The organism is Kitasatospora sp. NPDC086801, assembly GCF_044745805.1.
In the GTDB taxonomy this organism is placed as follows: domain Bacteria; phylum Actinomycetota; class Actinomycetes; order Streptomycetales; family Streptomycetaceae; genus Kitasatospora.
This window is the reverse complement of the sequence record NZ_JBIVAX010000019.1, coordinates 54,298-144,525: the sequence shown is the minus strand read 5'-3', so window position 1 is coordinate 144,525 and position 90,228 is coordinate 54,298. Positions and strand designations below refer to the sequence as shown.

General features: G+C 71.8%; 85 protein-coding genes and 1 pseudogene (1 of these 86 only partly in view). 33 read left to right on the top strand and 53 right to left on the bottom strand.

Going from position 1 to position 90,228, the window contains the following annotated elements; translation table 11 throughout:
• From ACIPLC_RS21210 to ACIPLC_RS21120, 19 genes and pseudogenes are all read right to left on the bottom strand, one after another.
• Positions 1 to 251 (bottom strand): annotated as a pseudogene (locus ACIPLC_RS21210) (2-oxoglutarate ferredoxin oxidoreductase subunit alpha); the annotation flags it as partial.
• Positions 252 to 493: 242 nt separating this feature from the next.
• A complete protein-coding gene (locus tag ACIPLC_RS21205; protein ID WP_400474548.1) occupies positions 494 to 1,156 on the bottom strand; it encodes a response regulator in 663 nt (220 codons plus the stop codon).
• A 115-nt stretch (positions 1,157 to 1,271) separates the two neighbouring features.
• On the bottom strand, positions 1,272 to 2,282 hold the full coding sequence (locus tag ACIPLC_RS21200) for a polyprenyl synthetase family protein (RefSeq protein ID WP_400474539.1): 1,011 nt from the start codon (positions 2,280 to 2,282) through the stop codon (positions 1,272 to 1,274).
• Positions 2,283 to 2,586: 304 nt separating this feature from the next.
• Entirely contained in the window at positions 2,587 to 4,209 is a 1,623-nt protein-coding gene (gene nuoN / locus ACIPLC_RS21195; RefSeq protein WP_400474547.1) for an NADH-quinone oxidoreductase subunit NuoN, read from the bottom strand.
• A gap of 11 nt (positions 4,210 to 4,220) precedes the next feature.
• Entirely contained in the window at positions 4,221 to 5,855 is a 1,635-nt protein-coding gene (locus ACIPLC_RS21190; RefSeq protein ID WP_400474538.1) for an NADH-quinone oxidoreductase subunit M, read from the bottom strand.
• A gap of 34 nt (positions 5,856 to 5,889) precedes the next feature.
• The gene (nuoL, locus tag ACIPLC_RS21185; protein WP_400474537.1) at positions 5,890 to 7,803 is read right to left on the bottom strand and encodes an NADH-quinone oxidoreductase subunit L; all 1,914 of its coding nucleotides are present in this window, start codon (positions 7,801 to 7,803) and stop codon (positions 5,890 to 5,892) included.
• Positions 7,804 to 7,817: 14 nt separating this feature from the next.
• Positions 7,818 to 8,117: an NADH-quinone oxidoreductase subunit NuoK gene (nuoK, locus tag ACIPLC_RS21180; protein WP_030060110.1), complete on the bottom strand. Its 300-nt coding sequence runs from the start codon at positions 8,115 to 8,117 to the stop codon at positions 7,818 to 7,820.
• Entirely contained in the window at positions 8,114 to 9,085 is a 972-nt protein-coding gene (locus ACIPLC_RS21175; RefSeq protein ID WP_400474536.1) for an NADH-quinone oxidoreductase subunit J, read from the bottom strand. The genes nuoK and ACIPLC_RS21175 overlap by 4 nt, the downstream gene beginning before the upstream one ends.
• Positions 9,082 to 9,684, bottom strand: coding sequence for an NADH-quinone oxidoreductase subunit NuoI (nuoI, locus tag ACIPLC_RS21170; RefSeq protein ID WP_400474535.1), 603 nt, complete (start codon positions 9,682 to 9,684; stop codon positions 9,082 to 9,084). The genes ACIPLC_RS21175 and nuoI overlap by 4 nt, the downstream gene beginning before the upstream one ends.
• Before the next feature lie 6 nt (positions 9,685 to 9,690).
• Complete coding sequence (gene nuoH, locus ACIPLC_RS21165) at positions 9,691 to 11,034, bottom strand: NADH-quinone oxidoreductase subunit NuoH (RefSeq protein ID WP_400474534.1); 1,344 nt, start codon at positions 11,032 to 11,034, stop codon at positions 9,691 to 9,693.
• Positions 11,031 to 13,595 carry an NADH-quinone oxidoreductase subunit G gene (locus ACIPLC_RS21160; RefSeq protein ID WP_400474533.1) on the bottom strand — a complete coding sequence of 855 codons (2,565 nt, stop codon included), beginning with the start codon at positions 13,593 to 13,595 and terminating at the stop codon, positions 11,031 to 11,033. The genes nuoH and ACIPLC_RS21160 overlap by 4 nt, the downstream gene beginning before the upstream one ends.
• A complete protein-coding gene (nuoF, locus tag ACIPLC_RS21155; protein WP_400474532.1) occupies positions 13,592 to 14,953 on the bottom strand; it encodes an NADH-quinone oxidoreductase subunit NuoF in 1,362 nt (453 codons plus the stop codon). The genes ACIPLC_RS21160 and nuoF overlap by 4 nt, the downstream gene beginning before the upstream one ends.
• The gene (gene nuoE, locus ACIPLC_RS21150; RefSeq protein WP_400474546.1) at positions 14,953 to 15,702 is read right to left on the bottom strand and encodes an NADH-quinone oxidoreductase subunit NuoE; all 750 of its coding nucleotides are present in this window, start codon (positions 15,700 to 15,702) and stop codon (positions 14,953 to 14,955) included. Before nuoE ends, nuoF begins: the two co-directional genes overlap by 1 nt.
• A gap of 17 nt (positions 15,703 to 15,719) precedes the next feature.
• A complete protein-coding gene (locus ACIPLC_RS21145) occupies positions 15,720 to 17,096 on the bottom strand; it encodes an NADH-quinone oxidoreductase subunit D (protein ID WP_400474531.1) in 1,377 nt (458 codons plus the stop codon).
• A complete protein-coding gene (locus tag ACIPLC_RS21140) occupies positions 17,096 to 17,809 on the bottom strand; it encodes an NADH-quinone oxidoreductase subunit C (protein WP_400474530.1) in 714 nt (237 codons plus the stop codon). The genes ACIPLC_RS21145 and ACIPLC_RS21140 overlap by 1 nt, the downstream gene beginning before the upstream one ends.
• Positions 17,806 to 18,360, bottom strand: a complete 555-nt coding sequence (locus tag ACIPLC_RS21135) for a NuoB/complex I 20 kDa subunit family protein (protein WP_400474529.1) — start codon at positions 18,358 to 18,360, stop codon at positions 17,806 to 17,808. Before ACIPLC_RS21135 ends, ACIPLC_RS21140 begins: the two co-directional genes overlap by 4 nt.
• Before the next feature lie 100 nt (positions 18,361 to 18,460).
• Positions 18,461 to 18,820, bottom strand: a complete 360-nt coding sequence (locus ACIPLC_RS21130) for an NADH-quinone oxidoreductase subunit A (protein WP_030060100.1) — start codon at positions 18,818 to 18,820, stop codon at positions 18,461 to 18,463.
• Between the two features lie 550 nt (positions 18,821 to 19,370).
• Positions 19,371 to 20,411 carry a DMT family transporter gene (locus ACIPLC_RS21125; protein ID WP_400474528.1) on the bottom strand — a complete coding sequence of 347 codons (1,041 nt, stop codon included), beginning with the start codon at positions 20,409 to 20,411 and terminating at the stop codon, positions 19,371 to 19,373.
• Between the two features lie 231 nt (positions 20,412 to 20,642).
• Positions 20,643 to 21,308, bottom strand: a complete 666-nt coding sequence (locus tag ACIPLC_RS21120; protein WP_400474527.1) for a CatB-related O-acetyltransferase — start codon at positions 21,306 to 21,308, stop codon at positions 20,643 to 20,645.
• Positions 21,309 to 21,402: 94 nt separating this feature from the next.
• Here ACIPLC_RS21120 and ACIPLC_RS21115 point away from each other — a divergent pair, with 94 nt between their 5' ends.
• The 3 genes from ACIPLC_RS21115 to ACIPLC_RS21105 all read left to right on the top strand — a co-directional run bounded on the left by ACIPLC_RS21115 (position 21,403) and on the right by ACIPLC_RS21105 (position 23,360).
• The gene (locus ACIPLC_RS21115; RefSeq protein WP_400474526.1) at positions 21,403 to 22,134 is read left to right on the top strand and encodes a TetR/AcrR family transcriptional regulator; all 732 of its coding nucleotides are present in this window, start codon (positions 21,403 to 21,405) and stop codon (positions 22,132 to 22,134) included.
• Between the two features lie 75 nt (positions 22,135 to 22,209).
• Positions 22,210 to 22,908 carry a peptidylprolyl isomerase gene (locus ACIPLC_RS21110; RefSeq protein WP_400474525.1) on the top strand — a complete coding sequence of 233 codons (699 nt, stop codon included), beginning with the start codon at positions 22,210 to 22,212 and terminating at the stop codon, positions 22,906 to 22,908.
• Between the two features lie 89 nt (positions 22,909 to 22,997).
• Positions 22,998 to 23,360, top strand: a complete 363-nt coding sequence (locus tag ACIPLC_RS21105) for a MazG-like family protein (RefSeq protein WP_400474524.1) — start codon at positions 22,998 to 23,000, stop codon at positions 23,358 to 23,360.
• A 60-nt stretch (positions 23,361 to 23,420) separates the two neighbouring features.
• On the opposite strand, the gene ACIPLC_RS21100 is transcribed toward ACIPLC_RS21105, so the two are convergent.
• The 6 genes from ACIPLC_RS21100 to ACIPLC_RS21075 form a co-directional block, all read right to left on the bottom strand.
• Positions 23,421 to 24,710, bottom strand: coding sequence for a geranylgeranyl reductase family protein (locus tag ACIPLC_RS21100; RefSeq protein WP_400474545.1), 1,290 nt, complete (start codon positions 24,708 to 24,710; stop codon positions 23,421 to 23,423).
• Between the two features lie 134 nt (positions 24,711 to 24,844).
• Positions 24,845 to 25,540 carry a demethylmenaquinone methyltransferase gene (locus ACIPLC_RS21095; protein WP_400474523.1) on the bottom strand — a complete coding sequence of 232 codons (696 nt, stop codon included), beginning with the start codon at positions 25,538 to 25,540 and terminating at the stop codon, positions 24,845 to 24,847.
• A 179-nt stretch (positions 25,541 to 25,719) separates the two neighbouring features.
• The gene (locus ACIPLC_RS21090) at positions 25,720 to 26,241 is read right to left on the bottom strand and encodes a hypothetical protein (RefSeq protein ID WP_400474522.1); all 522 of its coding nucleotides are present in this window, start codon (positions 26,239 to 26,241) and stop codon (positions 25,720 to 25,722) included.
• A 312-nt stretch (positions 26,242 to 26,553) separates the two neighbouring features.
• Positions 26,554 to 27,195: an imidazolonepropionase-like domain-containing protein gene (locus ACIPLC_RS21085; RefSeq protein ID WP_400474521.1), complete on the bottom strand. Its 642-nt coding sequence runs from the start codon at positions 27,193 to 27,195 to the stop codon at positions 26,554 to 26,556.
• A 16-nt stretch (positions 27,196 to 27,211) separates the two neighbouring features.
• Complete coding sequence (gene mqnC, locus ACIPLC_RS21080) at positions 27,212 to 28,432, bottom strand: cyclic dehypoxanthinyl futalosine synthase (RefSeq protein ID WP_063348156.1); 1,221 nt, start codon at positions 28,430 to 28,432, stop codon at positions 27,212 to 27,214.
• A 239-nt stretch (positions 28,433 to 28,671) separates the two neighbouring features.
• On the bottom strand, positions 28,672 to 29,574 hold the full coding sequence (locus tag ACIPLC_RS21075) for a menaquinone biosynthetic enzyme MqnA/MqnD family protein (protein ID WP_400474520.1): 903 nt from the start codon (positions 29,572 to 29,574) through the stop codon (positions 28,672 to 28,674).
• A 368-nt stretch (positions 29,575 to 29,942) separates the two neighbouring features.
• Here ACIPLC_RS21075 and ACIPLC_RS21070 point away from each other — a divergent pair, with 368 nt between their 5' ends.
• The gene (locus tag ACIPLC_RS21070) at positions 29,943 to 30,146 is read left to right on the top strand and encodes a cold-shock protein (RefSeq protein ID WP_052580872.1); all 204 of its coding nucleotides are present in this window, start codon (positions 29,943 to 29,945) and stop codon (positions 30,144 to 30,146) included.
• A gap of 273 nt (positions 30,147 to 30,419) precedes the next feature.
• Here ACIPLC_RS21070 and ACIPLC_RS21065 read toward each other — a convergent pair whose 3' ends face one another.
• Complete coding sequence (locus ACIPLC_RS21065) at positions 30,420 to 31,769, bottom strand: dicarboxylate/amino acid:cation symporter (protein ID WP_400474519.1); 1,350 nt, start codon at positions 31,767 to 31,769, stop codon at positions 30,420 to 30,422.
• A 424-nt stretch (positions 31,770 to 32,193) separates the two neighbouring features.
• On the opposite strand from ACIPLC_RS21065, the gene ACIPLC_RS21060 reads away from it, so the two are divergent.
• Positions 32,194 to 33,402, top strand: coding sequence for an MFS transporter (locus ACIPLC_RS21060; protein ID WP_400474518.1), 1,209 nt, complete (start codon positions 32,194 to 32,196; stop codon positions 33,400 to 33,402).
• Positions 33,403 to 33,523: 121 nt separating this feature from the next.
• Here ACIPLC_RS21060 and ACIPLC_RS21055 read toward each other — a convergent pair whose 3' ends face one another.
• From ACIPLC_RS21055 to ACIPLC_RS21040, 4 genes are all read right to left on the bottom strand, one after another.
• The gene (locus ACIPLC_RS21055) at positions 33,524 to 34,696 is read right to left on the bottom strand and encodes a LacI family DNA-binding transcriptional regulator (protein ID WP_400474517.1); all 1,173 of its coding nucleotides are present in this window, start codon (positions 34,694 to 34,696) and stop codon (positions 33,524 to 33,526) included.
• 29 nt (positions 34,697 to 34,725) lie between these two features.
• Positions 34,726 to 35,070: a DUF4229 domain-containing protein gene (locus tag ACIPLC_RS21050; RefSeq protein ID WP_400474516.1), complete on the bottom strand. Its 345-nt coding sequence runs from the start codon at positions 35,068 to 35,070 to the stop codon at positions 34,726 to 34,728.
• A gap of 123 nt (positions 35,071 to 35,193) precedes the next feature.
• Positions 35,194 to 35,721: a GNAT family N-acetyltransferase gene (locus ACIPLC_RS21045; protein WP_400474515.1), complete on the bottom strand. Its 528-nt coding sequence runs from the start codon at positions 35,719 to 35,721 to the stop codon at positions 35,194 to 35,196.
• 43 nt (positions 35,722 to 35,764) lie between these two features.
• Positions 35,765 to 37,096, bottom strand: a complete 1,332-nt coding sequence (locus ACIPLC_RS21040; RefSeq protein WP_400474514.1) for an MFS transporter — start codon at positions 37,094 to 37,096, stop codon at positions 35,765 to 35,767.
• 178 nt (positions 37,097 to 37,274) lie between these two features.
• Here ACIPLC_RS21040 and ACIPLC_RS21035 point away from each other — a divergent pair, with 178 nt between their 5' ends.
• On the top strand, positions 37,275 to 38,246 hold the full coding sequence (locus tag ACIPLC_RS21035; protein ID WP_400474513.1) for a GlxA family transcriptional regulator: 972 nt from the start codon (positions 37,275 to 37,277) through the stop codon (positions 38,244 to 38,246).
• A 559-nt stretch (positions 38,247 to 38,805) separates the two neighbouring features.
• Here ACIPLC_RS21035 and ACIPLC_RS21030 read toward each other — a convergent pair.
• Positions 38,806 to 39,279: an ATP-binding protein gene (locus ACIPLC_RS21030; protein ID WP_400474512.1), complete on the bottom strand. Its 474-nt coding sequence runs from the start codon at positions 39,277 to 39,279 to the stop codon at positions 38,806 to 38,808.
• A gap of 570 nt (positions 39,280 to 39,849) precedes the next feature.
• Between ACIPLC_RS21030 and ACIPLC_RS21025 the strand changes: the two genes are divergently transcribed.
• From ACIPLC_RS21025 to ACIPLC_RS21015, 3 genes are read left to right on the top strand one after another with little or no spacing between them, the layout of a single operon-like run.
• Positions 39,850 to 40,518, top strand: coding sequence for a sigma-70 family RNA polymerase sigma factor (locus ACIPLC_RS21025; RefSeq protein WP_400474511.1), 669 nt, complete (start codon positions 39,850 to 39,852; stop codon positions 40,516 to 40,518).
• Positions 40,515 to 40,751, top strand: coding sequence for a zf-HC2 domain-containing protein (locus ACIPLC_RS21020; protein WP_400474510.1), 237 nt, complete (start codon positions 40,515 to 40,517; stop codon positions 40,749 to 40,751). The genes ACIPLC_RS21025 and ACIPLC_RS21020 overlap by 4 nt, the downstream gene beginning before the upstream one ends.
• Positions 40,752 to 40,796: 45 nt before the next feature.
• Positions 40,797 to 41,786, top strand: a complete 990-nt coding sequence (locus ACIPLC_RS21015) for a hypothetical protein (protein ID WP_400474509.1) — start codon at positions 40,797 to 40,799, stop codon at positions 41,784 to 41,786.
• A 43-nt stretch (positions 41,787 to 41,829) separates the two neighbouring features.
• Here ACIPLC_RS21015 and purU read toward each other — a convergent pair whose 3' ends face one another.
• Entirely contained in the window at positions 41,830 to 42,696 is an 867-nt protein-coding gene (gene purU / locus ACIPLC_RS21010; RefSeq protein ID WP_400474508.1) for a formyltetrahydrofolate deformylase, read from the bottom strand.
• A gap of 199 nt (positions 42,697 to 42,895) precedes the next feature.
• On the bottom strand, positions 42,896 to 43,411 hold the full coding sequence (locus ACIPLC_RS21005) for a hypothetical protein (RefSeq protein WP_400474507.1): 516 nt from the start codon (positions 43,409 to 43,411) through the stop codon (positions 42,896 to 42,898).
• Positions 43,412 to 43,585: 174 nt separating this feature from the next.
• Between ACIPLC_RS21005 and ACIPLC_RS21000 the strand changes: the two genes are divergently transcribed.
• Positions 43,586 to 44,884, top strand: coding sequence for an ABC transporter substrate-binding protein (locus ACIPLC_RS21000; protein WP_400474506.1), 1,299 nt, complete (start codon positions 43,586 to 43,588; stop codon positions 44,882 to 44,884).
• Between the two features lie 87 nt (positions 44,885 to 44,971).
• On the opposite strand, the gene ACIPLC_RS20995 is transcribed toward ACIPLC_RS21000, so the two are convergent.
• Together ACIPLC_RS20995 and ACIPLC_RS20990 are read right to left on the bottom strand one after the other, a co-directional pair.
• Positions 44,972 to 46,156 (bottom strand): hypothetical protein, encoded by a 1,185-nt coding sequence (locus ACIPLC_RS20995; protein WP_400474505.1) that lies wholly within the window; start codon positions 46,154 to 46,156, stop codon positions 44,972 to 44,974.
• 247 nt (positions 46,157 to 46,403) lie between these two features.
• A complete protein-coding gene (locus ACIPLC_RS20990; protein WP_400474504.1) occupies positions 46,404 to 47,780 on the bottom strand; it encodes a transcriptional regulator in 1,377 nt (458 codons plus the stop codon).
• A gap of 315 nt (positions 47,781 to 48,095) precedes the next feature.
• On the opposite strand from ACIPLC_RS20990, the gene ACIPLC_RS20985 reads away from it, so the two are divergent.
• Positions 48,096 to 48,803, top strand: coding sequence for a bifunctional DNA primase/polymerase (locus tag ACIPLC_RS20985; protein ID WP_400474544.1), 708 nt, complete (start codon positions 48,096 to 48,098; stop codon positions 48,801 to 48,803).
• A gap of 482 nt (positions 48,804 to 49,285) precedes the next feature.
• Here the strand turns inward: ACIPLC_RS20985 and ACIPLC_RS20980 are convergent, their stop codons facing one another.
• Positions 49,286 to 49,978, bottom strand: a complete 693-nt coding sequence (locus ACIPLC_RS20980; protein WP_400474503.1) for a metal-dependent transcriptional regulator — start codon at positions 49,976 to 49,978, stop codon at positions 49,286 to 49,288.
• A 221-nt stretch (positions 49,979 to 50,199) separates the two neighbouring features.
• Here ACIPLC_RS20980 and ACIPLC_RS20975 point away from each other — a divergent pair, with 221 nt between their 5' ends.
• The 3 genes from ACIPLC_RS20975 (at position 50,200) to ACIPLC_RS20965 (ending at position 52,950) form a co-directional block, all read left to right on the top strand.
• Complete coding sequence (locus tag ACIPLC_RS20975; protein WP_400474502.1) at positions 50,200 to 50,964, top strand: sugar isomerase domain-containing protein; 765 nt, start codon at positions 50,200 to 50,202, stop codon at positions 50,962 to 50,964.
• A gap of 199 nt (positions 50,965 to 51,163) precedes the next feature.
• Complete coding sequence (locus ACIPLC_RS20970) at positions 51,164 to 52,072, top strand: DUF4231 domain-containing protein (protein ID WP_400474501.1); 909 nt, start codon at positions 51,164 to 51,166, stop codon at positions 52,070 to 52,072.
• Positions 52,073 to 52,095: 23 nt separating this feature from the next.
• The gene (locus ACIPLC_RS20965; RefSeq protein ID WP_400474543.1) at positions 52,096 to 52,950 is read left to right on the top strand and encodes an alpha/beta fold hydrolase; all 855 of its coding nucleotides are present in this window, start codon (positions 52,096 to 52,098) and stop codon (positions 52,948 to 52,950) included.
• Between the two features lie 15 nt (positions 52,951 to 52,965).
• Here the strand turns inward: ACIPLC_RS20965 and ACIPLC_RS20960 are convergent, their stop codons facing one another.
• From ACIPLC_RS20960 to ACIPLC_RS20950, 3 genes are all read right to left on the bottom strand, one after another.
• Positions 52,966 to 53,934 carry a 2-hydroxyacid dehydrogenase gene (locus ACIPLC_RS20960; protein ID WP_400474500.1) on the bottom strand — a complete coding sequence of 323 codons (969 nt, stop codon included), beginning with the start codon at positions 53,932 to 53,934 and terminating at the stop codon, positions 52,966 to 52,968.
• 94 nt (positions 53,935 to 54,028) lie between these two features.
• Entirely contained in the window at positions 54,029 to 58,036 is a 4,008-nt protein-coding gene (gene fxsT / locus ACIPLC_RS20955) for an FxSxx-COOH system tetratricopeptide repeat protein (protein WP_400474499.1), read from the bottom strand.
• The gene (locus ACIPLC_RS20950) at positions 58,033 to 59,412 is read right to left on the bottom strand and encodes a TIR-like protein FxsC (RefSeq protein ID WP_400474498.1); all 1,380 of its coding nucleotides are present in this window, start codon (positions 59,410 to 59,412) and stop codon (positions 58,033 to 58,035) included. Before ACIPLC_RS20950 ends, fxsT begins: the two co-directional genes overlap by 4 nt.
• 194 nt (positions 59,413 to 59,606) lie before the next feature.
• On the opposite strand from ACIPLC_RS20950, the gene ACIPLC_RS20945 reads away from it, so the two are divergent.
• Complete coding sequence (locus tag ACIPLC_RS20945; protein WP_400474497.1) at positions 59,607 to 59,801, top strand: DUF397 domain-containing protein; 195 nt, start codon at positions 59,607 to 59,609, stop codon at positions 59,799 to 59,801.
• 161 nt (positions 59,802 to 59,962) lie between these two features.
• On the opposite strand, the gene ACIPLC_RS20940 is transcribed toward ACIPLC_RS20945, so the two are convergent.
• Positions 59,963 to 60,214: a hypothetical protein gene (locus ACIPLC_RS20940; RefSeq protein ID WP_400474496.1), complete on the bottom strand. Its 252-nt coding sequence runs from the start codon at positions 60,212 to 60,214 to the stop codon at positions 59,963 to 59,965.
• Positions 60,211 to 60,579 (bottom strand): ATP-binding protein, encoded by a 369-nt coding sequence (locus tag ACIPLC_RS20935; RefSeq protein ID WP_400474495.1) that lies wholly within the window; start codon positions 60,577 to 60,579, stop codon positions 60,211 to 60,213. Before ACIPLC_RS20935 ends, ACIPLC_RS20940 begins: the two co-directional genes overlap by 4 nt.
• Before the next feature lie 146 nt (positions 60,580 to 60,725).
• Here ACIPLC_RS20935 and ACIPLC_RS20930 point away from each other — a divergent pair, with 146 nt between their 5' ends.
• Together ACIPLC_RS20930 and ACIPLC_RS20925 are read left to right on the top strand one after the other, a co-directional pair.
• Entirely contained in the window at positions 60,726 to 61,595 is an 870-nt protein-coding gene (locus ACIPLC_RS20930) for a helix-turn-helix transcriptional regulator (RefSeq protein ID WP_363584992.1), read from the top strand.
• A gap of 2 nt (positions 61,596 to 61,597) precedes the next feature.
• Positions 61,598 to 61,792, top strand: coding sequence for a DUF397 domain-containing protein (locus ACIPLC_RS20925; RefSeq protein WP_400474494.1), 195 nt, complete (start codon positions 61,598 to 61,600; stop codon positions 61,790 to 61,792).
• A 49-nt stretch (positions 61,793 to 61,841) separates the two neighbouring features.
• Here ACIPLC_RS20925 and ACIPLC_RS20920 read toward each other — a convergent pair whose 3' ends face one another.
• A complete protein-coding gene (locus tag ACIPLC_RS20920) occupies positions 61,842 to 62,261 on the bottom strand; it encodes an NUDIX hydrolase (RefSeq protein ID WP_363632113.1) in 420 nt (139 codons plus the stop codon).
• Between the two features lie 352 nt (positions 62,262 to 62,613).
• Here ACIPLC_RS20920 and ACIPLC_RS20915 point away from each other — a divergent pair, with 352 nt between their 5' ends.
• The 7 genes from ACIPLC_RS20915 (at position 62,614) to ACIPLC_RS20885 (ending at position 68,001) form a co-directional block, all read left to right on the top strand.
• Positions 62,614 to 62,826 carry a hypothetical protein gene (locus ACIPLC_RS20915; protein WP_363584986.1) on the top strand — a complete coding sequence of 71 codons (213 nt, stop codon included), beginning with the start codon at positions 62,614 to 62,616 and terminating at the stop codon, positions 62,824 to 62,826.
• On the top strand, positions 62,810 to 63,325 hold the full coding sequence (locus ACIPLC_RS20910) for a DUF6879 family protein (protein WP_400474493.1): 516 nt from the start codon (positions 62,810 to 62,812) through the stop codon (positions 63,323 to 63,325). The genes ACIPLC_RS20915 and ACIPLC_RS20910 overlap by 17 nt, the downstream gene beginning before the upstream one ends.
• A complete protein-coding gene (locus ACIPLC_RS20905) occupies positions 63,322 to 64,155 on the top strand; it encodes a helix-turn-helix domain-containing protein (protein ID WP_400328115.1) in 834 nt (277 codons plus the stop codon). Before ACIPLC_RS20910 ends, ACIPLC_RS20905 begins: the two co-directional genes overlap by 4 nt.
• 100 nt (positions 64,156 to 64,255) lie before the next feature.
• Positions 64,256 to 65,158 carry a phosphotransferase gene (locus tag ACIPLC_RS20900; protein ID WP_400474492.1) on the top strand — a complete coding sequence of 301 codons (903 nt, stop codon included), beginning with the start codon at positions 64,256 to 64,258 and terminating at the stop codon, positions 65,156 to 65,158.
• A gap of 34 nt (positions 65,159 to 65,192) precedes the next feature.
• Positions 65,193 to 66,188 (top strand): hypothetical protein, encoded by a 996-nt coding sequence (locus ACIPLC_RS20895; protein WP_400474491.1) that lies wholly within the window; start codon positions 65,193 to 65,195, stop codon positions 66,186 to 66,188.
• A 10-nt stretch (positions 66,189 to 66,198) separates the two neighbouring features.
• Complete coding sequence (locus ACIPLC_RS20890; RefSeq protein ID WP_363632108.1) at positions 66,199 to 66,873, top strand: histidine phosphatase family protein; 675 nt, start codon at positions 66,199 to 66,201, stop codon at positions 66,871 to 66,873.
• Between the two features lie 9 nt (positions 66,874 to 66,882).
• Positions 66,883 to 68,001 carry a hypothetical protein gene (locus tag ACIPLC_RS20885; protein WP_400474490.1) on the top strand — a complete coding sequence of 373 codons (1,119 nt, stop codon included), beginning with the start codon at positions 66,883 to 66,885 and terminating at the stop codon, positions 67,999 to 68,001.
• A gap of 137 nt (positions 68,002 to 68,138) precedes the next feature.
• Here the strand turns inward: ACIPLC_RS20885 and ACIPLC_RS20880 are convergent, their stop codons facing one another.
• The 5 genes from ACIPLC_RS20880 to pdxH all read right to left on the bottom strand — a co-directional run bounded on the left by ACIPLC_RS20880 (position 68,139) and on the right by pdxH (position 74,276).
• Positions 68,139 to 69,374 (bottom strand): cytochrome P450, encoded by a 1,236-nt coding sequence (locus ACIPLC_RS20880; RefSeq protein WP_400474489.1) that lies wholly within the window; start codon positions 69,372 to 69,374, stop codon positions 68,139 to 68,141.
• Positions 69,375 to 69,667: 293 nt separating this feature from the next.
• Positions 69,668 to 70,462 carry an aminoglycoside N(3)-acetyltransferase gene (locus tag ACIPLC_RS20875; protein ID WP_400474488.1) on the bottom strand — a complete coding sequence of 265 codons (795 nt, stop codon included), beginning with the start codon at positions 70,460 to 70,462 and terminating at the stop codon, positions 69,668 to 69,670.
• 15 nt (positions 70,463 to 70,477) lie between these two features.
• Positions 70,478 to 72,931 (bottom strand): FxsB family cyclophane-forming radical SAM/SPASM peptide maturase, encoded by a 2,454-nt coding sequence (locus tag ACIPLC_RS20870; protein ID WP_400474487.1) that lies wholly within the window; start codon positions 72,929 to 72,931, stop codon positions 70,478 to 70,480.
• Positions 72,932 to 72,972: 41 nt separating this feature from the next.
• Positions 72,973 to 73,155 carry an FxSxx-COOH cyclophane-containing RiPP peptide gene (fxsA, locus tag ACIPLC_RS20865; RefSeq protein WP_400474486.1) on the bottom strand — a complete coding sequence of 61 codons (183 nt, stop codon included), beginning with the start codon at positions 73,153 to 73,155 and terminating at the stop codon, positions 72,973 to 72,975.
• Between the two features lie 488 nt (positions 73,156 to 73,643).
• A complete protein-coding gene (gene pdxH / locus ACIPLC_RS20860) occupies positions 73,644 to 74,276 on the bottom strand; it encodes a pyridoxamine 5'-phosphate oxidase (protein ID WP_400474542.1) in 633 nt (210 codons plus the stop codon).
• A 416-nt stretch (positions 74,277 to 74,692) separates the two neighbouring features.
• On the opposite strand from pdxH, the gene ACIPLC_RS20855 reads away from it, so the two are divergent.
• Positions 74,693 to 75,793: a citrate synthase 2 gene (locus tag ACIPLC_RS20855; protein ID WP_400474485.1), complete on the top strand. Its 1,101-nt coding sequence runs from the start codon at positions 74,693 to 74,695 to the stop codon at positions 75,791 to 75,793.
• A 144-nt stretch (positions 75,794 to 75,937) separates the two neighbouring features.
• Positions 75,938 to 77,056, top strand: a complete 1,119-nt coding sequence (gene serC, locus ACIPLC_RS20850) for a phosphoserine transaminase (RefSeq protein WP_400474484.1) — start codon at positions 75,938 to 75,940, stop codon at positions 77,054 to 77,056.
• A 288-nt stretch (positions 77,057 to 77,344) separates the two neighbouring features.
• On the opposite strand, the gene thpR is transcribed toward serC, so the two are convergent.
• Positions 77,345 to 77,932, bottom strand: a complete 588-nt coding sequence (gene thpR, locus ACIPLC_RS20845; protein ID WP_400474483.1) for an RNA 2',3'-cyclic phosphodiesterase — start codon at positions 77,930 to 77,932, stop codon at positions 77,345 to 77,347.
• 45 nt (positions 77,933 to 77,977) lie between these two features.
• Here thpR and ACIPLC_RS20840 point away from each other — a divergent pair, with 45 nt between their 5' ends.
• Complete coding sequence (locus tag ACIPLC_RS20840) at positions 77,978 to 78,496, top strand: GNAT family N-acetyltransferase (protein ID WP_400474482.1); 519 nt, start codon at positions 77,978 to 77,980, stop codon at positions 78,494 to 78,496.
• 58 nt (positions 78,497 to 78,554) lie between these two features.
• Here the strand turns inward: ACIPLC_RS20840 and ACIPLC_RS20835 are convergent, their stop codons facing one another.
• Both ACIPLC_RS20835 and ACIPLC_RS20830 read right to left on the bottom strand, forming a co-directional pair.
• Positions 78,555 to 79,844, bottom strand: a complete 1,290-nt coding sequence (locus ACIPLC_RS20835) for an MFS transporter (RefSeq protein ID WP_400474541.1) — start codon at positions 79,842 to 79,844, stop codon at positions 78,555 to 78,557.
• A 371-nt stretch (positions 79,845 to 80,215) separates the two neighbouring features.
• Positions 80,216 to 80,650: a MarR family winged helix-turn-helix transcriptional regulator gene (locus tag ACIPLC_RS20830; RefSeq protein ID WP_400474481.1), complete on the bottom strand. Its 435-nt coding sequence runs from the start codon at positions 80,648 to 80,650 to the stop codon at positions 80,216 to 80,218.
• Positions 80,651 to 80,864: 214 nt separating this feature from the next.
• On the opposite strand from ACIPLC_RS20830, the gene ACIPLC_RS20825 reads away from it, so the two are divergent.
• Both ACIPLC_RS20825 and ACIPLC_RS20820 read left to right on the top strand, forming a co-directional pair.
• Positions 80,865 to 81,260 (top strand): VOC family protein, encoded by a 396-nt coding sequence (locus tag ACIPLC_RS20825; RefSeq protein ID WP_400474480.1) that lies wholly within the window; start codon positions 80,865 to 80,867, stop codon positions 81,258 to 81,260.
• A gap of 295 nt (positions 81,261 to 81,555) precedes the next feature.
• Positions 81,556 to 82,362: an MHYT domain-containing protein gene (locus ACIPLC_RS20820; protein WP_400474479.1), complete on the top strand. Its 807-nt coding sequence runs from the start codon at positions 81,556 to 81,558 to the stop codon at positions 82,360 to 82,362.
• 157 nt (positions 82,363 to 82,519) lie between these two features.
• On the opposite strand, the gene ACIPLC_RS20815 is transcribed toward ACIPLC_RS20820, so the two are convergent.
• Positions 82,520 to 84,232 carry a hydrogenase maturation protein gene (locus tag ACIPLC_RS20815; RefSeq protein WP_400474478.1) on the bottom strand — a complete coding sequence of 571 codons (1,713 nt, stop codon included), beginning with the start codon at positions 84,230 to 84,232 and terminating at the stop codon, positions 82,520 to 82,522.
• Between the two features lie 183 nt (positions 84,233 to 84,415).
• Entirely contained in the window at positions 84,416 to 85,339 is a 924-nt protein-coding gene (locus ACIPLC_RS20810) for a DUF4231 domain-containing protein (RefSeq protein ID WP_400474477.1), read from the bottom strand.
• 129 nt (positions 85,340 to 85,468) lie between these two features.
• Between ACIPLC_RS20810 and ACIPLC_RS20805 the strand changes: the two genes are divergently transcribed.
• The 4 genes from ACIPLC_RS20805 to ACIPLC_RS20790 all read left to right on the top strand — a co-directional run bounded on the left by ACIPLC_RS20805 (position 85,469) and on the right by ACIPLC_RS20790 (position 88,840).
• A complete protein-coding gene (locus tag ACIPLC_RS20805) occupies positions 85,469 to 85,945 on the top strand; it encodes a VOC family protein (RefSeq protein ID WP_400474476.1) in 477 nt (158 codons plus the stop codon).
• Positions 85,927 to 87,702 carry a recombinase family protein gene (locus ACIPLC_RS20800; RefSeq protein ID WP_400474475.1) on the top strand — a complete coding sequence of 592 codons (1,776 nt, stop codon included), beginning with the start codon at positions 85,927 to 85,929 and terminating at the stop codon, positions 87,700 to 87,702. The genes ACIPLC_RS20805 and ACIPLC_RS20800 overlap by 19 nt, the downstream gene beginning before the upstream one ends.
• A 389-nt stretch (positions 87,703 to 88,091) precedes the next feature.
• Positions 88,092 to 88,340: a hypothetical protein gene (locus ACIPLC_RS20795; protein WP_400474474.1), complete on the top strand. Its 249-nt coding sequence runs from the start codon at positions 88,092 to 88,094 to the stop codon at positions 88,338 to 88,340.
• Between the two features lie 2 nt (positions 88,341 to 88,342).
• Positions 88,343 to 88,840, top strand: coding sequence for a hypothetical protein (locus ACIPLC_RS20790; protein WP_400474473.1), 498 nt, complete (start codon positions 88,343 to 88,345; stop codon positions 88,838 to 88,840).
• 461 nt (positions 88,841 to 89,301) lie between these two features.
• Here ACIPLC_RS20790 and ACIPLC_RS20785 read toward each other — a convergent pair whose 3' ends face one another.
• Positions 89,302 to 90,228, bottom strand: partial view of a helix-turn-helix transcriptional regulator gene (locus ACIPLC_RS20785; protein WP_400474472.1) — the 3' portion only. Its footprint extends 297 nt past the window's final position; the window shows 927 of its 1,224 coding nt (coding positions 298-1,224); the start codon falls outside the window, past its right edge — the gene reads right to left on this strand; it ends in the stop codon at positions 89,302 to 89,304.

The window sequence follows — 90,228 nt, the reverse complement described above, 5'->3', positions numbered from 1 at the left end:
TTGCCGAACGACGCCGTCTCCGACGTGAACCGGTCACCGGTGAGCTGCATCCCGTCACCCGAGTCACCGGCGAAACGGATGATCACCCGGTCCAGTCGGCGAATCGGCTTGGCCCGCCCCGGCGGCGAACCTCCCGGGGCGGATGGATCGGCGGGCACGGCCGCACCGGGGCGTCCGTCACCGCTCCCGGAACGACCGCCGTCGCCGTCCGAGCCGTCCACTGCCTCTGACTGATCGACCTGACTGGTCACTGCCGCGGACCTCCTCGAGGGCACACCACCGCGGGCGCGGCCCCGTGCCCCGTCCGCTTGGTGCACCTCCCGCATCCTATGCGCGGGGACTTGATCCGGGACGGAACTCCCGCGTGCGGCGGGAAATCACCGGCCCGCGCCCGAACCGCACAAGGAGTACAACGCCCGGCCGCCGGAGATCATTCCGGGTCCGACGGCCGCTCCCCCGGCTCGCCCGCACCGGCCCCGGGCCGCTCGGGCGGCTACGAGTTGAGGTAGGTGAGCACCGCCAGCACCCGGCGGTGGTCCTCCGGGCTCTGCGCCAGGCCCAGCTTCAGGAAGATGTTGCTGACGTGCTTCTCCACCGCGCCGTCCGAGACCACCAACTGCTTGGCCACCGCGTTGTTGGTGCGGCCCTCCGCCATCAGCCCGAGCACCTCCCGCTCGCGCGGCGTGAGGTTGGCCAGCACGTCGCCCTTGCGGCTGCGGCTGAGCAGCTGCTGCACCACCTCCGGGTCCAGCGCGGTGCCGCCGTCGGCGACCCGGACCACCGCGTCCGCGAACTCGCGCACCTCCGCGACCCGGTCCTTCAGCAGGTAGCCGACGCCCCGGGTCGAACCCGCCAGCAGCTCGGAGGCGTACCGCTCCTCCACGAACTGCGACAGCACCAGCACGTTCAGTCCCGGGTAGTGGCCGCGCAGCTCGACGCAGGCGCGCAGGCCCTCGTCGGTGTGGCTCGGCGGCATCCGCACGTCGGAGACCACGACGTCCGGCAGTTGCCCGGCCGCGGCCAGCTCGTGGATGGTCTTCACCAGCGCTGCACCGTCCCCGACGCCCGCCACGACCTCCAGGCCCCGGTCGGTGAGCAGCCGGGTCAGCCCCTCCCGCAGCAGTACGGAGTCCTCGGCTATGACGACGCGGCGCATGGTGACCTTCCCGGCAGGGCAGAGCTGACAGAGGCCAGTCTCCCCCATCCGGGCAACCATCCGGCCCGCCGTCCGCGGATCCGCCGGTCAGGGGCTGCCGCCCGCCGCGCCCCGGTCACATGGTCCGGATCGCCACCGCGTCGCAGAGCCCCTCCAGGGCCGCCTTCGCCGGGCAGTCCGGCAGCGGGGCGAGCAGCGCCCGGGCGTCCTCGGCCTGGCGCAGCGTCTCCCGGCGGGCGTGCTCCAGCGCGGGGTGGCGGCGCAGCAGCCGCAGCGCCTCGGCGTGCAGCTCGTCGTCGGCGAGGTCCAGGGTGAGCAGCTCGCGCAGCCGGGTGTCGGTCGGGTCGGCGGGGTCGGCCGGCATCTGCTCCAGCAGCAGGGTCGGCAGGGTCGGCACGCCCTCGCGCAGGTCGGTACCGGGGGTCTTGCCGGACTCGTGGCCGTCGCTGGCGATGTCCAGCACGTCGTCGGCCAGCTGGAAGGCGATGCCGATCCGCTCGCCGAACTCGCTGAGGGCGTCCACCATCCACGGCTCGGCGCCGGCCATCAGCGCTCCTATCCGGCAGGAGACCGCGATCAGCGAGCCGGTCTTGCCGGCCAGCACGTCGAGGTAGTGCAGCAGCGGGTCGCCGTCCGGGCCGGGGCCGCGGGTCTCCAGGATCTGGCCGGTGACCAGGCGCTCGAAGGCGTCGGCCTGCATCCGCACCGCCTCGGGGCCGAGGTCGGCGAGCACCTGGGAGGCGCGGGAGAACAGGAAGTCGCCGGTGAGGATGGCCACCGAGTTGTCCCAGCGGGAGTTGGCGCTGGGGGCGCCGCGGCGCACCGGGGCCTCGTCCATGACGTCGTCGTGGTACAGGGTCGCCAGGTGGGTCAGCTCGACGACGACGGCGGCCGGCACCACGCCGGGCGCCCCCGGGTCGCCGAACTGCGCCGCCAGCAGCAGCAGCAGCGGGCGGAAGCGCTTGCCGCCGGCCTCGATGAGGTGACTGGCGGTGATGGTGATGAACGGGACGTCGCTCTTGACGGCCTCGGCGAGCGCCGTCTCCACCGCGTCCAGTCCGGCCTGAACGTCCCGGGTCAGGTCGCGGTCCTGCACGCTGAGCCCGAAGGGTCCCACGACGGTCACGAAGACCACTCCTCTGTCCCTGGTCGATCTAGCGGCCTGGTCCCTGAGTGCCGCCGCTGGCCATACAGGCAGGGTATCCGGTCACGAGTGGATCACTGCACGGGCGTGCGGATCCTGTCATGATCGGGCCGGATGCCCTGGTCAGGGCGGCTGTGGGGGCAGTACTGCGGTGGGGCGAATTCGGCTGGAAAACAAGGGCCGGAGGCCGGCCCGCCGGTGGGCCGGCGGCAAACGCGTGTCCGGGCCGCGCGCCGAGGGCGCGGCCCGGACGGGCCCGGGGCGCTGACCGCCGCCCCGGCGGCGGTCAGCGGACGAACAGCGCGGCCTTCGACGCCAGGTCCAGGAAGTACTGCGGCAGCAGGCCGAGACCCAGCGTGACCAGCACCCCGACCCCGATCGCGGTCGCCGTGAAGGCGCTCGGGATCGCCACCGTCGGGCCGCCCGGCTTCGGGTCGGAGAAGAACATCAGCACGATGACCCGGATGTAGAAGAACGCGGCCACCGCCGAGCTCAGCACACCGACGATCACCAGCGGCGTCGCCCCGCCGGACGCCGCCGCCTGGAACACCGCGAACTTCCCGGTGAACCCGGAGGTCAGCGGGATCCCGGCGAAGGCCAGCAGGAACAGCGCGAACACCCCCGCCACCAGCGGCGAGCGCCGGCCCAGCCCGGCCCAGCTGGACAGGTGGGTCGCCTCGCCCTTGGAGTCCCGCACCAGGGTGACCACCGCGAACGCGCCGAGCGTCACGAAGGAGTAGGACAGCAGGTAGAACAGCACCGAGGACAGGCCCTGCTTGTTGGTGGCGATCACGCCGGTGAGGATGAACCCGGCGTGCGCGATCGAGGAGTACGCCAGCAGCCGCTTCACGTCCTGCTGGGTGACCGCCAGCACCGCGCCCACCACCATGGTGAGGATCGCCACCCCCCACAGCACCGGCCGCCAGTCCAGCCGCAGGCCCGGGAAGGCCACGTAGAACAGCCGCAGGAACGCCCCGAAGGCCGCGACCTTCGTCGCCGCCGCCATGAAGCCGGTCACCGGAGTCGGCGCGCCCTGGTACACGTCCGGGGTCCAGGAGTGGAACGGCACCGCGCCGACCTTGAACAGCAGGCCGACCGCGAGCATCGCCAGGCCGATCAGCAGCAGCACGTCGCTCTGGGTGCTGCTCAGCTGCGCCGGTGTGGTCATCGCCTTGCCGGAGATCACGTCCGAGATGTCGCCGAGCTTCACGCTGCCCGCGTAGCCGTACAGCAGCGCGGTGCCGAACAGGAAGAACGCCGAGGCGAAGGCGCCCAGCAGGAAGTACTTGACCGCCGCCTCCTGGGAGAGCAGCCGGCGGCGCCGGGCCAGCGCGCAGAGCAGGTACAGCGGGAGGGAGAAGACCTCCAGCGCCACGAACATGGTCAGCAGGTCGTTGGCCGCGGGGAACAGCAGCATCCCGCCGACCGCGAACATGGTGAGCGGGAAGACCTCGCTGGTGGCGAAGCCGGCCCGGACCGCGGCCCGCTCCTGCTCGCCGCCGGGGGTGGCGGCGGCCTGGGCGGCGAAGGCGTCGGCGGGCAGGCCGCCGGCCTTGGGCTCCAGCTTCCGTTCGGCGTAGGTGAGCACCGCGACGACGGCGACCAGCAGGATCACGCCCTGGAGGAACAGCGCCGGGCCGTCCAGCGCGACCGACTCCATGGCCAGCAGGTCGACCTTGGTGGAGCCGTAGCCCTGGGCGGCCAGCACCACCACGGCGACGAAGGAGCCGATCAGCCCGACCAGGGCGAGCGACACCTGCGTCCAGTGCCGGTACCGGCGGGGCACGAAGGCCTCCACCAGGATGCCGGCCACGGCGGCGCCGAACACCACCAGCATCGGGGAGAGCTGGCCGTACTCCAGGTGCGGCGCCGGGATGCTGGCGGTGTTGCCGCCGGCGGCGGCGAGCATGCCGGTGGTGCTCACTTCTGCTCACCTCCTGAGGTGGCGGCGACCGGGTGGGCCGGCGCCGGGTCGGTCTCGTGGACCTGCGAGAGCGTCGCGTTCACCGAGGGGTTGACCAGGTCGGTGAGCGGCTTGGGGTAGACGCCGAGCAGGACGGTCAGCACCACCAGCGGGGCGACCACGGCCAGTTCGCGGACCTTGAGGTCGGGCATCCCGCCGACGCCGGCCTTCACCGGGCCGGTCATGGTGCGCTGGTACAGCAGCAGGGCGTACAGCGCGGCCAGCACGATGCCGAAGGTCGCCACGATGCCGATCGCCGGGTAGCGGGTGAACGTGCCCACCAGCACCAGGAACTCGCTGACGAACGGGGCCAGCCCGGGCAACGACAGGGTGGCCAGGCCGCCGATCAGGAACGTCCCGGCGAGCACCGGGGCCACCTTCTGCACCCCGCCGTAGTCGGCGATCAGCCGCGAGCCGCGGCGGGAGATCAGGAAGCCCGCCACCAGCATCCACGCGGCGGTGGAGATGCCGTGGTTGACCATGTAGAGGGTGGCGCCGCTCTGGCCCTGGCTGGTCAGCGCGAAGATGCCCATGATGATGAAGCCGAAGTGCGAGATCGACGCGTAGGCGACCAGCCGCTTGATGTCCTTCTGACCGACCGCCAGCAGCGCGCCGTAGATGATCCCGATCACCGACAGGACCAGGATCACCGGGGCGAAGGTCTTCGAGGCGTGCGGGAACAGGCCGAGGCAGAAGCGCAGCATCGCGAAGGTGCCGACCTTGTCCACCACGGCGGTGATCAGCACGGCGGTGCCGGCGGTGGCCTCGCCCATCGCGTTCGGCAGCCAGGTGTGCAGCGGCCACAGCGGGGCCTTCACCGCGAAGGCGAAGAAGAAGCCCAGGAACAGCGCCTTCTCGGCGGTGCCGGACAGCTGGAGCTTGCCGTCGGCGATCGCCGAGGTGAGGGTCTGCAGGTCGAAGGTGCCGAAGCCCTGGTCCTGCGCGATCACGTACAGGCCGATCACGGCGGCCAGCATCACCAGGCCGCCGAGCAGGTTGTAGAGCAGGAACTTCACGGCCGCGTACGAGCGCTGGCGCGCCGCGTCGGGGCCGCCGGCCCGGTCGCCGAAGCCGCCGATCAGGAAGTACATCGGGATCAGCATGGCTTCGAAGAACACGTAGAAGAGGAAGACGTCGGTGGCGTAGAAGGAGACGACCACCATCGCCTCCACCGCCAGGATCAGGGCGAAGAAGCCCTGGGTGCGGCGCCTGTTCTCGAAGGTGTCGGGGGCGGGAGTGCCCTCGGACGCGGCGGGCCCCGGGTCGGCGTCGTGCCAGGAGGCCAGCATCACCACCGGCACCAGGACGGCGGTGAGCAGGGCGAGGACGGCGCCGATGCCGTCCACGCCGAGCGAGAAGGTGATGCCGAAGGAGCGGATCCAGCTGTACGACTCGGTCAGCTGGTAGCGGTCGCCGTGCGGGTCGAAGCGGGTCGCCACCACGGCGGCCAGCACCAGGGTGACGGCCGCGACGCCCAGGGCGACGGCCTTGGTGGTCGAGCGGCGGCGCTCGGTCGACCCGGCGGGCAGGGCTGCGGTCAGCACCGCGCCGACCGCCGGGACGGCACAGGTCGCGGTCAGCAACGCGCTCATGGCCGCACCCCCCACGTGGAATCTGCGCGAGTCATCAGACGGACCTCATCAGGAGAGTCGTGGCGACCAGCACCAGCGTGCCGCCGAACATGGAGAGCGCGTACGAGCGGACGAAGCCGTTCTGGACCCGCCGCAGCCGGCTGGAGATGCCGCCGATGGTGGCGGCCAGACCGTTGACGAAGCCGTCCAGGCCGCGGCTGTCGAAGTAGACCAGCGTGGCGGTGAGCGCCGAGCCCGGGCGGACCAGGACGGCGTGGTTGAAGTCGTCCTGGAGCAGGTCGCGGCGGGCGGCCCGGGTGAGCGGGGAGCCGACCGGCGGCACCACCGGGACGGCGGAGCGCCCGTACATCAGGTACGAGACGACGACGCCGGCCAGCATGCAGGCCGTGGTGAGCAGGGTGACCGTCAGCGGGGCGAGCGGCGAGTCGCCCTCGGAGTGGCCGGTGACCGGCTCCAGCCAGGTCAGGAACGAGTCGTTGTAGGCGAACAGCCCGCCCGCGAAGACCGAGCCGAAGGCCAGCAGGACCATCGGGACGGTCATGGTCTTCGGCGACTCGTGCGGGTGCGGGGCGTTGCCGTCGGCGTCCGGCTGCCAGCGCTTCTCGCCGAAGAAGGTCAGCAGCATCACCCGGGTCATGTAGAACGCGGTGACGGCGGCGCCGGTCAGCGCGCACAGGCCGAGGATCCAGCCCTCGGTGCCGCCCTTGGCGAAGGCCGCCTCGATGATCTTGTCCTTGGAGAAGAAGCCGGACAGCCCGGGGAAGCCGATGATCGCCAGGTAGCCGAGGCCGAAGGTGACGAAGGTGACCGGCATGTACTTGCGCAGGCCGCCGTAGTGCCGCATGTTCACCTCGTCGTTCATGCCGTGCATGACCGACCCGGCGCCGAGGAACAGCCCGGCCTTGAAGAAGCCGTGCGTCACCAGGTGCATGATCGCGAAGGCGTAGCCGATCGGGCCGAGCCCGGCCGCCAGCACCATGTAGCCGATCTGCGACATCGTCGACCCGGCCAGCGCCTTCTTGATGTCGTCCTTCGCACAACCGACGATCGCACCGAACAGCAGCGTGACCGCGCCGACCACCACCACGGCGGTCTGCGCGTCCGGCGCCAGGTCGAAGATCGCCGACGAGCGGGTGATCAGGTAGACGCCGGCGGTCACCATGGTGGCCGCGTGGATCAGCGCCGACACCGGGGTCGGGCCCTCCATCGCGTCGCCCAGCCAGGACTGCAGCGGCACCTGCGCCGACTTGCCGCAGGCCGCCAGCAGCAGCATCAGGCCGATCGCCGTCAGCTTGCCCTCGCTCGCCTGCGCCGCCCCACCGGCCACTCCTTCCGAACCGAGGATCGGCTGGAAGGCGAAGGAACCGAACTCGGTGAACATCAGCATGATCGCGATCGACAGGCCCATGTCGCCGACCCGGTTGACGATGAACGCCTTCTTCGCCGCCGTCGCCGCGCTCGGCTTGTGCTGCCAGAAGCCGATCAGCAGGTACGAGGCGAGGCCCACGCCCTCCCAACCGAAGTACAGCAGCAGGTAGTTGTCGGCGACCACCAGCAGCAGCATGGCGGCCAGGAACAGGTTCAGGTACGCGAAGAAGCGGCGCCGGCGCTCGTCGTGCGCCATGTAGCCCACCGAGTACAGGTGGATCAGCGTGCCGACGCCGGTGATCAGCAGGACGAAGGTCATCGACAACTGGTCGAGCCGGAACGACATGTCGGCCTGGAAACCGTTCACCGGGATCCAGCTGAACAGGTGCTCGGTGACGGCCCGGTGCTCGGCCTCGCGGCCCAGCATGTCCGAGAACAGCGCCAGGCCGAAGCCGAACGAGAGCGCCGCGAGGGCGGTGGCCAGCCAGTGGCCGAAACGGTCCAGCGCGCGGCCGCCGAGCAGGAGCAGGGCGGCGCCGGCCAGCGGGGCCGCCACCAGCAGCGGAATGAGAGAGTTCACCGGAGGCCCTCCGCCTACAGCTTCATGAGATTGCTGTCGTCGACCGAAGCGGAGTGCCTGGTCCGGAAGATGGAGACGATGATGGCGAGGCCGACCACGACCTCGGCCGCCGCGACCACCATCGTGAAGAACGCGATGATCTGACCGTCCAGGGTGCCGTGCAGCCGGGAGAAGGTCACCAGGGCGAGGTTCGAGGCGTTCAGCATCAGCTCCACGCACATGAACAGCACGATCGCGTTGCGCCGGATCAGCACTCCGGCCGCGCCGATGGTGAACAACAGGGCCGCGAGGTACAGATAGTTGACCGGGTTCACTCCGCGCCCTCCTCGTCGGCGTGGCCGTTCGGGCCGTCCTTGCCGTTCACGCCGTTCAGGCCGTTCACGCCGTTCGGGCCGTTCACGCCGTTCGGGCCGCCGTTGCCGTTCACCGGCACCGGCTCCAGGGACTTGCGCGGCACGGCGACCGCCGGCCGCTCGGACGACGGTCGGCCCAGCCAGTCGGCCGTGGTGTTCTCCAACTCGGCCATCCGCCGCAGCATCTCCTGACTGACGTCCCGGACCTGGCCGCGCTCGCGCAGCGTCGCCATCACCGAGTCCTCGGCGATCGTGCCGTCCGGCAGCAGCGCCGGGACGTCCACCGCGTTGTGCCGCGCGTACACGCCCGGGGCCGGCAGCGGCGGCAGCTGGAGGTTGTCCACGACCCGCTGAGCGGCCAGCTCGCGCTGCGTCTTCGGGGCCGTCACGTGCTCGCGGTGGGTCAGCACCATCGCACCGATCGCCGCCGTGATCAGCAGCGCGCCGGTGACCTCGAACGCCCACACGTACCGGGTGAAGATCAGCCGGGCCAGGCCCGGCACGTTGCCCTCGGCGTTCGCCTCGGACAGGCCGGTGAAGTGGTCCAGCCTCGCGTTGGCGATCCCGGCGACCAGCAGCACGCCGAAGCCCAGCCCGCACAGCACCGCGGCGAACCGCTGGCCCTTCAGCTGCTCCTTCAGCGAGTCCTCGCTGGTGACGCCGACCAGCATCACCACGAACAGGAACAGCATCATGATCGCGCCGGTGTAGACGACGATCTGCACCACGCCCAGGAACACCGCGCCCTGCGCCATGTAACAGACCGCCAGCGCCATCATCGTGGCCGCCAGGCACAGCGCGCTGTGCACGGCCTTGCGCATCAGCACCATGCCGAGCGCGCCGCCGACTGCGATCACCGCGAGCACCCAGAACTGGACGGCCTCCCCGACGGAGGTCGTCCCGGTCGCAGCCAGGTTGAGGGAGGTCACTGCTGGACCTCCCGCTCCCGGTCGGTGCGCTCCTGCTGGACCGTCCCGGGCGCCGCCGCGGTGATCTCGCCCCGGTAGTACGCGCCCTCGTCGGCGCCCGGGAAGATCGAGTGCGGGGAGTCCACCATGCCCTCGGACAGGCCGACCAGCAGCTGGTCCTTGGTGAAGATCAGGTCCCGGCGCGAGGAGTCCGCCAGCTCGTACTCGTTGGTCATGGTGAGCGCGCGGGTCGGACAGGCCTCGATGCACAGCCCGCACAGGATGCAGCGGGCGTAGTTGATCTGGTAGACCGCGCCGTAGCGCTCGCCGGGCGAGTAGCGCTCCTCCTCCCGGTTGTCCGCGCCCTCCACGTAGATGGCGTCGGCCGGACAGGCCCACGCGCACAGCTCGCAGCCGACGCACTTCTCCAGGCCGTCCGGGTGCCGGTTCAGCTGGTGGCGGCCGTGGAAGCGCGGAGCGGTGGGCTTCTTCTGCTCCGGGTACTGCTCGGTGAGCCGCTTCTTGAACATGGCCTTGAAGGTCACGCCGAAGCCGGCGGCCGGGCCGAGGATCGACGGCTTGTCGGGCCGCTCGGCCCGCTCCGTGTGGTCGGACGACATCTCGGTTCAGCTCCCTTCGGAATGGTCGGCCCCGTTGAGGGCGTCCTGGAGTTGCTTCGGGGCCCGGCTGCGCCGGCGCGGCACCGGCGGGAGCTCCTGTCCGGGCAGCGGAGGCACCGGGTAGCCGCCCGCCATCGGGTCGAACTCCCCCGCGGGCGCCGCGCCGTCGTCGGAGGTCACAGCGGGCTCGGGCTCCTTCTTCAGGTAGTCCCGCAGCAGGGCGAGCAGCAGGATCACCCCGACCGGCGCGCCGACGTACAGCACCACCTCGCCGAAGCCGTAGCCCTCGTTGCGCAGCGCCCGCACGCTCGCGATCAGCACCAGCCACACCAGCGAGACCGGGATCAGCACCTTCCAGCCCAGCTTCATGAACTGGTCGTAGCGGAACCGGGGCAGCGTCCCGCGCAGCCAGATGAAGAAGAACAGCAGCAGCTGGATCTTCAGCGTGATCCACAGCATCGGCCACCAACCGTGGTTGGCGCCCTCCCAGAAGGTCGACACCGGCCACGGGGCCCGCCAGCCACCCAGGAACAGGGTGGAGGCGACCGCCGAGACGGTCACCATGTTGACGTACTCGGCCAGCATGAACATCGCGAACTTCAGCGAGGAGTACTCGGTGTTGAAGCCGCCGACCAGCTCGCCCTCGGCCTCCGGGAGGTCGAACGGCGCCCGGTTGGTCTCACCGACCATCGCGATGATGTACACGATGAACGACACCGGCAGCAGCACCGCGAACCAGGTCGGCTGCTGGTGCGCCACGATCTCCGAGGTCGACATCGACCCCGAGTAGATGAACACCGCCGCGAAGGACAGGCCCATCGCGATCTCGTAGCTGACCATCTGCGCGGCCGAGCGCAGCCCGCCCAGCAGCGGGTACGTCGAACCGGACGACCAGCCGGCCAGCACGATGCCGTAGATGCCGATCGAGGCCGTCGCCAGGATGTACAGCAGCGCCACCGGGAAGTCGGTCAGCTGCATCGCCGTCCGGGTGCCGAAGATCGACACCTCGTTGCCGGCCGGCCCGAACGGGATCACCGCGAAGGCCATGAACGCCGGGACGGCGCAGACGATCGGGGCCAGGACGTAGACCACCTTGTCCGCGCCCTTGACCACCAGGTCTTCCTTGAGCGCCAGCTTCACGCCGTCCGCCAGGGACTGCAGCATCCCCCACGGCCCGTGCCGGTTCGGCCCGATGCGCAACTGCATCCAGGCCACCACCTTGCGCTCCCAGACGATCGCGATGAGCACCGTCAGGACCAGGAAGCCGAAGCAGAACACCGCCTTCAGCAGCACCAGCCACCACGGGTCCTGCCCGAAGAAGTGGAGCGTCTCGTACGGCTGCGGAGTCATCGCTCCTCCCCTTCGCTGCCCGCGTCGCCCGCCGCTGCCCCGGCCGGGACGGCCGGCTCGGGGGCGGCCGCGGCGATCGTGACCAGATGGCCGACGGTGGTGCCGAGCGCGCGGTGGGCGCCGCCCGGTGTGGAGTTGAGCGGGATCCAGACCGTGCGGTCCGGGATCGAGTCGGTGACCTCCAGCGGCAGGGTCAGCGAACCGGCCGGGCCGGTCAGCCGCAGCGCCCCGCCCGCCTCGGCGCCGTCCTCGCGCGCGCCGGTCGCCGTCGCGCCGGTCGCCGTCGCGCCGATCTCCTTCGCGGTGGTCGGCGAGACCCGGGCCACCGCCCGGTGCCGGGTGCCCGCCAGGTGCGGATCGCCCTGCTGCAACGTGCCGTTGTCCAGCAGTTGGCGCCAACCCGCCAGCACCGCCTGGCCGGTGGCCGGGCGGGGCAGCACGCCGGGGTGCGCGGCCGGGTCCGCGGACCGGTCACCCGTCCACGGGGTGAAGTGGTCCAGCTCCAGCCGGGCCGCCCTGACGTCCGGCAGCCCCAGCCGGTGGCCCAGCGCCTCCGCCAGCATGGTCAGCACCCGCAGGTCCGGATACAGGTGGCGGCCCATCTGCTGATCGGGCTTGAGCGCCGCCTCGAACATCCGCACCCGGCCCTCCCAGTCCAGGAAGGTGCCGGCCTTCTCCGCCACCGCCGCCACCGGCAGCACCACGTCCGCGCGCGCCGTCACCGCGGAGGGCCGCAGCTCCAGCGACACCACGAACGGCACCGCCGCCAGCGCCTCGTCGGCCAGCGCCGGATCCGGCAGGTCGTCCGGGTCGACGCCGCCGACCAGCAGCGCGTCCAGCTCGCCGTGCGCCGCGGCCGTCAGGATCTGCTCGGTGTCCCGGCCCGGCCGGGACGGCAGCTCCGCCACCCCCCACACCCCGGCGGCCTCCGCCCGGGCGGCCGGAGCCGTCACCGGACGGCCGCCGGGCAGCAGCCCCGGCAGCAGGCCCGCCTCGACCGCACCGCGCTCGCCCGCCCGGCGCGGCACCCACGCCAGCCGGGCACCGGTCGCGTGCGCCAGGCGCAGCACCGCCGTCAGCGCGCCCGGGGCGGCGGCCAGCCGCTCGCCCACCAGGATCACCGCGCCCGCACTGCGCAGCAGCTCGGCGGCCCGCCCGGCCTCGTCGTTCAGCGGCTCGTCGGCGGCCAGCGCGGCGAACCACTCCGCCTCCGTGCCCGGGGCGGCCGGCAGCAGCGCGCCGCCCAGCTTGGCCAGGCCCCGGGAGGCGAACGCCGCCACCGAGTACACCTTCAGGCCCCGGTCGCGGCTGGCCTTGCGCAGCCGCAGGAAGACGATCGGCGACTCCTCCTCCGGCTCGAAGCCCGCCAGCAGCACCGCCGGCGCCTGCTCCAACCGCTCGTAGGTCAGGCCCTCGCCGTCCACGTCCACCCCGCGCCCGGCGACGGCGGCGGCCAGGAAGTCCGCCTCCTCACCGCTGTGCGGGCGGGCCCGGAAGTCCACGTCGTTGGTGCCGAGCACCACCCGCGCGAACTTCCCGTACGCGTAGGCGTCCTCGACGGTCACCCGGCCGCCGGTCAGCACTCCGGCACGGGCGCCGCGCAGGCCCTCGGCGGCCCGGGCCAGCGCCTCCGGCCAGGAGGCGGGCACCAGTTCGCCGTCCACCCGCACCAGCGGGGTGGTGATCCGGTCCCGCTGCTGGGCGTAGCGGAACGCGAACCGGCCCTTGTCGCAGTTCCACTCCTCGTTGACCGCCGGGTCCTCGCCCGCCAGCCGGCGCAGCACCTTGCCGCGCCGGTGGTCGGTGCGCTGGGCGCAGCCCGCGGAGCAGTGCTCGCACACGCTCGGCGAGGAGACCAGGTCGAACGGGCGGGAGCGGAACCGGTAGGCCGCCGAGGTCAGGGCGCCCACCGGGCAGATCTGGATGGTGTTCCCGGAGAAGTACGAGTCGAGCGGCTCGTCGTCCCCGGTGCCGACCTGCTGGAGCGCGCCGCGTTCCAGCAGGTCGATGAACGGGTCCCCGGCGATCTGCTGCGAGAAGCGGGTGCAGCGCGCGCACAGCACGCAGCGCTCCCGGTCCAGCAGCACCTGGGTGCTGAGCGGGATCGGCTTCTCGTAGGTGCGCTTCATCCCCTCGAAGCGGGTGTCGGCGTCACCCGTGGACATCGCCTGGTTCTGCAGCGGGCACTCGCCGCCCTTGTCGCAGACCGGGCAGTCCAGCGGGTGGTTGATCAGCAGCAGCTCCATCACGCCGCGCTGCGCCTTCTCGGCCACCGGCGAACTCACCTGGGTGCGCACCACCATGCCCTCGGCGACCGGGATGGTGCAGGAGGCGACGGGCTTGCGCTGGCCCTCGATCTCGACGATGCACTGCCGGCAGGCGCCGGCCGGGTCGAGCAGCGGGTGGTCGCAGAAGCGCGGGATCTGGGTGCCGATCCGTTCGGCGGCCCGGATCACCAACGTCCCCTTGGGGACCTGCACTTCGACGCCGTCGATGGTGAGCGTGACCAGCTCGACCGCGGCCTTGTCGCCCGTGGAGGTGGATGGCTCTGTGATCGTCACGCGTGCACCTCCCTTTCGGTGGCGGACTGGTGGCCGGGGCGGGGGCCGTCGGCCCAGACGGTGGAGGCGGCCGGGTCGAACGGGCAGCGGCGCTCGGCCAGGTGCTGCTCGTACTCGGCCCGGAAGTGCTGGAGGGAGGAGACGATCGGGCTCGCGGCGCCGTCGCCCAGTGCGCAGAAGGACTTGCCGTTGATGTTGTCGGCGATGTCGAGGAGCTTCTCCAGGTCCCCCTCGACGCCCTCGCCCGCCTCGATCCGCTTGAGCAACTGGACCAGCCAGTAGGTGCCCTCGCGGCAGGGGGTGCACTTGCCGCAGGACTCGTGGGCGTAGAACTCGGTCCAGCGGGTGACCGCCCGCACCACGCAGGTGGTCTCGTCGAAGACCTGTAGCGCCTTGGTGCCGAGCATCGAGCCGGCCGCGCCGACGCCCTCGTAGTCCAGCGGGACGTCCAAGTGCTCGTCGGTGAACATCGGCGTGGACGAGCCGCCCGGGGTCCAGAACTTGAGCCGGTGCCCGGGGCGGACGCCGCCGCTCATGTCCAGCAGCTGGCGCAGCGTGATGCCCAGCGGCGCCTCGTACTGGCCGGGGTTGGTGACGTGGCCGGAGAGCGAGTACAGCGTGAAGCCGGGGGACTTCTCGGTGCCCAGACCCTTGAACCACTCCTTGCCGCGGGCCAGGATCGGCGGCACCGAGGCGATCGACTCCACGTTGTTGACCACCGTCGGGCAGGCGTACAGGCCGGCGATCGCCGGGAACGGCGGCCGCAGCCGGGGCTGGCCGCGGCGGCCCTCCAGCGAGTCCAGCAGCGCCGTCTCCTCGCCGCAGATGTAGGCGCCGGCGCCGGCGTGCACGGTGATGTCGAGGTCGACGCCCGAACCGAGGATGTCCCGGCCCAGCAGCCCGGCCTGGTACGCCTCGGCGACGGCCGCGTGCAGCCGGCGCAGCACCGGGACGACCTCGCCGCGCAGGTAGATGAACGCGTGGTCGCAGCGGATCGCGTAGGAGGCGATGACCATGCCCTCGATCAGCGCGTGCGGGTTGGCGAACAGCAGCGGGATGTCCTTGCAGGTGCCCGGCTCGGACTCGTCCGCGTTGACCACCAGGTAGTGCGGCTTGCCGTCGTTCTGCGGGATGAACTGCCACTTCATCCCGGTGGGGAAGCCGGCGCCGCCGCGGCCGCGCAGCCCGGAGTCCTTCACCAGGGCGATCACGTCGTCCGGCGGCATCGCCAGGGCGGCCTTGAGGCCGTCGTAGCCGTGGTGGCGGCGGTAGGTGGCCAGCGTCCAGGGCCGCTCGTCGTCCCAGGAGGCGGACAGGACGGGGGTGAGCAGCTTCTCGGCCGGCTCGGCGGAGGTCATCACGCGTCCGTCCCTTCGTGGCCGGTGCCCTCGTGGCGGGTGCCCTCGTTGCGGGGCGCGACGACCTTGGTGCCGCCGGTGCCGGGCAGCGCCTCGCCCTTGGCCAGGCGCAGACCGGCCAGCGAGGGCGCGCCGCCCGCGCCGGACTCGTCGTTGGCACCCGGGCGCTCGTCGGGGAAGCCCGCCAGGATCCGGGCGGACTCCTTGAAGGTGCACAGCCGGGCGCCGCGGGTCGGCCGGACCTCCCGGCCCGCGCGCAGGTCGTCGACCAGCCGCCTGGCGCTCTCCGGGGTCTGGTCGTCGAAGAACTCCCAGTTGACCATCACCACGGGCGCGTAGTCGCAGGCCGCGTTGCACTCGATGTGCTCGATCGAGATCTCGCCGTCCCCGGTGGTCTCGTTGTTGCGCACACCGAGGTGCTGCTGGAGCTCGTCGAAGATCTGGTCGCCGCCGAGCACCGCGCACAGGGTGTTGGTGCAGACCCCGACGTGGTACTTCCCGGCCGGGCGCCGCCGGTACATGGTGTAGAAGGTGGCGACGGCGGTGACCTCGGCGGTGGTGAGGTCCAACTGCTCGGCGCAGAACCGGATGCCGGTCGGACTGACGAAGCCCTCCTCGGCCTGCACCAGGTGCAGCAGCGGCAGCAGCGCCGAACGGGCCTGCGGGTAGCGGCCGATCAGCTCCGCGGCGTCGGCGGCCAGCCGGGCGTGCACCTCCTCGGGGTACGGTGTGGCCGGCAGTGCCGGCATCCCCAACTGGACGTCTGTCACCGGTCCACGCCTCCCATCACCGGGTCGATCCCGGCCACCGCGACGATCACGTCGGCGACCTGGCCGCCCTCGCACATCGCCGCCATCGTCTGCAGATTGGTGAACGACGGATCCCGGAAGTGGACCCGGTAGGGGCGCGTCCCGCCGTCGCTGACCACGTGCACGCCCAGCTCGCCCTTGGGCGACTCGACCGCCGCGTACGCCTGGCCGACCGGGACCCGGAAGCCCTCGGTGACCAGCTTGAAGTGGTGGATCAGGGCCTCCATCGAGGTGCCCATGATCTTGCGGATGTGGTCGAGCGAGTTGCCCATCCCGTCCGGGCCTACGGCGAGTTGGGCGGGCCAGGCGATCTTCTTGTCGGCCACCATCACCGGGCCCGGCCGCAGCCGCTCCAGGCACTGATCGACGATCCGCAGCGACTGCCGCATCTCCTCCAGCCGGATCAGGAAGCGGCCGTAGGAGTCGGCGGTGTCCGCGATCGCGACCTCGAAGTCGTAGTCCTCGTAGCCGCAGTACGGGTCGGTCTTACGCAGGTCGTGCGGCAGGCCGGTGGCACGCAGGATCGGGCCGGTGGCGCCGAGGGCCAGGCAGCCGGGCAGGTCGAGGAAGCCGACGTCGACCAGGCGGGCCTTGAACACCGGGTTCCCGGTGGCGAGTTTGTCGTACTCGTGCATCCGGGAGCGCAGGGTCTTCACGCACTCGCGGATCTGGTCGACGGCGCCGGGCGGGAGGTCCTGGGCGAGGCCGCCGGGGCGCACGTACGCGTGGTTCATGCGCAGGCCGGTGACCAGCTCGAAGACGTCCAGGATCAGCTCGCGGTCGCGGAAGCCGTAGATCATCAGGGTGGTGGAGCCGATCTCCATGCCGCCGGTGGCCAGGCAGACCAGGTGCGAGGCGATCCGGTTGAGCTCCATCATCAGCACGCGGATCACGCTGGCCCGGTCCGGGATGTCGACGGTGATCCCGAGCAGCTTCTCGACGGCCAGGCAGTACGCGGTCTCGTTGAACAGCGGGGTCAGGTAGTCCATCCGGGTCACGAAGGTGGTGCCCTGGACCCAGTTGCGGAACTCCATGTTCTTCTCGATGCCGGTGTGGAGGTAGCCGATGCCGCAGCGGGCCTCCTTCACCGTCTCGCCGTCGATCTCCAGGATCAGCCGCAGCACGCCGTGGGTGGACGGGTGCTGGGGGCCCATGTTGACGATGATGCGCTCGTCGTCGGCCCGGCCGACCGCCTCGACCACCTCGCCCCAGTCGCCGCCGGTGACCGTGAAGACCCGGCCCTCGGTGGTCTCCCGGGCCTCTGCCTGCTCGGTGTCTTCGTGGGGTCGAGTCTCTTCGTCGTGCCGAGCATCTTCGTGGTGCCGAGTACTCATCAGCTGTACGACCTCCGCTGGTCGGGAGCCGGGATCTGGGCGCCCTTGTACTCGACGGGGATGCCGCCGAGCGGGTAGTCCTTGCGCTGCGGGTGGCCCAGCCAGTCGTCCGGCATCATGATCCGGGTGAGCGCCGGGTGGCCGTCGAAGACCAGGCCGAAGAAGTCGTAGGCCTCGCGCTCGTGCCAGTCGTTGGTCGGGTAGACGCTCACCACGGAGGGGATGTGCGGGTCGGCGTCCGGCGCGGTGACCTCCACCCGGATCAGCCGTCCGTGGGTGATCGACCGCAGGTGGTAGACCGCGTGCAGCTCGCGGCCCTTGTCGTCGGGGTAGTGCACGCCGCTCACGCCCAGGCACAGCTCGAAGCGCAGCGCCGGGTCGTCGCGCAGGGTGCGGGCGGTCCGGAGCAGGTGGGCGCGGTCGATGTGGAAGGTGAGCTCGCCGCGGTCGACGACGGTCTTCTCGATCACCTCGGCCGGGTCCAGGCCCTGCTCCTCCAGGGCGCCCTCCAACTCGTCGGCGACCTCGTCGAACCAGCCGCCGTACGGCCGTTCGCTCGGGCCGGGCAGCACGATCGGCTCGGCCAGGCCGCCGAAGCCGGAGGTGTCGCCGCTGCCCCGGGCGCCGAACATGCCCTGCCGGCGGCCGACCACCTCGACCGGGATCTCGCGGACCGGGTGCTCGCGACGGGTCTCGGGTACCTGCTCGTTCATCGCAGCAGCCCCCGCATCTCGCTGACCGGGGTGGCCTTGAGGGCGAGCGCCTCGCCGAGCTCCTCGGCCCGCAGCCGGTTCGCCCCCAACGGCTCGTGCTGGATCTTGTCGTGCAGCTTCAGGATGGCGTCCATCAGCATCTCCGGGCGGGGCGGGCAGCCGGGCAGGTAGATGTCCACCGGGACGATGTGGTCGACGCCCTGCACGATCGCGTAGTTGTTGAACATCCCGCCCGAGGAGGCGCAGACGCCCATCGAGATGACCCACTTCGGGTTGGCCATCTGGTCGTACACCTGGCGCAGCACCGGGGCCATCTTCTGACTCACCCGACCCGCCACGATCATCAGATCGGCCTGCCGGGGGGAGCCCCGGAACACCTCCATACCGAACCGGGCCAGGTCGTAGCGGCCGGCGCCGGTGGTCATCATCTCGATCGCGCAGCAGGCCAGACCGAAGGTGGCCGGGAAGAGTGACGCCTTGCGCACCCAGCCGGCGGCCGTCTCCACGGTCGTGAGCAGAAAGCCGCTCGGCAGCTTCTCCTCGATTCCCATCAGATCCCTCTCAATGCCCTCAAGAAGCCCTCAAGTCCTGTGGTACGTCGGCCCGTTCGGGCTTGTCCGCTCGTTCACAAAGGCGGCGGCCACCCCGCGCTCAGTCCCACTCCAGGCCGCCGCGGCGCCACACGTAGGCGTAGGCGACGAAGACCGTGGCGATGAACAGGAGCATCTCGACCAACCCGAAGATCCCCAGGGCGTCGAAGGTCACCGCCCAGGGGTAGAGAAAGACGATCTCGATGTCGAAGACGATGAAGAGCATCGCCGTCAGGTAGTACTTGATCGGGAACCGACCGCCGCCCACGGGCTGCGGGGTCGGCTCGATGCCGCACTCGTACGCCTCCAACTTGGCCCGGTTGTAGCGCTTGGGGCCGGTGAGTGAGGCCATCACGACGGAGCCGACCGCGAACGCCGCCGCGATGGCACCGAGTACGAGGATCGGCGCGTAGGCATTCATAGCCCCCGCTCCCTCCGTCCAGTCGTCCTTGACTGCAGATCGGAACCGGCGGGTCACGCTGAGGTGAACCCGCGTTCCGGTTCCCGGGATCCGCCTCATGTGAGGCAGTTCACAAAGCCTGGAACGAGCGCATCCTATGCCCGTCGGCTTGTGATCTGCGACACGCAGTTCAACGTCATCTTTGTGATCTACGCCACCATGGGAATGGTGCCGAATATGAACATGCCCAGAGTTGTCAACACAAAGAAGTCAAATGGTCACAACCAGTCGCATTTACTTGTGAAGCGGCTGGTCAGAGCCGCTCCCCTATATCAACTATGCGTCTTGGGGAGCAAATTTCGAGGCGCCGTGTTGACGTGTTATGGCGGCTCACCCTGAGGGGTGGCGGGGGTCCGAACGCTCGCTTGACCCTTCGTTCACAAGCGCGCGAAACGGTCCTTGGGTCCCCCAGCCCGCCCGCCGCCCGCCGCCCGGTACGCCGAGCACCAGCCGGGCTGGGGCACGGTCTACGCCCGTCGGCCGCCGAGTCGCCGGTGACCACCACAGCGGATCACACCGGGGCCGGCTCCGGGCCCCGCTCCCCGACCCCGGTCGCGGACTCGGCGACAACAGATCCAGCGGCCTCGGACTCGACGGCCTCGGACTCAACGGCCTCGGACTCCCCGCGCCGGACGGGAGCGGGAGCGGGGACGGAGGCGGGAGCGGTGCGGCGGCCCCACTCGGTGGCGACCATGACCAGGGCTCCGCCGACCAGGGCGAGCGGACCCATCCGGTTCCCGGCGATGGTGATGCCGAAGACGGCGGCCCACAGCGGTTCGGTGCCGAGCAACAGACTCACCCGGGACGGCGAGGTGGCGCGGACAGCCCACATCTGAACGAAGAAGGCGAACAGCGTGCACAACAGGGACAGGTGCAGCAACCAGGCCCACTGGCCGGGCCCGTACGAGCGGGCGACGGCCCACGGCGACGGCCCTACGGCTGGCGCGACGGCCGCGAACACGGCTGTCGCGACGGCGAGTTGGACCCAGGTCAGGGCCAGCATGCCGGTTCCGCGGACGGCGCGGGCGCGGGCCGTCGCCAGGACGAAGGCCGAGCGAACCAGGGCGGCGCCCAGCACCAGCAGGTCGCCGGGCGAAGGCGGGCGCAGCCCGCCGTCCCCGGTGAGCAGCGCGACGCCGAGCACGGCCAGCGCGGCGGCCGCGAGGAAGGCGCGCGGCGGCGCCGTCCGGCTGAGGACGCTCTCGCCGAGCGGGGTGAGCACCATCGCGAGGCTGATGATCAGCCCGGCATTGGTGGCGGAGGTGTGCACGGCACCGTACGTCTCCAGCAGGAAGATCCCGCTGAGCACCAGCCCCAGTGCGCCGCCGCCCAGCCACTCGGCGCGGCTCAGCCTCCGTAGCGCCGGCCAGGCGACCATCCCGAGCAGCGGCAGCACCAGCCCGAACCGCAGGACCAGCATCGCCACGGCCGTTCCGGGCTCCGCCACCCGCTGGACGGCGAGGAAGCTCGACCCCCACACCACCGCCACCAGGAGAACCGGCAGGTCGCGAAGGGTCGATGAGGACGAAGACACGGACAGGGAGGCGCGCATGAGTCAGATCCCTCCGAGCGAACGGAACCGGCGGGGGCGCGAGTACCGTACGGCGTCGGACGGACCCTGGAGCTGGGCGGAGGGCGCAGCTATCGACGGGGCGGAGCATGGAGCAGGGGGACGCCATCCTCCCGCACCGGCGCACCCGTGATCAACGCCCTGCCGCAACTCGCTGGATCTCCGGCGGGCTCCAGCGCCCCCGGGGCCGACGTCCTTCCCGGGCCCGGCAGGTCAGCGGGCGAGCAGGCCGTTCGCCGCGGCGATCTCCTCGATGTCGGCCGGGGTCCCGGACATGATGGCGCGGACGTGCTCGGTGACGAGCTCGACCGGCCAGTTCCACCAGGCCGCACGGAGCAGTCGCTCGACGTCGGCGCCCTCGAAGCGGCGCCGGATCGGACGGGCGGGGTTGCCGCCGACGATGGTGTACGGCTCGACGTCGGCGGTGACCATCGCACCGGCCGCGATGATCGCGCCGTCGCCGATCCGGACGCCGGGCAGGACAGTGGCGCCGAAGCCGAACCAGACGTCGTTGCCGATCACGGTGTCGCCCCGGCTGGGCAGGCCGGTGACGAGGTCGAGGGTCCGCTCGGTCCACTCGCCGCCGAACATCGTGAACGGGAAGGTGGACACGCCGATGGTCGGGTGGGCGGCGCCGGCCATCAGGAAGCGGGCCCCGGTGGCGATCGCGCAGTACTTTCCGATCACCAGCCGCTCGGGTCCGTAGGCGTAGAGGACGTTGCGTTCCTCGAAGCGGGCGGCCCCCTCGGGGTCGTCGAAGTAGGTGTACTCGCCGACCTCGATCCGCGGGTCGGTGACGAGCGGGCGCAGCAGGACGACCCGGTCGTGGCCGGCGAGCGGGTGCAGGGCAGTGGGGTCGGGAATGGCGGTGGCGGTCACGCAGACTCCTCTCGTAACGCGACCAAAGTCGCATTACGATGAGCATGGCACGGCCGCCACACCACAGCAAGCCTTAACGCGACTGGAGTCGACTTTGAACGAGAACACCCCGGAGCCGACCCACCCCGCGACGACCCACCCCGCCACCACCGCACACCCCGCGGCGACTCACCTCGAAACGACCCACCCCGAGCGCCGCACCCCGACCCCGCGCCCCGGCGGCCGCAGCGCCCGGGTCCGGGAGGAGGTGGTCGCCGCCACACTCGCCGAGATCACCGAGAAGGGGTACGACGGACTCACCGTCGAGGCGGTCGCGAGCCGCTCCGGCGTCCACAAGGCGACGCTGTACCGACGGTGGAACGGCGTGGACGGCCTGGTCGCGGACGCCCTGACCGCCTCGGCCGACCAGCCCTGGCCGCTGCCCGACACCGGCGACCTCCGCGAGGACCTCCGCCTGATCACCCGGGAGGTGTTCACCGTCTTCACCGATCCCGGCCTGGGGGCCACCCCCACCGCCCTGATCTTCGCCGCCCAGCGCTCCGACACCGGCGCGGCCGCCCTGCGCGCCTTCTTCGCCTCCCGCCACCGCCAGGCCGCCGAGGTCGTCGAACGAGCCGTCGCCCGCGGCGAACTGCCCATCGGAACGGACGGTGCCGAGGTGGTCCGGGCCGCCACCGCCCCGCTCTACTACCGGCTGTTCGTCACCGGCGAGCCGCTGGACGCCCGCACCGCCGAACGGGCCGCCGACGCCGCCGCGCTGGCCGCCCGCACCGGGCTGTTCACTCCCGCACCCCCCGCCAACCCCGTTCCCCCGGAGGCCTCCTGACCCTCCACCCGCCCGACGGAACCCGAACCCCACCGCCCCCTACCGGATCGCCGCCCCGGCGTGGATGATGGCGCCATGCCAACCCTGCCGTCCACCACCCCCCGGAAGGCCCGTCCCGTGAAGCGCGCACCCTGGGCCCTGCTCGCCGTCGCCACCGTCCTCCCGCTCACGGCGAGCACCGGCACCGCCGTCGCGGACGCCCCGCCGCCCGCGCCCGCCTGCGCCTACACCCCCGCGGTGCCGGCCGACAACTTCAAGGGCATCCCGGTCTTCGACGCCGAGAAGGCCGCCCAGCCCTACCGCGCCACCCTGCGCACCAGCCAGGGCGCGATCACCTTCCAGGCGTTGACCGACAAGGCGCCCTGCACCACCTTCTCGTTCCGCTTCCTCGCCGAGCACGACTACTTCGACCGCAGCCACTGCCACCGCCTCACCACCCAGCGGCTCTACGTCCTGCAGTGCGGCGACCCGACCGGAACGGGCAGCGGCGGGCCCGGCTACTCCTTCCCGGACGAGAACCTGACCGGCGCCACCTACCCGGCCGGCACCGTGGCGATGGCCAACGCCGGCCCGAACACCAACGGCAGCCAGTTCTTCTTCGTCTGGAAGGACACCAAGCTCTCCCCCGCCTACACCCCCTTCGGCCGGATCACGGCGGGCCTGGACGTGCTGCAGAAGATCGCCGCGGGCGGCGAGGACGACCAGAACAACCCCGGCGACGGCTTCCCCACCCTCCCCGTGAACATCCGCCACGTGAAGATCAGCACCCGCTGACCGCGGGCCCACCGCCCACGCCGCTCCGTGCGTCGGCAACGCCTCCCGTACGGTGGCAGCACCAACGACACCGCACGGGAGCAGCGCGCATGGACGACCGGATCTGGGAGAGCGTGGACCACCTCGTCGCGTGGCTCGACGAGCAGGGCACGCAGTCGCCCCGGGAGGAGCGCCTGCTGCGGATCCTCAAGCTCTCCGAGGAGGTCGGCGAGGTCGGCGCCGCGGTGATCGGCGCCACCGGCCAGAACCCGCGCAAGGGCGTCACCCACAGCTGGGAGGACGTCCAGCACGAGCTCTGCGACGTCGTCTTCACCGCCCTCGTCGCCCTCCGGACGCTCACCCCCGACGCGGCCCGGGTCTTCGCCGACCGCCTCGCCTACGTCGAACAGCGCTCCGCCGCCTCCCGCCGCCCGGCCGACGGGGAGCGGAAGACGGCGGAGGAGACGCCCTGAGGCCCTGGAAAGGGCCTGAAAGTTGCCCGGGGGAAGACCGGGGAAAGCCCCTGGGACCCGCTACGCGTTGGGCGCGACCCTCGCGAGGCCGTTGATGATGCGGTCCATCGCGTCGCCGCCCTGCGGGTCGGTGAGGTTGGCGAGCATCTTGAGGGTGAAGCGCATCAGCATCGGGTGGCTGAGGCCGCGCTGGGTGGCGAGCTGCATCACCTTGGGGTTGCCGATGAGCTTCACGAAGGCGCGGCCCATCGTGTAGTAGCCGCCGTAGATGTCCTTGAGGACGCGCGGGTAGCCCTGCAGGGCACGCTCGCGCCCGGTCTCGGTGACCCGGGCGTGGGCCTGGACGATGACGCCGGCGGCGATCTGGCCGGATTCCATCGCGTAGGCGATGCCCTCGCCGTTGAACGGGTTGACCATGCCGCCCGCGTCGCCGACGAGCAGCAGGCCGCGAGTGTAGTGCGGCTGCCGGTTGAAGGCCATCGGCAGCGCGGCGCCGCGGATCGGGTCGGTCATGTTCTCGGGGGTGTAGCCCCACTCCTCCGGCATGCCGGCGCACCAGGCCTTGAGCACCTCGCGCCAGTCGAGTTCGCCGAACGCCGGCGAGGAGTTGAGGATGCCGAGGCCGACGTTGGAGGTGCCGTCGCCCATGCCGAAGACCCAGCCGTACCCGGGCAGCTGCTTGCGCTGGCCGCCGCGGGTGTCCCACAGCTCCAGCCAGGACTCCAGGTAGTCGTCGTCGTGGCGCGGCGAGGTGAAGTACGTCCGGTAGGCGACGCCCATCGGGCGGTCCTCGCGGCGGTGCAGGCCCATGGCGAGCGAGAGCCGGGTGGAGTTGCCGTCGGCGGCGACCACCAGCGGGGCACGGAAGGTGACCGGCCGCTTCTCGTCGCCGAGCTTGGCGGTGACGCCGACGATCCGGCCGGTGCGCTCGTCCAGGACGGGCCCGCTGACGTTGCAGCGCTCGTAGAGCCGGGCCCCGGCCTTCTCGGCCTGACGGGCGAGCAGCTCGTCGAAGTCGGCGCGCTTGCGGACCAGGCCGTAGTCGGGGAAGGCGGACAGCTCGGGCCAGTCCAGCTCCAGCCGGACGCCGCCGCCGATGATGCGCAGGCCCTTGTTGTGCAGCCAGCCGTTCTCGGTGGAGACGTCGATTCCCATGTCCACCAGCTGCTTGGTGGCGCGGGGGGTGAGGCCGTCGCCGCAGACCTTCTCGCGCGGGAACGCGGTCTTCTCCAGCAGCAGCACGTCCAGCCCGGCCTGGGCGAGGTAGTACGCGGTGGTGGACCCGGCCGGGCCCGCGCCGACCACGATGACGTCGGCCGTGCTCTCGACCGGGCTGTCCGGCTTCGTCAGATCGGCTGCGGTCTCGGACACGGTGGACACTCTCCTGGAGCTGCGGCTGTGGGGACGGCGGCTTCTGTCTCCGGCAGTCTAGTTCCGTCCCCGCCGCCGGAAACGACCGCGCCCCCACCCCGCCGGTGCGGCGGCTACCCGACCTTGTACGCCCGGTGCAGTGCGACGATGCCGCCGGTGAGGTTGCGCCAGGCGACCTTGGACCAGCCGCTCTCCTGCAGCCGGGCCGCCAGCTCGGGCTGGTCGGGCCAGGACCGGATGGACTCGGCGAGGTACACGTACGCGTCCGGGTTGCTGCTGACCGCGGTGGCGACCGGCGGCAGGGCGCGCATCAGGTACTCGGTGTAGACCGTCCGGAACGGCGTCCAGGTCGGGGTGGAGAACTCGCAGATCACCAGCTTGCCGCCGGGCTTGGTGACGCGCTGCATCTCGCGCAGCGCCGCGTCGGTGTCCTGGACGTTGCGCAGCGCGAAGGAGATCGTCACCGAGTCGAAGGTGCCGTCCGCGAACGGCAGCCGGGTGGCGTCGCCGGCGGTGAGCGCCAGCTCGGGGTGGCGGCGCTTGCCCTCGACGAGCATGCCGACGGAGAAGTCGCACGGGACGACCTGCGCGCCGGCCTCGGCGAAGGGCAGCGAGGAGGTGCCGGTGCCGGCCCCGAGGTCGAGCACGAGGTCCCCCGGTCCGGCGGCCACCGCCTCGGCCACCGCCCGGCGCCAGGCGCGGGCCTGGCCGAGGGACAGCACGTCGTTGGTGCGGTCGTACTTGGCCGCGACGTCGTCGAACATGGCGGCGACTTCGTGCGGCTGCTTGTCCAGAGAGGCTCGGGTCACGCACCCATTGTTCACCCTGGCGCCGACACCCCGACCAACGGGGCACGCCGCGGGACGTCCGCACCCGCCGGACGGGCCCGTCAGGGCGGCCCTCCCGCGCAGGCCCCGCCCGGCCCCGCCGCACGCCCCCGCGCCCAGCGGCCCCGCCCCTCCACGCCCAGCGACCCCCGCCCGCCCCGTCAGTGCTGCGCGCGCCGCCCGCCCGCGCGCCGTCGACGCCGGGAGCGCTTGCCGTGGGTTATCGCGGGCATGCCGTCGGCCAGCGCGCCGGTCGCCAGTGCGACGGTGGTGGCCAGCCGGCCCTGCCCGGCGCGGACCGCGAGGGCCCGCCGGTGCCGCCGGATGCGCAGCACGCAGATCACGAACATCCCGACCGCGACCGGCACGCTGAACCGGGCCAGGCCGACGCCGACCGGCTGCGGGTAGGTGTCGCCGCAGATCCGCACGGCGCCCGGGTCGTCGGCGGCGTGCTCCAGGCAGATCGGGTCGCCGAGCTTGGCGCCGTCGGCGAGCGGCAGCGCGGCCGCGGTGTGCGACTGGCCGGCCGCCCGGTAGCTGACGGCGCTGTAGGAGCCGCCGCCGGTGGGGAGCTGGGTGACGACGCCTTCGACCCTCACCGGGTGGGCGCCGATCCGGTCGGCCTGGTCGGCCTGGCGCCAGCCGAGCAGGCACATGCCGACGGCCAGCACGGCGCTGAGCACGGCGGTGAGGTACCAACCACGGCCCAACCGCGGGGATCGCGGCGGGGGGACGGTCGCGGATCGCATGGTTCCTGTCCTGGCTTGCCTTCGGGGCCTGGGACGTGGCCCCGCCACCCGCGGGCACGGGCGGTAGGTGGTGAGGGTACGGAGTGAGCTGTCCGGGATCGTATCCGCTGGCGGGCCCTCAGGTCACGGCGAAGGGGGAATCACCCCGCAGGGTGGACAGTGGAGTTCGGCGGCACACGAAGGAAGTCCCTTGCGCCGCACGGAAGTCCGGCTACCGGCGAGTACGCCGCCCGGTCCCGGCCCGGTTCAGCGCCGCCGGTACACCAACCGCCCGCCCAGCACGGCGGCCAGGCAACCGCCCGGCGACGGTGGGGCGAAGCCCTCCCCAACGGCCGGGAACACCGCGAAGTCGGCCCGGCCGCCCGCCGCCACCCGGCCGTGCACGGCCGCCGCGAGCGGCAGCACCGCCAGCGGGTCCAGCGGGCCGTCCGCCGGGTCCATCGCGTCCGGGGCGCCCGGCAGCGCGACCAGCCCGGAGCGCGCCACGGCCGTGCGCGCCGCGGCCCGCTCGAACGGCCCGGCCACCGCCGTCACCCCGAATCCGAGCATCCGTTGCAGCCCGCGCCGGGCGCTCGCGCCGCAGCGCCCCTCGTCGAGGGAGCCCGTCAGCCCGTCCGCGACCGGCTCGACGCCGATCTCCTCGCGCGGGTCCGGGTGGTAGGCGTGTTCCAACAGGCGGTGCCCGTACGGGTTGCGCAGCCCCGGCGTGAGCACCGCGGCGCCCCAGTCCCGCAGTCGCGCCCCCGGGTGCGCGGCGGCCAGTTCCCGGTACGGTCCGACGGCCTCGACGCGGTCGTCGCGCACCAGCACCGCCCCGTCCGGGAGGGACGGGGCGGTGGGGTCGGCCGGGTCGGGCAGCACCAGGGCCGCCCGGTGCAGGGTCAGCACGGCGGTGCCCCGGGCCTCAGTTGTCCAGGATCTTCAGCTCGGGGTGCGCGGTGCCGCCCTCGATCGCCGTGGAGGCGATGTGCGAGGCGACCCGCGGGTCCACCGGGTCGTTGGCCGGGTCGTCCAGCACCCGCAGGTGCTCGTACGTGGTCGCGCGCTGCGCCGGGACGCGGTCGGCGGCCCGGATGAGGTGGATCAGCTCGGTGAGGTTGGAGCGGTGCTTGGCACCGGCCGCCGAGACCACGTTCTCCTCCAGCATGACCGAGCCGAGGTCGTCCGCGCCGTAGTGCAGCGACAGCTGGCCGGCCTCCTTGCCGGTGGTGAGCCAGGAGCCCTGGATGTGGGCGATGTTGTCGAGGAACAGGCGGGCGATCGCGATCATCCGCAGGTACTCGAAGACGGTGGCCTGCGTCGAGCCCTTCAGGTGGTTGTTCTGCGGCTGGTAGGTGTACGGGATGAAGGCCCGGAAGCCGCCGGTGCGGTCCTGCACGTCGCGGATCATCCGCAGGTGCTCGATCCGCTCGGCGTTGGTCTCGCCGGTGCCCATCAGCATGGTGGAGGTGGACTCCACGCCGAGGCCGTGCGCGGCCTCCATGATCTCCAGCCAGCGCTCGCCGGACTCCTTGAGCGGGGCGATCGCCTTGCGCGGCCGCGCGGGCAGCAGCTCGGCGCCGGCGCCGGCGAAGGAGTCCAGGCCGGCCCGGTGGATCCGGGTGATGGCCTCCTCGATCGAGACGCCCGAGATCCGGGCCATGTGGTCGACCTCGGAGGCGCCCAGGGAGTGGATCACCAGCTGCGGGAAGTCGGCCTTGATGGCCGAGAACGCGCGCTCGTAGTACTCCACGCCGTAGTCCGGGTGGTGGCCGCCCTGGAACATGATCTGGGTGCCGCCCAGTTCGACGGTCTCGGCGCAGCGGCGCAGGATCTCGTCGAGCTCGCGGGACCAGCCCTTGTCGCTCTTCGGCGGCACGTAGAAGGCGCAGAACTTGCACGCCGTCACGCAGACGTTGGTGTAGTTGATGTTGCGCTCGATGATGTACGTCGCGATGTGCTCGGTACCGGCGTAGCGGCGGCGGCGCACCGCGTCGGCGGCGGAGCCGAGCGCGTGCAGCGGCGCCGAGCGGTACAGCTCCAGCGCCTCCTCCGGGGTGATCCGGCCACCGCCGGCGGCCCGGTCGAGCACGGCCTGCAGGTCGGTGCTGGGCGCATCGAGGGTGGTCGCTGCGAGCTCGGTCACCTGGCGGCCTTCTCTCTCTCGGATACTGCTGTTCTCGGCGCTGCCGACCCCTGGACGACGGGCGTCCGGGTACGGCCGAACCAGCCTACGCCAGGCCTTTCGAGCGTCCGCGTCAGCCCGCTGCCCCGTCGGCCCCGCGCAGCGTGGCGGCCGGGTTCCCGGCCGCCGGGTCGGCGGAGGTGCAGCGGATCGTGCCGTCGCCCTGCGGGGTGAGCGTCTCCGCGTTCGCGCCGCCGCGCTCAGCCGACCGGCAGCTCCGCCGGTTCCAGCAGCCGCACCGCGACGTCGGGCGCGAAGCCGCTGTCGTGCGCGACCCGGCGGGCGAACTCGGCGACGCCGGCCAGCTGCCGCTCGCCGAGCGAGAAGTCGAGCGCCTGGCTGAAGTACCGCTCCAGCACGTCCGCGCCGAAGGCCTCCCAGCGGGCGGCCTGTTCGGCGACCTTGGCGGCCTCGACCAGCGAGAGGTCGCGGGACTCCAGGAAGGCCCGGTGCACGGCCACGGTCAGTTCCGGGCGGCGCTCGGCGAACTCGCGGCGCACGGCCCAGACGGCGAAGACGAACGGCAGGCCGGTCCACTCCTTCCACATCGCGCCGAGGTCGTGGACGGTCAGTCCGAGGTCGGCGGCCTGGCCGAGGTAGGCGCGCAGCGCCGGGTCGCCGATCAGGACGGCGGCGTCGGCCTCGGCGAGCATCGAGCTGAGGTCGGGCGGGCAGCTGAAGTAGTCGGGGCGGACGCCCTCGCGTTCCTCCAGCAGCAGCCGGGCGAGCCGGACGGAGGTGCGGCTGGTGGAGCCGAGGGCAACGCGGCGGCCGTCCAGGTCGGCGAGCGGCACCTTGCTGACGATGAGGCAGGACATCACCGGGCCGTCGCTGCCGACCGCGATGTCGGGCAGGAGCAGCAGGTCGTCGGCGTTGCGCAGGTACTCCACGCAGGTGATCGGACCGATGTCCAGCGAGCCGTCGACGAGCTGGTCGCTCAGCTTCTCCGGGGTGTCCTTGGTGAGGTCGAGGTCCAGCAGGTTGCCGGTCCTGGCGAGGCCCCAGTAGAGGGGGACGCAGTTCAGGAACTGAATGTGGCCGACGCGCGGCCTCACCGGGGTGTGTTCCCGGGACTCCCGCGCCTGTCCGTCCGGTGCTGCCACTGCGCCGCTCCCTTGTGCTGTTCGTGCGCTTTCCCGCAGCGTATGCCCGCTGTTCGGAAAGGCCTGCACCGGGCACCCGACACGCGCTCGCGGGGCCCTGCGCACCCGTCCCCGGGGCCCCACGACACGCGCCGTGGGGGCCGCAGTTCACCCCTGGTCGTCACAGCGACCGCATGCTAGCGTTGCCCTCAGTTGCAGTTTGATTCCCCTTGCAGTACTTGAAGCCTGCGGAGCATGTAACCGCGGGCTTTTTGTAGTTTTTCAGCAATATCGAAAAACTTCGGACTCGTCCGGAGGCAGGGCGATCAGCGCAGCGGACCGGGTGCCACACGGTGTGGCCCCGACACGTCCCTCGCAAGGAGAACGGCATGGCCACGGGAACCGTCAAGTGGTTCAACGCTGAGAAGGGCTTCGGCTTCATCGCCCAGGAGGGCGGCGGCCCCGACGTCTTCGTCCACTACTCCGCCATCAACGCGAGCGGCTTCCGCTCGCTGGAGGAGAACCAGGCGGTGAACTTTGACGTCACCCAGGGCCCGAAGGGCCCGCAGGCGGAGAACGTCACCCCTATCTGACCATCCTCTGATGTTCTGATCGCTCGGGACCCCACCGGGTCCGTCGGCGGCTCCCGACAGCCGTCACCATGAGCACAAGAGCAACACCCAAGGGGGCCCGCCCGCCCGGCGGGCCCCCTGCCTTTTCCCGGCCGCCGCCCGGAGAGTGCGCCGCCCCGCCGGGGAGAGCAGCACCCGGAGAGCAGCGCCCGGGCCCCGCACGCGGCACACCCAAGGCTCCGCCCCCGCACCGTTCGGTGCGGGGGCGGAGCCTTGTCGTCGAGCCGGCGGGGATCAGGCGGCGGCAGCGGCCTTCGCGGAGGCCTGCGCCGGGACGACGGCCGACGGGGCGTCCTCCTCGTACAGGTCACCGGAGGGCCGGTTGTAGGCGGCGACGTCGAGGATCTTCTCCCGCGAGGCCACCAGGACCGGCACCAGCACCTGGCCCGCGACGTTGGTCGCGGTGCGCATCATGTCGAGGATCGGGTCGATGGCGAGCAGCAGGCCGACGCCCTCCAGGGGCAGGCCCAGGGTGGAGAGGGTCAGCGTCAGCATGATGATCGCGCCGGTGAGGCCCGCGGTGGCGGCCGAGCCGACGACCGAGACGAAGGCGATCAGCAGGTAGTCCCGGATGCCGAGGTCGATGTTGTAGACCTGGGCGACGAAGATCGCGGCGATCGCCGGGTAGATCGAGGCGCAGCCGTCCATCTTGGTGGTGGCGCCGAACGGGACGGAGAAGGACGCGTACTCGCTGGGGACGCCGAGGCGCTCGGTGACGCGGCGGGTGACCGGCAGGGTGCCGACCGAGGAGCGCGAGACGAAGGCCAGCTGGATGGCGGGCCAGGCGCCCTTGAAGAAGTTGACCGGGTTGAGGCCGGCGGCGAACTTGAGCAGCAGCGAGTAGACGACGAACAGCACCAGCGCGCAGCCGACGTAGATGTCGAGGGTCAGCGTGGCGAAGGGCTTGAGCAGGTCCCAGCCGTACTTGGCGACGGACTTGCCGATCAGGCCGAGGGTGCCGAGCGGGGAGAGCCGGATGACCCACCACAGGGCGGTCTGGGTCAGCTCCAGGACGGACTCGCTGAGCTTGAGGACCGGCTCGGCCTTGCTGCCGAGCTTGATGATCGCCGCGCCGACCACGACCGCCATGAAGACGATCTGCAGCACGTTCACCTTGGCGAAGGCGTCGACGATATTGGTCGGGAAGATCCCGGTCAGGAAGTCGATCCAGGTGCCCTTGGAGTCGAGCGCCTTGAGGCCGTCGGTCTTGAGGTTGGTGCCCTGGCCGGGGTTGGTCAGCAGGCCCAGGCCCAGGCCGACGGCCACCGCGATCAGCGAGGTGATCATGAACCAGAGCAGCGTCCGGGTGGCCAGGCGGGCCGCGTTGGTGACGTTGCGCAGGTTGGCGACGCTCACCACGATCGCGGTGAACACCAGCGGCGGGACGGCCAGCTTGAGCAGCTGGACGAAGATCTTGCCGATCGTCTCCAGGGTGGTGGCCAGCCAGGAGATGTCGGCGGCGCGGGCCAGGTAGCCGAGGCCGACGCCGAGCAGCAGGCCGCCGACGATCTGGACCCAGAACGGGGTCTTGCGGATTCTCGCGAGCACGGACGGCGACGGGGTCGCCTCGGGCGCTGTGGACATGACGGTGCGGCTCCGGGGGAGGGCGTTGCTGACGGTGGGGTGTGGCGGAGGAGGCGGCACGGCGCGCGGGCCGGGCGGGGAGGTCCCGGCCCCCGGTCAGGGGCGTGCCGCCGGGATACAGCTCATGGCGCGACAACGGCGCGGGCTGTCCACAGCACCGGTCAGAGCGCACGGGCGGGCGGCGCCGGGCAGCGAGCCCCGGCCGTGCTTCCGCGATGCGTCTGAGGTGGTCATGGCCGACACATTAGCAGTAAAGGTTTGAGATGTTCAAAGTAGTTGTTTGAGGTTGGGGTGAGATCCGGACACGAACGAAGCTGACGCGCCATCAGATCACCCCGACCGGCCCGATTGACCGCTGAGCGGTTATACGTATAACTTTGGCGGCGTCCCCGCCCCCGCCTGCCCAGACCGGAGAAGACGCCCGATGGGCTACCTCGCCCTGCTCCGCGCCCCCCATGTCAGCCGCCTGCTCCTCGGCACCCTGCTCGGCCGCCTGCCCGCCGGCATGACCGCCCTGGTGATCGCCCTCGCCCTGCGCGAGGCCGGCGCGCCGTACGGGCGGATCGGGCTGGCCACCGCCGCGTACGCGATCTCCGCCGCCGTCGGCGGGCCGGTGCTCGGGCGGATCGTGGACCGCACCGGGCAGCCGCGCGTCCTGCTCGCCTCCGCCGTGCTCGCCGGCGGCGGGTACACGCTGCTCGCCCTCGCCCCCGGCTCCGCGGTCGCCGCCCCGCTCGGCGCCGCGATCGCCGGGCTCGCCATGCCCCCGCTCGAACCCTGCCTGCGCTCGCTCTGGCCGGACGTGGTGGAGGAGGAGCAGCTCGACACCGCCTACGCCTTCGACTCCGCCTCCCAGCAGATCCTCTACGTGGCCGGCCCGCTGGCCGTCGCCGGGATCGCGGGCCTGTTCAGCCCGGTCGCCGCGCTCTGGGTGGCCGCCGGGCTCGGACTGGCCGGCGCGCTGATCGTGGCCACCACCGCCCCGGCCCGGGCCTGGCGCGCCCCGGCCCGCGCGCACTCCGCCGGACTGCTCGGCCCGCTGCGCTCCCCCGGCCTGGTGCTGCTGCTGGTCGGACTGGCCGGGGCCGGCTGGGCGGTCGGCGCGCAGAACGTGCTGTTCATCGCCTACGCCGAGCACCACACCGGCGCCCTGCCGGGCGGCGCGGGCACCCTGCTGGCGCTGGCGGCGCTCGGCGGCCTGCTCGGCGCGCTCGCCTACGGCGCGGTGAAGTGGCGCAGCAGCACCGCCACCCGCACCTGGGTCATGGCGCTCGCGATGGCCGCGTCCTACCTGCCGCTGGTGCTGCTGCCCGGGCCGTACCCGATGGCCGCGCTGGCCTTCCTCTCCGGGATCGGGCTGGCGCCGCTGCTGGCGGCGGCGTTCGTGCTGGTCGCCGAGCTGGCGCCGACCGGGACGGTGACCGAGGCGTTCGCCTGGCTGGTGACGCTGTTCGCGACGGGCAACTCGCTCGGCTACGCGGTGTCCGGCAACCTGGCCGAGGACTCGCTGCGGCCGGTGGCGCTGTGCGCGGCGGGCGGGATAGCGCTCGGCGGCCTGGTGCTGTTCGGTGCCCGGCGCTGGTTCCACCCGGCGCCGCTGGCGCCGTCGGTGCGGCCGGTGCCGGTGGGCTGAGGCCCCCCGCAGACGACCGCGCCCGCCGGGGTCTGGCCGGCGGGCGCGGTCTTTCGTTCTCCCCTACCTACTCACTGCGTCGCATCCCGTACCCACTCACCGCGTCGCGTCCCGTACCTGCTCACCGCGTCGCGTCCCGCCCCTTCGCGCCGACCGCCGGCGCGGTGGAGGAGCGCAGCACCAGAGAGGTGGCCAACGGCGGGACGGGCGACACCCGCTCCCCGCGCAGCAGGCCCGCCAGCGCCGCCGCGCCGACCCGGCCCAGCTCCTCGCCGGGCAGGTCCACGGTGGTCAGCGGCGGGGCCAGCAGCGCGGCCACCGCGACGTTGTCCATGCCGACCACCGACAGGTCGGCCGGCACCCGCAGCCCCAGCTCGGCGGCGGCCTGGTACACCCCGGAGGCGACCACGTCGTCGTCGCAGATCACCGCGTGCGGGCGGTCCGGGCGCTCCAGCAGGCGGTACGCGACGCTCCGCGCGGCCGGCTGACCCTCGTTCAGGCTCACGCCCAACTCCACGACATCCAGGCCGAGTTCGGTGGCGGCCCGCTCGAACGCGGCCTGCCGCACCCGGAACGTGTACGCGGAGTGGGTGGAGCGCAGCCGCCCGATCCGGCGGTGGCCGAGCCCGGCCAGGTGCTCGACGGCGGCGCGCATCCCGCCCGCCACGTCGAGTTCGACGGTCGGCCGGGCCCGGTCGGTGCCCGGGTCGGCGTCGAGGAAGACGGCCGGGGTGTCGGCGGGCAGCTCGCCGAGCTGGCTGTCGTCCGGGGAGCAGATCAGCAGGCCGTCGAAGCGGCTGGTGGTGGCGGCCTCGGCGAGGGTCGCGCTCCCCCAGCCGGAGCTGACCACGACCGCCAGGCCGTGCCGGCCGGCCTCCTCGTGGACGCCCTCCAGCACCCGGCCGAAGAACGGGCCGAGGATGTTCGGCACCGCCAGCAGGATCATCCCGCTACGGCCGAGCCGCAGCTGCCGGCCGGCCGCCTGCGGGCGGTAGCCGAGGCTGCGGGCGGCCTCCCTGACCCGCTCCCGGGTGGCGTCGGAGACCCGGCGGCCGGCCTCGGCGCCGGAGAAGACCAGCGAGACGGTGGCCTGGGAGACCCCGGCGAGCCCGGCCACGTCCCGGCCGGTGGGCCGACGCACCGGGGCCGGCCAGGTGCCGGCCTCACCCTCGGCGGGCGACCCGGGCGTCCCGGGTGACCCCGGCGGCGGACCGGCCGGTCCGGGGGCGGGGGCGACGGGGGCGGAAGCCGAGGAAGCGGAGTCGGAGGGCTCCGAGGCTGCGGAGTCGGGCACGGCGGCTGCGGTCGCGGGTCCGGCCGGGGTCAGCTCTGCCTGGCGGCGGACGTCCGGGCGGCCTCGTCGACGGCGTCCTCCTCGGCGTTCTGCGCGGCGATCCGCTCGGCGGTGCGGCTGCGCAGGCCGGAGACCTTGGTGGTGATCTGGGCGGACATGTCGTCGCGCTGACGGCTCAGCAACACGTAGCTGAGCGGCGCGGACGCGATCGCGGCCAGCAGGAACAGGAAGATCACGCCCGCCTGGCCGCTGACCGGGATGACCTTGAAGTGCCCGAGCAGCAGGGCGACCAGCAGGCAGCCGAGGAAGATGCTGACCCGCAGGGAGGTGTAGCGGAGCGTGGCGTGCGACTTCTCCTGGCCGGTGCTGCTCACGGGAACACGTCCTTTTCACTGGTCTGGGCGGGGGCCGGTCTCCCAGTGAAGCATGCCTGACGGGCGGGGCGGGGAAGGGGGCGCCCGTCCCCCCGCCCCGCCGCCGCCCGACCGACCTGCGGATCAGCGCAGGCCGAGCCACATGGTGATGTCGTCGCGGTCGTCCCCGGGGGCGACCCGGATCGCGGCCGGCACCCGGCCGACCTCCCGGTAGCCGCAGCGGGTGTAGAAGCGCTCCAGGCCCTGGCCCCCGCGCGCGGTCAGCCGCAGGCTCTCCAGGCCCCACTCCCGGGCCATCCGCTCGGCCTCGGCGAGCAGCCGGACGCCGTAGCCGCGGCCCTGGCAGTCGGGGTGCACCATGACCCGCCTGAGCATCCGCCAGTGCTCCATCAGGTCGAAGCGCATCGACTCGAAGAAGAGGACCCCGACCAGTCGGCCGGTATCGCTCTCGTGGGCCACCAGCAACCGGTCCGGGCCGTCCGGTTCGACCCCGGCGAACTGGTGCTCGGCGGTGGCCCGGACCTCGTCCTCCGTCACCGGCGCCACGAAGCCGACCGCGCCGCCGGCGTTGGTGACGTCGGCCCACAGCCGGACGACGGCGGTGCGCAGGTCGGGGTCGAGCTTCGGGTCCAGGGTGAAGGTGAGCGCCATGGTCGCGGAGCCTAGCCCTCCGGTCCGACAGCCCCGGCCCGTCCTACGACAGTGCCGGGACGGGCTGGTCCGGCCGTCCGGTGCGCAGCGCCAGGCAGAGCCCGACCGCGACCGCGCACAGGGCGCCGGCGCCGTACCAGGTGAGGTCGTAGTTCCCGAGCGCGTCGCGGGCCAGGCCCGCCAGCCCGGCGACGACGGCCGCGCCGATCTGGTGGCTGGCCAGCACCCAGCCGAAGACGATCGGGGCGTCCTCGCCGAAGTGCCGGCGGCACAGCGCGACGGTCGGCGGCACGGTGGCCACCCAGTCCAGGCCGTAGAAGATGACGAACGCCAGGATCGGCGGCTGCAGCGAGCCGGCCAGCAGCTGCGGCAGCAGGAGCAGCGAGATCCCGCGCAGCCCGTAGTAGGTGACCAGCAGGATCCGGGAGTCGACCCGGTCGGTGAGCCAGCCGCTGAAGATGGTGCCGGCCACGTCGAAGACGCCGATCAGGGCGAGCAGGCCGGCCGCGGTGGTCACCGGCATGCCGTGGTCGTGGGCGGCCGGGATGAAGTGGGTGCCGACCAGGCCGGCGGTGGTGGCGCCGCAGATCGCGAAGGAGGCGGCCAGCAGCCAGAACGCCCGGCTCCGGGCGGCGTCCCGCAGCACCCGCAGCGAGCGGGTCAGGGCGCGGCCGTCGGCGGCGCGGGCCGGGGGCTCCTCGGTCGCGCCGTACGGGAGCAGGCCGAGGTCGGCGGGCCGCTCGCGCATCAGCAGCAGGACGGGGACGGCGACCGCGCTGGCCGCGAGCGAGACCACGACCACCGCCGAGCGCCAGCCGTGGTGCTCGACCAGCCAGGCGCCGACCGGCAGGAAGACCAGGTTCCCCGCCGCCCCGGCGGCGGTCAGCACACCGGTGACCAGGCCCTGGCGGGCCCGGAACCAGCGGCCGGTGATGGTGGTGGCGAAGGCGCCGGCCATCGAGCCGCTGCCCAGGCCCACCAGCACGCCCCAGCAGAGCACCAGTTGCCAGGGTTCGCGCATCAGCATGGTGAGCCCCGAGCCGACCGAGATGGTCAGCAGCGCGCAGACCACCACCAGGCGCACGCCGAAACGGTCCATCAGGGCGGCGGCGAAGGGGGCGGTGAGGCCGTAGAGGGTCAGGTTGACGGAGGTGGCGCTGGATATCGTCCCGAGCGACCAGCCGAACTCGTTGTGCAGGGCGTCCATCATCAGGCTGGGCGTGGACCGGAAGCCGGCCGAGCCGAGCAGGACCAGCAGCGAGACACCGGCCACCACCCAGGCGTAGTGCACCCGGAACCGGGCCGGGCGGGCGGGGCGGGCGGGTCCTTCGGGGGCGGGGGCGGGGGCGGGGGCGAGGACGTTGCGTTCGGTCACGCGGACGAGTGTCCCGAAGCGGCGGGGCCGCGACGAGTGGCCTGAATGACAGCTTTCGCAAGAATCGGGCCACGGCCCCGGCGTACCCTGGCCCGAACCCGCCCAACCGGCCCGAACCGGCCCACTAGGCCCGCGCGGCCCACCGGCTCTGACCGCCACACCACCGAAGGGGAACGGCATGACCCACCTGGTCGCGGTACTCGCCCTCGACGGCGTGATCGCCTTCGAACTCGGCATCCCCGCCCGCATCTTCGGCGGCGCCAAGGACCCGGCCGGACGGCCGCTCTACGAGGTCGCCACCTGCACCCTGGACGGCCGGCCGATCGCCACCAGCGCGGACTTCCGGATCGCCGTCGACCACGGGCCCGAACTGCTGGAGCGGGCCGACACGGTGGTGATCCCGGCCTCCGCCGACTCCAGCCCGGCCACCGTCGACGCCTCCTTCACCCCCGAACTGGCCGCGGCGCTGCGCCGGATCCGGCCCGGCACCCGGCTGATGTCGATCTGCACCGGCTCCTTCCTGCTGGCCGCCGCCGGGCTGCTCGACGGCCGCCCGGCCACCACCCACTGGCGCTACACCCGGCGCTTCGCCGAGCTGTACCCGAAGGTGCGGCTGGACCCGGACGTGCTGTACACCGACGACGGCGACGTCCTCACCTCCGGCGGGGTGGCCGCCGGGGTGGACCTGTGCCTGCACGTGGTCCGCCGCGACCACGGCAGCGCGGTGGCCAACGCGGTGGCCCGCAACTGCCTGGTGCCGCCGTGGCGCGAGGGCGGCCAGAAGCAGTACGTCGAGGCCCCGAGCCCGGTGGACACCACCGGCCACGGCACCGCCGCCGTCCGCGCCTGGGCGCTGGAACACCTGGACCGGCCGCTGGCGCTGCGCCAGCTCGCCGACCGGGCGGGCATGAGCGTGCGGACCTTCACCCGGCGCTTCCGCGAGGAGACCGGCGCCAGCCCCGGGAAGTGGCTCACCGTGCAGCGCACCGAGCGGGCCCGGCAACTGCTGGAGCGCACCGACCTGACGATCGACCAAGTCGCCCGGGAGTCCGGATTCGGCACCGCCGCCTCGCTCCGGCTGCAACTGCGCGGTCGGCTGGACGTCGCCCCGAGCGCCTACCGGCGGACCTTCCGCACCGTCCCCGGGTGACCTCGCACGGCTCCGGACCGCTTCCGGGCGGCTTCCGGACGGCTTGCGGGCGGCTTGCGGACCGCTCCCGGACGGCTTCGCCGGGTTTCCGGACGATCCTCGGCCGGACGGCTCTCGGCCGAGTGGCCGGAAAGCGCCGTAGTACGACGGCGGATCGGACGACGGCCGACCGCGTGCACCCCGAGCACGACGCGGCCAGCCGCCATCCAATCGCGACGCGCGAGCCCTGAACCCGCGCCGCGCCCTCCGCACTCGCCAAGGAGCGCCCGCGACCGGCAGTCCACGGCCCCCTGCTGGCGTGGTCCCCCTGGACAACAGCACCGCGGCGGCGTTCGGGCGTCCCCTCGGCGTCCCCTCACAAACGGAGAGCCGCACCCAAGCGTGATCAGTCGGATACGTCACGTCAATGGGTAGTCCGAAATTCGGAATGGTTGCGTCAGCTTTCGGCCGGTGATCTCCGCCGGCGATCACCGGCGGGATCGACCGCGTGATCACCGGCGTGGTCGGCGCGGCACCGACGCCGGTACCGGCAGCGGGCCGAACCGGCCCCGGGCTGCCGCTACTGCGCCAGCGCCGCCCAGTCCACGCCCGCCAGCGGGTCCGCCGGCCGGGCGTCCGCGCCGATCTCGCACCACACCCGCTTGCCCGAGCCGTCCGGGAACCAGCCCCAGCGCTCGCAGAGCAGCTCGACCAGCTCCAGGCCGCGCCCGTTGGTTGCGTCCTCGTCGGCCCCGGCGTGCCGCGGGCAGGGGGCCGCCCGGCTCGCATCGGCGACCTCCACCCGCAGCGGGCCGACCGGTTCGCCGCCCGCCTGGTCCTCCTCCACCGGCAGACAGAGCCGCAGCACCGCCGGACACCCGGTGTGCACCACGGCGTTGGTCACCAGCTCGGAGACCACCAGCACCACCGTCTCGGCGACCGGCGCATCCGGGTCCACCCCGTGGTTCAGCAGCCGCGAGCGCACCCACCGACGGGCCCGGCCGACCTCGGCGGGGTCGGCCTGCACCGCCAGCTGTACCTGAAGAACCTGCACCGCTCCACCACCCGCACTCGCAGTTCGGCCGTCGTCCCGATCGGGCCGGATCGTCCAGCCGGCGAACCCTCGTACCTCGCCCGGTGCCACCCGGGCCCTCGGCCGGGCTCCCGCCCGGCGCCCGCCCGACCTGTCGCGTCGGGCCGACTCGTCCGTCGCGCACCGGCCGCGACTCGAATACGCCTCAGGATGAGTGGGCGGACGGACCTCGGCAAGCGCTTCGGGCATATTCCAGCGATCGGGGGACAGCGCGGTGCATACTGTCCCGTTCACTCTCGCGAGCCTCGTACCGGCGCTCGTCCGGCCCGGGCCGACCCGCCGGTCCCGCAGTGGCGAACCTACCTCCGGACGCCCCGCGCACCCGGCCCGCCACTCGCGAACCACCCGTGCGACATATGTCCAACGGCCTTCGAACAGCGGCCTCCACGGGCCGCCCCGCGAACGGGCCGCCGGGCCGGGTGACGATCCGCAGGTCCGGGTTCCGTTCTTCCGGGAATGCTCCCGCCGCCGACCGGCCGCAAGATACCGTTGGGTACGCCAGCGAAACCCGGGCAGGAGGGTGGTTTCCCGATGGCCACCCCCGACCGCGCGCCGCGCTGGGACGAGCAGCTCCAACGCCGCCTCGCCCGCGGCGAGGAGACCGCGCTCGGCGAACTCTACGACCAGCTCGCGCCGATGGTGCACGGGCTGGCCGGGCGGATACTCGCCGACCAGGCCGCCGCCGCCCAGCTCACCCGGGAGATATTCGCCCACGTCTGGGAGCACCCCGAGGACTTCGACCCCGCCCAGGGCTCGCTGCGCTCCTGGCTCGGCGCGCTCACCCACCGCCGCGCGGTCGACCGGCTGCGGGCGCGGCGGGCCACCGAGCGGGTACCGGGCGGCCCGGGCAGCGGACTTGACGGCGGCGCGGGCGCGACCGAGGCGGAGATCCGCGTCGTGGCCACCGCCGCGCGCATGCAGTACGTGGTGGACTCCCTGCCCCAACCCCTGCGTGAGACCATCGCGGTGACGTACTACGACGGTCGCACCTACCAGGAGACGGCCCGGCTGCTCGGCATCAGCGAGCAGGCCGCCAAGCAGCGGATGCGGCTCGGCCTGGAACTGCTGGCCACCGAACTGGCCGAGGAACGCGCCCGCCACGACAAGCAGTGCGACCGCGAGGACGACCGGGACAGCCGGGACGACCGGGACGACGCACCCGGTCCGGACGACAGGGACGACGGGGACAGGGGCGCATGAGCGAGCTGAGCGAGCCCACCACCGAGGAGCGGCACGACGCCCTGCGCTCGCTGCTCGGCGCCTGGGCCCTCGGTGCCTGCCCGAGCCGTGACGCCGCCGAGGTGGAGCGGCACCTGCGCGCCTGCCGGGAGTGCGCCGAGGAGGCCGCCCGGCTGCGCGAGGCGGCCGGCTGGCTCGCCCTGGACGAACCGCTCGATCAGCCCGGCTCGCTGCGCCAGCAGGTGCTCGACTGATGCCTGGCCCGCCGCCCGGCCGAACTGCCCGTCCCCGCCTGGGGCGTGCCGTACACCGCGGAGACGGCCAAGCTCGACGCGCTGCTGCGCGACCTCGGCCCGGAGGAGTGGCAGGAGGTGGCCGACCTGCCGTGGCACGGCGGCACCGGGCGGCTGCGCCCGGCCGAGGTGCTGTGCCATCTCGCCGCCGTGGACGGCTATCTGGCGCTCGCCCTCGGCCTGCCCGACCCGGTACCGGCCGGCCCGGGCGCCGCCCCGGCCCCGGCCGCGCGGCGGGTGCCCCCGCAGGAACCGGCCGCGCGACCGCCGGCGCCCAGGGTCCCGCCCCGGGTCCCGCCGCAGGGCGGGCCGTACACCGGGATCGCCGAACGCACCGCCCGGCTGATCGCCGACCAGGCCGACCTCCCGCCGCAGTCGGTGCGCGCCCGGTGGCGGCGGCAGACCCACGACCTGGTGCGCACCGCCGCGCTCGCCCCGCAGGGCAACACCCCCGTCGACTACGGCTTCGCCGTGCTGCCGCTGCGCGACGCCTTCGTGGACCGCGCCTTCGAGTGCTACGTGCACGGCGAGGACGTGGCCCGCGCGGTCGCCTACCCGTACGACCCGCCGGTGCCCCAGCACCTGCGGCAGATGGTGGACCTGGCGGTCCGGATGGTCCCGCGGGCGCTGGCCGACCTGCGTGCCGCCCGCGCCACCCGCCCCGAGCCCGCCGGGGCACCGGCCCTCCCGCCCGCGGCGGGCCGGAACCAGGGCCAGGAGCAGGACCGGGAGCAGGACCGGGAGCAGGGCCGGGGCCGACGGCTGCGGCTGGTGATCGACGGCCCGGCGGCCGGCGAGTGGCTGATACCGCTGGACGGGCCGGAGTGGGGGCCGCCCGGCGGCGAGCCGGTGGCCTCGATGGTGCTGGACGGCCTGGAGCTCTGCCAGTTGGCCGCCGCGCACCGCGATCCGGACCGACTGCCGGTCGGCGAGCACGGCGACCGGGCCGCGATCCGCGAGGTGCTGCACGCCCTCCCGCTGCTGTCGCGGCCGTAGCGGCCGCACAACCGCCGTAACGGCCACAACGGCCGCAACCGCGTTACGCGAAGACCACCGTGCGGGTGCCGTTCAGCAGCACCCGGTGCTCGCTGTGCCACTTCACCGCGCGGGCCAGCGCCTGGCACTCGACGTCCCGGCCGAGCGCGACCAGCTGGTCCGGGGTGATGTCGTGGGTCACCCGGGCCACCTCCTGCTCGATGATCGGGCCCTCGTCGAGGTCGGCGGTGACGTAGTGCGCGGTGGCGCCGATCAGCTTCACGCCCCGGGCGTGCGCCTGGTGGTAGGGCTTGGCGCCCTTGAAGCTCGGCAGGAAGGAGTGGTGGATGTTGATCACCCGGCCGGACAGCGCGGTGCACAGCTGGTCCGAGAGCACCTGCATGTAGCGGGCCAGGACGACCAGTTCGACGTCCTCCTTGGCGACCAGGTCCAGCAGTTGCTGCTCGGCGTCGGCCTTGGTCTCCCGGGTCACCGGGATGTGGTGGAACGGGACGCCGTAGCTCTCGGTCAGGTCGCGCAGGTCGGTGTGGTTGGACACCACCGCGGCGATCTCCACCGGCAGGGCGCCGATCCGGGTGCGGTAGAGCAGGTCGTTCAGGCAGTGCCCGAACTTGCTGACCATGAGGACGATCCGCATCCGCTGCTCGGTCGGGTGGATCTGCCAGTCCATCTCGAACGAGGCGCCGATCGCGGCGAAGCTGGCCCGCAGCTTGTCGGCGGTGACGGGCTCGGCGGCGGAGAAGTGCACCCGCATGAAGAACAGCCCGCTGTCCCCGTCGCCGAACTGCTGGCTGTCGATGATGTTGCAGCCGGTCATGAAGAGGTAGCTGGAGACGGCGTGGACGATGCCCTGCTTGTCGGGGCAGGACAGCGTGAGGACGTACTGGGCGCTGGCCGGCTGCTGGTCCACTGGGGGTATCCCGTCCTGAGGTCGTGGCGTTTCTGGGTGGTCCAGCGTGTCACATCCTGGACAGTCGCCGCCCCGCTGCCCGTACTGCGGGACGGCACTGCCCAACGGCCCGGCCGCAGGCCCGGCCAGGCGCACGACCAGGCGCACGACCAGGCGCACGACCGGGAGCCCGACCGGCGGCCCGGCCGTGGGCCCCGGCTCAGACCTGGGTGAGGATGCGCAGCACGTCCAGCGACTTGGGCGCCGCGTCCGGGTCGTCCCCGTCGTTCACCGCCAGCGCGACGTGCGCCTCGCGCGCGGCCCGGACCGCCTCCGGCCAGCCGGGGTGGCCGAAGTACGCGGAGGCGGGGGCGTCCGCACCGACCTCGTGCAGCAGCTGGACCACCCGCAGCACCGCGACGTCGACCAGGGCGGCCTCGGTGGAGTCCCGGAAGATCGTGCCCACGTACTTCTCGGCCGACCAGCGGTCCAGCCAGGTGTCCTCGACCAGCCGGTAGACGGCGTCGGTCACGTCGCCGTACCCCTCCCGGCCGATCAGCCAGGTCTCCTGCTGGAAACCGGGGTCGGACAACATGTGCAGCGCCGAGCGCAGTCGGGCTCGCCAGCGCCACCAGGGCAGGTCGTTGAGCGGCATGCCGCCCATCGTGCTGGAGCGGTGGCCCGGACGAGAAGTGTTTCGGGCAGACCGGTGCGAAGAATCTGTGCTGGCGGACATGGAGAACGATCGTACGTTCCCCGTCCGTTCGTACTCCACTCCCCATCTACACGCGTACCCCTCCGGTTTTCAGCTCCCGTTACCCGACCGTTCGCACTTCGGTCCTCTCGGCGTGTGGCGCCGGGGCTTGGCTTGCTCCGGTGCGCCGGATGGCGCCCCAGAGAGGGAAGACCGATGACCAGTCGAAGGGACCCGTTCCAGCCCCGGCACCAGCTCGCGCGGCGCCGCCACCGCCCGATCGCCGCGGCCGCCACCGCCGCGGCCCTGCTCCCCACCCTCTTCTCGGCCTCCGCGTGCGGCGGACCGGCCGATGCCTCCACCAGCGGCGGCGACCTCACCGTGATGACCTGGTCCCCGTCCGGCACCGGCTCCGCCGACCGGCCCGGCATGACCGCGCTCGCCGAGGCGATCGGCCGGGACGTCAACCTCAAGGGCGGGCTGAACGGCCGCCGGCTGCGGGTGCTCACCTGCAACGAGCACAACACCTCCGAAGGCGCCAGGGCCTGCGCCCAGCAGGCGGTGGACGCCAAGGCGGTCGCCGTGATCGGCTCCTACAGCCAGTACGGCTTCGACTTCATGCCGGTCCTGGAGCGCGCCGGCATCCCCCTGATCGGCGGCTACGGGCTCTCCCAGCCGGAGTTCAGCAGCCCGCTCTCGTACCCGGTGGACGGCGGCATGCCCGCGCTGATCGGTGGCAGCGGCCGCCAGCTGGTCGAGGCCGGCTGCAAGGCCGTCGCACTGGTCCGCCCGGACACCCCGTCCGGCGACAACCTGCTCGGCTACCTGGCCAACGCGCTCAAGCCGACCGGCATCAAGCTGCTCGACGTCAAGGCGCCCGAGCAGTCCACCGACTACACGGCGGTGGCCCGCAAGGCGATCGGCAAGGACGAACCGGCGAACTGCGTCACCAGCGCCCTCGCCGCCGAGCCGACCGGCAACCTGCTGGACTCCTACCGCCGGCTGAACCCGAAGAACACCCGGATCGCCTCGGTGATCGGCAGTGTGCAGCAGTCGGTGGTCGACTCCACCGGCGGCGACTCCGGCCCGCTGGCCGGCGCCTACGTCACCAGCTGGTACCCGCCGGAGTCGGCGAAGATCTGGGACGGGCTGCGCGCGGTGGTGCGCGCCGACTCCACCGGTGGCCACGGCATCGACGTCTCCGACCCCGGCGTGCAGACCACCTGGGTCGCGTACGAGGTGTTCCGGCTGGTCTCCGAGAAGATCACGGCGGGCGGGCGGCAGGTCACCGAGAAGACCGTCACCGGGCTGCTGGACAGCGGCGAGGGCATCGACGTCGGCCTCACCCCGCCGCTGAACTGGGGCACCACCAACATGCTGCCCAGCACCGAGTCACCCCGGCTGGTGAACACCTGGGTCACCTACCAGGTGGTCAAGGGCGGCCGGATGACCCTGCAGCAGCCGGGCTTCGTGGACATCCGCTGGGTGCTCACCGGGGGCCGCCCGCCGGCGTGACGCACGGACCACGAAGGGGCGGAGGGCGGAGGCACGGAGGCACGGACGGCGAAGGGGCGGGCCGGCGGGCCCGTTCCCCCGTCTGCCCTACAGGTCGCCGTCGCTGCGGCTGGGCAGGCCGGTCTGGGTGGCGATCGCGTTCCAGAGCGTCGAGGCCTGCTTCTTCGCCGTGGTCGCCGTGCCGCTGGCCTGGACGGCGTTCTTGTAGTGCTGGTTGTCCAGCTTCTTGGGGTCGCAGGCGCCCTGCGAGTCCCCGGCCCAGGCCGCGTACTCGTCGTCGGCCTGCGCGGAGGCGGTCCACGCCGCGTTGAGCTGCTCGACCAACTGCTGGCCGCCGGGCAGCTTGTCGGCCTTCAGCTGGCCGAGCTTGGTCTGGAGTTCGCGCCGCTTGCCGGCCGCGCCGGTGAGCGCCTGCTGCGACTCGGGCAGCTTGTCGCACTTCTGCACCGCGGCGACCGCGCCGACCACCGCCGAGCGGCTGTCGCTCGCGGTGCCGAGCAGGTCCGACAGCGGCTGCGCCTGGGCCTTGACCGCCGGGTCGACGGCCGTGCCCGAACTGCTCGCGCTCGCCGTGCCGGGGGTGGTGCTGCCGGTGGCGGCCACCGGGAGGGTCTTCTTGGCGTCGGCGGCGGGGGTGGTGTCGTCCCCGTTCACCAGGACGGCGACCAGGATGCCGGCCACCGCGAAGCCGGCCACCACCCCGCCGATGACCAGCTTGTTGGACGGGCGGCCGCCGCGGGCGGGCGGAACCTGCGCGACCGCCTGGGTGGCGCCGAAGCCCTGCCCGTGGCCCTGGCCGTAGTCCTGCCCGGGGTAGTCCTGACCGGGGTAGGCCGGCGCCGGCTGCGGCTGCCCGGCCTGCGAGTAGCCCTGGTAGCCGCCCGGGCCGGGCTGCTGCGGGTAGCCGGCCTGGGACTGGCCCGTGGGGTACCCGCCCGCGTACGGGTCCGCGCCCGGGTACGGCGGGAGGTGCTGCGTCTCCGGCGCCGGCTCGTTCTGCGGGACGCCGTAACCGGGCTGCGGAGCGCCGGCCCACGGGGCGGGCTGGGCCGGCAGGGCCTGGGTCGGCCGCGCGTGCCCGCCCTCGCCGAGGTACTCCGGCTGCCCGGACGGCTGCCCCACCGGCGGCACGCCCGTCTGCCCCTGCGGGTGGCCCTGGGGGTGACCCTGCGGCTGGCCCGGCACGCCGCCCTGGGTCTGGCCGGGCTCGGGGCGGAACAGGTCGTCCAGGTTGAAGTCACCCGAGTTGGGGTACGAGCGGCGCTGGCTCAACGCGATTCCTCACCTGTGCACGACCGCGCGCTGACGGCGGACCACATCTCGTCGGTTCTTGGGGGCATCACAGTTCCTTGGACGTCGCGCCCACGCTACCGGTTCGCCGAACCGGGTGACCACGCGGGCGGGGCATCCCTCACGCTCCCCTCACGCCGCCCCGCCGGGGCCCGGGGCCCGCCAGGACCGGCCGGACCAGCCGGACCGGGCCCGGTGCCCCGAGCGGAACGCCAGGACCTGTCCGGCCCTAAGCGGCCTCCGCATCCGCCCTGGCGTGGAACTCGCGGACCACCCGCTGCTCCCGGTACGGCTCCAGCCTGCGCCGGAACTCGTCCAGGTACTCCACGCCGCGGTTGGACCGCAGCCCGCTCAGCAGCCGGACCGCCTGCGCGCCCGTCTCACAGGCGCGTTCGAGGTCCCGTTGTTGCAGCTGGGCGGTGGCGAGCAGGACGAGGTCCACCGCCCGGCGGCGGACCCGGGTCGGCGGGTGCAGGTCGAGCGCCCGGCGGGCGTAGTGCTCGGCCTGGCCGGCCTGCTCCAAGTCCCGGTGACAGTGGGCCAGTTCGTCCGCCAGGTAGGCGTCGTCGAAGTGGACGATCCAGTCCGGGTCGTCCTCCGGGTGGCGCTTCTCCATCATCTCCAGCGCCTTGGCCGCCACCGCCTCGCAGGAGCGGGCGTCCCCCAGCAGGGCGTGGCCGCGGGCCTCGGCGGCGTAGAACATCGCCATCGCCGTCGGGGTGGCGACCGTCCGGGCGCCCTCCTGCGCGGCGCGGGCGAGCTGGGCGATCTCCCGCGGGTTGCCGAGCGTCGCCGCCAGGTGGCTCATCGACGCCGCCAGCACGTAGCCGCCGTAGCCGCGGTCGTCGGCCGCCTGGGCGAGCCGGAGCGCCTGGATGTAGTAGCGCTGGGCCAGGCCGGGTTGGCCGGTGTCCACCGCCATGTAGCCGGCCAGTTCGGTCAACCGGGCCACTGCGGCGAAGAGTTGGCGCCCGGTCTCGTCCCGGTACGCCCCGCCGAGCAGGCTGGAGACCACCGAGTTGAGGTAGTGCACGACCACCGGACGCACGTGACCGCTGCCGAAGCGGTGGTCCAGGTCGACCAGCATCGTGGTGGTGGCCTTGATCGCGGCCACGTCGGTCGGGCCGACCCGGGGGCCGCCGGCGCGGGCCACCACCGGGTCGGGCGGGGTGATCAGCCAGTCCCGGCTGGGCTCCACCAGCGCGGAGGCCGCGACCGTGGCCCCGGTCAGGAAGTCCCGCCGGCCGACGTCGCTGCGCCAGAGCTCGCAGACCTGCTCCAGGGCGGCGTTCAGGGTCGGCGCGAACTGGAGCCCGATACCGGAGCTGAGGTTCTTGCCGTCGGCCATGCCGATCTCCTCGACCGACACGCTGCGGCCGAGCTTGCGGCCGAGGGCCTCGGCGATCACCGCCGGCGCCTGCCCGCGCGGCTGCTGCCCGCGCAGCCAGCGGGCGACGGAGGTCTTGTCGTACCGCAGGTCCAGACCGTGCTCGGCGCCGCAGAGGTTGACCCTCCGGGCCAGGCCGGCGTTGGAGCAGCTGGCCTCCTGGATCAGTTGCTGCAGACGCTCGTTGGGCTGTCGTGCGACGAGTGGTCTTGCGGCCATTGGGTTTCGCCTCCCCACACCCTCCGGTCCCGGCCGGCGGGCGACGATTCTGCTGATCTGTTGCCGACTGTCCGACCGTCCAAGGAATCTGACACCAGGTTAGCGATCAGCAACGCCAGCGGGATACCCACGGTGACGATCCGCACCCCCCACGCGCCCTGGGAAATGCTCCTGTGCGCCCCCACTGCGCCTGCCTCCGCCCGCCTCAACTCGGTCGAGTAACCGGTTCGGGTGACATTGCCGGTATACGCCCAACCGGCTTGCGCCGGGCCGTAACCAGCCTCACACACGGTAGTTGAGCAGCGTGTGGAAGACATCCCCGACTCCCCCGACCAGGGCAAGACCGCCGCACTGCCCCCGCTGCTCATCGAAGCCGTCGGCTACGCCGAGAACCGCCACTGGGAGGTCGCTCCCGGCGCCTGGCTGATCGACGGCGACGGGCCCGCCCGCTGCTCCTGCGGCGACCGGCGCTGCCTGCTGCCGGGGGCCCACCCGCTCGACGCGGACTGGGCCCGCAAGGCGAGCGCCGGGCCGGGGGCGGTGCGACGCTGGTGGACCGAGCGGCCGCAGGCCTCGATCCTGCTGCCCACCGGCCGGTCCTTCGACGTCCTGGACGTCCCGGAGACGGCCGGCTGCCTGGCGCTGGCGCGGATGGAGCGGATGGACCTCCAGCTGGGCCCGGTCGCGGTGCTGCCCGCCTCGCCCGGCCGGATCGGCCGGCGGCTGCACTTCCTGGTGCTGCCCGGGGTCGCGGCCAAGCTGCCGGAGATGCTCCGCAAGCTCGGCTGGCCGCCCGGTCGGCTGGACCTGGTGGCCCGCGGCGAAGGGGACTGGACGGTCGCCCCGCCGTCCCGGATCGGCGGCACCGGCTACGCCCAGTGGGCCCGCTCCCCCTCGGCGCTCAACCGCTGGCTGCCCGACGCCGCCGAGCTGATCAGCCCGCTCGCGTACGCCTGCGGACGCGAGGCGCCCGCGGCCGCCCGCCCCCAGCCCGCCCAGCCGGCGGCGGCGGCGGTGCGCTGAACGGGCGCAGCAGCGGTTCACCGCCCGATTCACCGCCCCGATTCACCGCCCCCGTGAACGGCCGCCCTACGCCTATCGGGTGAGGGCGCGCAGCGCGCGACACCCCGCGCACGGCTGACGGGCCTTGTCTCCCACCGGAGGCGGGGCCCGTCACACGCATGTGCGGATAAGGCCTCCGTGTACCCGCTGATCATGGGCGAAAGCCCCTCGGACGAGTGACAACGCTCAAGGATTGCCATGATCGGCCGAGGGGAGGAATTGCGGTGCGAGGGGACGCCGGAGGGAGCGCTCGGACGGGGAAGCCGGGCGAGGCGGTGGAGGGGACGGGAGGGACGGAGGGGACAGGGAGGGAACGGGGAGGCGAAAGGGCCCGCTGCACGGGGAGCAGCGGGCCCTTCTCGTCGTTCCGGGAAGCGCGTTCCCCGTTCCTGGAAGCGTTCCAGGCCCCGGGAGGGCGCTCCATGCCCCGGGAAGCGCCCTCCTCAGGCCTGGGCGACGAAGACGTGCTGGGCGATGTCCTTGCCCAGCTCCGCCGCGTTCTCCCCGGTGCCGACCAGCACGCCGGCGACGCCGGCGCTCACCTGCACGGTGGAGCCCGGCCGGATCCCGGCCCGGCGCAACGTGCGCATCAGCTCGCCGTCGGTCTGGATCGGCTCGCCGATCCGGCGGACCACGACGCTGGCGCCGCCGTCGCCCGGCTTGACGGTGTCCAGCGGGACGAGCGCGGCGTCGAAGCCCTCGCCCTCCGCCTTGGCGTCGCCCAGCTCGTCCAGGCCCGGAATCGGGTTGCCGTACGGGGACTGGCTCGGGTGGCCGAGCATGGCGAGCACCTTGCGCTCGACCGTCTCGCTCATCACGTGCTCCCAGCGGCAGGCCTCCTCGTGGACCTGCTCCCACTCCAGCCCGATCACGTCGACGAGCAGGCACTCGGCGATCCGGTGCTTGCGCATGACGCGCACGGCGAGCCGGCGCCCGTCGTCGGTGAGTTCGAGGTGGCGGTCGCCCGCTACCTGCAACAGCCCGTCGCGCTCCATCCGGCCGACCGTCTGGCTGACCGTGGGGCCGCTCTGCTCCAGTCGCTCGGCGATCCGGGCGCGCATCGGGACGATGCCTTCCTCCTCCAGCTCCAGGATGGTGCGAAGGTACATCTCAGTGGTGTCGATCAGCCCAGACATCGCCGCTGGCTCCGTTCTTCGGTGTCCTCACCGCCAATTCTGACGTACTGCACCGACAACCGGGCCCGCGCAAGGGCCCCGGGTCCCGGTTTTCGTTCCTGTTGACAGCGGTGCCGCCGGGGCGCCACCGTGCTCGCCGTAGCTTTCTCCACTGGCGGCCGGACCCACCCGGCCCGCCCCACCCGGCCGGCTCCCCCACCGGCAGAGAGCGAAGGCAACAGATGAACGACCTGGTCGGCCGGTACTTCGACGCCGCGATCGCCCACCTCCAGCGGGTCCGGGAGGAGGAGGCCGAGGCCATCGAGGCCGCCGCGGCGCTGCTCGCCGAGGCGATCACCGAGGGCCGCCGGGTGTTCACCTTCGGCGCAGGGCATTCCGCGCTGCCGGCCCAGGACGTGGTCTACCGGGCCGGCGGACTGGTCCCGATGAACCTGCTGAACGTCCCCGGGATGGCCGGGGTGACGGTGATGCCCGCGCCGCTGGCCAGCGCGCTGGAGCGGGTGTCCGGCCTGGCCACCACCACCCTGGACCTGACCCCGGCCACCTCCGGCGACCTGCTGTTCGTGATCTCGCTGTCCGGCCGCCAGGTCATGCCGGTCGAGCTGGCCCGGTACGCCCGGGACCGCGGCCTGAAGGTGATCGGCGTGACCTCGCTGGCGTACCCGGGCGAGGTGCCCCCGGCGCACCCGTCCGGCACGTACCTGAAGGACAACTGCGACGTGGTGCTGGACAGCAAGATCGCGGTCGGGGACGGCGAGCTGACCCACCCGGCCGCCGAGACCACCTTCGGCCCGGTCTCCACCATCGTGACCAGCGCGCTCATGCAGGCCGTGGTCGCCTCGGCGGTCGGCCGGCTGGCCGACGCGGCGGCCGCCGGCACCACCGCGGCCCCGCCGCTGTTCCGCTCCGGCAACGTCCCCGGCGGCACCGAGTGGAACGCCAAGCAGATGGCCGACAACGCCGACCGGATCCTCTACACCTACTGACGCCCGCCGGTCCACGCACGGTGTCCGCCCGCCCACCGAACGTACCCGGGCCGGACAATCCACCGGGGCATCCCGGCCATTGCGGGCGGCCCCGGGGCGGGCCAGGCGTACCGGGAAGCCGCCCGGGGCAGGAGAGCGGTGCGACCGGAGCGACGGGTGGGGGCCGAACATGGCGTCTGGTGCGGGACGGACGGGGTGGGTGCGCGAGCGGGAACTGCTGCCCGGGTTCTTCTGGGCCGCCGACGCGGCCTCGCTGCGCGGCCAGCGGCGTTCGGTCCTGCTCTCCGCCTGGGAGCTGCTCCTGCTGGTGGTCGCCGCCGCGACCGGCTCGGCCGACGGCGAGGCGTGGGCCTGGCCGGCGGCCGCCGCCTACCTCGGCGCGATCGTCCTCGCGGTCGTGATCAGCCGGCAGAACCCGCAGGGCCTCTGGTACGAGGGCCGGGCCGCCGCCGAGTCGGTCAAGACGCTGGCCTGGAAGTTCGCCGTCCGGGCGGACGCCTACCAACCGCCGCCGCGCACCCTGCCGGACGCCGAGGGCCTGTACCGCGTCCAGCTCGGCGGGGTGCTGGGAGCCTTCCGGGACGGCCGGGTGGTCGCGCCGGGCGCGGGGGCGGAGCTCGCCGGGATCACGGCGGCGATGCGCGACCTGCGCGAGCAGCCGCTCGCGGTGCGGCGCGAGGTGTACCTGCGGGAGCGGATCCAGGTGCAGCACGACTGGTACCGCGCCAAGTCCCGGTACTGCGCCCGGGCCGGGGCCCTGGCCGGGGTGCTGGGCGTGGTGCTCCCGGCGCTCGGGCTGGTGCTCGCGGTGCTGCGGGCGCTCGGCGCGTTCACCTACGACGCGCTGGGCACCGTCTCGGCGGTGGCCGCCTCGGTCACCGCGTGGGCGCAGCTGCGCCAGTACCGCCCGCTGGCCGCCGCGTACGGGCTGGCCGCCGACGAACTGGAGCTCATCCGGCGCCAACTGGCCCGGCTGGACGTGGAGTCGGCGGACGCCGAGGAGCTCTGGGCCCGGCTGGCCCGGGACGCCGAGGACGCGGTCTCCCGCGAGCACACCACCTGGCAGGCCCGCCGGGAGATCCGCACCACCACCGACCGGGACCACTGAGGAGGCCGCAGGTGTCGTTACGGATGGTCAAGGCCCCGGACGGCCGCGCCCTCGCCGTCGAGTCCCTGGGCGACCCGCGCGGCCGGCCGGTGTTCCTGCTGCACGGCATGCCCGGCAGCCGGGTGGGCCCGCACCCGCGCAGCACCGTGCTGTACCGGCTGGGGGTGCGGCTGATCTCCTACGACCGGCCCGGCTACGGCGACTCGACCCGGCAGTTCGGCCGCCGGGTGAGCGCGGCGGCGGCCGACGTGCGGGCCATCGCGGACGACCTCAAGCTGGACGGCTTCGCGGTGCTCGGCCGCTCCGGCGGCGGCCCGCACGCGCTGGCCTGCGCGGCGCTGCTGCCGCAGCGGGTCAGCCGGGTGGCGGTGCTGGTCGGCCTGGCACCGCGCAACGCGACCGGCCTGGACTGGTACGCCGGGATGACCCCGTCGAACGTGCACGCCTACCAGGAGGCGGAGCGCGGGCACGGCCAGATCGCCGACGCGATGGAGTTCCGCTCCCGGCAGATCAAGGACGACCCGGTCCGGCTGCTGAACGGACTGCGACCCGAACTGTCGCCCGCCGACCGGGAGGTGGTGGCCGACAGCGGGCTGCGGCGGATGCTGCAGAGCAACTACCGGGAGGCGTTCCGGCACGGCGCGGACGGCTGGATCGACGACGTGCTGGCGTTCACCGCCGACTGGGGGTTCAAGGTCGAGGACATCGCGGTGCCGAGCTGGCTGTGGCACGGCGCCGACGACCAGTTCTCCCCGGTCGAGCACTCCCGCTGGCTGGCCGACCACATCCCCGGCGCCGAGCTCTTCCTGGAGCCCGGCGCCGCGCACTTCGGCGCGTTCCGGGTGCTGACCACCGCCCTGGCCTGGGCGGCGGGCTGAGGCCCGTACGTTCGTCTAGGCCGTCACCGGGGTGACCGGCGCTCCCCCGCCCAGCACGGCCAGGACGTTGTCCACCGCCAGGCCGCCCATCGCCTGCCGGGTGCGGACGGTGGCACTGCCCAGGTGCGGGGCCAGGACGGCGCGCTCCTGGGCGAGCAGCGCGGACGGGACGGCCGGCTCGTGCTCGAAGTTGTCCACGGCGGCGGCGAACAGCGCGCCGGACTCCAGCGCGGCGGCCAGCGCCTCCTCGTCCACCACCCCGGCGGTCATGCTGACCACCACCGCCCCGCGCGGCAGCAGGGCGAGGCGGCGGGCGTCCAGCAGGTGCCGGGTGGCGGCGCTGAGCGGGGCGGTGACGACCAGCACCGTGGAGCCGGCGAGCAGGTCCTCCAGCGGCCGCCAGGTGGCGCCGTCGGCCTGCTCGGGCGGCAGTTCGCGGCGGTTGTGGTAGCTGACCGGCATGTCGAAGGCGCGGGCCCGGCGGGCCACCGCCTGCCCGATCCGGCCCATGCCGAGCACGCCCAGCGGGGTGCCGGCCAGCTCCATGCCGAGCAGGAAGTTCGGCGCCCAGGTCCAGGGGCTGCCGGAGCGCAGCAGGCGCTCGCCCTCGCCGAGCCGGCGGGTGGCGGCCAGCAGCAGCGCCCAGGCCATGTCGGCGGTGGCGGTGGTGAGCACGCCGGGGGTGTTGGAGACCAGCACGCCGCGTTCGGCGCAGGCGGCCAGGTCGATGTTGTGGTGCCCCACGGCGTGGTTGGCGACGATCTCCAGGGACGGCCCGGCGGCGGCCAGGAACTCGCCGTCGACCCGGTCGTCCAGGGTGGTGAGCACGGCGCGGCGGCCGCGGACGGCGGCCAGCAGTTCGGGCCGGGCCATCGCCCGGTCGGAGTCGTGGCAGGTGACGGCGTGCTGGGCGGTGAGCCGTTCGATCACCCCGGGCGCGAGGCGTCGGGTGACCAGGACCGGGGGCGGGGTCTGCTCGCTCATGGTGCCGCAGCGTACCCGGCCCCCGGCCGGGCGGTGCCGCAACGTCCCCGCCCCTGACCGGAGGCCGTGCTCACACCGGCCCTCACACCGGCGCTTACACCGGCTGCGGCTCCAGGTCCCGGTTGATCCGCTTCCAGCCGCGCGCCGCCACCGTGTTGGGGTGCTCCTCGCCGAACTGCCGGATCAGCTCGCCGATCGCGCGGGCCCGCAGTTCGGCGGCCTGGGTGTGCCGGCCGGCCGAGCGCAGGGTGATCGACAGGTTGGCCTCGCAGGCGACGGCGTCCGGGTGCCGGGGCGTGTAGCGCTCGCACAGGCCCTGGTAGGCGGCCCGGCCGAGTTCCTCGGAGAGGCCGATCTGGCCGTCGTCGCCGTAGGCGTTGGCCAGGTTGATCACCGCGTTGAGGGTGTACGGGTGGTCGGCTCCGACGGAGTCGGTGAGTCCGTCGACGGTGAGCCGGCCGCGTTCGATGGCGCCCTGGATGTCGCCGCTGCCGCGCAGGTAGATGCCGAGGTTGTTGGCGCAGGCCAGGGTGAAGGGGTGTTCGTCGCCGAACAGGCGGCGGTGGCCCTCGAAGACGGTGGAGCAGAGGTCGCGGGCGGCCTCCTTGTCGCCGGAGGCGCTGTGGTCGGCGGCCAGGTTGAGCGCGCAGGCGAGCGCGTCGGGGGCGTCGGCGCCGTAGCGCTCCAGGTAGCGCTCGTAGGTCTCCTTGGTGATCCGGCGGGCTTCGGCGAGCGCGCCGATGCGGCGCAGCGAGACGGCCAGGGACTTGGCGTTGCGCAGGTTCTCGGGCAGGTCGGGGTCGAGGACGTCGCCGAGGTCGGAGGTGACTTCCTGGAGCAGGTCGACCGAGCCGCGGTAGTCGCCGAGTTCGCGCAGGTCGCGGGCGAGGTTGGATTTGGTGGAGAGGGTGTAGGGGTGCCGGGGGCCGAGGACGGCGGTGCGGCGGTCGAGGGTCTCCTGGTCGAGTTCGCGGGCGGCCTCGCTGTTGCCGACGAGCCGGTAGTCGATGGCCAGGTTGTTGGCCATGGAGAGCGTGCGCGGGTTGTCGTCGCCGAACAACTCGCGGAACTGGTCGAGGATTTCGCGGTCGAGGTCGAGTGCGGCCTGGAACCGGCCGAGTGCCCGGCGGTCGGCGCCGAGGGAGCCGGCCGTCATCAGGGTGTACGGGTGGTGCTCGCCGAGCAGTGCCCGCTGGCGTTCCAGGGTGTCCTCGTCCAGGGCCAGGGCTTCGGCGTAGTTGCCCTGGGAGCGCAGCACGTTGGCGAGCTGGAAGCGCAGCAGCAGGGTCTGCCGGTCGTTCTCGCCGAGTTTGCTGGTCCACTCCGCGTCCAGGGCGTGGCCGAGGTCGCGGGCGCGGTCGAGTTCGCCGCGCTTCCAGAGGTAGCGGACGCGGTCGATGAGCAGTTGGCGGGTGTCCGCCTCGTCGCAGTTGTGTGCCTTGGAGGGCGACAGGTGCGGCCAGATCTCGTCGAAGGCGGGCCAGTTGGCGGGGTCGTCGGTGTCGCCGAGGACGGGCCGGGCGCCGGTGAGGATGCGATGAACCTCGTGGACGGCGATCTCCTGTTCGTCGTCGGTCATCTCGGCCCGGATCACCGCCTGGACGAGCCGGTGCACCTGGAAGCTGTTGCTGCCGGCGTCCACCTTGGCCAGCGCGTACCGGCCGATCGCCTGGATCACCTTGCCCAGCATGAACTTGTCGCTGAGGTCGGCGTCGTACCTCACCAGCGCCCGGATCATCTGGTCGCTGTAGAAGAGGTTCATCGAGATCGGCTCGGGCGCGAAGAACGCGCAGAGCTGCAACAGCCGGACGGCGGCCGGGGATTGCTGGCGCAGCCGACCGATGGAGACGTTCCAGGTGGCGCCGACCGGGGTCGGGTAGTCGGTGGGGCGGGAGACGGCCAGCGCGCGGGCCGCCTCGGCGTGCAGTTGGGCGACGTAGGTCTCCACCGGGGTGCCGGTGGTGTCCAGCCAGGCGGCCGCGACCTCGACGGCGAGCGGCAGGTCGCCGACCGCCTCGGCGACCCGGTCGGCGTCCGGGCGGGACAGGCCGCGGGCGCGCCGGCACAGGTGCTCGACGCTCTCGCCGCGGGTGAAGACGTCCACCTCCAGCGCCTCGGCGTGCCCGGTCCAGGCCTGGTTCCGGGAGGTGACCAGGATGTGGCCGGAGCCGCCGGGGAAGAAGCGGCGGATCTCGGCCGGTTCGTCGGCGTTGTCGAAGATCAGCAGCCAGCGCGAGGTGGGCACGCCGCGGCGCAGCGCCTCCCGGGCGGCCTCGGCGGCTTCGGTGACGGAGTCGCCGACGCGCAGGCCGAGCCGGCGGGCGAGGTCGGCGAGGGCCGGGGCGACGAGTTCGGTCTGTTCGGCGTCGATCCACCAGACCAGGTCGTAGTCGGACATGAAGCGGTGCGCGTATTCCAGCGCGACCTGGGTCTTGCCGACGCCGCCGAGCCCGTAGAGGGTCTGCGGGGTGGGCAGGACGGCGGCCATGCCGCCGCGCAGCTGGTTGCGCAGTTGTTCGAGGACGGCGGCGCGGCCGGTGAAGGAGGGGTTGCGGGGCGGCACGTCCCAGACCGTCGGCTTGCTGCCGGGGAAGCGCGGTCCGCCGCCGTTGGTCTCGGTCAGGGCGACGTCGCCGCGGCCGAGGGCGCGCAGCAGGGTCTGGACGGACTGCTGCTCGTCGCGGCCGACGAGGTCGACGGGGTTGCGGTTGCTGAACGGCGCGGTGAGCCTGACGTCGCCGACGCGGACGGGGACGAGCTGGCGCCGGGTGCCGGCGGGGTCGGAGTTGACCACCGATTCCCACAGCGCCCGGGCCTGCGGGGAGCGCTGGTAGGCGGGCGAGAGGACGGCGACGGTCCGGTAGGCGGCGTCGATGCCGCGTTCGGTCTCCTCGCGCGGGTCGGTGCCGGCGCTGAGGTCGCGGGGCAGCACCCGGAAGCCGGCCCGGGTGAGCACGGACTCGATCCAGTCCGCCCACATCCGGTCCTCGGGCACGTAGGACAGGTAGAGGTCGGCGGGGACGGACGGGCGGCGGCGGGTGAACGCGTCCACGTAGCGCAGCCGCAGTTCCTCGTCCATCGCCGGCAGGGAGGTGACCTTGCGCTGGGTGATCATCGCGGTGAGGCGCTCGCAGGCGGCCAGCATCGAGGTCTGGGTGCCGCTCTGGTCGCCGAAGGTGGCGAGGATCTCCTCGTAGGCGTAGAACGGCCGGTACGGGATCTCCACCGAGCCCCAGTACGCGGAGAGTTCCTCGCCGTTCAGGCCGGACGGCAGCCCGTCGAAGCGGACCCTGGCGAGCGCGCGCCCGGCGTCGGCCTTCTCCTTCTCGCCCTCGTCGATGCGCATCGGGACGGGCAGGATGCGGATGCCGCGCTCGCGGTAGCGGTCGTGGATGTGCTGGGCGATCCGGGAGGCGCCGTCGATGGACTGGTCGCTCAGGGTGAAGCAGACCACCAGGTCGTCGGGCATCTGGACGGTGCAGATCTCGGCGATGTCGGACAGGCCGGTGCGCGAGTCGATCAGCACGTAGTCGTACCGCTTGCTCATGTCCGCCTTGAGGGCGTCGAAGAACTGCCCGCCGTCGAAGCGGTCGTAGAAGATGTCCCAGTCCAGGTGGGTGACGGCCTCGGAGTAGTCCCGGTTGAACTGGCCGGCGGACAGGAAGTCCAGGCTGCCCCCGGTCGGGAACAGCGGCCAGGACAGCGACAGCGCGTGCGGGTGCACCCTGGCGAAGTCCAGGTGCCAGCCCTCGGCGTGCTCGACCGGGCGCAGGGCCTCCTCGCGGTACTCGGCGATCAGGTCCATCATCCCGGTCGTGCCGGCCAGCGAGGCCGGGTCGAGGAAGGGGTGGAAGAACTTGGCCAGGCCCGGCGCCTCCAGGTCCCAGTCCACGGTGAGCACCCGGTAGCCGTTGGCGGCGAGGATCCAGGCGGTGTTGGCGAGCGCCATGGTGCGCCCGGTGCCGCCCTTGTAGGAGTAGAAGGTGATGACCCGGCCGTTGCGGTCCTGCTCCGCGGACCGTCGCTCGGCCTCCCGCTGGGCGGCCAGTTCGGCCACGGTGAGGCCCCCGACGCGGAAGTTCCTGGTGGGGTTCTCGCTCATCTGGGTCGTCCTCCCAAGGGCGCCATCCCGTCATCGGGGTCATCGCCGTCGTCACGGTCTGGGTGGTCGTCGTTCCCGAAGCCGTCCGGCCCGAAGGGGGCCTCCCCTCCGAAGGGGGCCGCGCCCGGGCCGCGCCGGAACGCGTCCCGCAGGTTCGGGCGGGGCGTCGGCGGGTCCTCCGGCTCGGCCCTGGTGCGGCCCTCGAAGGCGTACTTGGCCTTCATGGCGGCCCGGGGCAACGCGTCGTCGAAGTCCTCCAGGGTGTTCAGCCCGGTCGGGCCGGTCACGCCGAGGAAGCTGGGGCGGCTCGCCCGCCGGGTGATGCGCAGCGCCTGGTCGCTCAACTCGCCGAGTTCGCCGCCGCGTTCCTCGCACTCGGGGTCCTCGGTGTTCCACGGCTCCAGGACGCTCACCCAGGTGGCGTCCGAGCGGTCGAAGCGGCGGACGAGCTCCCGGCGGTCCGGGTCGCGCAGCGCCCACCGGTCGAGCAGGAGCAGGCCGGGGGCGGCGGCCTCCCCCTCGATGATCGACTCGACCTCGTCGTCGAACTCGTGCACGGTCGGCTGGAACCCCAACTGCCGGGCCAGCCGCACCGCGTGCTGGGCGATCGGCGAACCGGCCGGGCGGTACGGGTGCCAGTCGGTGCGCCGGGTGCCGTAGAAGTCGGGATTGCGGTCGGGCGGCACCTCGCCCTGGTGGTACGAGAGCACCGAGATCCGCAGCTGCTTGGTCGGCGCGCTCACGTTGAAGGCGCTGGGCAGCCCGTTGAAGTCCAGCCGCCGCCCGACCGGGATCACCGTCTCCTCGGCCACCTGGACGATCCGCGCCGCCAGCCGGTGCACGGCCAGCTCGTAGGCGGAGCGGAAGTAGGTGAGCTTCATCAGCGCGTACAGGCCCTCGGTGGCGTAGTCCGGCCCGAAACTGGCGTGGTTGAACTGGAGTTCACTCGCGACCTTGGGCAGCCGGTAGCGGCTCATCGGCGCCCAGAGCACCGGCACGATGCCGCTGGTGCGCTCGGCGTCGATCGTCGCCGGGTACACCGGGCGGCGGGTGAAGGCGTGCCACTCCTGCCCGCACGGGACGCTGTTGAAGTACCGGGGCGAGTACAGCGGTACGAACACCCGGCAGGTCGCCAGCTCCTCCGACAGCCGCTCCGCCCACAACTCCCCCTGGTGCATGGACTCGTCCATGAAGCCGACCGGCACCCCGGCCGGGACCGTGGTCAGTTGCAGCACCGCCTCGCACAGGTCCCGGTACAGCTGGCGGACCCAGTGGTTCGGATCACCGGCGCCGCGCGTGCCGGCCTTCGGGGTGTGCGCGTAGGAGAGGAAGAAGTACGGCCGGGCATCGTCCTCGTCCCAGCCACGGTCGTTCACACGCGCCTCCCCCGGGCCCGTCGGCAACCTGGTTCCCGCAGTCCCCGTACGGCGGGGTCTCAGTGTAGGAACGACTGAGGACCCAAGGGAATAGCACAACGGGTCGCACGAATTGACATGACCGAAACGACGCGGCTGTGCGCCCGCTTATCGTGGCTCCAGCACGTCCGCCACGGAGTACAAGGAAGGTAGCCATGGACCACCTCAACTGGCAGAAGCCGAGCGTCAGCGGGGAGGAAGCCAACTGCATCGAGATCGCTTCCGACGGCGACTTCGTCTACCTCCGCGAGTCCGACAACCCCACCCACATCGTCACCACCACCCGCACCAAGCTCAACGCCTGGCTCCTCGGCGCCAAGGCCGGCGAGTTCGACCACTTCATCGCCTGACCTCCACGGACCGGTATGGCGCGGGCCCGCCTTGAAAGAGGCGGGCCCGCGTGCCATGCATGGCACCTATACCTGGTCCCGGCGATCCCGCAGCCGCTCGGACCGGGCCTGGCAGACACCGCCGACGGCGGCGGCCAGCAGGATCAGGACCAGCATGCCCGTCACGCCCGGCCCCGCTGGCGCTTGAACTCGCGCAGCAGGGCGAGCAGGTTGATCAAGGTGCTGGCCGGGATGTTGCCGATGGAGACGAGCGCCCGGCCGTTCAGATTGGTCTCGCCGGGCTGGGCGGACGGCCAGAGGAGACCGAACTCGCGCCCCTCCGTGCGGAGATCGACGATCAGTTCGGCGACCTGCCGCCCGGTGAGCTGCCGCAGGGCCGGGTCGGCGGGGTGGATGGGGTGGTGGGCGATCACGCGGCGCCGTCCAGCTCGAACCAAACGCGCTTGCCGAGCTTCTGCGGCTCCGCTCCCCAGCGGTGCATGAGCCCCTCCACCAGCATCAACCCCCGCCCGGACTGGGCGAGCAGGTCGGGCTTCCGCCGCTCGGGCAGCACGGGGCTGCGGTCCGCGACGGTGACGCGGAGCGTCCCGTGGACGACGGCGACCAGGACGACGGGCGCGGCGGTCAACCCGTGCCGCCAGGCGTTCACCACCAGCTCCACGAGAGCGAGTTCGGCATCCCCGATGGAGGAATTGGGGTACCCGGCGCGCGCCATGGTGTCGCGCAACGCCTCGCGAGAGACGGTGAGGGAGGGGGAGTTGAGGTTGGGGTCACACATGGGGAATCTCCCAGCGGTGCAAAGTGATTGGTGAGTGGACTGTAGGGCCAATCACCACAATCCTGCAACACTCTCCGCATCTAGATCTACACTTTCAGTAGGCGGCCCACTCGTTGGCCGAACTACTGCACGAGAAGGGCACGTGCATGGGATTCAGGACCGCAATCAGCGAACGACAGCGTCGACTTGGCGATGAGCTGCGGCGTCTCCGCACCAGCGCAGGCATGTCCCTTCCAGAACTCGGCGAGCTGGTCGGCATGAAGGGACCAGCCGTCAGCCACACCGAGTCGGGCAGGCTTGGTATCAATCCTGAGCGATTGGCCCTCTGGCTCGACGCCTGCCATGCCAACGATCCCGAGTATCGAGCAGGCCTTCTCGCCATGGGCCAGAGCAACGGCAAGGGCTGGTGGACCGACTACCGGCCCTACGTTCCAACGTCAGCCCTCGATCTCGCCGAGTTCGAACACGGCGCTACCCGCCTGGACACATACGAGACGCTACTGATCCCTGGCCTGCTCCAGACCAAGGGCTACAGCGAGGTCATCCTCGAATACGCGCAGAAGACGGTCGAGTTCCGACAGTCGCGGCAACGGATCCTGAGCGTCGAGAACGGGACGCCATTTCATGCCGTGATCCACGAGGCTGCGCTACGAACGATGTACGGCGGACCTACCGTCATGCGTGACCAGCTGAACCACCTGGCCGAGGTTGGCAAGCTGCCTCACGTCACCATCCAGATCCTGCCGTTCGACTGCACCGTGTTCGCCTCGGCCGACACCCCGTTCATGCTGCTTCACGGCCGACACTCCAAGCTCGACACCGTCTTGATGGAACAGCCCCAGGGCTCACCATTCCTTGGCGAGCCCGAAGCAGTAGCCTCGTTCCGGCGACAGTTCGAACGACTCAAAGGCCTGGCACTCCCGCCTCTGACGGCCAGCGCATCCGAGCTATCGCCCTCATATCGCGACTCATGGGGCTTGCTCCAGCACATTCGGTACGCAGTACAGGGAAGGTAAGCATGGAACAGCTCAACTGGCAGAAGTCGAGCTTCAGTGGGGAGCAGACCAACTGCATCGAGGTCGCTTCCGACGGTGAGCTGGTCTACATCCGCGAGTCCGACGACCCCGCCCACATCGTCACCACCACCCGCACCAAGCTCAACGCCTGGCTCCTCGGCGCCAAGGCCGGCGAGTTCGACCACTTCACCGCCTGACCCACACAGCGCAGAAGGGCGGCTCCCGCGAACTCGCGGGAGCCGCCGCCTACCGATCGGCGCTGAGCGCGGTATCGAGATACTCCTGCACCGGCTCGAACAGCCCGTACGGCACGTACTCGGGGATCTCGGCGAGAGCCACCCACGCGAGCTGGTCCAGCTCCTCCGTGTCGACCACCTCGGCGGTGCCGCTGACGACCTCACAGGCCGTGTACGACATCAGTCGGCCGGTCTTCGGGTGCACGCGCTCACCCAGGAGCTTGATCGCGGCCACACCGAGCCCGGTCTCCTCCGCCGTCTCTCGGACAGCCGCCAGCTCGGGCGACTCGCCGGACTCGATCTCACCAGCCGGGAACTGCCACGAGAGCTGGCCCTCGCTGACCCGCCGCCGGACCATCAGGACGCGGCCTTCGTGGGCCACGATCGCGGCGGCGATTCCCGGGCGTTCCTCGGCAGTCTGCTGTGTCACGTCTGCTCCTCCAGCGCGGCCAGGACGGGTGGAAAGATCGTATCGGCGCGATGAAGCGGGTCACCTTCTCTCGCCGACACCAGTGCCGAGACGATCTTCTCCAAGCGCTTTCTGGAGCACATCAGCTCCAGGGCTCGGCCGGGCCTCTGATGATGACGGACTTCAGCCGGACCAGCGGTTGCCCCTCGCAAGGAGCCGCCGGTCAACAGCTCCCCGGAGCGTCAGAGCGGGAGACCCCCGGCAAGATTCTTATTCCAGATCGGGAATATGCCCGATACGGCTTGGACAGGCGCCGCAGCCGGCCTTAGCGTCGTTGATGGGTTGGGAGGCACTCGACCTGGAAGGGGTCAGCATGGCTGAGTACCCGCAACTGCTGCGTCTTACCGGCAAGTTCAACGGCCCGAACTGCGACGATGACGACTGCCCGAACGTGTACGCCACCGACCGAGGGACGTTCGTGGTCCAGGGCGACCACTTCACGGCCCTGAAGGTGCCCACCGGGGAGTCCGCCGTCGAGATTCCCCGACACGTCCTGGAGGAGGCCATCCGTGCTCTTGGATGGTGACCAGTGGCGCGCTCACTTCGACAGCTACCAGCACGAAGCGTTCCGGTTCGAGGCGCAGCCCGCCTACACCATGCCCAGGGAAGCAGAGAGCCTGGCCCGCTTTCTGCGCGGCGAGCCGAAGCCGGTCGATCACAACGCGGCGTGGCACCGGAGGGTGCACGGCTTCGTCTCCTCGGGGCGGACGATCGGCCGCGTCCGGGTGGTGCGCCGCCCCCTCACGGACTACCAGCGGTACCAGTTCGCCTGGGGCATCCCCGGCAACATCGCCGCCGGGGAAGACATTCGAATCCTGGACGCCACTGAACGGAACTTCGGTATCCCCGACCAGGACTGGTGGCTGTTCGATGACACCTCGGCGGTCCACCTGAACTTCCGACCTGACGGCACCCAGATCAACCGGGAGCTGGTCAGCGGCGACATGCGCCGCCACCGCGAGTGGAAAAGAATCGCCCTGGCTCACTCCGTGCCGTTTTCCGAATATCTGAAAGAGCTCGGGTGACGCTCGATCCAGATCAGCTCGGCCGGTCGAAGTCCGATCTGGCCGAAACGCTCAGAAGGCTCCGCCTGGAAGCCGGTCTCACAGGAGACCGGCTTTCGGTGCGTTGTGGCATCTCCCAGAGCAAGATCAGTAAGATCGAGACCGGAAAACTGACCCCGACCCTCGTCGATGTGGAGCGCATCCTCAGGGCTCTTGGGGCTCCGGCCGCCCTCGTCCGGGAAGTATCCTCGCTGGCTCGTACGGCCAATACCGAGTGGCAGGACAAGCGAACCTCATGGCGCCGGGGCATCGAAAAGCGACAGGCGGAGCTGGCGTCGCTGGAGTCGGACGCGACAGAGCTGCGATATTTCCTGCCGGCAATGATCACAGGCCTCCTGGCCACGCCCGAGTACATTCGGGCCAGCTTGAGCCACTCCCCCGGCGACAGGGCGATCATCGTGGGCCGCAAGCTGGAACGCCAGGTGGCTCTCTACGACGAATCAAAGTCATTCACGTTCCTGCTCACGGAGCAGGCGGTGAAGTGGGCACTGCTTCCTCCTCAGGCAATGGCCGTCCAGATTGACCGCCTTGCATCGCTCACCCATCTGCCGTCCGTTCGAATCGGCGTGATTCCATATGGGACACTTATTACTCGCGGACCAATGAACACGTTCACGGTGTACGACGACCGCCTCGCCACTGTGGAGTCGTTCACCGGCCGTCTCGCATTTCGCGATCACCGGGACATCCAGCGCTATCGTGAAATTTTCTCGATATTCGAAGAATCCGCCCTCTTCGGCGACGAGGCCAGGGGGCGGCTCAGCGAATGGTCGATGATCTACCGTGGGTGATATTTATTCACTGACGGGAATATCGTTGTCCGGCCTGCTCGAACCCTCCTAGTCTGGACGCCTGCGCTACGGCGACTCGGTACGGCAGAAGGACGGGCCGATGAACACCTGGGAGTTCGTGAAGGACCGGACCGCCACCCGGGGTGCGGTCTGGAGATCGGCTGACGGCTCGCTCTACAAGCGGACCGGCGGAGAGGACTTGCGGGCGGAAGTCGAGTTCCAGCAGCTGGCCGCCGGACTTGGATACCCCGTACCTGCGATTGTCGACAGCGGATTCGAAGGCGGAAGTTACTTCGCCATCGAACGCACCATCGGCAACAGCTCACTGCACGAGGACGCCCTGGCCGACACTCAGCGGGCCGGACAGGTCGGCGACCACGTGATCAGCACCGCGGCCGCCGTCGCCTCGAAGCTCCTACAGGCCCAGGCGAGGCACCCTCTGCCCTCGACCCCGTGGTTCGAGAAGGCGGCCTTCGCAGCGGCCGTCTTCGAGGAGAACCCGGACTTCGACACGCCGCGGGTCCACCATGCCGTCGAGCACGCCCTCGACCGGCTGTCCCGACTCCCCATCGTGCACGGGCACTTGGACTACGGTCTGCCCAACATCCTCACGGCCGGGATCATCGACTGGCAGCACCACGGACCGATCCCGTTCGGCTACGACGTGTACCCGGCGCTCGACATCGTGGCCTTCAAAGGTGGAGGCAAGGGCTACACCATCACCTCGGAGCAGCGCGCCACGTACACCGTCGCACTCGACCGGACCAGCACGTCCCTGATCGGCCGGCGGGTGAGCGATCACCTGGGCGATTTCCTGCTCGTCAAGTGCTTCTTCTTCCTCGCCCTCATGCGGCCCACTCACCCCGCAGGGCATGACAAGCACATCAAGTGGCAGTACCGCCGCGCCCTCTTCTCGATGGGACTTGAGCAGTATGAGTCGTCCACCACGATCGACACCGGAGCCTTCCCCGCTCTGGAGCAGTTCGCCGCTGAACACCGGTAGGCCGGTCCCCATCGTCCGCGACCGTGACTACCTGATGGATCACCACGGCGTCGTCTTCAAGGTCATCGGGGACAGCCACCCCGGCAGCCACTACCTGGGCTACGTCAAGTACCACCCGGACGAGAAGGGGGACCGGCGGGTGTTCGGCCGGACCTACCGGCAGAACAGTGTCGTGTCGAAATCCTTCGGCATCCTTGCCGACCGACCGGAGTGCTACGTCTACTCCGACGCCCTCGGCTGCGTCATCACGGGCATTCCGCGCGAAGACGTCGCCGTCCACTACTCGTGCCGCCAGGCCCTCTCTGCCATCCATGAGGAACCCGGAGCGGTCGCCGACAATCCGGCAGGCAAGGACCTCCTGGCGATCACCGAGTGGATCACCGCGAACGGCGCCCGGGATCTCCTGGGTGTCACCGGGTCCTTTCTCGTCGGCTGTTTCAACGAACGCTCGGACATCGACCTCGTCTGCTACGGGCCGGAGGGCTACGAGGCCGCCCAGGACCTGTTCCAGCAGACCACTCTGATCAAGCCCTACGACGGAGACGACCTGACCCGGCTGTACATCCGCCGGGCCAAGTACATGGAGGGCAGCTCCTTCGAGGCCCTCATCAAGCAGGAACGCCGAAAGCTCCAGGGGCTCACCTCCAGCTCCGGCGCGCACATCAACTGCGAACCCATCCGCTCCGACCGCGACAGACCCTTCTCCCGCATCTCCTCCAAGGAGATCGGAGAGATCTCCCTCCTCGCGAGAATCACCGACCACGCCGAAGGCCTCACCACCCCGGCGCTCTACGGGATCAAGGTCAGGACCATCCTGAGCTCGACCATCGACGAGCCCGACTCCTTCGCCCGCCGGATCACCCACATGCGTTCCTACCTCGGCGCCTACACCGGCGCGTTCCGATCCGGAGACACCGTGCACCTGTCCGGCAAACTCGTCCACTCCCAGGACGGCGACCGCAGCAGCTTCGGCATCGAGCTCACCCCCTGGACCGTCAGCGGCTCCTACGTCGCCAACCTCGCCGCGTAGGCGCCGCGCGGTGGCCCTGCTCGTCATCCGGCACGCCGAGTCCGTCGAGAACGCCGACAAGTACCACGGCTTCTACCAGGACCCGCGCCCCTGCACCGGAGCCGTCGCCCACACCATCTCCCGCACGATCGTCGGCCTCACCCCGCACGGTTTCCGGCAGGCCCAGTGGCTCGCCGGCATCCTGCCGAAGCTCGCCGGCCCCACGCCACGCGTCTACACGTCGACCTACCGCAGGACGATCGACACCGCCGCGATCGCCCTGCCCGACATCCCCGACGGCTGGCCCCAGCAGACCACGCTCCTCGACGAGCAGCACTACGGCGACGCCACCTACATGACCAAGCGTGAGCTGAACGACAGCTACCCCGAACTCGCCGAGGACCGCCGCCTGCGCAAGCACCTCTGGACCGCACCGGGTGGCGGCGAGTCGCTCGCCGAAGGCGTACTCAACCGGGCCACCGAGTTCGCCGCCCTCGCCCAGGCCGAACTCCAGGAATCGAGCACCATCGTCGCCTTCACCCACCAGACCGCCGCAGTGGCACTCCGCTCCCTACTCGAAGCCTGCACCCTGCCCGAGATCCTCGCCGAGGAGCGGAAGGGCAAGATGCCCAACGCCGCGATCCTCCACTACGAACTGCGAGACGGCCGGTTCACCCGGACGCGAACCACGACCCCGCCGATCTAGGAGGAGTCCGTGCGACACCTGTTCCTCAACGGCCCTGTCCAGAACGGGACCTTCATCTTCGGCACCCGCCCCGGCAAGGCCGTCGGCATCCGCCTCGCCGCCGCCCTCAACGCCATCCTCGGCTCACCGCCCGCACCCCACCTGTGGAACACCGCCACCCTCGCCGGAGACCTCCGCCACCGCGAGGCTGAGGGGCCGAAGATCCCCCGTCAGCGCTTTGAGGCCGACCTCATCGCGAGCAAGTACGCGCCGGGGCAGTCTCCGGCAGGCGGCATCATGACCGACACCGACACTGAGGTCGCAAGCCTCGCCCTGGAGATGATCGAGAACAACCTCCGCGCCGGCACCCTGACCATCAGCCGTGAGACCGTTCCCACCTGCCGGGCCTGCGGCCACATGACCGGTACCGGTGGCCGCCCCTGCAACGCCTGCGGCAGCACCGACACCCGGGACCGCACAAGCCTTCACCTTGTCGCCGAACTCGCCAAGGACCGCCCCATCCTCGACCGCTCGGACATCCACGCCAGTCACCGACAGCAGCCCAGACACCTTCAGGGCACCGTCGGCAAGGTTCCAGGGCACCTGATCCTCTCCCGTACCCGCGACCACGGCATCGACCTGTCGCCAGTCGGTCTCGACCGCCTCGTGCTCGACCCGCGCGCCGGCATCCATGCCACCGTCCTCGCCGCAGCCCGAAGGCACCGGGCGGAGGTGGCCGTCATGGCCACCACCCAGAATGCCGCCAACCACATCGCCGCCCACGGCCTGCACTTCCGCGAACACGACGGCATCCGCCTCCGCTATGCCCTCCACGGACACCTGCCCTACAACCACACGGCAGATCTTCAACCGCTCCACGACGCATACCGAGCCACCCCGGCGATCAAGGAGAGCTTCGAAGCCTGGTTCCTCCCCCTCTTCTCCCTGCAGGCCAAGGCCGCAACCCGGCCCGAGCAGTTGCCGGCAATCTTCAGGCACTACATGCGGGCGCACCTGGCCAGACCGGCTGCAGCCGACGAAGAGATGATCGAGGCCCTACGGCGCTCAGTCGAAGCCGGCAATACGGAATGGATCACTCGGAAACGCGTGCTGGCCGCCGCGATGACAGCTTGTGAGGCCACTGTGTAGAAGCATCCGGCCCTGCATAGGAAGTCGGGCCCACCGACTTCCTACGCACAGGGAGGCTCGACAGGAACGTCGCCGCCTTCGACGGAAGGGCGGCTCCCGCGAGTTCGCGGGAGCCGCCCTTCCCCCAGGTGCCGCCGTCACTCTGCGGTGGGCCTCGGGACGATCCAGAGCTCGGCCGGGCCGCTGATGATGACGGACTCCAGGCGGGCCGGCGTCGGGCTGGCCGGGTCCAGGACGCTGCCGGGGTAGGCGCCGAAGAGGCCGCCCAGGGCCACTTCGGCCTCCAGCCGGGCCAGGGGTGCGCCGAGGCAGAAGTGCGGGCCGTAGCCGAAGGACAGGTGCTCCTTGTCGGGGCGGGTCGGGTCGAAGTCGTCCGGCCGGTCCGGGTGGACCTCCGGGTCCCGGCCGGCCGCGCCGAATCCGAGCAGGATCGGCTCGCCCTGCCGGATGACCACGCCCTCGCCGAGGTCGATGTCCTCCAGCGGGTAGCGGAGCGGGATGTGCATCACCGGGCTCTCGTGGCGCAGGGTCTCCTCGATGACGTCCTCCCACGCGAGGGCGCCCTCGCGGACCTGGGCCAGGTAGCGGGGGTGGGTGAGGAGCGCCTGGACGGCGCTGGTGATGAGGTTGACGGCGGTCTCGTACCCGGCGCCGAGCATCAGGAAGAGCTCGTCGCGGGACTCCTCCTCGGCGCGGCCCGTGTCGCCGCCGGTGCTGACGGCGGCCACGTCGCTGGCGAGGTCGGGCCCGGGGTCGCGCCGTTTGAGCTCCAGCAGTTCGGTCAGCACCACGTTGATCTCCGCCCGGGAGGCCGTCATCTGCTCGGTCGTCGCCGTCGTCGTCAGCAGGGTGTCCATCGACCGGCCGATCTGCGGCCGCATGCCGGCGGGTACGCCGAAGAGGTCGCAGATCACCGTCATGGTGAGCGGGAGCGAGAGGGCCCGGCGGAGGTCCACGGCCTCGCCGGGGCCGAGGTCACGGAACGCGCCGACCAGGGCGGCGGTCGCCGCCTCGATCCCGGGCCGCAGCGCGGACACCCGGCGGGGCGAGAACGAGGGCGCCATCCGTCGTCGCCCCGAGCGGTGTTCGTCGCCGTAGCGGTTGAAGAAGTTCTGCTGGAACGCGATCGGGCCCATCGGCCATCCCTCGGGCACCGAGGCCAGGCCGGGCCAGTGCTTGCGCGGGTCGCGGGAGACCCGCGGATCGCCGGTCAGGGCGCGGATCACCGAGCTGCGGGTCACGGACCAGGCGATGATGCCGCCGGGGAGTTCGACCCGCACGGCGGGCCCGGCGGCGCGAAGCTCCGCGTTCTGCTGGTGCAGGGCCCGGGCGGTCATGTCCAGCACCGGGCAGCCGTTGTCGTCTGGAGCCATGGCATTGCTCCTCAGGATCTCTCGGGGGTGCCCCGGCAGTCCGTGCCGCGACACGTCCTGCCGTGTCCGGGGCCTGCGCTCCGTTCTAGAGCGGCGCGGAGCGGTCGTCAACGGGCCGGGACGGTGTTACCAGGATCATCCAGTCAGACGGACTGTGCACCGTCTACACCGATGGTCACGCCGAACCGGCCCAGGTCCGGCATCCCCTCCCCCCCCCACTGCCGACCGCGCTTCGATCGCGTAGGAAGTCGGTGGGGCCGACTTCCTACGCACCAGGGCGCTGAACAGGACCGTCAGGGGCGGAGGAGGTGTTCGGCGAGGTCGACGGCTTCGCGGACGGGGGCGAGGCGGCAGTCGGTGGTGCCGAGGTGGGTGGTGGTGATGCCGGTGGCGGCGGCGAGGACGCGGGTGCCGAGGTCGGCGAAGTGGAGGTCGTCGAGGTCGGGGGCCTGGAAAGTGAGCCAGCCGGCGGGGCCGACACAGCGGTATTCGCGCAGGGGGACGTCGGGCATGCGCTGGTCGGCGAGGTGGAAGGCGGTGAGGCGGGCCATCGGGACGCCGAGCATCAGCACCCGGGCGTCGAGGTCGTAGAGGCGTCCGAGCGGGGAGTCGGGGCCCAGGTGGGAGGTGAGGGGGTGGTGGGCGGTGATCTCGTGGGCGTGCCGGCCGAGGGCCGTCCAGGAGGTCTGGGGGTGGCGGCTGCGCAGGGCGCCGGGGCGGGTGCGGATCTCCTCGGAGAGGGCGCCCATGGTCGGCGAGCAGGGGGTGTTCGCCGGGTCGAACCGCGGCATCCGGGCCCGGTAGGCGGCGGTCTCGGCCGGGGTGAGGCCGGCGGTGGCGGTCTGGTGGATGCGCGAGGTGGCGGAGTTCTCGGGGGTGGCGGTGTAGGCGACCAGGGTGCCGTCGGGGCCGAGGAGGTGGAGCAGCGCGTCGGCGACGGTGGCGGCGCCGCCGTCCACCGGACCGAGGGCGCGCAGCGAGGCCTGGACGTGCAGCACCATGCCCGGGCGGACGCCGAGTTCGGCGAAGCCAGCAGCCAGCTGCCCCATGGTGAGGGCGGTGCCGGTGAGGGCGGTGACGGTGCGCATGGCCGCTCCTCTGGGTCAGGCTTCGGCGAGGCGGGCGTGTCCGCGCTGGTGTCCGCGCTCGTGTCCGCGCTCGTGGCGGGCCCGGTCGGCGGCCCGTTCGGCTGCGGCGGGCAGCGGTACGGCGAGCCACGGGGTGACGCTCTCACGCATGCCGTCGGCGAAGCGCAAACCGAGCGCGGTGAGTGCGCCGGATCCGGCCAGCCGGTCGACGGCTTCGGCGGTGTACCGGCGCCAGAGCGCGAACTGGGCGCGCGCCCGGTCGGCGGCCTCGCCCGGCAGCCCGTCGTAGGCGAGCGCGCGGGTGCCCCAGTACTCGGTGACGGCGAGGTGCGCGTAGGTGCCCTGCAACAGGCCTTCGAGCGGGCGCGGGTCGGGCCGCCAGGGCGCGAGGTACAGCTGGTCGTCGGCCGGGTCGTGGAGGTCGAACAGGTCCAGTACGGCGCCGAGTTTGACGTGCTGGAACTCGTGCGCGAGCAGCAGCGCGAGCGTCGGCGCGGTCGCGGGCCGGGCGATGCCGACCGCGCCGTGGGCCTGCCGGGCGGCCGAGCTGACGTCCCGTCCGGTCGGGCCGGGCCGGAGCGGGGTGATGGTGGTGAGGCCGGCCCGGAGGCCTTCCGCGTACGCGGGCAGGTCGTGCCCGAGCAGTTCCCAGGCTTCGCGCAACGCGCCGGTCCAGTCGAGCAGTTCGCCGTCGGAGAGCCGGCCCGCCACGGCGTGGTCGTGGCTGTCGCGCAACGGGTCGACGTCCTCCAGGGCGACCGTCCACCCGCCGGCCAGCCGGACCTGCCGCAGCGGCTGGTCCAGGGCGGTGGCCAGCGATCCGTCGGACGCCCGCACGCTGAACCCGTCGGCCAGGCCGGTGACGACGGCCTCCCCGTCCGGGGCGGCGGTCCGCCCGAGGGTCGGCAGGTGCAGCCACCCACCGCGCACCGGCACCGCGACCGCGTCCCCCCGCCCGGCGCGGACCGCGGCGGCGGCGGCCAGGGCGGCCAGCGGGCCGAGCCCGACGGTGAGGTCCCCGGCGAGCCGGCGGGCGGCCCAGGCGCGGGCGTACGGGTGGGCGAGGACGGCGTCGACGGCGGTGGGTGCGCTCGCGTCGAGTTCGGACAGCAGGGCCCAGGCCACCGATCCGGGCTGCCCGGAGGCGTCCCAGGCGGCGGCCAGCATCGCCCGGGTGACGGCGAGTTGGGCGCGGGACAGGGCCCGTACGGTGTCCTGGTCCCCGTATCCACGGGCGAGTTGGTCGAGTTGCCGCTCGGTGAGGGTGGCCGGCACCACCGGCTCCCCGGCCTGGGCGGGTACGGAAGGACCCGCCGCGGCAACGGAACCGGCAGCGGAACCAGAGGCAGAACCGGCGGCGTCGCCGGCGAGTTCGTTGATGAGCTTCATGAGGTCACCGCAGTAGACGGAGGGATTGTCGAAGCCCGTGTCGGCCCGGTACCGGTGGGCGTACAGGCCGCCGCCGCAGCTGCGGACGACCGGGCAGGCCCGGCAGGCGGCGCTCAGCCCCGCGAGCCCCGACTGACGGGCGGTCATGCCGGGGTGCAGCGCGACCTGGTCGAGGCTGTGCGAGAAGACGTCGTATCCCGTCTCCGGCGCGCCGTCGTAGGCGGTCTTGAGGCTGTCGGCCTGTTCGAAGGTGCCGTCCGTCTCCAGGACGACGAGGTCGGAGGGTTCCAGGCCGAGCGATTCGGTGAGGCTGGAGAGCCCGTGCAACGTCCGGTGGACGGATTCGAAGGTGCGGACGGCGAACGGCCGGCCGTCGGCGTCCCACCTCCGGTACACGGCCAACAGCCAGTCCGCGTACGGCGTTCGCGCACCATCGACGGCCGGTTTCGGCCGGTCCTCCCAAGTGGCGTGCGGCAGCAGGAAGTCGACGGCGGGGGGGTCGAGTTCGGCCAGGGCGCGGTAGACGGCGTCCGGGTCGTTCTCGATGTCGACGGTGCAGAGCAGCCCGGCGTAGAGGTGCCGGTAGGCGGGCCGGCGCAGCCGCTCGACCGCCCGCAGGACGTGCGGGTGGCTGCTGCGGCCGTCGGCGAAGCGACGGTGGCGGTCGTTGGCGGCGCGGTCGCCGTCGAGCGAGATGCCGACCCTCATGCCGATCTCGGCGAAGAGTTCGCAGTAGGCGTCGTCCAGTTGCACACCGTTGGTGTGGATGCGCAGGTCGAGTGCACAGCCGGTCGGCAGGGCCGCTCGGAGCGCCTTGGCCGCGTGACGCAACCGGTCCGGGCCGGCGAGCAGGGGTTCTCCCCCGTGCAGGACGACCCGGACGGCGGGCAGCCGGTGCGCGGCCGCGTGGTCGCCGATCCGCTCGGCGATCCGGTTCAGGACTTCGTCACCGATGACCTTGGGGCGTCGACGCCAACTGGTGTCGGCGTGCTCGTACACGTAGCAGTGATCGCAGGCGAGATCACACCGGCTGTGCACTTTCACGACGAATTGAGTGAAAGGCAGCGGAGTTGGCGTCATGGTCGATCGGATTCAGCCGGAGCCGATGGTCAGTCGGCCGATCAGATGGAGGAGTTGAAGGCCGCGACCGGCACCGCACCCGCACCGGTGTCGGGCAGGGCTCGTCGGATCCTGGCGGAGAGTTCCTCGGCGCCGAGCTGGGCGAGGTCGGCCAGCGAAGGCCGGGTTTCGCCCTGAGGCTCCGTCAGTTCAATGCGGGGCAGGGTGTCCAGTCCGGGTGTCATGTTCGATTCTCTTCCACGATGGGGGTTAGAGAGAAGCAGGGCCGGGTATATACGTCGGCCTAGTCGACCAGGGTACTGCCAGCGTGTGGGCTGCGCCGTTCTCTTGCGCGCTCCTAACAGCCACTACCCCCTTCACGCAGCGAAGTCTCGCCAAAAGTTCACCCACTCGGCGGTCGCGTGACGGCACCTGACCGGCGCACAGACCACCCGACGGCGGCCGCCGAGCGCACCCCGGCGGCGCCTCCGCGGTGGCATCCGGCCGCCACCCCGCCCCGATCTACTCCACCAGCGCCGCCGGGGTCCCCATCCCCGGCGCTCACGCACCATCCGAACCACCGGTCGGCGAAGGCTAGTTGGCGCGATTCAGCAGCGCCACCCGCCCCCGGTCAGCCCGCCCGTCCCCGGTCAGCCCGCCCGCCGCCGTCGGCCTCCGCACCACGGCGGGCCCAGCGGCCCGGCAATATTCGAACACCGCAGAGGGCGACCGACTACGGGCAGAGCCGCTCCACCCGCCACCCGCCGGCTCCGGCCGGCTCGGCGAAGTAGCGCAGCCGGTCGTGCAGCCGGTTCGCCCGCCCCTGCCAGAACTCGACGCTCTCCGGGATCACCCGGTACCCGCCCCAGAACGGCGGCACGGGCACGCCCTCGCCCTCCGGGTAGCGGCGCTCCAGTTCGGCGTAGCGCTGTTCGAGGACGTCGCGCCCGCCGACCGGGCTGGACTGTTCGCTGGCCCAGGCGCCGAGCTGCGAGCCGTGCGGCCGGGTGCGGAAGTAGGCGGCGGTCTCGTCCCGGCCGACCTTCTCCACCCGCCCCTGGACGATCACCTGACGGGCCAGCGCGATCCACGGGAACAGCAGCGCGGCATGCGGGTTGGCGGCGAGCTCGGCGCCCTTGCGGGAGCCGTAGTTGGTGAAGAAGACGAAGCCGCGCGCGTCGTAGTTCTTGAGCAGGACGGTGCGCGAGCTGGGCCGCCCCTGGGCGTCGGCGGTGGAGAGCACCATCGCGTTGGGCTCGACCACCCCGGCGTCGTCCGCCTCGTGGAACCAGCGGGTGAACTGGGCGATCGGCTCGGGCGCGAGCTGTTCCTCGACCAGGCCCTCGTGGGTGTAGTGCTTGCGCATCACGGTGAGGTCCGGTCCGGGCCGGGCATCGTCGGCCAGGATCCGGGTGGCGGGGCTCAGGGGCGTCGACTGGGCGCGTTCCGGGGTCTGCACGTCAACATCATCCCGTACGACAAGCAACCGGCACCGCTACCTCCGGACAAACCCCGGTGGGAGATAAGGTGTCCCGCCACCGCTCGACCGCCCGCCGTACGGTGAATTGTCCGGAACCTGGCGTTTGGTTCCGGGAATTCCGGGGCACGACCGACCCTCGGCGAGAAAGTCAAGCGGTCCCAAGCGCAACATCACCATGGTGGTGTATGGCGCAATGCACCCCGTGCCTGTCACTCTGGCACCGAGTGCCAACCACCAATCGGTCACTGGCGCGCCGCCCCACCACGGCGCAGCGCCGATCGCAGAACTGAAGGAGCCGTCGTATGTCCGACTTCGTACCCGGGCTTGAGGGAGTCGTCGCGTTCGAGAGCGAGATCGCCGAACCCGACCGTGAAGGCGGCGCGCTGCGGTACCGCGGTGTCGACATCGACGACCTGGTGGGCAACGTCTCCTTCGGCCACGTCTGGGGCCTGCTGGTGGACGGCAAGTTCAACCCCGGCCTGCCGGCCGCCGAGCCGTTCCCGATCCCGGTGCACTCCGGTGACATCCGGGTCGACGTGCAGTCCGCGCTCGCCATGCTCGCCCCGGTCTGGGGCCTCAAGCCGCTGCTCGACATCTCCGCCGAGCAGGCCCGCGACGACCTCGCCCGCGCCGCCGTGATGGCGCTGTCCTACGTGGCCCAGTCGGCCCGCGGCCAGGGCCTGCCGATGGTCCCGCAGAGCGAGATCGACAAGGCCGAGACGGTCGTCGAGCGGTTCATGATCCGCTGGCGCGGCGAGCCGGACCCGAAGCACGTCAAGGCCATCGACGCCTACTGGACCTCCGCCGCCGAGCACGGCATGAACGCCTCCACCTTCACCGCCCGCGTCATCGCCTCCACCGGCGCCGACGTGGCGGCCGCGCTCTCCGGCGCGGTCGGCGCGATGTCCGGCCCGCTGCACGGCGGTGCGCCGTCCCGCGTGCTCGGCATGATCGAGGAGATCGAGCGCACCGGCGACGCCACCGCCTGGGTCAAGAACGCGATGGACCGCGGCGAGCGCCTGATGGGCTTCGGCCACCGCGTCTACCGCGCCGAGGACCCGCGCGCCCGGGTGCTGCGCCGCACCGCCAAGGAGCTCGGCGCGCCGCGCTTCGAGGTCGCCGAGGCGCTGGAGAAGGCCGCGCTGGAGGAGCTGCACAACCGCCGCCCCGACCGCGTGCTGGCCACCAACGTCGAGTTCTGGGCCGCGATCATGCTGGACTTCGCCGAGGTGCCGGCACACATGTTCACCTCGATGTTCACCTGCGCGCGCACCGCGGGCTGGTCGGCGCACATCCTGGAGCAGAAGCGCACCGGCCGGCTCGTGCGCCCCGCCGCGCGCTACATCGGCCCCGGCCCGCGCCGCCCCGAGGAGATCGAGGGCTGGGACGCCATCGGCCACTGACGCACCCCGTCTCGCACCACCCCTGAGCAGCGGGTCCGGCCTTCGCCGGGCCCGCTGTTCGCACGGCCGTGAGCTGCGAAGATCACAGTCTCAGCGGGCGGACGACCGTACCCCGGGCGGGGCCCCGGCCGGTAGGCTGCGCGGGTGGCTCAGATCCAGATCCCCGCTGACATCAAGCCCGCAGACGGCCGTTTCGGCTGCGGACCTTCCAAGGTGCGCCCCGAGGCCCTGAGTGCCCTCGCCGCCACCCAGACCTCCCTGCTCGGCACCTCGCACCGCCAGGCCCCGGTCAAGAACCTGGTCAAGCGCGTGCGCGAGGGCGTGAGCAGCCTCTTCTCGCTCCCCGAGGGCTACCAGGTCGTCCTCGGCAACGGCGGCTCCACCGCCTTCTGGGACATCGCCGCGTTCGGCCTGGTGCGGGAGAAGTCCCAGCACCTGGACTTCGGCGAGTTCTCCTCCAAGTTCGCCTCCTCGGTCAAGGCCGCCCCGTGGCTCGCCGAGCCGAGCGTCATCAAGACCGCCCCGGGCACCCACCCGCTGCCGGTCGCCGAGGCCGGCGTCGATGTCTACGGGCTCACCCACAACGAGACCTCGACCGGCGTCGCGATGCCGATCAAGCGCCCGGCGGGCGCGGACGAGGGCTCGCTGGTCCTGGTGGACGCCACCTCGGGCGCCGGCGGCCTGCCGGTGGACATCACCGAGACCGACGTCTACTACTTCGCCCCGCAGAAGTCCTTCGCCTCCGAGGGCGGCCTGTGGCTGGCCGCGTTCTCCCCGGCCGCCCTGGAGCGCGCCACCGAGATCGCCGGCTCCGGCCGGTACATCCCGCCGTTCTTCGACCTGCCGACGGCCATCGACAACTCGTCGAAGGACCAGACGTACAACACCCCGGCGATCTCCACCCTGTTCCTGCTGGCCGACCAGCTGGAATGGCTGAACGGCAACGGCGGGCTCGACTGGGCCGTCGCCCGTACGGCTGATTCCTCGTCCCGGCTGTACGCGTGGGCCGAGAAGTCCTCCTACGCCAGCCCGTTCGTGGCGAACCCGGCCGAGCGCTCCCAGGTCGTCGGCACCATCGACTTCGACGAGTCGGTGGACGCCGCCGCCGTCGCCAAGGCACTGCGTGCCAACGGCATCGTGGACACCGAGCCGTACCGCAAGCTGGGCCGCAACCAGCTGCGCGTCGCGATGTTCCCGGCGATCGACCCGGCGGACGTCGAGGCGCTCACCCACTGCATCGACTACGTGGTCGAGCAGCTCTGAGCGATCCCGTGCACGGCTGAGGGCCACCGCCTCCGGGCGGTGGCCCTCAGCCGTTGCGGCCTGCGCGCCGCCGGGCCTACCCGCCGACCATCGAGCTGATCAGCACGACGACCAGCAGCAGCACCAGGGTGCCGGTCACGATACGCATACGAGTCTTGGGATCCACGGTCAACGAGCGTACCTCCGGCCCACCCGCCGACTGATCGGAGCCCCGGGCCCAACGGCCACCCCGGGCCCCAACGGCCACCCGGGCCCGAACCGCCGCCCCGGGCCCGACCGCGCCCCGGCTCAGCTCCAGTCGGCGAGCGGCCAGGCGCGCAGCGAGGAGTAGTGGGCGAAGCCGCCGTCCAGGTCGCTCTGCATCAGGTGCAGCTCGGCGGCCTCCCACTCGGGCCCACGGTAGTCGGCCAGCGCGGCCGCCAGGGTGTCCAGCTCGGCCGCCGCGAGCCGCTGGACGGCCCGCCGGTGGCCGCGCGAGGAGCCGGCCCGGGCGAGGGTGAGGTGCGGATGGAAGGTGAAGGCGTCGACCTCCCCGGTCACCCCGGCGGCGGCCTCGGACACGGCCTCGGCGAGCCTGCGCAGCGCCCAGGCCTGCCCCTCCACCCCGGCCCAGAGCACCCGGTCGCCGAACCGCCCGGCGCCGGACAGCCGCAGCCGGTGCACCGGGTGCACCTCGGCGACGGCGGCCAGACCCGCCTCCAGCTCCGGCAGTCCCTCGGCCGGCACCTCGCCGAGGAAGGCCAGCGTCAGGTGCCAGCCCTCGACGGTGGTCCAGCGCAGCCGGTCCGCCCCGGGCAGCCCGCGCACCGGCGCCACCGCGTCCGACAGCCCCTGGAGCGCGTTGACCGGCGGCAGGACCGCCACGAAGAGCCTCATGGGGACATCTTCCCGCGCGAGGCCGTTTGGGCTAGAACCTTTCGTATGAAGATCCGCACCGGGGGACCAGACGACGTTCCCGACATCCTCGCCCTGCTCGACGGCGCCGTGGGCTGGCTGGCCGGCCAGGGCCGCACCGGCCAGTGGGGCGACCAGCCCTTCAGCACCGTCCCGGCCCGGGTCGAGCAGGTCGCCGGGTACGCCGCCGAACCGTTCCTGATCCGCCTCGCCGAGGATGCCGAGGGCCGCGCCATCGGCTGCTGCGTGCTGTCCGAGGAGCGGGGGAAGTACATCCCCCCGGTGGACGAGCCCGAGCTGTTCGTCCGCATCCTGGTCACCGACCGCAGCCGCAAGGGCTCGGGGATCGGCGCCGCGCTGATCGCCGACGCGGTCGAGGAGACCCGCCGGCGCGGCCTCGGCCTGCTGCGGGTGGACTGCTACGCGGGCGCCGACCGCAGGCTGGTCGGCCAGTACCGGGCACTCGGGTTCACCGAGACCGAGTCCTTCGAGGTCGAGCAGCCGGACGGCGTCTGGCCCGGTCAGGTCCTCGCGATCCGGCTCTGACCCTCGACCCTGCACCGAAGCCCCGGGGCGGACCACCGCCCCGGGGCGTGACGCTACATCAGCAGGCGGGCGCCAGCTCCGACTTGTTGGCGGTGACGGTCCGCGGCACGAAGGCCACCACCCGGCCGCCCCGGCCGGGGTGCAGGTCGAACCGCACCCGCAGGTCCGCGCTGCGGGCCAGCACCAGGCCCACCACACCGGCCGCCAGCGCGGACACCAGCCCGCAGGCCAGCAGGCCGAGCCGGGGCCCGTACGAGGCGGTCACCCAGCCGACGATCGGGGCGCCGATCGGCGTGCCGCCGGTGAAGACCAGCACCAGCAGGCCCATCACACGACCGCGCATCGCGGGGTCGGTGGCCAGTTGCAGCGTGGAGTTGACGGAGGTGTTGAAGCTGAGTCCGAACACCCCGACCAGCGTCAGCAGCACCGCGAAGGTCCAGTAGTCGGGCGCGAACGCGGCCACCACCTCCAGCGAGCCGAAGGCCAGTGCCGCCGCCACCAGTCTGCGCAGCCTGGGCACGCCCCGGCGGGCCGCGAGCAGCGCACCGGCCAGCGAGCCGACCGCCATCGCGGTGTTCAGCAGGCCGTACTGCCCGGCGCCGACCTTGAACGTGTCGTAGGCGAAGCCGGAGAGCAGCGTCGGGAAGTTGAAGCCGAAGGTGCCGATGAACCCGGCCAGGACCATCGGCCAGAGCAGTTCGGGCCGCTCCTTGACGTACCGCAGGCCCTCCCGCAGCTGGCCCTTCTCGCGGGCGATCGGCTCGGTCGGGCGCAGTTCGCTCTCCCGCATGGCGAGCAGCCCGCCGATCACGGCGGCGAAGGACAGCGCGTTGACGGCGAACGCCCAGCCGCTGCCGACCGCGGCGATCAGCAGGCCCGCGACGGCGGGGCCGACCAGCCGGGCGGTCTGGAAGTTGGCGGCGTTCAGGCTGACCGCGTTGGCGAGGTCCTTGGGCCCGACCATCTCGGACACGAAGGCCTGCCGGGTCGGGTTGTCGACCACGGTGACCAGGCCGAGCAGCAGCGCGAAGGCGTACACGTAGTACGGCGTCACGACGCCGCCGACGGTCAGGACGGCCAGGCCGGCGGCCAGCAGGCCCATGGCGCCCTGGGTGTAGATCAGCAGGCGGCGCTTGGGCATCCGGTCGGCGAGCACGCCGCCGAACAGGCCGAGCAGCAGCATCGGCAGGAACTGCATGGCGGTGGTGATGCCGACCGCGAGGGGGCTGCCGGTGAGGCTGAGGACCAGCCAGTCCTGGGCGATCCGCTGCATCCAGGTGCCGGTGTTGGACACCACCTGGCCGGCGAAGTAGTAGCGGTAGTTGCGAACGCGCAGGGAGGAGAACATCCCCCCGGGCCTCGTGAAGCGGGCACCTGCGGGAGACGTGGACGCGTGGGTGCGTCCGGGAGCGGCGGGGTCGTCCGCCGCGGTGCGTTCGTCGGGGTCGTCGTCGCCGCTGCCGGGCAGCCCCGTGGGGGCGGGTGCCTGGAGGTCGGCGGCCGCGGCGCCGGCCGCGGTGGGGTCGGCGGTCTGGTCGTCGGTACGGATGGCGGCGGCGCTGGCTGCGGCCGGCGGTGTCACGGTGGTCTCCCCTCGCGGCGCGGCGGCCCGTACTGCGGCCGTCGCGCTCCTGGTTTCGGTGGTCGGTCCTGCGGTGATGCGGTACTCCTTCTTCTCCCGGCCGGCCGGGGTCGGCGTGCCTGCCGGGGTCGGCGTGCCTAGAGGTGTGCGAGCTTGTAGAGCACGGGCGCGGCCTCCCTGAGGACGGCCCACTCCTCCTCGTCGAGCCCCTCGGCGAGCTCGGCGAGCCAGACGTTGCGGCGCCGGCGGCTCTCGGCGAGGATCGCCTCGGCCTGCTCGGTGCTGCTGACGACCACCTGGCGGCGGTCCTCGGGGTGCGGTTCGCGCCGCACCAGCCCCTTCTCCTCCAGCATCGCGACGATCCTGGTCATGGAGGGCGGCTGCACGTGCTCCTTCCGGGCGAGCTCACCCGGTGTCGCCTTTCCGCATCTGGCGAGGGTGCCGAGCACCCCCATCTCGGTGGGGCTCAGCGACTCCTCGACCCGCTGGTGTTTGAGTCGACGGGAGAGGCGCATCGTGGACGACCGCAGCTGATTGATCGCTGCGAGGTCCCGCTCGGACATCTCGGGCATGTTCTTTAGCCTACGTCATTACTCTCGCTAAGGAAAATGCGTTCCCTTTCCACCCCGCCGACCCCGTCCGTTCACCGCGCGCCGGAAGATCGGCCCGGTGCGATGCTGGTCCTGGGTCTCGAATGGTCTCGATTGGTCTCGATCCGACGCGCCGCCGGGCGCCCGCTCCCCCTTCCACAAGGGCCGACACCACTCCCAGAAGGGCCGACCAGACATGTCCGACCTCGCCGCCGAGCAGAACGGCACCGGCTTCGCCCGTCTCGCCATGGTCACCATCGACTGCCCCGACCCGATCGCGCTGGCCGGGTTCTACGGCGAGCTGCTGGGCTGGGAGAGCCGCCACCTGGACGAGCAGTTCGCGATCCTGGACAACCCGGAGGGCGGCAGCCCGCTGGGCTTCGGCCGGGTCTCGGGCTACCGGCCGGAGCCGTGGACGGAGCCGGACGGCGGCAAGCACTTCCACCTGGACTTCTACGTGGACGACCTGGACGAGGCCATCGCGAAGGCGCTCGCACTCGGCGCGACCGAGCCGACGTACCAGCACGGCCGGACGCTCAAGGTGCTGATCGACCCGGTCGGGCACCCGTTCGGACTAGCCCCGCTGGAGTGACGAACCCGGAGTAACGGACGAACCGCCCGGGGGCCGTGCGCAGGCGGTGTCAGGGGTTGGTGCCAAGATCATGCAGGACACGTAAAGGTCCATCCTGACCTGGGACTTCACGAAAAGCGCGAACCTTGTGCGACCGTCCGGCAGTGGTTACTGTCCCCCGTTGTCAGGGGCACCACACGCCAGGTCTCCCTCCGGCGGCGCCGTTCCCGCGCCCGTTGCCGCGCTCCCCCTCCCGACCACCCGTGTCCGCCCGAGTCCTGGCGCCCTCCTCCCCGCATCCGTCCAGGGAGCTCTCTTGGGTGAGATCCATCATGCCGACCACGGCTGGGTGACACCGGCGGTCTCGTACTTCGTCGCCTGCCTCGGCGCCTTCGTCGCCCTGCGCAGCGCCCGCTGGGCACTCATCTCGCAGGGCAGGACCCGGGCGATCTGGCTGCTCTTCGCCTCGACCTCGCTCGGCGCCGGGATCTGGTCCATGCACTTCATCGCGATGCTCGGCTTCTCCGTCACCGGGGTCGACATCAGCTACCAGCCCGGGCTGACCGTGCTCAGCCTGCTGGTCGCCATCGCCGTCGTCGGCATCGGCCTGTTCACCGTCGGGTACAGCCGCCGCCCCGTCCTGTCGCTGCTGGCCGGCGGACTGACCACCGGCCTCGGGGTCGCGGCGATGCACTACCTCGGGATGGCCGCGATGGTCCTGCCCGGCCACCTCGGCTACGACCGGCTCACGGTCTGGCTGTCCGTCGCCATCGCGGTGTTCGCGGCCACGGCCGCGCTCTGGGCGACCCTGAACATCCGCGGCACGCTCGCCGTCCTGGCGGCCGCGCCGGTCATGGGCGTGGCGGTCTGCGCGATGCACTACACCGGCATGGCGGCGCTCTCGGTGCGGCTCGACTTCTCGCACTCCACCCAGGGCGGCGTGATGGCGCTGCAGTTCATCTTCCCGCTCGGGGTCGGGCTCGGCTGCTACGTCTTCTTCGGCTCGCTGGCCTTCGCGGTCTCGCCGAGCCGCAGCACCACGCAGCCGCTCCTGCTCGGCCCGGCGGCCCCGCTGGTCCCGCGCCAGCGGCGGCCGCTGGACGAGGCCCGCACCCGGCGCTGAACCGGACGGGCCCCAAGGCTCCGAGGGCGTCCGGCTGGGTCCCCCACCCCGGCCGGGCGCCCTCGGCTCATTCCGGCAGTCGCCGCCGAGTCACGTCGGCCACCGCCGCCGACTCACTCCGGCGAACCGCCGGCCCACGACGGCGAACGCCGCCGACTCACTCCGGCCGCCCGAGCAGCCCGGTCAGGTGCGCGGGCGTGGCCACCGGGCAGACCTTGTGCACGAAGTCCCGCCGCAGCGCGTGGTACGGCTCGCCCGCCCGGTAGAAGTTGGCGTGCATCCACCGCAGTTCCTCCGCCCGGTACTCGGCCAGCGGCTTCGCCTCCTCGTCGACGGACCGGCGGCGCTTCTTGTCGACCAGCCGCCCGGTGAGTTCGGGCGAGGCGCCGAGCGCGGCGGCCTCCCGGGCCACCCAGCGGCGGAAGGCCGCCGCGTCCCCGCCGCAGGTGCGGTCCACCAGGCCGATCCGGCGGGCGTGTTCGGCGCCGACCGGCAGCGCCTCGGTGGTCAGCCGCGCGGCCTGCTCGGCGCCGACCCGGCGCGGCAGGGTGTACGTCCAGTACTCGGAGCCGTAGAGGCCCATCAGCCGGTAGTGCGGGTTGAGCACCGCCGACTCCCGGCACCACACCTCGTCGGCGGCGAGGGCCGCCATCAGGCCGCCGGCCGCCGCGTTCCCGGCCAGGGCGGCGACGGTGAGCTTGTCGGTCGTGGTGAGGATCGCGTGGACCAGGTCGTCCATCGCGTTGATGTTCTCCCAGGACTCCAGCGCCGGGAAGGCCGCGCCCTCGATGACGTTGAGGTGGATCCCGTTGGAGTAGAAGTCCCGGGCCGCCCCGAGCACCAGCACCGAGGTGGGCCGGTCGGCGGCCTCGCGGTAGGCGGCGAGCAGCCGGCGGCACTGCCCGGTGCTCATCGCCCCGCCGGCGTAGGCGAATTCGAGGTAGCCGACGTCGCCCTCCTCGCGGTAGCGCAGCTCCGACCAGGTGTCCCGGCGGGCCGCCGAGGCCGGTGTCACCGGGATCTCCCGGACCCGGTGCAGCCGGCCCGCGAGCACCGTCGCGGCCGGCTGCTTGAAGGTGGCGGGCCCGCCCGGGGTGCGGCGCGGGCGCAGTTGGGGGATCCAGACCGCGCCGTCCACGGTGGCGCGGCAGATCGCGCCGTCGCGGGTGGCGAGCACGGCGCCGGGCACCGGGCCGCGCAGCTCGTCCTCGGGGTGGCCGCCGTGCAGGAAGTACTCGCGTCCGAACAGCTCGTCGAGCACGCCGGGTTGGGAGTCGGCGGCGCGGAGCTTGCGGAGCACGGTGGCGGTGCCGTCGGCGGCCCAGTCGATCCGGCGCGCGTCCTGCCGCAGGAGGGGGCGCAGCCTGCCGTGGACGTCCGGCCGGTCGTAGTCGAGCGGTTCGGGGGTGTACAGCCCGCCCTCGAAGCGCTGGACGGCGAGCAGGACGGCCTCGACGGCGGCGTCGGCGACCTCGCCCCGGTACAGCTCGCTCTTGCCGCAGTCGGTGACGGGGAACTCGACGGACGCCCAGATGTCGCCGGCGTCCATCTCCTCGACGGCCTGGAGGACGGTCACGCCCCAGCGGTCCGACCCCTCGGTGATCGCCCAGTCGAGCGAGGAGGGGCCGCGGTCGCCCTTGGGCCCGGGGTGCACGATCAGGACGGTCCGGGTGGACCAGATGTCCTCCGGGACGGCCTTGGTGAGCATCGGACAGAGGATCAGCTCGGGGTCGGTACGGGCCACCGCCGCCCTCATCGCCTCGTCGCCGAGGGCGAGCTGGACGGCGACCCGGTGGCCGCGCTCGCGCAGCTCGGTGTGGACGCGCTGGGTCAGGCTGTTGAACGCGCTGGCGATCAGGAGAATGCGCAAGAGGGCCTCCGGACAGGGACTGGGGGTCGCGCGCAGGCGATGAAACCAGGGCATGGACACGTAATGATTACGTTCTACGCCTTTCCGCCCGACCCTCACGCACTCCGCACACCTGTGCCCCCGGCGTGGCGTCCGCTTCGCCGGATCTCCCCAGCCCCTCCCCTGAGTTGACGGCCTCGGCCGCTACCTCGGAAACGCCCGGCGGGCCCGCCAGGTGGTGTGCTCGCGGGACACCGCGTCCTCCGCCTCGGCGGCCATCCGGGCCCAGCGCGCCTCGGCGTCCGGCGTCTTGAGGTCGAGGTCGGACAGCTGGTTGCCGACGTTCTCCAGCTCGCGCGCGGCCAGCTGGTAGGCGGCGGCCAGCGGGCGCAGCTGCTTGAGCTGGGTCCAGGCGATGACGGCGGCGGCCGCGGCCGAGCTGGCACCGAAGACGTGCACCTGGAGGGCGCCGGTGGCCTGGGCGACGGCCGCCGCGGCGCCGATGATGATCAGCGCCGCGATGCCGAGCCCCCAGGACACCGCCTGCGTCTCGCACGCCTCGGCCCGGGCGCGGTACCAGGTGCGCTGGCCCTCGACCCGGGTGCGCAGGTAGAGCGTGCGCCGGGCGGTCAGGCTGCCGGCCCGCATCCGCCGCATCTCCGGGGTGATCTCCGGGACGGTGCCGGGCGGTACGATCTCCGGGTCCTCGAAGGCCCGCAGCACGTCCTCGACCTGGAGCAGGTAGCCGCGGTCCACGTCCGCGGACTCCGCCTCGCCGTCGAACGGCCGGGCCCGGACGGTGTACTTCCAGGCCAGCGTCTTGACCGACTCGGCCGCCGCCCGGGCCTCGTACCAGCGGCCCTGCGGGTTGCTGCGGCGCAGCCGGGACCAGAAGTAGCCGGCGATCAGGAAGGCCCCCACCGAGTACAGCGGCACGCTGTCGAAGGAGCCCCGGTCCTTGGGCCCGGGGAACGAGCCGATCGCGGCGGCGATCACCAGCATGGCGATCAGTCCGCGGTACCAGCGCAGCGTCTCGCGCTGGCCGTCCAGCGAGGCCTTGTCCGCCGTCCAGAACAGCTCCGGCAGCAGCTTCGCCTCGTCCCCTCCGGGCGGATCCTGTTGCACCATCGGTCGAGCCCCCTCCCCGTGTCCGTCCAGGCAGTATTCCCTCCGCCAACTTCCCTACACGGTCCCATTTTTGACATTTTCCCGGGCGGCCATTGTCCCGCTCCTCCCGCAACCGGTATAACCGGTTACATGCCGCTGCACTGGAAAGTCGTCATCGACTGCGCCGACCCGAACCGCCTGGCCGCCTTCTGGGCCGCCGCCCTCGACCACACCCTGGAGGAGCACGGCGCCCTGATCACCCGCCTGCTCGCCGCCGGTGCCGTCCCCCCGGACGCCGTCACCGAGGTCGACGGCCGCCCCGCCTGGCGCACCCTCGCCGCCGTCCGCCACCCCGAGGACCCGTACGACCCCGCCACCGGCACCGGCCTGGGCCGCCGACTACTCTTCCAGGCCGTCCCCGAGCCCAAGCACGGCAAGAACCGCCTCCACCTCGACCTGCACCCGGGCCCGGGCGAGCGCGAGTCCACCGTCGCCCGCCTCGAAGCCCTCGGCGCCACCACGCAGCAGCACGTCAAGGAGCCCGGCGGCGAGTGGACCGTCATGCAGGATCCGAACACTCCGGATTCATGGTTCTGGAGTGAGCCCCGGTGTCGACCGCCACCCTGACCCGCGACCAGCAGGTATCGCCCCACTCCCAAGGGAGTATGACGAGTGCGATCCTGCCCGGCACCGAGGGCACTGTGTTTTCCGGGCGCCTGCGGGGCGTCTCGGCTATCCGACTGTCCGTCCTGACGGACGAGACCACCAGCCCCGAACGGCAGCGCGAGGCCAACGACCGCGCCGCCGAGATGAACAACATTGACTTCGGCGAGGATGACCAGCGCCGGGAAGCTGTCGACCTTGACGTGTCGGCGAGCAAGACCGCTCCGCGGGAACGTCCGGAGCTTGGCAAGTGGCTCGCGGACCCCGGCAGCTTCGACGTGATCGTGTGGTGGCGCTTTGACCGCGCCGTCCGATCGCAGCAGGACATGCACAACCTTGCCGAGTGGGCGAGCAAGCACCGAAAGATGATCATCTTCGCCGAGGGCGTCGGCGGCGGGATGCAGCAATTCGACTTCCGCAACCCGCTCGACCCGATCACGCGCATGATGCTCAATCAGTTTGCGTTCGCTGCCGAGATGGAAGCGTGGTCCATCAAAGAGCGCGCCATGGGTGCGCAGGCTGCCATGCGCAAGATGCCGTTCCGGTTCAAGGGCGGTCGCCCGTCCTACGGGTACAAGATCGTTTCCATGCCCGCGGAACACGGCGGGGTCGGCAAGACGCTCGCGCAGGACGAGAGCGCCGTCAAGATCATCATTCGCATCATCCGGGACATGCTGAACGGCAAGACCATCACGCGGATTTGCCAGGAACTGGAGCACGACAAGGTTCCGACCCCGCGGGACCACTGGTCGGTCAGCCAGGGCCGGAAGACCGGCGGCAAGACCGGCGGCGCGAAGGGCGAGAGCAACACCCGGGACGTGTTCAAGTGGGTGCCCACGGTCCTTAAGAAGATCCTCACGAACCCTGCGCTACTGGGCTGGAAGATGCACAACGGCGACCCGATCCGGGATGCCGAGGGCGCCCCGATCCTGTCGACCGAAGACCCGATCCTGACGCGCGAAGAGTTCGACGTGATCGGGAAGCTGTTCGACGACCGGAAGCGGACCGAGCCCCGGGCCATACCCTTGGACGCTTCCAAGTTGCTCCGGGTGATCCACTGTGGCACGTGCGGATCTCGCATGTACCACCAGACCAACAAGAAGCAGCAGCGCGCGTACACCTGCGGTGGGCACCTCACGCGGGTCAAGTGCGCCGCCCCAATGACGATCCGGGCTGACTGGGTCGAGGACTACGTAGAGCGCGAGTTCCTGGCCCTGACCGGCCGCATCCGCATTCAGCGAACCATCATCACGCCCGGGTACGACCCGGCGCAGGAACTCGCGCACGTCCTCGCCGAGTACGAAGCCCACCAGGAGGAGAAGGGGGAGCAGAAGTCCACCGCAGCGAAGGAAGCGTGGAAGAGGCGAGCAGCGGCACTCGATAGCCGTATGGCCAAGCTGGAGGCGACCCCCGCCCGTCCCGAGACGCGCGAGAAGGTTGACACGGATGAGACGTTCGCCGATCTGTGGGCCAAGTCCGATGATGACGCCCGCCGGCTGCTGCTGCTCGACGCCGGGGCACGGCTGGAGATCCGTAAGGGCGTACGCGGCGGGTGGCGGACGCTCGACCCGCGCCGGGTGGCGTTCGCAGTGACCGGGGACCTTGACCCCGCGGTGGAGTCGTGGGCCGGGTTGCGGGACGAACTGACCATGACCCCCGAGACCGCTCCTGCGGCCGGTAGCCGGATGCGCCTTGCCGAGCCCGTCGGGGCAGCAGCGTAGGGCACCAGCGCCCGGGGTGGTGACGGGTGACGCAGATGACGGAGAAATCAGTTTTCTTTAGACAGCGGGTGTCTAAGTAAAACCAGAAATTGCCTCACCTGCGTCACCTCATCACCCCGGGAGATCGCCCCACTCTCCGTAGCAGTAGAGGGACGGACGGTCGACCGTACGGCGGGAGATCGTCCCCCTCTCCACAACAGTAGGGGCGGGCCGTACCGCGCACCCCGCCGACGGAACGACAGGCCGAGCCTCCACCTCAGAGGCGGCGCTCTGTACCCCTCTGGTCTGCCCGTTCGCTCCCTGCATAGACCAGTTTCACTGCCCCTTCCCGAATCCGCAGGTAGGGGCCTCTTTATGCCGCTGACAGGCGGCCCACCGGAGGTAGCGCCGTGAACAACCCTGGCCGTTCCACCTACACCTACGAGGACCGGGCGACCGCGAAGCTCCGTCTGCGCGCTGATTCGTTTCAGTACAGCGCTGCCATGGAGCACCTTGCCGAGCTGAAGCGCGACCGTCCCGAGCAGTACGACCAGATGAACCCGCTATCCCGAATTTCGCTCGGCCACTACGAGATCGCAAAGGCTGCCGCTGTGCAGCTCGGCCGCAACGTTTCCGCTCCCACCGATCGTGAGGTCTGACCATGAACCCCGATGTTTCCAAGGCTGCCGACAAGCTCGCCAAGCTGCGCGCCCAGGCCGACAAGTTCACGGCTCCGCTCGCCGAGGCCGCAGCCGCCCTGGCAGTCGCCGAGGAGGCCGAACAGGCCCGCCGTGCCGAGCGAGCCGCCGAGTACGACCGCGCGTTCGCCGCTTCGTGGCGTGAGCGCGCACAGCAGGCCAGCGACGCTGACAAGGCCCACCGGGAACGGTTCGCCGAACTGCTGGCCAAGGAACCGTGGTTCATGGCATACATGGCGTCCCGGGCCGAGCGATACAAGCGAGAGAAGATCATGCACGCTGCCCAGCGCGCCCAGTCCGCCACCGGCCAGCCGGGCACCGTGCCGGAGCCACGCATATATGACCTGCGCCTGATGGAAGACCTGATCGAAACCACCGAGCGCATGGCCACCGCGATTGCCGAGGACTACGCCGAGGAACTGGACGCCAAGCGGACCGCCTACATAGAAGCGACGGACTGACATGGCCGTTGACGCACTCGACCCCGGCCCGGACGGCACCTATCCGCATTTTCCCCGGGACGCGCAGGGACGGCCCGTATGGTCGGACGCTCCAACTGGCCTGCCAGTAACCAACGGTGGGGCGCCAATGCCGCGCGGTGTCCAACCGATGAGCGACCCCCACGACCCCGGCCGGCTGCTGCCCGTCGACGTGACACCGAGGAAGCCGGACGGTCGACCGATTGACCCGCCGGTGATTCCTCCGCAGGCTCCGGCATGAGGCACACGTCCGACGTATGACCGACCGACACAGGGTCGCAGCCCCGGGCCTACCCCACCCGGGGGCCTCCCCTCTCCTGGCCAGAAGCGCGGCAGGGAGGTAAAAAACTCGCATGGCTCATTAGACCATTCTTGCGGACCATTACGGCCCCACTTCGATTCCCTAATCGGATTCGAATTGGGGCCATTTTGTGTTCCGCCGATCAATCCACAGACTCTATCTGGAGTCGCATTTCTTCATATGCTTCCCTGAGGTCGCGCGCATCGGAAATCTTGCCGGTCTCAACGGCATTTACCACTTCTAGGGCACGCCAGTGATTTGACGGTGCCACCCGACCTGAGAGCATTGCGCGCTGCGCCGCATAGCATGCTTCATCAAGGCGATTGGTGGTTACCAAAGAGAGTGCGAGATCAATATTTGCCGAGGCCACTCGGCGAGGCCACTTGGTCAGGTCGTCCGGCGGCGAAAGCCGCGAAATAACCTCTCTTGCATAGGTTTCTGCCGCCGGATCTCCGAGCCATGCCAGAGTGGTTGCGGCGTACGCAACAGCTTTTGCAGGGTCGTACTGAAAATGATGCTCTGGCTGATCCGACGTGCCGATGGAAGAGGAAAGAGATTGCACTCGATCTATTGCCGAATATGTTTCATTCGAATATCCAAGCCGCGCGAACGCCCGCCCCCGCTGAGCGATGGCTTGAATTTCAACTGAGCTTCCGGCCGGAGCCAACTGCTGGGCTGTGGCGCTAAGTTCCGCCGCCCGCGAATAGTGGCCATCGGCTAGTACCCGCCAGGCGTCGGTTTCAAAGCACCAAGCTTGAATTTCCGAATGCCCGGCATGCTGCGCCAAGGTCATTGCCGTCCGCAGCCTGGCTGTTGCAGCATCTTGCTGGTTCAAATCAATGTACAGCGTGGCGCCGAGCAGTGAAAACCATCCACCTATGACCAGCAGTTGCCGGTGTTCCTCCAGAGTCTTTCTTGCATCCATCAAGCTAGTCACATACGACGAATACTTTCGCACCTGGCCCAATAGCTCATGCGGAGCCACGGTCGGATACTTTACGGCCAGGTCGTGAAAGGTCAGTTCTAGCCGTTCAATAGTTTCTTTTCCAACATCGCTGGCTGAAACCCT

Excerpts from the sequence above, each read along its gene's own strand:
- ACIPLC_RS21205 (WP_400474548.1), bottom strand. The coding sequence starts at position 1,156 with ATGCGCCGCGTCGTCATAGCCGAGGACTCCGTACTGCTGCGGGAGGGG.
- nuoN (WP_400474547.1), bottom strand. The coding sequence starts at position 4,209 with ATGCTCGCCGCCGCCGGCGGCAACACCGCCAGCATCCCGGCGCCGCAC.
- ACIPLC_RS21190 (WP_400474538.1), bottom strand. The coding sequence starts at position 5,855 with ATGAGCGCGTTGCTGACCGCGACCTGTGCCGTCCCGGCGGTCGGCGCG.
- nuoI (WP_400474535.1), bottom strand. The coding sequence starts at position 9,684 with ATGTCGTCCGACCACACGGAGCGGGCCGAGCGGCCCGACAAGCCGTCG.
- nuoH (WP_400474534.1), bottom strand. The coding sequence starts at position 11,034 with ATGACTCCGCAGCCGTACGAGACGCTCCACTTCTTCGGGCAGGACCCG.
- nuoF (WP_400474532.1), bottom strand. The coding sequence starts at position 14,953 with ATGACCTCCGCCGAGCCGGCCGAGAAGCTGCTCACCCCCGTCCTGTCC.
- nuoE (WP_400474546.1), bottom strand. The coding sequence starts at position 15,702 with ATGCCGGCACTGCCGGCCACACCGTACCCCGAGGAGGTGCACGCCCGG.
- ACIPLC_RS21145 (WP_400474531.1), bottom strand. The coding sequence starts at position 17,096 with ATGAGTACTCGGCACCACGAAGATGCTCGGCACGACGAAGAGACTCGA.
- ACIPLC_RS21140 (WP_400474530.1), bottom strand. The coding sequence starts at position 17,809 with ATGAACGAGCAGGTACCCGAGACCCGTCGCGAGCACCCGGTCCGCGAG.
- ACIPLC_RS21135 (WP_400474529.1), bottom strand. The coding sequence starts at position 18,360 with ATGGGAATCGAGGAGAAGCTGCCGAGCGGCTTTCTGCTCACGACCGTG.
- ACIPLC_RS21130 (WP_030060100.1), bottom strand. The coding sequence starts at position 18,820 with ATGAATGCCTACGCGCCGATCCTCGTACTCGGTGCCATCGCGGCGGCG.
- ACIPLC_RS21125 (WP_400474528.1), bottom strand. The coding sequence starts at position 20,411 with ATGCGCGCCTCCCTGTCCGTGTCTTCGTCCTCATCGACCCTTCGCGAC.
- ACIPLC_RS21110 (WP_400474525.1), top strand. The coding sequence starts at position 22,210 with ATGCCAACCCTGCCGTCCACCACCCCCCGGAAGGCCCGTCCCGTGAAG.
- ACIPLC_RS21105 (WP_400474524.1), top strand. The coding sequence starts at position 22,998 with ATGGACGACCGGATCTGGGAGAGCGTGGACCACCTCGTCGCGTGGCTC.
- ACIPLC_RS21070 (WP_052580872.1), top strand. The coding sequence starts at position 29,943 with ATGGCCACGGGAACCGTCAAGTGGTTCAACGCTGAGAAGGGCTTCGGC.
- ACIPLC_RS21065 (WP_400474519.1), bottom strand. The coding sequence starts at position 31,769 with ATGTCCACAGCGCCCGAGGCGACCCCGTCGCCGTCCGTGCTCGCGAGA.
- ACIPLC_RS21060 (WP_400474518.1), top strand. The coding sequence starts at position 32,194 with ATGGGCTACCTCGCCCTGCTCCGCGCCCCCCATGTCAGCCGCCTGCTC.
- ACIPLC_RS21045 (WP_400474515.1), bottom strand. The coding sequence starts at position 35,721 with ATGGCGCTCACCTTCACCCTGGACCCGAAGCTCGACCCCGACCTGCGC.
- ACIPLC_RS21035 (WP_400474513.1), top strand. The coding sequence starts at position 37,275 with ATGACCCACCTGGTCGCGGTACTCGCCCTCGACGGCGTGATCGCCTTC.
- ACIPLC_RS21025 (WP_400474511.1), top strand. The coding sequence starts at position 39,850 with ATGGCCACCCCCGACCGCGCGCCGCGCTGGGACGAGCAGCTCCAACGC.
- ACIPLC_RS21020 (WP_400474510.1), top strand. The coding sequence starts at position 40,515 with ATGAGCGAGCTGAGCGAGCCCACCACCGAGGAGCGGCACGACGCCCTG.
- ACIPLC_RS21005 (WP_400474507.1), bottom strand. The coding sequence starts at position 43,411 with ATGTCCGCCAGCACAGATTCTTCGCACCGGTCTGCCCGAAACACTTCT.
- ACIPLC_RS21000 (WP_400474506.1), top strand. The coding sequence starts at position 43,586 with ATGACCAGTCGAAGGGACCCGTTCCAGCCCCGGCACCAGCTCGCGCGG.
- ACIPLC_RS20990 (WP_400474504.1), bottom strand. The coding sequence starts at position 47,780 with ATGGCCGCAAGACCACTCGTCGCACGACAGCCCAACGAGCGTCTGCAG.
- ACIPLC_RS20980 (WP_400474503.1), bottom strand. The coding sequence starts at position 49,978 with ATGTCTGGGCTGATCGACACCACTGAGATGTACCTTCGCACCATCCTG.
- ACIPLC_RS20975 (WP_400474502.1), top strand. The coding sequence starts at position 50,200 with ATGAACGACCTGGTCGGCCGGTACTTCGACGCCGCGATCGCCCACCTC.
- ACIPLC_RS20965 (WP_400474543.1), top strand. The coding sequence starts at position 52,096 with ATGGTCAAGGCCCCGGACGGCCGCGCCCTCGCCGTCGAGTCCCTGGGC.
- ACIPLC_RS20960 (WP_400474500.1), bottom strand. The coding sequence starts at position 53,934 with ATGAGCGAGCAGACCCCGCCCCCGGTCCTGGTCACCCGACGCCTCGCG.
- fxsT (WP_400474499.1), bottom strand. The coding sequence starts at position 58,036 with ATGAGCGAGAACCCCACCAGGAACTTCCGCGTCGGGGGCCTCACCGTG.
- ACIPLC_RS20945 (WP_400474497.1), top strand. The coding sequence starts at position 59,607 with ATGGACCACCTCAACTGGCAGAAGCCGAGCGTCAGCGGGGAGGAAGCC.
- ACIPLC_RS20935 (WP_400474495.1), bottom strand. The coding sequence starts at position 60,579 with ATGTGTGACCCCAACCTCAACTCCCCCTCCCTCACCGTCTCTCGCGAG.
- ACIPLC_RS20930 (WP_363584992.1), top strand. The coding sequence starts at position 60,726 with ATGGGATTCAGGACCGCAATCAGCGAACGACAGCGTCGACTTGGCGAT.
- ACIPLC_RS20925 (WP_400474494.1), top strand. The coding sequence starts at position 61,598 with ATGGAACAGCTCAACTGGCAGAAGTCGAGCTTCAGTGGGGAGCAGACC.
- ACIPLC_RS20915 (WP_363584986.1), top strand. The coding sequence starts at position 62,614 with ATGGCTGAGTACCCGCAACTGCTGCGTCTTACCGGCAAGTTCAACGGC.
- ACIPLC_RS20900 (WP_400474492.1), top strand. The coding sequence starts at position 64,256 with ATGAACACCTGGGAGTTCGTGAAGGACCGGACCGCCACCCGGGGTGCG.
- ACIPLC_RS20895 (WP_400474491.1), top strand. The coding sequence starts at position 65,193 with ATGGATCACCACGGCGTCGTCTTCAAGGTCATCGGGGACAGCCACCCC.
- ACIPLC_RS20880 (WP_400474489.1), bottom strand. The coding sequence starts at position 69,374 with ATGGCTCCAGACGACAACGGCTGCCCGGTGCTGGACATGACCGCCCGG.
- ACIPLC_RS20875 (WP_400474488.1), bottom strand. The coding sequence starts at position 70,462 with ATGCGCACCGTCACCGCCCTCACCGGCACCGCCCTCACCATGGGGCAG.
- ACIPLC_RS20870 (WP_400474487.1), bottom strand. The coding sequence starts at position 72,931 with ATGACGCCAACTCCGCTGCCTTTCACTCAATTCGTCGTGAAAGTGCAC.
- fxsA (WP_400474486.1), bottom strand. The coding sequence starts at position 73,155 with ATGACACCCGGACTGGACACCCTGCCCCGCATTGAACTGACGGAGCCT.
- pdxH (WP_400474542.1), bottom strand. The coding sequence starts at position 74,276 with ATGCGCAAGCACTACACCCACGAGGGCCTGGTCGAGGAACAGCTCGCG.
- ACIPLC_RS20855 (WP_400474485.1), top strand. The coding sequence starts at position 74,693 with ATGTCCGACTTCGTACCCGGGCTTGAGGGAGTCGTCGCGTTCGAGAGC.
- thpR (WP_400474483.1), bottom strand. The coding sequence starts at position 77,932 with ATGAGGCTCTTCGTGGCGGTCCTGCCGCCGGTCAACGCGCTCCAGGGG.
- ACIPLC_RS20840 (WP_400474482.1), top strand. The coding sequence starts at position 77,978 with ATGAAGATCCGCACCGGGGGACCAGACGACGTTCCCGACATCCTCGCC.
- ACIPLC_RS20835 (WP_400474541.1), bottom strand. The coding sequence starts at position 79,844 with ATGTTCTCCTCCCTGCGCGTTCGCAACTACCGCTACTACTTCGCCGGC.
- ACIPLC_RS20830 (WP_400474481.1), bottom strand. The coding sequence starts at position 80,650 with ATGCCCGAGATGTCCGAGCGGGACCTCGCAGCGATCAATCAGCTGCGG.
- ACIPLC_RS20825 (WP_400474480.1), top strand. The coding sequence starts at position 80,865 with ATGTCCGACCTCGCCGCCGAGCAGAACGGCACCGGCTTCGCCCGTCTC.
- ACIPLC_RS20810 (WP_400474477.1), bottom strand. The coding sequence starts at position 85,339 with ATGGTGCAACAGGATCCGCCCGGAGGGGACGAGGCGAAGCTGCTGCCG.
- ACIPLC_RS20805 (WP_400474476.1), top strand. The coding sequence starts at position 85,469 with ATGCCGCTGCACTGGAAAGTCGTCATCGACTGCGCCGACCCGAACCGC.
- ACIPLC_RS20790 (WP_400474473.1), top strand. The coding sequence starts at position 88,343 with ATGAACCCCGATGTTTCCAAGGCTGCCGACAAGCTCGCCAAGCTGCGC.